The following is a 114,410-nucleotide window of genomic DNA, read 5'->3' on the forward strand; positions in this document are numbered from 1 at the left end:
TCCAAATGTCATGGGTCGAAAAAACTGGCTTTTCTCTGTTAGTGAAGCAGGTGCGAAAGCAAATGCCATTTGTTTAAGTTTAGCTGAAACAGCTAAGGCAAACGGAATTGATTTTTATCAGTACTTGGTAAAGTTGATGACAGAGTTACCCAATGTACTGTTTCACCAGCAACCTGAAATTTTACATAACTATCTACCATGGTCAGAAAATATTCAAGCCACATGTGCAAAATAGCCAGCCAGCTGAAAAAAATTCAGCTAGCTGGCCATTCGTCATGCGTACCATTAAGGTGCGCTATTTTTTTATATTTCGGGCTTACAATACACCTTTTTAAGCGGCTGCCCTTTTAATGATTCCATTATTTGATTGATTTTCTTCGCTTCTGTCACCATCATTGTTTTTTCATCAGAGGCACGGATTATTTCTATTGCCTGTATGCCCTCTATTTCGAGACGCTCTGTTACTTCCTTTGTAAAATCGGTATCACGTGTTAACAAGATAGTTGAGATATAGAGAATAAACAGGGGGAGTAAAATGCCTAGAAGTAGTTTATATCTTTTTTTCATACCGATCTCCTTATATTCTTACATATGTCTTCTGTTCCGCGCTATAATTGAGCATATACTGAAATGATAAAGGAAGGCAATCAAATGACACATAATCATGAAGAAAAAGAACTATTTTATCCAGATGGCAAAGTGATGTACCGAGGTGGCGTCAAGAAAAATGATTTTGGCCATGATATTTATGATGGAAAGGGTATGCTGTTTGACCAAGAAGGTGAGGTGCTATTCGAGGGTGAATTTGTTAACCATATGAAGCAGGGGAATGGCCTTATGTATTTAAAGGGACAAATGATTTATCAAGGTGAATTTATTCAAAATAAAAAACAAGGCAACGGTATTTTATATAAGGATGGCATGATTCATTATGAAGGTCATTTTCGCAATGATTTAATGGATGGCTATGGGATTTTATATTATGAAAAGGATATGATTGCGCCCTATCAGGAGTTGCGCGCACAGCATCCTCATCTCGATCAACCACAATATGAGGGCGATTTTGTACATGGCATGAAAAAGGGCAAGGGGAAGCAGTATTATCCAAATGGTTTTTTACAATATGAAGGTGATTTTATTTGGCATCATATGCAGGGAGCAGGGAAGCTGTACTATCCGGCAGAATCGCCAACTACTGAGGAGCTAGTACATGGTGTGACAACCTTACACTATGAAGGTCATTTCTTTGAGGATATGAAGCATGGCAAGGGGAAAGTTTACTCGAAACAGGGCATTCTCGAAGCAGAAGGTCAGTTTAAAGAGGATGCGATGACAGGTCAGGGAACGCTTTATTATGCAAATGGACAGGCCTCTTATATCGGTGAGCTTGTCAATGGCAAAAAGCATGGTCGAGGCGATTATTTCAATGAGGAAGGAAAAATTATTTACAGCGGTGAGTTTATTCATGATGAACGCTTACGTATTACCCCTGAAATTGAACGAGAAATTGAGAAGCTTCAACAGCAGCTTGATCGTCTTGTAGGGCTGCCAAATGCAAAGAAGGAATTACATAATTTAATTAATTTCATAAAAATTCAAAGCTTGCGTGTCGACCATGGCTTAACAAGCTTTCCCATTACGTATCATCTTGTGTTCTCAGGTAATCCAGGAACAGGTAAAACAACGGTGGCACGTATTATTGGGCAAATTTATAAGCATCTGGGTGTACTATCCAGTGGGCATTTTGTGGAAACCGATCGCGCAGGGCTAGTCGCAGGATATGTTGGACAAACAGCGTTAAAGGTTCAGGAAGTAGTAAATAAAGCCAAGGGGGGCGTGCTGTTTATTGATGAGGCCTACTCATTAGTGAATGATAAACAGGATGCATTTGGCAAGGAGGCGATTGATAGTCTATTAAAGGCAATGGAGGATTTACGAGATGATTTAGTGATTATTGTGGCGGGCTATACAGAGCTGATGGAGGAATTTCTACAATCCAATCCTGGTTTTAAATCACGCTTTAATCATTTTGTGCAGTTCGATAATTTTAGTACAGATGAGCTTTATGATATTTTTGCGATGCTTTGTCAGACGAATGATTACCAATTTGGAGAGGCGTTTGCACAACATATGAGAACACAGCTCCACCAAATACCTGTTGAGGATATCCCTAATTTCTCCAATGGGCGCTATATTCGTAACCTGTTTGAAAAGCTAGTGACGATTCAATCCAATAGACTAATTAAGCAGGTAGCGATTACAAAAGATGAATTAATGACATTTGAAGAGCAGGATCTTCTACAGGGCATTACAGAAAATTTATTTGATAATACTTTTTAATTTATTTATGCTAAAAACAAAAAATTTGCTGAGAAATAAACATGGACTAGCTTAGCTACAGGAATATTCAAAATTGCCTCCTATTATAATATGTAGGAGGCGTTTGTTATAAGAAAATTTATGTTATTTAGTTGTATCTGTATAGTGGCGTTAATGCTTTATAATGCCAATAAAACGCAGCAAGTTGCGCACTTAGAAATCCCATCATTACATAGTAAAAATGTTTTATTACTGAATGCACAAGGTGATGTGTTGTATGAAAAAAATGCGGATATGATTATTTATCCGGCTTCTTTAACAAAGATTATGACAGCAATTGTTGCGATTGAAATGACGGAAGATTTACAAGTACAGACCATTGTGGAGCCACAAACGATTACCAAATTTACTGCACAAAATGCTTCAATGGCAGGCTTTCGTGCAGGTGATTTTGTGACGGTGGAGGATTTATTATATGGTACATTGCTTGCCTCAGGTGCAGATGCAACAGCAACACTTGCTGAAGCCATTGTTGGAGGTGAGGATGCATTTGTCACATTTATGAACAACAAGGCTCATGAACTGGGGATGAAGGATACGCATTTTGTAAATGCCAGTGGACTCCATCACGAAGCACATCAATCAAGTGTACGAGATATTAGTAAACTTTTACGTTATGCCATGGAGAATCCGACCTTCTATGAAATATTTACCTCCAAAAGCTATACAACCTATGTGCCAACTAAGCTGACAATAGCGAACTCATTGTATACCAAAATAGCTGGTGTGGAAGGGACAATAGTAGGAGGCAAAGCAGGCTACACACCTGAGGCAGGATTATGTTTAGCGTCACTGATTGAAAAAGAGGGGCAGCAATTTTTATTGATTACCGCAAATGCAAAAGGGCATACATGGATACCTATGCATATCGAGGATGCCCTGACAGTTTCGAATATTCTATAGAGAGGAAAAATAATGCAATAACGTAAACTTTGTTATCTTCTCAAACGTCTTAGGATAAAAGAGTATGTCTGTACAATAAATAAAATATTTTCAGAGGAAGTGTTAGCATCAGCTATGTGTAGCTTTTGAGAAAGGGGGTAAAGAAAACGATATCTTACTAGTATGTACTAATTCTCAAACTTACTTATGGAAAGACATCTAAGGGCGGTGTGGAACAATGAACAAACTTTTACCTTCTACTCTATTTTTATTATGTATGATAGCTTTATTTACAGGACAGCTAACAGCAAATGCTGAAGGGTCAATTGTAATTCAACAAGTTAAACAAGATACCATTCTATTTGAAGAACCATCAATAGACAGTGTGGAAATCGCTGAACTTACGAAGGGAAGCTTTGTGACAGTGATGAAAGTAAATAAAGGATGGACATATATTCAAACTTCCGAGCAGGAGGGCTATGTTAAATCCGAGGCATTAGCTAAGGTGAAGTCTGAGGGATACTTGGTTATAGCAAAAGGTGGCACAACCTTATTTACAGCACCAAGCAGACATGCGCAAATAGCAGGACAGCTTTATGAAGGACGTATGATTTTTGTTTATGGTACAGCACCTGGTGGCTGGTCTTTTGTGCAATATGGTCATGATATCGGCTATATTGCGACAAATACGCTAAAAAAGCCTACAGCTATAAAAAAACAGATAAATGCTAAAGACGGTGCTGCTCTCCGTTTGACAGCTAGCCCAAGTGGAGAGATACTTGGCACACTTGCCAACAAAACAATTGTTCAAACGTACACAACACTTGCAGGCTGGACTTATGTCGAAGCCGGTGAACAAAAGGGTTATATAAAAGCGGCTGAGTTAACAAATATACTTAATCGCCAAGTTTATAATAAAGGAAATCCTGCAGCAAAAGGTACACAAAAGCGTGTTGCATTAACATTTGATGATGGGCCAAATGCAAAGGTAACACCGCAGATTTTAGCCACGTTAGCGAAATATAATGCGAAGGCAACATTTTTTATGGTAGGTCAAAATGTTGCTAGCAATAAAGCCATTGTGCAACAAATAAATGAGGCTGGTCATGAGATTGGTAATCATACATGGAATCATAAGAATCTAACAATCTTATCAATGGCAGATGTTCAACAACAGGTGGAGGGAACAAATAATGCTGTTTATGCGGCGATTGGGCAATATCCAACGGTTTTCCGTCCACCATATGGTGCTACAAATGAGCAAGTTCGTTCAATCATGACCATCCCTTCGATTTTATGGTCGATTGATACATTGGATTGGAAACACCATAATCCAGAAAAAATTTTAGCGTATGTGAAAGCCACTGTACAAGATGGCAGTATTATTTTAATGCATGATATCCATCAAACAACCGCCAATGGTCTTGAAAATGTTATTCTTTATTTACAAAAGCAAGGCTATGAATTGGTGACGGTAAGTGAGATATTACAATAAATAGAACGAGCCATGCAATCGTCTGTAAAGGAGAGTTGCATGGCTTCTTTTTTATTCTTTCAATAAATTATTTAATGCTTCATAAACAAAATAAGCTCCTAATTTAACCGTTCGCCCATTTTCATCTAATAATGGATTGACCTCACTAATATCAAAAGAATGTGTATGTGGATGTGATGTTACTTTTTGGATAATAGCCCGTACAGTTGCTGGCTCAAGTCCAAATGGTGAAGGGGCACTAACACCTGGCGCAAATGCTGCATTAAGTACATCCATGCACAATGTTAACAGTACGTAATCGTGCTCATCCATATAGTGCTGTAGATCATCCATTAATTGCTGTTGATTCATGATTATGTGATCCTCTAAAACGTATTCTACCTGTAAGTCCCTCGCTTTTTCGAATAGCTCTCTTGTATTACCATAGCGCTGAATACCCACAACAAAATAATTGACAGAGGGGTCCTGCTCTAAAATTTGACGGAACATTGTACCAGACGAAGGTTGTTCATGATAGGAGCGTAAGTCAAAATGGGCATCGATATTAATAATGCCGATTTTAGCATCCTTTGGTAACGCTGCACGAACGCCTAAATAATGGCCGTAGACGGTTTCATGACCGCCACCTAGCACCACACACTGTAAATTTTTTTGCAGTGCTGCTCCAATAACTTCACCGAGTTCGCGCTGTGCTTCCTCAAGTGCATGATTCAGACAAAGAATATTGCCAATATCAATGATTTGCTGCTGATCATCAAATAACCATGGCAAGCTAGATAATGCTTCACGCAATGCATTTGGTCCATTTGCTGCCCCTACACGCCCCTGATTACGACGAACTCCCTCATCGCAAATAAAACCAATCAGGGCAGCATTTTTAGTAGCGAAATTACGAACATCGTTAATGGCCATTCTCGTTACTTTTTGATGGAAGCGAAAACTACTTTTATTGGTTGTTGAATCAACACGACCTTTCCAATGTTTTTGCTCTGTCATTATGTACATAAACTTCTTCACTCCATTGTTGTTATCCTGACCACTATTATAGCTTGCTATATGAATAAAAGGCTACCTCTTTTTATTAGAAAATTCGCGAAATTGAACATTGCCTTATGAGAAAGGGCACGGTAATATTGAATATAATAAAGAATGAGTATTCATTCATGGAAAAAGGGACGAGACAATGGATACAATGGAGGTAAGGACAGGAGATCGCTTAGATACTGGAAATTTACAATTATTTTTACAAAGTCAATTCTCTGAGCTTCCGCAGGAGAAACTTGAGCTTTCACAATTTAGTGGTGGGCATTCGCATTTAACCTATTGTTTAAAAAAAGGAGATGTTGAAGTTGTGCTTCGTAGACCTTTAGCAAAGGAAGCTCATACTATAAAACGGGAGTTTGCAATATTATCAGCCTTACAACCATTCTTTAAAGCAGTTCCAAAAGCTTATGTGTATGTAGAAGATCCAGCTATAATTGGCAGTGAATTCTTTTTAATGGAGCGCAAAAAAGGCATTGTTCTCGATACTCACTTTCCAAACGATACAAAACAGACAGAGAAGCTTGCACATCAGCTATCAGAAATAATGGTCGATTCCTTAGTAGAGCTTCACGCGATTCCCTATAAGGATACTCCATTAAAGAAGAAGGGAAAGCCAGATGGTTTTATGGAGCGCCAGGTATATGGTTGGCTAATGCGCTATGAACAAGTGAAAACAACAGAGCATGCGGAGGCAGTAGTTTTAATAGATTGGCTGAAAAAACAGTTACCCTCTAATAAGGAGGCAACGATTATTCATTATGACTACCAAATAAATAATGTGATGTTCTCCAACGACTATACCGAAATGAAGGGTCTTTTGGATTGGGAAAGGGCAACAGTGGGGGATCCATTAGCAGATGTTGGGGTAGCGATGAGTTACTGGATGCAAGCGGATGATCCAGAAATGCTAGTGTATGCACTTGGACAACCATCAATCACGACCCAACCAGGTTTTTATACAAGACAGCAATTTATTCAGCGCTATGCAGAGAAAAGCGGGCGAGATATTTCAACAATTCACTATTATTGTGCATTTGCTTATTTTAAATTGGCCGTGATTTGTCAACAAATGTATGACGGCTATATAAAAGGACAAATACGAGATGATCGCTTTGCCCAAATGGATAAAATGGCTGCTGTTCTTATCCAACAAGCTTTAACAACACGATAAAGATTGCCAAAAAACGGTTACTTTTTGTAAAGTTGCTGTTTTTTATTAAGATATAAACAGATTATCCGACATTATTATTTGTAATTTTAAATAATTCACTCGCCTCACTACAATAAAAAAACAAAATAAATCACGTAAAAGAAATAAAAAAGGGCGGGAATGTATGTTCCCTTTTTGTTTATGGATTTGAAAAGGAACTATTGTAGAAATTTAGTTATTTTAGGAGATATAAAGCCGAAGTTTAAACCTCAATGAATGGTTTTTTATGACGAGCCTTACCATTCATTGAGGTGCTTCTTCCAGTTTATTATTTCTTTTTGTTGATTTAGTAGATACGTAGTGTATGGTTACCATTCGTAGAAATTATCTTCAATCAATGCCTCAAATGAATCCGCTAGTAACTTGATGTCTCCTGAATCATGATAACAAATAAAAACCTTACCAGATGCGTCAATAAAAATGGGGTTGCCTTCCCCATCCATTGAAATGACATAGCTGGTATCTAAAATATTTGGGCATATATAATCTGTAAATTGTTGACGGAATGCCAGTGTTAAATCGATAACAGTTTCATTCCCAATACTGGAACCATTCGAAAAAGCATGGATCGCTAGTCCTGTATATGCTCCGCCAAACATTTTAATAAACTGGACATAATCCTGATGGAATTAGATATGAAGCTGTTGTTGTGCATTGTTAATTTCTTCTTGGCTTGTTGGTTGACCTACTAATGTTTGATGTTCCTCCTTGAATAAAAAGGCTGTCAGTCGTTTTAATAACTCTTCCTTCATATAAATCCTTCCTTTATAAAACGACAATTGGTATGTTTTATTAATTATACACGTCATTAATAATGCCTATATATAGGGAGTTATCTATACGAATATTAGGCCATGAAATATCTATGAAAAAGTAGAATTTGCGGAACAAAATCTTCGTTCAATTAGCGTTGTAGGGCTTGGTAGATATGGTTATATGCTTGATATTAAAAAATTCATTTTTGAAGCACCTAGTCCTTATTGATAAGTTAGATGGTTGGATTCGTTTTACGTACAGCATCAATCCTAGAGCAAGCAATCATGATAGGTACAGTTCTGCCTCTATTGACTTGAAGAAAGTGTACACAGTAATTTTGCAAATCAAGGTGGGCAAAATAAACATTTGAAAAGTTATGACCATTGGAGAGGTAGACATCCACTAAAGTTCCTGGTTTCAAATCCTTTAAGTGCAGACAAACACAGCTATTACAATGTGTTCCTCCTTCTTTGCCAGGGCTGTTATAATATTTGAGGTTAGCTAAATCTTCTTCGAGCATATCGTGACTTAAGCAATAACTTTTAGATACACAAGGGCATTTCGCAAATTTATGATAGTTATTAAACTCCCAATTTAGGCGTGTCAAAGACCGATTTTCATTCATTCTTTCTGCGCTCCTTTACCTAGTTACTCGTCATCACTTCTAATCTATGTAAAAGTGCAGGCTAGAGCTAGTAATATGTCCATTCGTCTGTAGCATAAAAAAAACTAGACTCATCAAAGTAGAGTCTAGTCTGATCACTTATGAAAAGTGTTTTTATCGTTGTTATTTCATACGCTCCGCTTTGCGTGCCCAATATGTAGCCAGTAATGCGCCTGAAATATTGTGCCAGAAACTGAAAATCGCACTTGGCACAGCTGCTAATGGGCTGAAATGTGCCGTAGCCAGAGCAGCACCAAGTCCTGAATTTTGCATACCCACTTCGATGGCCATTGCTTTTTGATCCTGATAGGTTAGCTTAAACATTTTGCCAATTAAAAAGCCTAGTAAATAACCAAGACTATTATGTAAAATAACAACACCGAAAATTAATAATCCAGATTCCATAATTCGATCTTTACTTGTTGAAACAACTGCTGCAACAATTAGTACAATTGCAAAAACAGAAACAAGTGGCATTAAATCGGCACTTTTCTTTACCTGTTCTTTTAAGAATAGTTGAACAATAAACCCTAAAATAATGGGAATAAGGACAATTTGAATAACGGATATAAACATATCTTTCGCAGACACTTCCATCCACTCACTTGCAAGCAAATAAATAAGGGCTGGTGTTACAATAGGTGCAAGTAGGGTAGATACAGATGTAATGGCTACCGACAGTGCAATATTTCCTTTTGCCAAAAATGTCATAACATTTGATGCAGTGCCACCCGGACAGCAGCCAACTAAAATAACACCAATTGCAATTTCTGGTTCTAGTCGCAAGCCTTTTGCTAAAGCAAAGGCAAGAAGCGGCATGACCATAAACTGAGATAATACACCAACTAAGACTTTTAACGGATGTTTTCCAACCTCTTTAAAATCCTTCGCTGAAATTGTCATCCCCATCCCAAACATAATGATGCCCAGTAAAATTGAAATATACGGTGCAATCCATGTAAATTGTTCGGGAAAGAAAAATGCAAATGCTGCAAATACCAATACCCATACAGCAAAGGTTTTGCTAGCAAACTGACTAATTTTAATTAATAAATTCAAGTCATTTCCACCTCCATTCAAGAATAATACCATAAAATCCAGCGAATGTTCAGATTTTTTTGAACATGTCTATTAAAAAATTGAGAGATAGACCACTAATAAAGAAAAATATATCAGTTATCTATCTCTTATAGGCTTATCTATTGGTAATCCTCTATTAATAAAGCATATATTTCTAAGTCAACAACACCTTTACCTGACCAAATAGCTGCTTGACGCAACAGTCCTTCTTTTGAAAATCCATTTTTTACAAGAACCTTTTTAGATGCCTCATTTAATGGCATCACCTCCGCCTGAATGCGATTAATGTGGACTTCCTCTAATAAAAACTTTACAACGGCTGCTACTGCCTCTGTCGCAATGCCTTTTCCCCAAGAATCCTCCGCTAAATAGTAACCAATTGTCACCATATTGATTTTTTGCTGAAAGTCCATTGCTTCAATAATGCCCACCAATTTTTCATGCTGAGATTTTTCAAAAATACCCCATTTTATTCTACTTTTTTTATGATAATCTCTGTCAAAGTGGCCAATCATTTTTTGTACAGTTTGGCGATTGTGCTTTGGGATAATTCCACAAAATTCAAAGACTTTATCGTTATCATAAATAGCAAATAGCTCTTGTACATGACATTCTTCAATTTTTTTAAGCTCTAAATGTGCTGAGCTTAAAGTAGGGAATTGGTGAAATACTTTTTCAATATTCATTGTTATTGCTCCTTTAGTATTCTTTAATAGGGATATAAATTTTCATTTTCATATCGTGCGGGTAGATAGAATGCATAACATCTGTTATCTCAAAATCAGGGCCTGTATCGCGCTCATAATTCGAATTGGGTAGCCACACGCCATAAATATAACGTCTTGTATTTTGAATACCTTTTGCTGTGCTATTTACTGTAAATTCTGCATATTTACCAGCAGGAATTTCAAGGTTGAAAAAGCCTGCTGCTAAATTTTCCTCAAAGGTATGAACCTCCTCGCCTACAATAAAGGAGAATTCACCATTTTCCTGAAAGTTCGTTGAAATACCATAGGCCATGTTAGGCGCAGCTTTATGTGAGAGTTGTTCATAATATTGATTTTGTCCAAAGTCCAAATAAAAGCCTAAGATATCATTGTAATACTGCTCGTCCTGCAAGAATGTTTCGTAGATATAGCCTGTAATTTTCTTGCTTGGCAAGTGAATAATTGCAGGTTTTTGCATTGGGAGTGCTCCTTCCATTTTATAGTCCAAAAAGTTTATTTTGGCTTGCAGTAGGGTGAAGTTAGCTCTTTTACGGTATTTCGCTGGCGTGATCCCCATATATTGCACAAATGCCCGTGTAAATGCCTCTTGAGAACCATATTGAAAGCGAATGGCAATTTCTAATATATTGTGAGCTGTTGTCGCTAATAGGACTGCTGCTTCTGACAGCCTTCGCTTGCGAATATATTGTTGCACAGAAAAGCCTGTAATTGCTTGAAAAAGTCGTTGAAAATGAAAAGCGGAAAAATAAGACTGCGCAGCAATATGTGTAATCGTTAATTTATCCTCGAGGTGCTCCTCGATATAGTCGATTGCATGTTGAATTCGCTCAAAATAATCCATACCCTCATCCTTTCTACATTCAATGGTAATGATAAAATGAAAATGTTTTTTGATAATCTATGCTAATTTATATGTACAAATATTAAATCAATAAAAATGGTACTAAACAATGATATCGAAAATTAATAAATAATGACCAGTACTCCTGCAAAGAGTCTGGTCATTTTATGTCTTCCGATAATTTTGAGCTTGTCGCTGTACCAAAGCCTTTTGTTTTTACAGATACTTCGAGATCAACAGCTATTTCAGGAAAAATGGTTGCCCAATCCTTTTTAATTTGATTCCATGCTTTGTAATTCTGTCGATAAAGCACTTTATCAAATTTTAAAAGATCAGCTCAGTACGTTTTTTGAATGGTGTGAAGTGTTCGCACTAATCTTTCTCGAATAACTTTGCTCGTTTCTTGATTTAAAGCATCAATTGTTTCAGATTTTGTTACGTCCAGATGACAGCTTATTTCAGCTATATTTTGCTCAATATCAAGCTCTATACGGATGGATGGACGATTATTTTGTATATGACCAGTAATTTTTGTTGAGGCATGCAAAATTTTAGTGGCTATTTTGCCTTGTCCAGGACAGGAAATGGTTTCAAATGTACTGTTAATATTATTATTTAACAAATTATAATCTCTGCTTTCTTCTTCTGATAAAAAGCCAATAAGCCGATAGTTTTTTAAAATAGCCAGCCCGTTATACTGTAATTGTGCAGGGCTCTCAGTTTGTTCTACATTTGAGCTATACCTTCCTTTATCAGCATTCCCATAGATTTTAATGGAGGGTAAGATGGCGCTATGATCGGTACTAGTTAAATCATTCACTAAATGATCTAATGTCACAGATTCAGTAGCACCCCACATATCCTCAGAATCCTTTAAGGATTTGATAATTTTACTGGCAGGTATATCTTCTAATGGTGTTAAAATACTCAAAACCTCTTGGGCAGTAGCTTGATGGGCAATTATAATATGAATATCATTTCTACCCTCAGCATCTCTTTGGAATAAGTCAAAAACGCTGTTCATCCCTTCTTCAGCCAGCTTTTCACCAATAATTATCACTTGAGCATGAGCATAGTAGGGCTTCCTTGGTGTCAATGTTGTTAACTTACGGATAGCTTCAAGTAACGTTTTTCCTTTTGCGTGATAGGTAAACACAGGCGCTTGATTACTTATAGCTTTATTCGATGCTACTTGGCTAGGGTTCACAATTTGAACGGACACTTCTAGTAGCTCGTCCGTTTTATCTATTCCAACAGCAGTAACAATGGCTAACTCATTTAGCTCTCGTTTATTCCAACAACCGCTTAATAAAAAAATAATGCATATGAATAAGATAAAAGGCAATGTATGCCGGATAGTAAGCACCTCCTCTATGAAGGATAAGCAAATAATAAGTAAAATAATCAGCAGGAAATATGGAGGAAACATAATAAAGGGGCTACTGTTTTAAACAGCAGCCCTAGTAACAAATCTAGGAGGTGTAAGGCTAATTAGCTTTACACTATTATTGTATACAATATTGATATTTTGAAATAGTTAATTGCCTGGGTAATAGAAAGAAAATTAAAACTATTTCTGTTTTCAGATGTAAGCTCAGCAGTGAATGGAGAAGGGGAGTGTACCTTATTTACTGCACAATCCACTGCAAAATAGAAGGATCTTTGATTTTATTATCCTCGCTAAGCATCACAATTTTTGACATAATTTCTGCTGTGCGTGGATCTTCATCGGCAAATGGTAAGAAAATGCGTCCACGATGCTGCGATTGGACAGCTAAAATTGGAATCATTGTGCCACCTACTTTATGGACAGTACCGCTTCCTAAATGGACATTGTAGCGTGCAAGTGATCCTTCAATCAACACATATTGCTTTTCAACCGAAACCTGTGTTAGCTTTAACATTTGTGTTAATTCTCTTACAATAGCTGCACGTGTTTCAATTGTTGAGAAGCTTGCCTCAGGATCCACGCCACCAATATGTGCAACACTCACCACTAAATCAACATCGCGCATTGCCTCAGAGAAAATAAGTGGTGGTACATCTTGTAACGGGATTGGTTGGCCTGTACGGCGATTATAGAATGCCACATATTCAATGGTTGGTGCTTCAATATCTGCTGGTGAGAACCAATCGGCCATCGCATACATTGTAACAACAATATCTTGATCATAATAAATTTTACGTAGCCCTTCATCATAGCTCGCTAACCAGCCACGTGTTTTTAAGAGGGCAATCGTTTTTTGTGGTTGAATTTGATGTCCTGCATAACGTGATGAAATATTTTTGTCGTTTTCATCCGCATTCACAACATATAATTCACGGAATACTTGCTTAAAGGGCTGCACGATTTTTTCTATAAATACCTCGTGCTGAATTTCCGCCCATCTTTTTGCTGCATATAAATCGTATGGATGTGCAATACGAACCTCTGCATCATCGTCAATTTTTATATTTTTAATTAGACCAATTGTTGTACCACTGACAATATAAAGTTTCTCAAGCATGGGCGCTAAAACAGGGTGGGCGAGTAGATTTTTCATTTCGCCAAAGGTAAAGATAGTCCCTTTTTCCATGGCCTCCTCAAAGGCTTTGCGTGATCTGCTTTGTTGGTCACGTAATTGCTTGCGTACAGCTGTTATTTCCTGAACAATGGCATTCTTTTTTAAGCGTGCTGGAATTGATTTCAATGGCTTATCGCCTTTATAAATAACAAAATCTACGATGCCTTTATCATTGGCCTGTAAATGTAATGTAATATCATCCACTTCGACGGGCTCAAAATAGTGTTGAATTGCCTCTAATTCAAAGATTTCCATACGCCATACGAAGCGCGTAACATCATCACCTAGATTGCGTGCTAAATTTTCAATAGCAATGCGACAGGCTAAGCCTTCACTTTCTCGCCGTTGCGCGCCAAATTGCTTGCTTTCCTGTAAAAACCCCTGAATAAACTGGTAACGTTGATAGGCATCCTTTAATGGGCTACGTTTGCTAAGTGGTATAAGACCAATACAGCGTAGCTTATCTTTATTACGCTTATCAGCAACTTCCTCCATTAATGGTTTAAGCTTTAAATAACCGAGTGCAGCATCTGCAAACATTTGGGCACGGCGATGTGTGGCACCCTCAGAAGCATATTTCGCACTATGATAGAGTTTATCAAAACGCTTTTTGCCAAGTGTATGATAGCATTCTAGTAGCCACTCCTTAGCAAAAGCACCATCGCGGAATTCATTTGCTGTAATATTGGTATAAAGCTGAATACGGCTCATGCTCTTATCACTTAAAGTATTTGTTGTATGTGCACGGAAATACCATGCCGCACTTTCAAGCCCTTGCCAGCCTAAATATTCACTGACAAGCGGAATATAAGCAGGCGTATACATCATGGCATTTAATAGCTCTTCCTCTGTTAGTTCATACGGCTTTAAAGCTGCTGTTAAATCATCCACTGTATCCTCAGGCGCAGGTTGACAATGCTCTAGCATACTTGAAAATACCTCACGCTTTGTATAATCACCAGCCCATGAATAGCCACGTACTAATGTTAAGCCCTTTAATGCATGCAAAATACGGGCGAAATAGTTAACACCGACAATTGGATTTACAGCGTGATTCGCAAAATGGCTTACTTCAGTTCGCATATCACCACGGCTTAATTCGATATCGATAATGCGCTCCACTGATTTTTCATATACCTCAGCTAAAAATGGATAACTAGTGATCAGCTGGTCGCGTTGTTTTGAATGAAACAAATCTGCTACACGATAACGATCGGCTTGTGGATTAAACATTTTTAAATAACAAGCATCAACCGGTACAAGCTTCAGGCTATGTGCTTGTGCAATCATATCATCATTTGCATATAAAATGGGTAAATAAGCAGGACCTTTCTCAGTCTCTCGATTGTACTGCTCATGTAATGTAGTAATCGCCGCATAAAGCGAGAATAGTTGCGTAAATTGCTCGTCTGTATCTAGGTGGCGCTCGCAAATTCTCATTAATTTTTGATACAGTGGGTATGTCTCATAATTATAAGCTGACCACTCTGTCCCTATATTAATCCGCTCAAACCATTTTGCGGTGTTTGATAGCTCTTGGAAGATCTCAACAAGCGCACTATAGACATAGTTGAACGACGCCGCATGATCGTATTCGGTATTGTAGAGTAAATCAATTATATCGCACACCTTACCGCCATGTGCCAATGTATTTATCCAATAATTGAAATCATTCATATTATCGAAATTTATCCATTTTGCAAGTATTTCTTTTGCTTCGTCTATTAATTCTTTATCCCAAGGTTCCTTGCCAGAATAACCTTGCTTTGTAAAAAGTATGACTGTTAAACAATCAAGCTCAGTAAATTGCACATCTTCCTTCCACTGTAGCCAAACATCTGCTAAAGGATAGTTTTGAATATGTTCACCTTCTGTCCCGTATAGCGGGCTTAAATGGCTACCAAGAATGGCGTCGTAAGAACGATTATCCCATGTACGAGCCTGATATTCGTAGGCTGTATGTTCCTCAAATAGGTCTGCTAAACGCTGTAATTTTGCCTTAAGCTCTTCGCTATCAAATGATGTCAGGGTTTGTGCCGAATTTTTAATCACCACCTTGAGTGAGGGAATCGCATCCTTTGCGTAATTTGGCTGAAAAATATCGTAGCCACCCGCCAGCGTTTTTTTGCTTGTATCTTCTACTAAAACATTCATCAATTCCCGTTCCCTGCTAGTAGGTTTGGCAATGCCACCCGCAATTGTGGTAATTTCCTGAATGCTTATATGATTTGCTTTTTTAAGCTCCACTAATAGCTCTAATCCGCCTAGGCGTAAATCTTGCTTTGAGTTTTTTACTAAACGTTGGGTGCTTTCGACTATTTTTGCTGTTGGCTGTGTTACAAGCACTTTGACAAGCGCCTGCTTCGTGGCTCCAGATTTTAAATAAAAAAGCTGCTCGACAGCCTCAATTTGCGCATCGTCTAAGGGCTCCTTTTTCTTTTTAATAAGCTCTAACGCTAAGTCACGAGTGCCACGCTCCTGCAAGCATTCTATTAAAAATGTATCGGCAACAGACATTTTTAATTGTTCTACCATAAAGCCCAGTAGGTTTTCACGCTGATTTGGTGTTAAAGCTTGACGATTATTATAAATTTTCATAATGTAATCATGGTCATTCCAAGCAACAGCTAACAGCATTGTACCGTTGATAATATATTCTTTCGTTAGCGTGTAATGTATCCATGAAAACGGCTTACCTTGCAGGGTATATTCTTGCTTTTTCATCAGCTCCACAATCTGTTCGAGACGTGGTATCAAAGCTTTTGGGTAATGTTTAAAATAATCAGGATGGATGGATCTATCATAAAAATGATATTTTGAATGCATATAAATAGGAAAAACATCTTGCATGGCCATTGTTAAGATATCTAAATCATCATGCGCCATAATAACATCTAAAATCTGAAAGCGTAAATAGGGCTCCAGATTTGTGGCATGAGCAAAGTATAAGGCTGATAATATTTGATGCTTTTTCCCTTGTAATAACTGTTGTAATGCAGGTTCAATATTTTGTACATGGAGCGTAGCAATTGCCCAAAGTGCTGCATAGTTTTTAATGGCATCCTCTGATTGTACGAGCGGCTCAATATCAGCACCGTTAGCGAGTACATCATAGGCAATATCTAGTAGTTTTTGGACGGTTTTTTTATCATCTACCACATATTGCAGCCCTATCCATGTTTCCACTGCACGTTGTACAGCAGAAAAACGTAATAAATCATGCTCCTTTATCAGCTTTATAAAATAAATCAGCACGTGAGGCGTACCTCGATCAGCATTTTCTAAAATAGCTTGGCGTGTGCCTTCCTGGCGCTGTGCGGCGATTAGTAGCTGTCCAAGCCATTCAACAGCCTTCATATTATTACTGTGAACAATGCTTTGAATTAAGGAATGTGTTAATAGGGCAACATTATTCTCACCAAAAATGGCCTCCTGCACATATTGCATTGCTTCTGCATCATCTTCCTCCAATAAATGGGCAAACTTTGCATGGACAAACTCTTGAGAGGCGATAGCATATTCTTTTTGATCACTGTAAAAATTAACAAACCCTTGATAATAACGTGCTTGATGATAACGTACAACATCGATAACATTCGCTTCTTTATTTAATGAACCACCGGCAAGAATGGAAAGCACATTCGTAGCCTGCTCCTCTAAAGAATGGCTATGCATGGAACGGCGATACAGACCATTTTGAAAGGCATATGTTGTTTGCTTTAAGCAATAAATTTTAAGCTCCTCAGCAAACGCTTGATCGTAAAGCTCCATCAATGCATCCAAAAGACCATTATCAAATAATTCCTCGACTGTCTTTAGCTGATGCTCCTTTATAATAGCTTTAAATTGATCTAAATCCTCATATTGGTAAGCATAGCCTTCCTTTTTAGCTTTGTGCTCCATTGACTGTAAAAATTGCACTAATTGTTTTTTCATAGGATGCTCCTCCTTTGCTATAAATGTTTTGATAGTATTGTTAATTTTTCGCTCTATTAACTGGAAAAGTAGCAATAGACGTTCTTTCATGGATGCTTCTTTTTACCATAAACGCCCTGACAGCATGGTTAATTTAATAAATGTAAAGATATCCTCTTCATTTATAGTGAGGGGCTCATCTAATGTTGTGAGTTCGAGATCATCATGTAACACTTTATAAATACCATCCTTAAAGGCTAATAGAGCTTCATCAATCGCTGCTGACTCGGATTGTTTAGCATCATTATAGCGATGATGAAAGCCCACTTTTCCTTGCTTGTGTGCAACTTCAATATCTTCCTCTAATAAATAGCGTGTAAATGGTTTTTCTTCGTTAAACGATTTAACATTTTGTTTGACAATTTGCGTAATCAGTTCTCGCAATGTTTCAACAGCCTCTATATCAAAAGGCTGTAGTGCTAGTACAGGCTTCCTTTTACCAATCGACTTGACGTTTGCATATATTCGCAATATTCCCACTCCTTTTTTGATTACTAAATCGTTTATGTAAAAACAGTGATACAAAACTATTCCCATAAGTTAAAAATTTTACGCTATACATTAACTATTGTTCTATTATCTATTTTAAGGAAAAGAACATTAGTTCGCAATCGTACATTGCTACTATTGAAAAACTATAGCTATTTAACTATTAAATGGACATTTATCCTATTAATAGACGGTATAAAAATGGAGGAGGGGAGGAATAAAAATTTAAAAAAATATATGTAACTTATCGAAATGTTAGCCGTCTAACTCAGTAGTAGAATACAAAAGCTAAAGCAAAGCTTAGTTAGATTCACTTTTCGCAAAAAGACCAGCGCTCGTTCTTGGAGCTTCTGGTCTTTTTGTGATGCCTAGTGGGAATGTACAACTATTATCTTTACATGATGAAATTGTATCATTCACAAGGCTTGAAATGACTTAGATTTTTAGGATTCTTTCAGTTGTTTCACCCTGTAATTTACCAATTTAAACAAAACGCCCCTGATCCCGCAATCATACGTTTTCACTCAACTATAGCCACAACTTTTTTCTGGATACTATGTTGTAAGACGACATCATTATGTCTCCATCCATTAAACAGTTCCGTGATTCTATTATGTTCTATTTGATAAAGAAGAAAAATCAATTTAACATATAAAAACATGGTTTGGAAAATATTTTAACTTGTTAAGCCTCTCAACTTATCGTAGTATTAAAACGAATCAAAACTAAGTAAGTTAGTAAGATTCACTTTCACAATAAAGCCAGATACTCGTCAAGGAGGAGTATCTGGTTTTTTGTAGTGGTAAAAACTATTTTTATTCTCCAAGAGTTTCTTTATATGTGAAAGGAATTTTTCCGCTTACTTTACCACTAAGCAAAAACCCTACCAAGTCAATTGTTTTGCGCTATAATGTAGGACGAGGTGAAGAAAATGTTTGTAAGTGAGAAACAGATTGAAGTGCGTTATGCAGAAACAGACCAGATGGGCGTGGTCTACCATGCAAATTACATTATCTGGATGGAAATTGGGCGTACACAGCTTGTCAGTGATGCGGGCTTTGAGTATGCAGCCTTGGAAAAGGATGGCTATGTATCGCCAGTAATGGATTTATCGATTTCTTATAAGGCAGCGATGCACTATGGACAGGTGGCAACAGTACGTACATGGGTTCTAAAGCATGATCGTTTACGAACTACGTATGGCTATGAAATTTTACATGAAGACGGCACGGTAGCAGCCACAGCTCAATCCGTACATATTCTTGCGCATAAGGATACATTGCGACCGGTATCTTTAAGTAAGATTGACCCTGCTTGGGATGCCAAATATAAAGAAATTGCCGTTGAGGCAAAATAGGAGAACAATAGATGGAAATGTTTTTAGCTTTAGGCGCTATTTTGGCGGGTCTTGGTGTTATTTTAGGTGCTTTTGGGGCACATGCATTGAAGGATAAGTTTGCCTCCCCGCATTATGCAGCCATTTGGGAAACGGCTGTGCAATATCAGATGTATCATGCTTTGGGGATTCTTGCGCTTGGCATTCTATCCAATGATGCATTTTTAGGAAGCTCTAGTCTACTTTCTTGGGCAGTCTACTTGATGTTTACAGGGATTGTATTCTTCTCTGGTAGCTTATATGTGCTGGCCCTGACAGGTGTGAAAAAGCTAGGTGCGATTACCCCAATCGGTGGAATGTTATTTATTATTGCGTGGGTGCTTGTTATAATAGCCGCCTTCTCATAAGAAAGAGAATGTAACGAGACAGTTCTGAGGATCGATATCATTGGAGCTTCTCGTTTTTTAGTTTAGATAAAGAATAATGAAACAATTTGTCTGATTTTGCGTATTACATAGTATTGATAGATGATAAAATATGCTAAACAGCAATGTGAAGGTGGGAATATTTATGGGTTTATTAAAAGCAGGCGTTGGTGCATTAACAGGCGTTTTAGAGGATCAATGGCGGGAGTATTTTTATGGTGAGGCATTGTCCGCAGATGTTCTGGTGACAAAGGGTGTTAAACGTACTTCTAAACGAGGTGCCAATAAAGGGAATGACAATATTATTAGCAATGGCTCGATAATTGCCATCAATGAAGGGCAATGTATGTTGATTGTTGAACAGGGGAAAGTCGTAGAGTTTTCTTCGGAAGCTGGAGAATATGTCTATGATACATCAACAGAGCCTTCGATTATGTATGGCTCAGACTTGTCAGATAGTATTAAGGAAACATTTAAGCAAATAGGTAAACGTTTTACATTTGGAGGAGAGCCTGCGAAAGATCAACGAGTTTATTATTTTAATAAAAAAGAAATTGTTGGGAATAAGTATGGTACCCCTGCGCCGATTCCATTCCGTGTGATTGATCGTAATATTGGCTTAGATATCGACATTGCCATTCGTTGCCATGGTGAATATTCTTATAAAATTATTGATCCATTATTATTCTATACAAATGTATGTGGCAATGTGGAGCGTGAATTTACAAGAGATGCCATTGATAGCCAGTTAAAATCAGAATTAATGACAGCGTTACAGCCAGCCTTTGCACAAATTTCAGCAAGTGGCGTTCGTTATAGTGAAATACCTGCGCATACGGTTGCATTAGCAGATGCACTCAATAAGGTCTTATCAGAAAAATGGCTTGCTACACGTGGCTTAGCTGTTGTGTCATTTGGGATTAGCACCCTGAAAGCCTCTGAAGAAGATGAGGCGATGATTAAGCAATTACAACGCAATGCGGTAATGCGTGATCCAGGAATGGCGGCTGCACATTTAACAGGCGCTCAGGCTGAGGCGATGATTGCAGCTGCTAACAATGATGGTGGGGCGATGGCAGGATTTATGGGCATGAATATGGCTACACAAGCTGGGGGAGTCAATGCTGGCCAGCTTTATCAAATGAATGAGCAAAATAAGCAGGCACAAATGGCGCAGGCTGCTATGCAGGAGCAAACAGCAAAAGCATCAGCTACATGGACATGTACTTGTGGTCACCAAAACAGTGGAAAATTCTGTTCAAACTGTGGTGTGGCAAAACCAGCTGAAGAGGGCTGGACATGTACGTGTGGTACGGTGAATAAGGGCAAATTCTGTAGTGAATGTGGCGCGAAAAAGCCCCCTGAAGCCTTGCTCTATGCATGTGACAAATGCGGCTGGTCACCTGAGGACCCAACAAATCCACCAAAATTCTGTCCTGAATGTGGCGATATTTTTGATGAACGAGATGCGAAATAAGGAGATGATGGTGCATGTCAACACAAGAAGTTGAAAATGTGACCCAAGCTAAGCTTGATTTTGACGCTGAATGTCCGTCATGTAGTGCATCAATCGCGTTTAATCCTGCAACTGGAAAATTAACTTGTCCATATTGTGGCTTTGAGTCTGAAATTGCTACGCCTGAGCAGGAGGAAGAAAAAGTTGCCCAGGAAATGGATTTTGCGAAGGCAGAGGAACGTGGTAATTACAATTGGGGTGTAGCGAAAAAAACGGTGATTTGTAAAGCTTGTGCAGCAGAAACAATATACGATGCATTGCAGGTTGCCGATAGCTGCCCTTATTGTGGCTCCAATCAAGTCATGGAGGCTAGTGCAGAAAATACATTAGCACCAAATGGTGTATGTGCTTTTGAGGTTACCGATAAGCAGGCAGGAGAAAACTTTCACCAATGGATTAAAGGGAAGTGGTTTACACCAAAAGCTGCGAAAATAAGTGCTAAGCCGGATGCATTTAAAGGCGTGTACCTGCCTTATTGGACATTTGACTCAAAAACAAGCTCCAGATACTCCGCAAGATATGGGCGACATCGCACAGTGACAGATAAAGAAGGAAAAACACGTACAGAAACGGATTGGTATTCAACAAGTGGCTTTTATCAGGAATTTATTGATGATCATTTAGTGAGTGCGACCACTCGCTATGATCGTGCGATGATGCGGAAAATTGAACCGTTCCATTTATTAAATAATAAAGCTTATAAACCAGAATATGTAGCTGGATTTTTATCAGAGCGCTACAGTGTGGGCCTACAGGATGGCTGGAATCAAGCGCAGGGTGAAATTCATGACCACCTTCATGCACAGATTACCGCTAAAATTCGCTGGGAGCACAATGCAGATGTAGTAGCAAATTTACGCTTTTCCACAAATCATGATGATATTACCTATAAATATTTAATGTTACCGATTTGGCTATCATCATTTCGCTATAAGGAAAAAATTTATCGCTTTATGGTCAATGGGCAAACAGGCCAAGTTGGAGGAGATGCTCCTATTTCGCCGCTCCGTGTAACAATCGCTGTTATTTTATCATTACTGGTTATCGCGGTTATATGGTATTTTTTTATAGCTGAATAATAGTAGGCAGTATTCCAATATCTTGTTGGAATACTGCTTTTTTAATGGAAAAGGACTCTTTATCCTAGCTATTGATAAGACGCATGGCATAAATTATAGTAATAAAGAAAATATGCATACAGCCTTCAGTAAAAACATACAGTGACTAGATCGTGCAAAAACAAATGAATAAACAATGATGATGAAACAAAATTTCCATAAATGACGGTCGGTGAAGTTGCGATTTTATGTTAAACGACTTATGATACAGTCAAAGAGCTTTTTAGGATATGGATTTTTGAATAACAGACACGAAAGTTATTCATAATGGAGGTTTCGATGATATGGATGCAATTGAAGTGTTAACAAATTTAGATCAAATACATGGGTATTATCAACCGATATTTAGTGCAGATGCACATACGGTGATTGCCTACGAAATTTCCGGACATTTACAAATTGAAGGGCAACAAATAAATTTAAAGGATTTTGTGAATAATGAAGATATTCCAGAAGAATATCGAATCGATATGGAGCATAAAATCTTGCATGCCGCACTAGCCAATATTGATGAAATTGGATCCGATATTGATATTTATATTCCGAGCAATCCCAATCTATTAATGCAAGATTTTGGTGAAAGTCAGTTTAATATTATCCAGCAATATATAGGGGAAGAAGATTTACATCGTGTTGTTTTGGTTGTATCAGAGCACCGTTTTTTAGGAGACATTCATCAATTACATCATGCGTTACGTTATTTTACGACGTTTGGCGTGAAAATTGCTATTCAGGAAGTGGGAGCGGAAAGTCATTTAGAGCACATTGCTCTATTGGCTCCTCATATTTTAAAGGTTAATACACGTGACTTAAATTACAATTCTTGGTCGGCTCAATCGGATATGATTTCTGCAATCGGCAGCCTTGCTTATAAAATTGGGGCGAATTTATTATTTGAAGATATTGAAACGGTGTATCAGCTACAGTTTGCTTGGAAAAATGGAGGACGATTCTATCAAGGGCCATACCTCGCCAATCCAGCGACATCCTTTGTGGATAAAAATATATTAAAGGAACGCTTTAAAAAAGAATGCCAGCAATTTATTACCTCTGAAAAGAAAATGCTAGAGGCACAATACTTTCAATTGAAACAATTACGAGAGGAGCTAGAGGCGATCGTTCAACGTGTGAAGCCTACAAGTGATAATATTTCACACCTAGAGCATTTAGCTGAATTATTAGATAGCTATTCCTTCCGTCTCTATATTTGTAATGAGGATGGATTCCAGCTAACGCCTAATATTGTGCGAATCAACGGAAATTGGGAACTACAGCCACAGGCCATCAATAAAAACTGGAGCTGGCGTCCTTATTTCCTGCAAACGATTATAAAAATGCGTAACGATCAAAGTGGGGAAGTCTCTGAATTATATCGTGATATTGAGACAGGAGAAATTACACGAACATTTTCCATTGCGATCAATGCGCATGAATATTTATTTGTGGACCTTTCCTATGATTATCTGTATGAGCACAGTATTTTTAGATAAGTAGATGAATGCTTATATATCAAGGGTTGTGGGGTATAATTGAACATTGTACCCCACTTTGTACCCCAAATTTACTCGAACTTAATTAAAGAAGAGAGAACTTGCGTTGCTTTTAATTCTTCATCAGCAAGAGAATGCGCATATGCTCTCATCACCATTTCAGGTGTATCACCAACAATTTTAGCTACTGTAGTAACAGCAGTACCTTTGGCAATGAGTATACTCACAAATGTATGGCGAAGTATGTGTGCTGAGAATCGTTCAAATTGATGCTTCCTTCTTAAAGCATCAAACATTTTGGATATATAGTTACTACTGATAGGTTCTAAGTTAGCGGTAATAAATACATAATCTTCGTCTGTTAGTTCAGCATTGTACATTTTTTTTGATTCAAAGCACCATGTTTTAAATTTTTTAAAATGCTCTGCTAATTCCTTACTCATGTTGATAGTACGGATACTATTTAGCGTCTTAGGAGGACGAACACCGTACTCATCGCGAGTTTTATTAATAGAAATAGTATTTTTATCAAAATCTATATCTTTCCATGTGAGTCCAGCCAATTCACCTTTACGCATCCCTGTAGTTGCCAACGTTAACAAGATTGCATAGCGTGTGGCGTTTTCAGTTACTTTAGTAGTAACTAATACATGTTCAAGTTGTGCGGCTGTTAACGCATCTTTTTTTCGTGTGGGTTTAGCTTTACTCAAATCTAATTTGGTATAACGTCTGCGGTCTAGGACTTCTTCAGCAACCGCATCATTTAACATAGAGCCTAACGTAGAACAAACAGATTTTATTGTATTTTTACTATAGTTATTTGCAATTAAATTGTCTACAATAAGATTTTGCACCACTAGTTTAGTGATTTTATTAAGCTTTAAATGTCCAAGTTGGGGCAACACATGCCTTCTACATAACATCTCTTTATGTCTACATGTAGTGACTTCCCAACTGCCTTCTTTTAACTTCAACCATCGTTCAAACCACTGACTAAGTGTAATATTTTCATTAATCACCGTTTGCTCATTACCACTCAAAACATTCGCCTTAACAGCAATTAAAGCTTTTTCTGCATCCTGTATTGTTTTAAAACCTTGTTTTGATTTTTCTCTTCTTTTATTTGCAGTATCGTAAAATTTATAGCGATATGCAAATTTTTTCTTTTTGTCCTTATCAATATAACTATAAATATTTTCTTTTTTTGTTTTTGTCATTTTTTGTCTAGCCATATCTTTTCTCCTTTATAACACGGGCAGGTGTGTTGGGATACAGCGTAAGGCATCACCCCTTTCAAATAGGGAATATATGTTCTTTTTATGTGTATTAAAATAGCCCCTTATATTTTAGTTCCACCAGTTCTATGGGAACGTTGTGTAAGGTAGCTATATCATAAATCGTTGTTTGTTCAGAGAAATTAAATAGATTTTCATCGGGAATTAAAAGGTGGGCAGCGAATAAATTTGCTTCACGCTCAATTTTGTCGATCAAAAACAAGGTATTTTTACGCATAAATGGTGTATTTAATCTTGGGTGCAATAGCGCATGACCTAATTCATGGGCACAAACAATTCGCTTCCACTCGTCAGTGAGGTTACTATTAATGACGATGTATTTATTACGTCTATCATATTTATAGTAACCTCGTATTTCTTCATGTAAATCATATTCAATCACTTGGATGTTTAAATAGTTTGCTAGTTTGAATGGGCACGAAGTATTATACTTTTTTATTTGTTTTTCAATAAATGTTTTTAACCACATTCAATCACTTCATTTCTTAATCATTTCGTTCTATACTTATTACCATAAGTAAATCAGCAGGAGGCGGATACAATGCTTGTTAACGGTACAGATTTCATTACAATTACTTTAAGTAAAGAAGAAGTAATTGCCATAACAGAAGATTTACAACGTGCGCTTTGGTATTCGGAAGAAGGAAGCCCATGTGGCGATACCTCAGCATTGAGTAGAAAATTACACGCTCAGTTTGAGTTGTTGTCCAATCAATTAAAACAAATAGGATAAATCCTCAATAACCGAATATAAATGATCTAACGTTGTTTTTTTTACTGGATCTGAATTAGTATGGGCATTAGAGTTTCTAATCGCCTTTAAGCTATCCACGGAAGCTGCTAGTCGATTTGGCAATATATTTTCGCGTCTTAATACAGCCAATGAATCTTTGATGTATGTGTTTTGAGGTAATTTGGCCTCAGCCTTCACCTGTATTAATAAACGCAAAATATTTTCTAAAGCAATTCCACCAGTTGAAGCTGCTGCTAAATAGAGTCCTGAATTATAAGCTTTAACAGATTCTCCAAACTCATATTCAAAAGTGGGATTATTTACTTTTTGTATAATCACGTTGGTATCAATATCTTCTAATTCTGTAGAAGGAATTATAGCTGAACGAAAAGCCTTGTTAAAACGGTAATCCTTTTCATGTGAATCAGCAAGGTGTGTTCCCCAGCGATTACTACGATCAACTAGAGTACCACGATTATCATTTGTGAAGGCAACACCTGCCCATTTCCCTAAATTGTAAAAAGGGATATCAACATGGTATTCATCAATATCTAACAATTCTTTTATAAATCGGTACTTTAATTTATCTGGTCCATTTTTCAATACAGAAAATTCTTCACTTGAAATATGTGAACAGTCGATAAATACAATTTGATCCTCATTATTTTCTGAGAAAAGTAGATGAGTGTTTTTTTCATGCAGAAGTATATAAAGTTTGACAGGATTCATGAAATAAAATGAATCACTATTTTTATGTTCTTCCATATATAGTTCATTTACACGAGTTCTATAACCTTCTAAATATGGTGGGAAGAAGGTCTTTAAACCTTCTGTCAATTCCTCTATATCCATTAAAATCCCCCTACAGATTATTCATTATCCTTATATTTATTAGGAGTGTACTTCTTATTAATCCTCTGTGTCTGCCTAAAGATATGTTCCATAGATTCAATGAGCGATTCTTTTGCTTCCTCACTCATTGGCTCGCCATCGAAGGCAAGTCCGTCTGAGTGCTCAATTTCTTCACGAAATTGTTCTAGGCGTTTGGCAACATCTTGTTCGTCTTTGTTATTTTCATTAGGTACATTCTTAGTATTTGTTTCACCTAAAATATAACCAACACTCACACGATACTTTTCAGCAAGTAACTGGACATTGCTAATGGAAATATCATTACGTCCTTGCTCATAATACCCATAAGCGCTTTCGGATATATTTAGATATTTTGCAACATCTGCTTGGGTTAATTTTGATTTCTTACGCAACTCCTTTAATCTTTCTGGAACTGTAGCCATATTACTTCTCCCTTCTTTAATATTTGTAACACCATTATACAACTATTTGTTGGGTATATTGTGTGATAATATATAAAAACAACTAAAAATCTGATTTGCTGTTGACAAACAACTTTTTGTTGGGTATATTTAAAACAACAAAAAGTTGGGGGGTGATTTCTTGGTTACATCTATTCGAAGAGACGTTTTAATAACTCTTAGAAAGAATAAAGGCTGGTTGCAAAAAGATGTTGTTGAAAAATTAAAGAATGATTACAACATAATTATTTCTGAGAGTTATTATGGCATGATTGAACAAGGAGTGAGAACACCTTCATTAAAGGTAGCTCACGCAATTTCTGAATTATTTGGTGTTATAACGACAAAAATTTTTTTAAACACTAACACAACAAAATGTTGTTTTTAGAAATCTAATATCTTTGACCATTTCAAAACTTCATTATAACGATGGTTAATCTCCTCATCAGTTAGTTCTGATTGGGGATGATGTCGAAGATTACCGAGTTTATCTGTTTTAAGAGATCTAGCAATTTTTCTTTCTATCACTTCATAACGATATGAACCTTCATATAAAAAATGTATATGATGTTCTGATTTGCGTGTATGAATATAAAATTTTCCAAAACGGCTAACATCTGATTCGTTAGAGTATGTAGAATAATAATTTTTATTGTTAAAAACATATTCAAAGTACTCAATGTATTTGTTCCAGCGGTCTGTTTTATCTAAACAATGAAGGCGTAATTTAATAATTTTTTTGTCAATAGATTCAAATTCATTCAAGGTGAATGCACTTCTATTTGACATTAGTATTTTTTCAAAATTGTCGCAAATTAATAAGCAAATTTCATGATTACGAGTTTTATCAATCATCTGATAGAAAAGTTTGAGGTATCTATAGTCGAGAAATAGTTTTTTGAATTTAGCGAGTATATTTTCATCGAATTTTTCGATAGAAGTATTTGTTTGGAAATATTGCATTTAGTTTGAGTCCTTTCGTTATAAATATAATTTCACTCAATCAATATCCGTAGAAAGGGGTGAGAGCATGGAACAGAAATCAAAAACAATGGGAGAGGACAGAAAAAATTCAAAACAGTTGATGGACGAGCTTGAATTAATTTCTGCCCCTCTTGTAGCATTTGTGAAAGATAATTTCCACCCACATAGTCGAATCGAAATTACTTCTGATTCAGTTAAGGTTGTGGAAGATGTTATTGGTATACCGATAAATTAGCGTATTTGCGTGTAACTGTAACCACCTTTTTTGATGTAATAGTCGAGATACTCGCCATGAGAAGATGCGCTCATTAATCCATGGTACAGGTGTAATGGGACTGAATGGTAGTCATAGATACGTCCGCCTTTAAATTCAACCCGTAAAGTGTACGTATCTGAATTGTAGCCAACTGCTCAAAGATGGCTAGAATTCACAGGATTCATGTTCAGATGTATCACCTCCTTCCACTATCAACATTAGATGTTATTACACATCCCGTAATTGATTGATAGCTTCTAGGAGTGATTGGCGTTGGACAGGCGTTAATTCTTTGCCTACTTCGAGCCAATTAAGCAAATCAGGTGCTATGTCGGGTGTATCGCTATAAAAATCAGAAATACTTGTTCCTAGTACATCTAAGATATTCGCAAGCATATCTACGTCTGGGACAGCTCGATTGTTCTCGAATCTACTGATATAAGATTGCGAAACATGAAGATTATCAGCTACTTGTTGAGTGGTGAAGCCTTTGGATTTTCTTAAAGTTTTCAGTTTTTGACCATCGAATGATTTTTTCATAAGTGTCACCCTTTAGAACAATTTGTACTTAAATAGTAACGGTTTTATAGATTTAACACATGTAAAATATAATTTAAGAACAAATAGTTATAATTAATGTTGACATTTAGAACTATATGTACTAAATTAGATTTGCAAGGAGGTGTTACCTTGATTGGACTTACGATTGCTCGACTAAGAAAGGGCAAAAAAATGTCACAAGAAGAGTTAGGTCATCTTGTTGGTATTGAACAAACACTCATAAGCAGAATTGAGCGTAATCAACGCAAAGTCAAGACAGATGAACTTTCTTCATTTGCTAAGGCTCTAGGTGTACCAATCACCGAACTCTTAGAAGATGAAGCTAAAAACGTCATTTAATCCATCCTAATAGCTAAAACAGCGGTGGCAACGCAATCCACAGAAAGGAGTGAGAACATGGAACAGAAATCTAGCGAAGAACTACTCCGCCAACAGTTGCAGATATTGGCAGAGCGTAGCGCTAATGAAGCAACTGTATCGGATTTACCTCAACTTACATTAGCAATGGTGAAAGTTTATGAGGCTTTACAACAACAGAACTACCAACTCGATGTAATTCAAATTAAAAAAATTATTAGTGGTTTTTTGGATAAAGAACAAGTTTTGTTGTGATTAATTACTATTTCGTTCAGCTTCATATTTTTCTAAAAATGAACGTGTTATGGATGCAGCAAGCTTAGCAACACGAGCATCTATCTTGTGAGCTACATTTTCAAGGTCAAGTTTAGATGTGTACTCTTCAACGATTTCATTTTCAATATCTTTTAAAGTTTTTTTCATATGTATCACCTACCTTTCTAGGTGGATTATAACATATGAGAAATTTTAGAATTAATAGTTTCTATCTATCCAAATAGCCTACACAGCGATGGCAACGCAATCCAAACGAAAGGGGTGAGAGCATGAATGCTTTGAACTTAACTGACCCACAACAATTTGCTAAAGCCTTACTTGAAATGAGTGGTGTTACGAAAGAAGTAGTGATGGAAGCATACATGAAAAAATTAGAAGAGGATGCTTCCTCTTCGAGAATACTTTGGGAACTAAAAGACCTTGAAGAGGCTACAACATTTACAGGTAATGCACTGGAAACAAAATTTCTTCAAGACCCTAGAATCTTGCAATATCAAAGGCAAGATGTCCCTCGTGGTAAGCGCGTGTGGTTGCGTGAACCGACAGCTAAAGTGATATACGAAATTGTTCAAAACGAATGGCTGTGCGTTGGAGCGATTAAAGAATTTTGATAAACACGGGCAGGTGTGTATCAAGAATTTTGGGATATTTCACTTCCTATCACTATATTAAGTTAACTTGGAAAAAATAGATAATCCATTATGGACTATAGTCCATTTTCGACTTTTCGAGAGGGGGTGAAGGCGTTGAGAGCTTTGTCCCTAGATTTTGCAAAGGTACTTAAGAAATTTAGGAAGGATGCCAAGCTGACACAAGAAGAAATGGCTTGTCAACTCAATATGACCCAGTCGCATGTGAGTAAGTATGAGCAAGGGCGTAAGATTATAGACCTTGAAACATTTTTAAAATGGGCGCAGATAACAAACGCCGAGGCGCAAGCTGCCATCATCATGTTTGGGACTGATGTTATCGCACATGCAAGCCAATTGATTTCCGTTGTGCCAGCTTTTATCTGGGTGTTAATTCAATTTTAAGGAGTGAGCTAGATGGTGGAAGAAATAGAAATTGTCTATGACAAACATGATCGGATGCAGTACCATCCTGATTTCCACTTTGCACATGGTCAGCCGTTTTCTGATTCCGATTTAGAGTATATTTGCAAATTTTACGAGGCGGATCACACCAGGACAATATCATTTGCAATTGGAAAAACAGAGCACGCTATCCGAACTAAAGTAAATTATCTCAAAAAAATTGGGCTGTTTGAGCGTTATAAAAACCGCAATAAATACTGGTAGGAGGCATTATTCTATGGACCGTAAAAGAATCTTGGAAATAGATATAGCAGCAAAAAAAGCCTGTATTGAGGACTTGCTAGTGGCTATCGAATTTTATGAACAAGAAAAAATGTACCACATGGCGGCTGAATGCACGTGGAGAATCAAAAAGGCGGAACACGCCATTAAATATATGGAGGGGCTGATAAACAATGAATGCAATCGAAGCAGTTAATCATTATGCCCAACGTGGTGAGCGTGTGGATGGTGTGTTACAACATATCGTTACAAGTGAAGTGGTGCGATTACACAAAGCCCTTGAGTTTTATGCGGCTGATTCATACGAAACATTACCTATAGCAATAAGAATACTTGAGGATGGTGGGAAAACAGCACGTTTAGCGCTGGCAGGTGAATCGGATGAGTGAAACACTGGAATTAATACTAGAGGGCGTCATTTGTGAGCAATGCGGTAGTGTGATTGACGGTAATGCATCGGGCTATCCTCGTACGTGTGAGGATTGCGAAAATTGATAGGAGGTGTACAGGTGCGAATTAAACCTAGAGCATGGAAGCGCATGACATTAAAACAAAAGCTTGTGTGTATATATTTCCATTGCAACAAACGCACTATATCAAAGGTTTATAACACACAAAATTTACTAAATCGCTTTTGTAAGTATATAAAAAAAGCTGCTTAACCGTTGGAGCGATTAAACAGCAAATAACCTATAACAAATATATTATATCACAATTTTGACGTTTGCGAGTGTGATCTCGCTCTCGTCAAGCAGTCTACAACTCCGTTCCTCCCCTTGACGGATTGCTTTGCAGTTATAGGCTGCTTGATGGGATTCCATCAGAAAGTAGGTGAAATTATGTCCATTTGCGAGAAATTACAGTTAGCAATAGATGTTATTAAAAAATGCGACCTTGAGAAGGATGTATTGAATGTCGTGATAGCTCATACAGATAAGGTCGAAATTTTGATTAACAATGAAAATACACTTTTGCAATTCGGAAAAGGTGTGAAAACAGTTAATCATAAAGGGAAAATGTTTAATAGTAAATCATCCATTATTGTTGATGGTGTAGAAATTTATTCCTATCACAATTAAAAAACCACTGTTCCAGCAGTGGTTAAAAAATAATCTTTTTTCAAATAAGTTACAAATATTGTACGCCATTGGCTCCAAGAAATCAAGAGGGAGGATACAAACATATGAATATTTCACAACAACAGCCGATGAGTCTAGCTAAAAAGTTAGTCGAAATTCGTAGGAATATTGGCGGTTTTACAAAGGATACAAAAGGCTACAACTACAGCTATGTTTCAGGTTCACAGGTGCTAACCAAAATTCAGCATACAATGAACGAGTTAGGTGTATTGCTGATCCCTAAGGTGCTAGATCAACAATTTAAAGAACATCCGTACAAAGATAAGTATGGTAAGGATAAATTAGATTTTATCGTTTATGGCAGTATGTCCTATGTCTGGATGAATGCAGATGATCCAAAAGATATTATTGAGGTTCCTTTTTACTACACAGGGGCACAAGACGATGTATCGAAGGCATTTGGAAGCGGCTTAACCTATAGCGAGCGTTATTTCATTATCAAATTTTTTAATCTGCCTACAGATAGCGATGATCCAGATGCACGTAACACGAGCGGTCGTTCGCAAAATCAAGGTTATCCGCCGCAAGGGAACAACCAACAAATGCAACAGCAAGCTCAACAGGGGCAGTCTAGCCAACCAGGGCTAAGGACGCAAGAGCAATTTAACGAAATGGCGCAATTGCTAAGCGAAATAGCAACAGTTTATGGTTCAGATCCCAACACAGTTTATAACGGCGCAATGCAAAAATGTAGTATTCCGGATAAAATTTCAGATTTATTAACGTCAAAGGAAGCAAAGCTGCTAATTGATTACTTACGTGCGCTCAAAATGCAGGTAGCACAATGAGCTACGTGCCAAGCAGAGTATTGTTGCCACAGTGGATTTTTGACCAAGCGGCAGGCGATGAAACAGAGCTGTATCGCCTAGTGCGCCGCTACCTATGGCAGAGCTACCAAGGCTATAAAATCATCAGAATAGAAGGTAGCTTCGCCATCTGTGAACGGCTCGATAAATTTCTATAGGAGGATCAACGGATGGAGAATAAAAACATCGTAAGAGTAGTCAAAAATAAAGATTATACAATTATTAACAATACATCCCTTTATGATAAAAATCTGAGCTGGAAAGCAAAAGCCATCCATGTCTTTATGCTCTCTAAACCTGATGATTGGACATTTCATAATAGTGAACTTGTGCAATGGGCAACAGATGGTGATTCATCCTTTGATACAGGCTTGAAAGAACTAAAGAAATACGGCTATGTCAAAAAAGAAAGACGTCGTGGTAAAGAGGGGAAGTTTGAGTGGGTGACGGTGGTATACGAAGTACCACAAGCTGAGGATGAGGGAGAGCAAGAACAACAGGCAGAACAGCCATTACCTGAAAAACCATCCATGGAAAATCAGCCTATGGTAGAACCATACCCCGAAAAACCATCCATGGAAAATCCACGAGTGGAAAAACCATTCGTGGAAAATCAAGGACTACTAAATACTAATATACCAAGTACTGATTTACTAAGTACTGAAAGATTAATTAATAATACTGCTGATGATAAGGAGCCACCTGTTTACGCAGCAACAGAAAAGCAAACCGCTCCTCCAGCACAAAATGCATTTACGTTCTACGAGCAAAATCATTTTGGAGCGCTAGGCTCTTTAATCATTTACAAAATGGATCAATGGATAAATGACCTGTCAGAGCCTTTAGTTATCCATGCGATGGAAAAAGCCGTACTGAACGGAAAAACAAACTGGGGTTATGTGGAAACCATCTTAAAAGATTGGTTTAACAAGAAACTCTTAACGTTGGAAGCGGTTGAAGCAGCTGACCTACAGTGGAAAAATCAACAAATCCAAGCTAAACAGCAACGTAATCAGTCGTCAAGATATTATCCACCAAAACAGCAAACAGCACCTGTACCTGAATGGTTTAAAAATCGCCATGACACCGTTCCTGATGATGTACCTGAATCAACGTCAACCATAGATTTTGAAGCAGAACGTCAAAAAATCTTAGAAATGTTAGGGAAGGGGTAGTGTGATGAACAGACATGAGGAGCACATGAAAATACGTGAACATTTTACCAAGGTTGCACAAGCTAAAGGGACTTTTACTAACGGTACCGATCAAGCATTGGTACGAACGGTGACACAGTCTGAAATGAAAGATAATCAAGAACAAAAAATTGAGCGTTTACAGAAGGAAAATGAGCGTCTGCGTGAACAACAGAATCAGTTAATGTCAGACTACCTTAATGATTTAGATGTGTTAGCTGAACATGCGTTGTTTATATCAAAATTACGTAAAGAGCTAGGTGAAATCAAGAAATTAAAAGAGTTCTATTTCAACACATCTGTTATGTATTATGCAGCACTTGAATTTTATGCAGATGCAAGCAAATATGAACCGCAATAGTGGAGAGATTGCACGTCAAGCATTGACGGATTTGACAGGTGAAACTCATGACACATGAGGAAGTAGCCAAGTATATCAATCAACTGATTAGCGAGTATCAGTTCCCGCTACCGGTCTTACAAGATGTCCACAAGCGGCTAAGCGACAGCCAATGTCCACACTACGCCATGCAGCAGCTACGGTATTTAGACAACCATGTACGAGCTGGTACTGCTAATGGCGGACAGCCACAGCAACAATTTGGCAGCACTATGCCAAGTCAAGGGGCATACGGTAACAATGCTTATCAGCAAAATCAGCCGCCTATGAACCAGCCAAGCTATACACGAGTGGATGAGGACCCATTTGCAAATAGCAAAGCACCAATAGAAGTGATGGATGAGGATCTTCCGTTCTAAAAAAAGAGAAGGTGAATCTATGAATCAAATAGAGTTAGATTTAGGCATCCCGATTGATGAGAGCAAACTAGACCATAACCCTATGGTGAATACATACGGTTATGGTCCAGAAGACAAGCGCTGTAAGCATTGTAAACATCTATTCGCTAGGCAATATGCCAGAACCTATTACAAATGTGGTTTACGACAAAATACAAACGGTGCANGTAAAGAGGGGAAGTTTGAGTGGGTGACGGTGGTATACGAAGTACCACAAGCTGAGGATGAGGGAGAGCAAGAACAACAGGCAGAACAGCCATTACCTGAAAAACCATCCATGGAAAATCAGCCTATGGTAGAACCATACCCCGAAAAACCATCCATGGAAAATCCACGAGTGGAAAAACCATTCGTGGAAAATCAAGGACTACTAAATACTAATATACCAAGTACTGATTTACTAAGTACTGAAAGATTAATTAATAATACTGCTGATGATAAGGAGCCACCTGTTTACGCAGCAACAGAAAAGCAAACCGCTCCTCCAGCACAAAATGCATTTACGTTCTACGAGCAAAATCATTTTGGAGCGCTAGGCTCTTTAATCATTTACAAAATGGATCAATGGATAAATGACCTGTCAGAGCCTTTAGTTATCCATGCGATGGAAAAAGCCGTACTGAACGGAAAAACAAACTGGGGTTATGTGGAAACCATCTTAAAAGATTGGTTTAACAAGAAACTCTTAACGTTGGAAGCGGTTGAAGCAGCTGACCTACAGTGGAAAAATCAACAAATCCAAGCTAAACAGCAACGTAATCAGTCGTCAAGATATTATCCACCAAAACAGCAAACAGCACCTGTACCTGAATGGTTTAAAAATCGCCATGACACCGTTCCTGATGATGTACCTGAATCAACGTCAACCATAGATTTTGAAGCAGAACGTCAAAAAATCTTAGAAATGTTAGGGAAGGGGTAGTGTGATGAACAGACATGAGGAGCACATGAAAATACGTGAACATTTTACCAAGGTTGCACAAGCTAAAGGGACTTTTACTAACGGTACCGATCAAGCATTGGTACGAACGGTGACACAGTCTGAAATGAAAGATAATCAAGAACAAAAAATTGAGCGTTTACAGAAGGAAAATGAGCGTCTGCGTGAACAACAGAATCAGTTAATGTCAGACTACCTTAATGATTTAGATGTGTTAGCTGAACATGCGTTGTTTATATCAAAATTACGTAAAGAGCTAGGTGAAATCAAGAAATTAAAAGAGTTCTATTTCAACACATCTGTTATGTATTATGCAGCACTTGAATTTTATGCAGATGCAAGCAAATATGAACCGCAATAGTGGAGAGATTGCACGTCAAGCATTGACGGATTTGACAGGTGAAACTCATGACACATGAGGAAGTAGCCAAGTATATCAATCAACTGATTAGCGAGTATCAGTTCCCGCTACCGGTCTTACAAGATGTCCACAAGCGGCTAAGCGACAGCCAATGTCCACACTACGCCATGCAGCAGCTACGGTATTTAGACAACCATGTACGAGCTGGTACTGCTAATGGCGGACAGCCACAGCAACAATTTGGCAGCACTATGCCAAGTCAAGGGGCATACGGTAACAATGCTTATCAGCAAAATCAGCCGCCTATGAACCAGCCAAGCTATACACGAGTGGATGAGGACCCATTTGCAAATAGCAAAGCACCAATAGAAGTGATGGATGAGGATCTTCCGTTCTAAAAAAAGAGAAGGTGAATCTATGAATCAAATAGAGTTAGATTTAGGCATCCCGATTGATGAGAGCAAACTAGACCATAACCCTATGGTGAATACATACGGTTATGGTCCAGAAGACAAGCGCTGTAAGCATTGTAAACATCTATTCGCTAGGCAATATGCCAGAACCTATTACAAATGTGGTTTACGACAAAATACAAACGGTGCAGCTACAGATCAACGAGTGAATTGGCGAGCTTGTAGCAAGTATGAAAATAACGAGAGATAACCGTCATTTTAGAAAGGGGAAAGGGCTATGGCTACAACAGAACCGAAGTTTTTTTACGAACTGCTAAGAATATTAAAAACGGCTTATACTGGTGACCAAATTAGCATAGCTTACGAAGCTGAAAAAATTGCTGAAAAGTATGAGAAAAAAGGGTTGCAGGAGCGAGCAAATAAGATACGAGTACAAATAGAGAAATTAAGAGGTAAGAGGAGTAATAACCCTTTGGGGGAAAAGGCGCAGCGTCTTGGGTGTGAGTTTTTTTACCCAAGTGAAGCGGCTGTTAAAGCCAGGGACTTTGTACCAACGTCCAAAAATAAAACAACTATCGCTGAACTTATCAGTGTTATGAGAAAAAAAGAAGTTTTTTGGGAAGCAGAAATCCCGCTTCCTAACAAAACACTCTTATTTGGTCCACCAGGTACAGGCAAAACAATTAGTGCTCACTATATGGCAAGTCTATTAAATTTACCACTTATGCTAGTGCGATTAGATACATTAATTGATAGTCACCTTGGAGGCACAGCGGGCAATTTGAGGAAGATTTTTGATCTGGCCAATGAACAACCTTGCGTACTATTTTTGGATGAATTTGATGCGATTGCTACTAACCGCAAAAGGCTACAAGGTGACAGTCCAGAAAATGAAATGAAACGAGTCGTAAACTCATTATTACAAAACTTAGATGCTCTAAGCGATGAGGTAGTTTTACTGGCTGCTACTAATCTTGATAGTGATATAGATCCTGCTGTGTGGCGCCGTTTTCATAATCGTATGGATTACGAGCTGCCTAATGAGGACGAAATGTTTTTCTATTTGGGCAAAAATCTAGCCGATCATTTTCTTATCTGTGAAATACTACCACACTTAATTGGCCGAACGTTCTCAGACGTTGAGATTATCTTAAATAAGGCTAAAACAAAAAGTATATTAAGGTCGGTAGATTTAACTGCAACACTCATTCAAGAGTCATTGGATGAATTATTACTCCAAGAGTTAGAACCGAGGAATAATCATGAGTCATTGTAAACGATGCAACAGACCATTAAAAAGCGGCGAATCTATCATACGGCAATATGGACCTACTTGCTGGCAACGACATTTAGATGATCTTGAACAGGAGTTTTTAAAGAATCAGCTCACTATCTTTGACATACTACGGGATACCATAAATGGAGGAGATGAAGATGTTACTAGGGAGATGTGTTGATCCAGGGCCTTCTTCTAATCTAAAAAAAGGCGAGGTGTACTACCTATTTCCGCATGGCGGCCTAGCATACTGTGCTAGTCGCTTCCCTAGAATTGGCTCAAAATTTGGCATATATCAAAAAAGCCGCTTTGAGCTAGTAGAGGTTGCTATTGATACACCAGCGCAAGCACCTAATAAATATTTAGCTCGCGTAATAAATCCACCCTCACATTTTTACCAAGTGGGAGAGGAGTACATCATTACAGAGCCAAGGACAGACGGCTACTACAGTGTGTATTATAAGCACCGTTCAGATGGGCCACCGATTGGCGCGTATAGACGTACGGATTGCTTTGAGCGTGTGATCCCGATTAAAGAATCAGAAGCAGACAAGGCTACCGTGTTTGAGGTTGGGGCAAGAACTGTACCAGAAGCGGTCAAGGTAAACGTGGCCGCCAAACAACCAAAATATGAGCAGCTTAGTTTGTTTTAAGTACAAGAACCAAAATGTGCAGGAAGGAGAATGTGAAATTGAAGCAGCTAGATTTATTTAGGGAAATCATAGTTGACAACTTTGCTGGCGGAGGCGGAGCCAGTACAGGAATAGAAATGGCCACAGGTATGAGTGTAGACATAGCCATCAACCACGATCCAGCAGCCATCGCTATGCACAAGTTAAATCATCCAGACACGGAACATTTTTGCGAATCTGTATGGGATGTTGATCCAAAAGAAGCCGTTCGAGGGCGTAAAGTTGGGCTTGCTTGGTTTAGCCCAGATTGCAAACATTTTAGTAAAGCTAAAGGTGGCAAGCCAGTAGACAAAAATATACGTGGGTTAGCATGGGTAGCTGTTAAATGGGCTATCACTGTAAAACCACGTGTAATAATGTTAGAAAACGTAGAAGAATTTAAGACATGGGGACCGATAGATGAAAATGGTAATCCTATTAAATGGCAAATAGGTGTAACATTTAATAGTTTTATAAAAGCGTTAGAGGTACTAGGTTACAATGTAGAATTTAAAGATCTTAGAGCTTGTGACTATGGAGCACCAACAACACGCAAACGCTTCTTTATGATTGCACGTTCGGATGGGCGACCTATTGTGTGGCCAAACCCCACTCATGGAGACCCCAACAGTGAGGAAGTGAAAAATGGGAAATTAAAACCATGGCGCACAGCAGGTGAAATAATTGATTGGTCCATTGGTACACCATCCATATTTGATAGAAAAAAGCCACTTGCTGAAAATACTATGAGGAGAATTGCAAGGGGAATAGAACGCTTTGTCGTAAATAATCCATCACCATTTATCGTTCGTATTGGTCAAACAGGATTTGGGGGAGATAGATTACAATATCCACTTAATATGCCACTTACAACGATTACGACAAAGGCAGAGCATTTACTTGTCGCTCCTACATTCCTAGTGAATACATCAGGGCACCCAGGTAGTAAACTGAGTGATCCACTTAAGACAATAACTACAGGTGGACATCATGCATTAATAACACCTTTTCTAACAACTTATTATACAGAAACAACTAAAAATGGAGTAAGAGGTCAAACATTACAGGAGCCAATTGCTACAATTCCTACTGCCAATAGGTTCGGATTAGTTAATGCTTTTTTAACCAAATATTACGGGTCAGACATTGGTCAACAAGTAGATGAACCTTTACACACGATAACAACAAAAGATCGATTTGGGCTTATTACAGTGCATGGCAAACCCTATCAAAATCAAATTGTTGATATTGGTATGCGTATGTTACAGCCTCATGAACTTTATGCAGCTCAAGGTTTTCCTGCAAATTATTTAATAGATAAATATGCTAATGGTCAAAAAATTCCTAAAGCAGAACAAGTCAAACGGGTAGGCAATAGCGTTCCGCCAGATTTACCTGAAGCTCTAGTTCGTGCAAATTTACCAGAGTTGTGCGCTCGATCTAGTCGATATGCGGTTGGGGTTTAATACACACAATGCTAATTTGGAGGGTAGAGGATGGAGTTAATTTTAATAGGCTTTGCGGCAGGGATATGGATTTCATATTTTTTAGATAAAAAAATTACAAAATAGATAAGCACAATGTCAATTTTAAAAAAGGAGATATGAAAAATGAAGATAAAAGACGTTAATTTCATACCGCCAAAATTCGTTTTTAATAAAGATTACATTGAAGCTGGGTGTCCAGTGAGATATTTCGAATTCAATAAGCATGAATATTATGGCTTGGTGGCAACACACCGAGAAGCAAGCGAAATAAAAACTAGCGCAAAAAGTCATAAAGACCAAGCGTTTGAAATCTATTATGAGGCTGTCGCAGGAGATTCTTTAGAAAGTGTTCTACTGGAAGGTGAGCCTAACGAAATTTCGAAATCAGAGGCTTTGCTTAAATTCTTGCTTGCAAAAGATACTAAAAATGAAATCGTAGGCGAGCTAATTGAGGAATTTGAAACTATCAAGAATGGTGTCGTTTTATATGTCAATGTTGTTCAGCAATGGGAACTTGATAGTGTAAAACCTTTACCTAAGCCAGTGCCAGCAAAAGGGCAACTTAGTCTATGGGAGTGGAATGAGGAGGCGCTTGTACCATGAGTAGCATACCGCGCATTTTACATTATCCAGGCAGCAAATGGTCCTTAGCAGATTGGATTATCAGCCACTTCCCGGACCACGAAACATATTTAGAGCCTTTCTTTGGATCCGGAGCCGTGCTTTTTTCTAAAAAACGTAGCCAGCTGGAGACTGTCAATGACTTAGATGGGGAAATTGTTAATCTATTCCAGGTTATTCGAGAGCGGCCAGACGAATTGGCCCATCAAATTAAATTTACACCACATAGTCGCCAAGAATATTACAACAGCTATTTAGTAGCGGATAACGAGTTGGAACGAGCTAGACGCTTAATCGTTCGTTTGTGGCAAGGTCGCGGAGGGAAAACAAGCCACCGTACAGGATGGCGCTCAATGATTGAAATGAATGGCCCATTACCAGGCAAAGAATGGCTTAGGTTTCCGGAAAAAATCGCTGTCGTCGCCGAAAGGTTAGTCGGTGTACAAATTGAAAACCAGCCTGCAGTCGAATTAATCCAACGTTACTCGAGGCAGAACGTTTTAATCTATGCTGATCCGCCTTACATCTTATCAACACGAACAACAACCAGCTACAAACACGAAATGACAAACGAGCAACACGAGGAATTACTTACAGTTTTAAATAGTCATCCCGGTCCAGTTATTTTATCGGGCTATGAAAATGAGCTTTATAGTACCTTGCTCAAAGATTGGCATAAGGAGCATAGACAAGCAAAGGCAGAGGGTGGCGCATCACGGATAGAAACGCTTTATATTAACCCTGTTGTTGCAGAACATGGATGTAGGCAACAGACTTTATTTTAACTAAGTGCAATACCAAAGGGAAGGGAGCAAATAGATGCAAGAGGTAAAACTAGGCAACACATTTGTGATCCGAACAGATGACGAAAATTTTAAACAAGCTATCGATCAGTTTTTAGCTAGTCACTGTGATGAAAATAAAGTAAATGCAGCATGTTACGACTTAAATGAGGTGGGTGCAAAAAAAGTAATGGATATTGTATTTGAAGAGTAAATATTCATCACAATATCGAAAGAGAGGAGTCAACAAATGTTAGAAATTACGGAAAAGCGCCTTATCACTACTCGTAAGACGCATGAATGTTACGGTTGTATGGGTGCAATTAACAAAGGCGAAACTGTGGTATTCATCATAGCAAAACAAGATGAACAACCTATACGATTCCATTTGCACCAGGAATGCAATATAAAGTTGGCCAAGAATAAAAATGCATTAGACGGCATCTATTACGGCTGCTTAAATGACTTGCAGCCAACACCACAGTGGTTAGCAGAATAAAAAAGCCATAGCACTGCCATGCTATGACCTTCGCCCTCCTATGAGGCTAACAATACTAGCATTATACCATAGGAGGGCAACTTATATGCAATTAGCAGATACACCCAACAAAGTAAATGAAATGATTAAAGATTACATAATGATGAAACAAGAAATTGCACGTCTTGAAAGAATCTTATACGGCTTTACGATTCCAATGGAGAATTGGGGTGTGGCGCAATATGGTATTGATGCCGCAATGCCTAGAGGCTCTAACGGAAAAAGCCAAGCTGAATTAAGACAAATGGATATTAGAGAAAAAAAGCAACTTGGAAGATTAACGATCTTACGAGCCAAGGTTACGATTTTAGAAAAATATACAGACAGTTTCCCAGATTTAGCTACTAATATTATTTATGATCGAATACTAGATGGTTGGACATATAAATCAATTGCAACCGAATTGCGTGTTAGCGCTACCTATGTGAAAAAGCGCAAACATTACATTGTGGATTTAATTACAAATGAGCAAAAAACTCAAAAAGTCCCAAAGTACACGAAAAACCCCTAGAGTCACAAAAAACCCCTCCGTGCCCCTTCCGACCCCTTTTTTGCAAAGGGGGAAAAACTCTATTTATAATGGAGCACAAGCAAAAAATATTTAGAGTAGATGGTTCTTTACTATTTTTTAGATGAGGGTTTTTAAAATAAATTTTTCTGAATTAAGAATATATTATTTTATGGAGGAAAAAATCATAGTTTTGGTGAATTTTAATCTTTAAAGAAAGGAGTGTAATTTTGATGAAATCAATTTCATTTTTTAATAATAAGGGTGGAGTCGGGAAAACTACTACTTTATATCATGTAGGGTTTGAATTGGAACAACAAGGTTATAGAGTATTATTTGTCGATTGTGATCCACAGTGTAACCTAACTTCTCATATATTTGATTTAGAGATAATAGAAGATATATGGAATGCTGAACAAAGTAGTATTTATGATGCTGTAAAACCAATTATTAAAGGGTCTGGTGATGTAGACTTTATTCAACCTAAAAAGGTTAATAATAGGAATATTTGGATTTACCCAGGGGATTTGTTATTAAGTGATTTTGATTCGATACTATCAGAAACTTGGACACAAGTTTTAGCCAGACAAGAAAGAGGCTTTAGAGTAACTACAGCCATCTATAGGCTCTATACCAAGTTTGCAAAAGAATATGAGATTGATTTTGTTTTGATTGATTTGGGTCCAAATTTAGGAAGCTTGAATCGGTCATTATTGTTAAGTTGTGACCATTTTATTATCCCTCTGATTCCTGATTTATTTTCTTTAAGAGGGTCACAAAACTTAGGGAGAACATTATCAAATTGGGTAGAGGAATGGCAAGACTCTATTGAAAGAACAGCAATAGACCCTGATTTTATAATACCTCAAAGTGCTCCTAAGTTTTCTGGGTATATTGTGTCTCAATTTAATGAATATGGAAGAAAACCAGTTAAAGCATGGGTTAAATGGGAAAAAGAAATTCCTAAATATATCAAGAATTTTGTCTATGAGCCACTTTCAAAGTCAAAAAATATTAAAAGTGAGCCAGATATAGAGAACCAATATAAAATTGGGCAGATGAAAAACTATAACTCATTAATTCCAATGGCCCAGACAGCGTTAAAACCTATATTTGAATTGACTTCTAAGGATGGTGTTATAGGGGACCATCATAGATATGTTAAGGACTGTAAAACAAATTATACAAATCTGGTGTTAAGAATTATAGAAAATATTCAATAAATAACTATCAAATTAATGATTTTATTCAGCCACATTCTTTTGAGCGTGGTTTTCAATCTCGATTTGCCAGTATTTTCCCTTTAGAATGAAATATACATTACGATTAACTTCCCACTAATTTATAATTATTATATGGAGGTGAATAGCTTGGAAAAAATCACTAAGAAGCAGATTCATATGTATGGTTATGATTTTGAAGTTTATATTAGCGAAAAGGATTTTATTACTGGGAAGTATCGAGTTACAGTAAATTATTTAGGTTATCCAGACCATATTAGTATTGACTATGGTTATACAGAGCAAGAAGCGATAGATAGAACGGTAAGGAAGGTTTTAACTTCAAGTCCTTTAGAAGCTATAAAAAACATATATTAGTTTTTATGACGTCTTTTTTATTTTGCGAAGCTACTAGCACAATGAGGCAATGTCAAAACAAATGATGGAGGTGGTGTTTATGCAGGATGGCTAAGACTAATCGAGAAAAGGCATATGATTATTATTGTAAAAATAAAGGTAAAGTCACATTCAAAGCAATTGCACAAAAATTCGATGTCAGCGAAAGCACACTGCGGCGTTGGCGCAAAGAAGATGATTGGGATGATGACCAACCTAAAAATAAAAAATCTACTCGTGGTAGCCCTAAGAAGCGGCCACAAAAAACAGTTGAATATGAGCTCATACAAAGCAACGGTCTGAACGATAGACAGTTGCTTTTTTGCATGCATTATGTGCGGTGCTGGAACGCTACAAAAGCCTATCAGAAAGCGTATGAGTGCGATTATCGAACCGCCCATGCAAACGCTCATCGGATGATGGCGAATGATGGCATAAAAGCGGAAATTACCAGACTAAAAAAAGACATTGCGGATGGGCTAATGTTGTCAGCAGAAGCGGTATTACAAAAGTACATTGATATTGCATTTGCGGATATGAATGATTTCATCCGCTTCGAAAATATCGAATCGACAGTTACAGAAGTAGAACAACAGTTCGATAAAGAAGGGAACCTCGATAAAGAAATCACACGTACAGTACCGTACACCTATACAGCATTTTATTTAAAACCATCCAATGAAGTGGATGGCACGTTGATTAGTGAATTATCTAAAGGTAAAGATGGCATGTTTAAAGTCAAGCTTACAGAAAAAATGGCTGCTCTTAATATGCTTGCTAAATTTTATGATCTACTTGGTGAAAATACACGTAAACGATTACAAGATGAGCTGGCACGTTTGAATATTGACAAAACAAAAGCGGAAATTATGAAAGTACGTTCTGAAACAAAAGGTGCTGGCGGTGGCAACACCACAGGCGTTGATTTAAGTGATTTAACAATGGAGGAGCTGAGAGCGATTGCCAATTCTAAGCGATGAGGAAATGAGAGCTTTGGAAACAGAAGCGGATAAAGAATTAGCTCGCCGCTTCTACCGTGATTATGTTGAATACGTACATCATGGTCATTATGAGCATTATCGTCACACCGAATTGATTTGTGATGTGCTCCAACGCGTGGCCGATGGTGAACAGTTATCTATATTAATAGAAATGCCACCACGACATGGCAAAAGTATGACGGTAACAGAATCATTTCCGTCATTTTATTTAGGGAAAAATCCTGATAAAAGGGTAATAGCTGCTGCCTATTCGGATGGATTGGCGACTAAATTTGGTCGTTTAAATCGTAATAAATTCAACGAATTTGCACATGATCTATTTAATGTACGCTTATCCGATTCCAATGCAGCTACAAAGGATTGGGGAATTCAAGACAGGCGAGGCGGTATGATTTCAACTGGTATAGGTGGTTCTATCACAGGTCAAGGCGCTGACTTAATGATTGTTGATGACCCAATCAAAAATATGAAAGAGGCCATGTCACAAACGATACGCGATAGTATTTGGGACGAATGGGAAGCGACCTTATCAACTCGTTTACATGATGGAGCTTCTGTTATTGTCATCATGACACGATGGCATGAGGATGATCTAATTGGCCGCTTACTTTCTCGTAGTCCTCGTAAGTGGGTGCGATTGCGATTACCTGCTATAGCAGAGGATGAAGATGATTTATTAGCCCGTGAAATAGGTGAACCTTTATGTCCAGAGCTTGGCTTTGATAAGCAGTGGGCTGAGGATAAAAAAGCTGAGGTTGGCTCACGAACATGGGCGTCACTGTATCAGCAAAGACCCGCTCCTGCAGGCGGTAACATCTTCAAACGAGAATGGATTAAATACTATGTCCGCTCGGAGGAACAAAAGCGTCAATGGGGCTTGAGTGATGATGTGATCGTCCTGCCTACCCATTTTGATAAACTGGCTCAATCTTGGGATTGTACATTCAAAGATTCGTCAACAAGTGACTTTGTTGCTGGTGGTGTATGGTCACGAAAGAAAGCTCAATATTTCCTTTTAGACGTGGATCATCGCCGTATGGGATTTGCTGACACAATGAAAGCAATACGTGCTATGTCTGATAAATGGCCACAAGCACGGAGCAAATATGTTGAAGATAAAGCAAACGGTTCGGCTATTATCGAAATGTTAAAAGATGAAATCAGCGGTATTACGCCAGTTAATCCAGACGGTGGTAAGGAGGCACGTGCAAACGCGGTATCGCCATTGTTTGAAGCGGGCAATGTCTATTTACCTCATCCGAATATATGCTCGTGGACAGAGGATGTAATAGAAGAGCTCGTGTCATTCCCGAATGCGGCGCATGACGACTTAGTGGATATGACAACACAAGCGTTAAATCAATTGTATACAAATAATTCAAATCCGTTAGAACGATTAAGAGAATGGGCGGGTTTTTAGGTATTAGGTAGGTGATGAATATTGAGTCTGCTTGAACAGGCTAAACAATACGTAGTGGACTTTATGCAAGGGCATGGCAAGGCAAACGCCAAGGATAAACTTACTCGGCAAGTCCCTGGTGTGCGTAGGAAATTGACACATGCCGAAATATCTGCACTCTATGCAGATAATCCGATTGTGCAAAATATTGTGGACATCCCAGCCGAGGATATGACGAGGCACTGGTTTACATTGCGAATGCAAGACGATAAGCTTGCCCAGGACATTATGGCACGTTTAGCTGATCTTAATGCACAAGGTGCTTTTAAAAAAGCGCGTATGTATGAGCGTATGCGTGGTGATGGATTCATTTCGCTAGGTGTTACGCAAAAAAGTAAGTTTGAATTACAAGACCCTTTAAGATTCGATAATTTGCTTTCTGTGGATTATCTGCACCCGTTTTCCTCCATGAAGGTCAATGAATTTTTAATCAATGATGATGTGTTCGACGGAGCTTACGGAAAGTTAGAGAAATTACGTATTAACCGAGCATCACGGAGCGGTATCCAGGCAGTAGAAACAGAATCACTTGTGCATTATTCACGCGTGTTACACGACCAAACAAGACGCTTAGAAGATGAAGAACAAGGAATGTCGTTGTTAGAAACACTGTATGATGCCATTACTGTACTAGACACGTCTTTGTGGTCTGTCGGTCAGATATTGCATGATTTCACATTTAAGGTATATGCATCGGAAGATGTCAAAAATGTTTCTCCAGCAGAGAAAAAAGAAATGAGTATGCTACTAGATTTCATGTTTCGAACAGAAGCGTTAGCAATTATCGGTAAGGATGAATCACTTACCAAGCAAACAACACCTGTGGCGGGTATCAAAGATTTGCTCGACTTTACATGGGATTATATTGCCGCAGCTGCACGGATGCCGAAAAGTGTCATTAAAGGACAAGAAGCGGGCACACTGACAGGCGCACAGTACGATGTCATGAATTATTATGCTCGTATCACATCCGCCCAAGAAAATGAAATGAAGCCGCTCCTTGAGCAATTAATTCGCATGCTCATGTGGGCTGAAAAAGAACCAGGAGGCCGCATTGACCCTGACAGCATCGAATGGGAAATTAAATTCAATCCATTGTGGTCTGTAGATTCAAAAACAGATGCAGAAATTCGGAAAATTGTTGCTGAAACTGACCAGATTTATGTGTCTAATGGCATTATTACAGCAGATGAAGTACGGGAAGCAAGGTTTGGACAATTTGGGATAGCAGATAACTTTAAGTTTAGCGGTGATGATGCAGATTGGCAGCGTATGGCTGGCGAAGTGTACGGCAAATGGAAGGAAAACGGCACACATGGCTAAACATGTACCGCCAACACGCTTTCCTGATGCTGTCACGGCGTCTTATTACCGTTCCATTGATAAACTGGTCCAAGAGGTAGGCAAAGCCACATTAGCCGTATACGATACACAATTAAAAGAATACATTGATAGCAACCGCGCAGACAGCAGCGGTTTTTTTGTTGCCGATAGCTTGTTTGATAGTTTGAAGCGGGTACTCAATCAACTGTCAAAAGCAATCGAACAACTGTTTTCACAGCAGAAAGCGACAAAAGCGGCTGAACTCTTCATGAAAAACCTGAATCAAAACAATAAAACCAACATGGAGCAACAGGGCAGGATAAAGGGCATCAATCCAGCCGACACAGAACCTTGGCTCACTCCATTTATGCGAGAGAATGTCGAGAAAAACGTTGGCTATATCACAAATATCCGTGATGACTACACCAAGAAAATTGAAAACATTGTGTTAAATGGTGTGAATAATGGCAGCAGTCACAAACAAATACGCCAGCAGCTAGAAGAACAGATTGACATGTCACGCCGTAGAGCAGAATTTGTAGCTGTAGATCAAACAGGCAGCCTTTTTGGACAGATGACCGCACAAAGGCATCAAAATATGGGGGTAGAGCGTTTTAAGTGGCGTACATCTAAGGATGAGCGGGTAAGGAAATCACATAAAGAGCTTGAAGATAAGATTTTTTCATACGATGATCCACCTGCTGTTGGGCTGCCTGGTGAGGACTTCCGTTGTCGTTGTATTGCCATTCCCGTTTTTGATGATGAGGAAGAAATTGAATCAACGACAGAACAACCTGTGGATGAAGAGCTGACAGAGGAAGAAACGAGAGCAATAAATCAATATATCAGTTCAGATTCTTACAAACTGAATGATAAATTGAGAAATGGATTACCTCTTGATAAACAAGATGTGGTTTTAGTTAACCATTTAGATACAGCCTTGCAGAAAATGCCGAAATACGAGGGTGATTTAAGCCGTTCGTTATATTTTTATAGTAATGACGAGTTGAACAATTTTATGAGTAGTCATATGCTGGGTTCTATAGTGATGTATAATGAATTTATTTCTACTACCAAAGGAGATATTTATAATTTTGATGGTCAAGTTCAATTGTATATTTTGGACTCTGCAAATGGCAGGAATATCAGCCATTTCAATGAAGGTGAACAAGAAATATTGTATGAACGAGGCTCTAAATTTAAAGTAGAGTCCATTGAAGAAATAAATGGCATTTATCATATCTTATTGGAGGAATACAATGAGTAAGAAAAAACCATTCAGTGATCCACGTTGGACCCAGCCTTTAGGTGGAGAAGTTATCGGGAAGGTTGAGTCTACAGAAGAGGAAAAACAGCGAAGTAAGAAAAAATTACAAGAACATCTTAAAAAAATAGGTGTTATAAAAGAAGAATAAAACGCTTAACTGCAAAAGGTTAGGTGTTTTTATTTTGGTCAAAATCCCAAGCGCTTGGGAATTTAGAAAGAGAGGATGATTTTAATGAATATACAAGAACTAGAAGTACCAGTGGGTATTACGCAGCCTTTACCAGCTGGACAAGTACGTTACAGCCAGTCATCTTATGTGGGTGAGGCTTCTACTGATATTGTCATTGAGGGCAGTGTTGAAGATGTATTGAAAGTTTTAGAGGCTACAAAGCGTAAAAAAAAGACTGATCCGAATGTTGTTGCTGATGTAATTAAGGTTATCGAAAAAATGCTAGAAGAGGAGCTTGATATATGAGCTGGACGAGATGGGAGCGCCCTCCAGGTGATATTGTCGCACTAATTTCTAAATTGAAAGGGGGTGAACCTATGCCGAAAGTAGGAGAACATCTAAATCCCGTTGTTGAAAATAATTTTAAGTATCATGCACCAAAAGCGGGACAGACAGAAAAATATGGGGCTATCCGTGAGAAAGCAAAAGAGCTAGCTTATCTTATTGACAACTTATGTCCAAACTCGCGTGAAAAGTCTGTAGCATTTACAGAGTTGGAAACAGCAGTCATGTGGGCGAACGCTGCTATTGCACGAAATGAATAGGAGGGAATGGCTTGAAATTACAACGCTATGACCGCAGTTTAATAAACGATTATGCAGAAACATCAGAAGGGTATCTGACGGTACGTGTGCCGATTACTCGTCCTGGTGTTTTTCCTTATGCGCGGCAAGACGGGACTGTTCAAATGGAGGCTAAGCTGCCTGACGAAATATTCAGCGATTTAACAATCCGATCCGCACGCAGTAAGCCAATTACAGATGAGCACCCTCGTGAGCCTGTTACTTTAGACAACTATCAGACTTACGCAAAGGGCATGAGCCATACAGATGTGCAAGTTGAGGACCTCAAGCTATATGTATCGCTCACGATTACAGATAAAGACCTTATCCAAAAAGTGCATGACGGCAAGAGGGAGATTAGCATTGGCTTTATGTCGGATGTCATTGCTGAAAGTGGCTCTTACAATGGACAGCCGTATGAATACGTCCAACGTAATATTGAAATTAACCACATTGCCATCGTAGAGCAAGGGCGAGCTGGTCCAGAGGTAGCCATTCGCGCGGACAGTGACGCATGGCAAATTGATTCAGGTGATAACAAAGGAGGAACTACTTTGGTTAAGTACAAAATTAACGGAAAAGAATATGAGATTGATCCAGCAGTAAAGGCTCATATTGAACAATTAGCAGCTGCTACTTCAACAACAGATGAAGATCCGGAGGAAGAGGAAACAGAACCAGAAAAAAAGGAAGAGCCGAAAAAGAAAAAAACGGATGCTGTAGATGCCTTGCTGGGGCGCTTAGATGCTTTAGAAATAAAACTACAAAATACTCAGCAAGAGCTTGCGGATGAAAAGGCAAAGCAAATGTCTGCAGACAAATTAGACAAGCAAGTTGAGGCACGTGTCCAACTTATTAGCGCAACAAAGCCCCTTCTAGGTGATTCGTTCGATTTCACAGGTAAAACAGACCGTGAAATCAAAGAAGCAGTCATTGCGACAACGAGCAAGGATTTTAAAGGCGATGGGAAGTCAGACGATTATATTGATGCCCGTTTTGATACAACGATTGAGTTAGTACAGTCAAATGGCTATTCTTCCACTGGCGCTAACTCTATGTGGACAGGTGATGCAAGTCAAAGTACAGATGTCAACACAATGCGTGCACAACGCTTAAACATGCGTGATTAACCAATAAAGGAGGGCTATTAAATGGCCATTACAGAATACGGGCAGTATATGCCCATTGCAGGTAAACCTGGGCAATTAGCAAATTATCAGGAGTATGCAGCTGACAGTTATCCAGCTAAAGAGGTCATTCCATTTGGTGCAGCTGTACAATTAAGCCCAGATGGTACAGGAGTTGTGCCAGTAAAAACGGGTGGCACGCCAATCGGTATTGCGTTAGCACGTGAAATTCATGACTATACGACGAATGCGGATGACCAAAAGTATTTAGTAGGGCAGCCAGTGCCAGTTGTAAAACGAGGCAATATTTTTGCCGTAGCTGGCGGCGATGTCACTAATGGAACAGTTGTTCAAGTAGATGCTGCCACAGGTAAATTTGTAACAAGTGGCGGTATTGCTTTTGGACGTGCTGTATTTCGCGCTAATGCTACTGCTGATTCATTAGTACAAATTGAAATTAACTTACCTTAAAGGAGGAACACAATTTATGTCACAATTTCGTGAAGATGCATTATTAACACCGCGTGACTTAGAGGCGGTAGACAAAAAGATTTATGAGCCAAAGAAGGAGGAGCTAAAGGCTCGCACCATTTTTAATGTTAAAACTGACGTGCCAGCGGGGGCGGAAACATATTCGTATGATGTTATGACACGCTCAGGTGCAGCTAAAATCCTAGCTCCAGGTGCAACAGACATTCCATTAGTGGATGCGGACTTAACACGTCATACAGCACATATTTACTCAATTGCGGCAGCGTTTAATTTATCTGTACAAGAAATTCGTAACGCACAGATGGCACGCCGCCCTGTTGAGGTGACGAAAGCCGATACTGCACGTAAAGCTATTGCTGAAAAGGAAAATAAGCTGGTATGGATGGGTGACAAAGACCATAATATTTTAGGTGTTGTTAATGCTGTAGGTATTCAAGTACTTGCAGTGCCAAACAATGCGGGTGGCACATCGACCAAGTGGAAGGACAAGACGGGTGTTGAAATTGTCGAGGACATCAAAAAGGCGAAAAACTTAGTCAACAAGTTACCTGGTCATATTGCAGATACATTACTTGTGTCCGCTGATCAGTTCGAACATTTAGAAAAAGTCTACAACCAGCATACAATGCAAACGTGTTTACAATACATTCAATCGCAAAACTGGTTTAAACGCATCGATTATACGTCGGACATTGTCGGACAAGGTACAGCAGGGGCAGATTGCTTCTTAGCATTTGATTCGTCGCCGGATGTAGTGGAAATGCTCGTTTCGATGGATATTACACGTCATCCGCATGAGTATAAGTTTCCAAACTATAAGATTCCACTTGAAGAGCGTTGTGGCGGTGCAATTGTGCGTTATCCAATGGCTATCGTACGTGGGGAGGGCATCTAATGTTAGTACACAATCGAGGTAATTACACACGTATTGCTAATGATGTAAAGGTTATTCCTGGCGCAAATACATTAACAGATGATGATTTTAAGGCTTTTACGAAGCATCCTATGATGAAAACATTAATCAATCATGGTGAAATTGTCATCCCGGAAGGTCAAACCATTGTTAACGCGGTTTCTCTTAAAGATTTAAACGCTGATGATGCTATCGAATTGGTAAAAGATACATTTTCCATCGAATATTTAGAGCATTTCAAATTAGATGAAAGTCGTAAAACTGTCTTAGCTGCTATCGAGGCACAAATTGCTGAAATTCAAGGCGAATAAATGAAAGTGAGGTGTATGATATGCCTGCTTTAACAACAATTGAACGAGTGCGCCTATTAGGAGAAGAATTTGAAGCTATTCCTGATGTGCGATTAGAAATGTATATTGAAGATGCATCGCTGGAAGTGTCCTCTTTGGGCATCCATGAGGCGCATCATGAGCGCCTTACACGCTATTTAGCTGCACATTTAGCCATTTTATCAACAGAACCCAAGCAAGCAGTTGTGAGGGAAAAGGTTGACGTTATCGAGCGTCAATATAGCGATCCTAACAAAAATCTAGGCATTTTAGGCACGAAATACGGACAGGAATACCAACGGATTTTAGAAGATTTGGCGGAGCTGGAAAAAGAGCCGAAAAAACACTTGAATTTGATGGTGATATAAATGAGTGTACGCATTATTAGCAGTAGCAATAGTATTCCGCAGCTTATAAATGAATTAAAGAAGCTCAAAAAATATGAAATTCATGTTGGTATTTTTGGCAGTGATGATGCTGAATATGCCATGATCGCAAGTGTCCATGAATTTGGCATTACGATTCAAAAGGAAAAAGGTTCGATTGTCATTCCTGAACGCTCATTCTTGCGTTCCACGTTTGACGAAAAGCAAAACGAATGGTTTAAATTTGTGGAAAAGCAAATGGCGCATGTGTTAAATCGCCGCATTGGTGCTAAGACATTGTGTGAAAGGCTTGGAGCAAAAATGGTAGCAGATGTTCAGGAAAAATTGACGGATTTAGATACGCCGCCCAATGCGCCAGCAACCATTGCTAAAAAGGGTTCTAGTAATCCGCTGATTGATTCAGGCGGCTTGCGCCAACGTATTACTTACAAGGTGGTGAAGCACTAATGCCTGAAAAAATGTTGTTTGGTTCTGTTATCCAATCGCAAGGTGCGCCTTTTGTGGCATATGTACAAAAGGTAGGAGGTTATGTTAATGGGGAATGGGTAGAAGGCATAAAAATACCAACAGATATGTTAGGAATTATTCTACCGCTCAGCAATGATGACTTAAAATATGCAGAAAACGGTACGTATACAGTGAAAGAAAAGAAATTGCTAACTGCTGACCAAATACCAGAAGGCACTAAGATAGAGCATAATGGTCAAAAATATACGCTGCAAGCTTTTAAAGATTATTCTGTATATACGGATGTAAATATATATTTGCTAAGGTGGCGAGAAAAATGAATTTAATGAAATTAATTCGCAATGAAGTAGCCACTGATACGTCGATAACTATTATTCGTGCGGATCAGCTCGGAAAGCTTCCACCTTTGCCATATGCTACTTACAAAATTATCGGAGATAGAAAAGGGCGAGGTCGTGAAAATCTTAGTCACATCGACCAGCCAAACGCCCTAATTGAAACAAAGTCACAGGAACGCAATGCTACAATTTCATTCAATATATACGGGACTTCGCATGATAACGCTTATGAAGTAGCTTCACAGCTTCGTAAGTGGTTTGAGGGGCGAGGTTCTTTATTTTTGGACAGCTTGGACGTTGCAGTTGCGAGCGTTTCAGATGTTCAAAATCGCACCACTTTTTTAGTCGATTCCTACGATGAAAAGTGGGGCTTTGATGTCATTATCCGTTATATGGATATGGACGAATATGAAATTGACTACTTTGATAAGGTGGAATACGAAATAACAATAGAAAGAGAGTGAGGATATGGCTGCATCTGATAAATCACGTTTTGTCGAGGTCAATATTACTCGAGAAACTAAGCCAGTGAGTGAAAAGGGCTTCGGTTTGCCATTGATGTTGGCAACAAGCAAAGCCTTAGATTACAAAGTCTACACGGATATTTCCGAAGTAGCAGAGGATTTTGACGAAACAACAAAGGAATATAAGCTTGCTACTCGTATGTTTGGTCAATCACCAAAGATCAGAGAGCTGGCTTGCTATGGTGTTTCCTACATTTCAGGCACGGATGATGTAACCGCATTGCCAGCAGCGCTAAATGATCTAGTTAAAACTGATAATGATTGGTTTTACCTAGTGTCACCTGAGCATGGTGATGAAGAAATCAAGGCACTGTGTGAATGGATGTCTACGCAAGAGAAAATTTACGGTGTGACGACACAAAACATAGCCTTAACAGAAGAACTAAAAAATCTATACGAAAATGTGCTGTTATCAGTACATGATGATGAACATGCCTATCATGCTGAGGGGCTTATTGCTTATGGTGCGCCGCAAGTTATTGGCTCCTATGTGTTTAGCCATAAGGCTGTTAATGGAGTACGTGCTGCCAAGCTGTCTAATGTGGAAATTAACACGATTATCGCTAATAATGCCACAACATGCATTAACGAAATGGGCTGGCTAATTAATGCAAGTGGTAAGGCTGTTGGCGGTGAGTATTTAGATGTCATCCAGGCAGATTACTTCTTGCGCGCTAGATTGCGTGAGGATGTGTTCCGTTTATTGGCTACAGTGAAAAAGATTCCATACACAGATGGAGGAATTGCTCAGGTTGTTTCTGTCATGGATACACGTTTTAAGGCAGCCTATCGACAGGAAATCATCGCAGAGGATGACAACGGCGATCCAGACTATCAAATTACATTCCCACGCCGCAAAGACATCCCTAAGAACACCATTGCTCAAAGGATTCTACCAGATATCAATTTCCGCCTAATCATCGCAGGCGGCGTGGAAAAAGTACAAATCAATGGCGTATTAGCGCTGTAAGGAGGGATTTAATTGGTTGTACACAATTTTAAACATACACAGGTTATCGTAGCTGGCAATATTATCACTGGCTACGGTGATGGGGATGCGATTTCTGCTGAGGCAAACGAGGACAAATGGTCGCAAAGTGTGGGGGCAGACGGTGGCGTTACTTATAACGAGTCAGCTAACGAGACTGCAACACTCACATTAAAATTAAAGCCTAGTTCAGCATCCGTGCCTGTACTTCACCAACTTTATAAGAGTGGTGAATCATTCGATTTTATGATCCACGACACTGAATTAAATGTGCGTGCAACGGGAGAAGATTGTCGTATTCAAAAGTGGCCAACATTTTCACGTGCGGAGGAAGAAGAACCGCGCGAGATTGTTATTTTAGCTGCACATTACAAAGAAAATTAATTACTAAAACATTAGGAGGAATTTTATCATGGCATATCAACCAAAAACACATGAATACACTTCAGCGGAAGGTGGAAATCACTATACATTCCAGACTGTTTTACCGAGCGTTTGGGCAAAAATAGAGGATAAAATTACAGATAAAGGTGGCAAAATGTTACTATCAGTCGCTATGCCTGAAATTCTTGAAAAAGTAGTTGTTACACCGTCGGGATTGAAATTAGATGATTTCGAGTCATGGGCCGAATTGGAAGAGGTAACGATGGCCGCCTATAAATTTCAACGCCAAGGAAAATAAAGCATTATTTCAACTGAGGGGCATTGAACATGTCCCTTGTTTTTATGTCAAACAAGCAAATAAACAATATTGGCGATATTTGATTCCTGAGTACTTTCCATCATACAAGCCAGCAGATATTGATTTAATGGAACAAGCTGAAATTTTGGAACATCTAGCAGCCATAAATGAACGCAGGAAACGAGAACAGGCACAAAGACAACATGCTGAAAAGTATTTAGCTGCTTTGTTTGGCAGAAAGGTGTGATGCAATGTCTACATTACGTGATATGTATGTATCTATGCGCTTTCGCGATCAAGCAACCTCTTCCTTAAGAAATGTAGAACGACTAGTTGATCGAATCGAAAATAATTTCCGTGGCTTAGGTAGTAGAGTCGATACCTCTACGAATGGATTCCGTTCGATGGTGAGAGAAGTTGATCGATTGGAAACCGAGTTAAGTAGCACGAGAGCAGAAATGCAAAGTTTACAAAGCCGTATAGATGCATCTGAACAGGAAATGTCTAACCTGAGGCAAGAAGTTGAGCGTTTAAACAATGCAGGTAACGAAAGTAACAGCATTTTTACAGGTATGGCAGGTACAATCACAGGTGTTGTCGGAGCTCTAGGAGGGATAGCAGTAGGTGCATCTGTCGTATCTACAGCAACGGAAATGGATAAGGCATTTAGTCGATTAGATGCGCGTACAGGTGCTACTGAGGCTGAACTAAAAGGGCTTGAGGGTGCAGTGAAAGATGTATTTCGATCAGGTTTTAGCGAGAATGTTACGCAAGCTGCTGATGACATTTCTACGTTACGAGGACAATTCAAAAGTTTTTCCGAACAAGAGTTGGCTGGTACAGCAAAAGGTGTCTATACAGTAACAGAATCCTTCGATCAGGATTTTAACGAAGTTTCCAGAACGGTTGCGGTCCTTACGAGAAATTTTAAAGATTTAGATGCTACTACAGCGCTGGATGGAATCACGTATGGTTTTCGAAATGGCTTAAACTATAGTGATGAATTACTGGATACCTTACGCGAATATGCACCACAATTTAACGACATGGGCATGGGCTTTGAAAATATGATTTCCGTGTTAGAAGCTGGTACAGATGCGGGAGCCTGGAATCTCGACAAAGTCGGTGATGCCATCAAGGAAAGCCATTTGCGTATGGGTGCGTTAGACAAAGCTACAGTAGATGCTTATGAGTCGATGGGCTTTAATGCTGAAGAATACGTTGGCAAAATCAGCAAAGGCGGCGAAACTGGAAATAAAGCATTCCAAGAAATTGTAGGAGCTTTAATGGATGTTGAAGATGCAACCGAACGAAATCAGTTAACTACGGATCTGTTCGGAACGCAATTTGAAGATTTGCAAGAGAAAGTTATTTTTTCTATGGCAGAAGCTACCACGGCTACCGCTGATTTCGCAGGCTCCACACAAGAAGCAGCAGATTCGTTGAGAAATAGCTTTGGTTCACGCATGACACAAGTGTGGCGAGATTTGCAAATAGGCATGGCAGAAGCCTTTCAAAATGAGGAGATGAAAGGTTTCATTAACAGTGTCATGACTGACATTGAATCGGCTGTACCTAGTATAAAAGCTGGCTTTGCATCATTAGGTGATGTTGTTACAAACAATGTACAGCCTGCCTATGAAGGTTTTAAAACAGGTATCAGTTGGATAGTCGATAATAAAGATTCGGTGATAGCTACATTAACCGGAATTGTGGGTGGCTTTGCAGCATTCAAAATTATGTCAGTTGTTAATACACTTATGGCAGCTCATCGTACTGGCACAATGGCAGCTACTTTTGCGCAGTGGGGTTTAAATACTGCTTTACTTGCAAGTCCCTTAACTTGGGTAGCGGTAGGTATCGGTGTAGTAATTGCCGCAGGAGTGTTGTTATATCGAAATTGGGATACTGTCAAAACAAAAGCAGGCGAATTATGGGATAAAACAAAAGAGGTGTTCGGAGGTATTTACGATTGGGGCGTACAAAAGATTCAGCCAGTAACAAGTTTTTTTCAAGGGCTATATGACAAATTCATGGGCTTTAAAGATGCCATAAGCAATTTTCAACCGCCTGAATGGGTTTCGAAAATCGGTGGTGCAATTGGTAAAGCTGCTGGGGCAGTAGGTAATTTTATTAGTGGTTCCCACGCTACTGGGCTTGAACGTGTACCATTCGATGGCTACGTTGCAGAGTTGCACAAAGGAGAGGCTGTTTTAACAGCACAACAATCGAATGCCCTAAGAAATGCTGGGATACTATCTCAAAATTCAGATGGCACACCAGAGTTAAACATGGGAGGCGGAGGTACAACGCAGCCAGCGCCAGCTACAGGTGGTGGAGGTCATCAATTTATTTTTAATATCACTGGTGACAATTCAACGGACATTGCCCAAAAAGTACGGGAAATTTTAAGTGATGTACTAGGAGAAGAATTACAAATAACGTAGGTGGTGACAGGATGCCATATATCAAAGATGTACTAGTCGATGTCATAACAAAAGTTTCGATGCCTGAGTCAAGCACAACAACTGACCATGCTTTAGAGGATGGTCAGCAGATTACTGACCATGTGCAAAGTAATCCTATCACCATCTCGCTAACAGGCGTAATTTTAGATGATACGGAAGCAAAAGTGCTGAAGCTTAGGGAATATCGAGAAAAGGGCGAAATCATTGATTTTGACTATATGACAGCTTTAAAGCATGTTGTCGTTACTGATTTTAGCCGTGATTATTCCGCTGACATTAAAGATGGCTACGCTTTTAGCATGACATTAAAGCAAATTAAAGTTGCTAAAGTAGCCAGGTTTGTGAGCGTGTCAGTGCCAGTAAAACAGCAGACAAAACCTGTGAGCAATAAGGGAAGGCAACAAACGAAAAAGACGCCTGCAAAAACAGCCCAAACAAATAAAACTAAGTATGTGACACCGCCGAAGCCTGTAGCAAGTGGTGGATGGGCTGGATTGGAGGGGCGTAAATGACGGAAGAATATATTGACATTGATAAAAATGAGATACCTTATTCCTTTGAGATAGAGCTAGCGGGTGAAGTGTTTGAGTTTGAAGTCAATTACAACCAAGCTCATGATTTCTTTACCTTAGATTTATTTAAAAACGGGGGGGCTCTTGTTGTCGGAGAAAAGCTTATCTTGAATCGTCCATTATTCAGGAATCGTATAGATATACAATTACCAAAAGTACAAATTATACCGTTAGACCGAGCTAATTCAGCGACTCGTATTACCTACGAAAATCTGAATGAGACGGTCTTTTTATATGTAGGTGAACCAGATGAGTAATTTATATATGCGTCAAACAACATTTTTAGTGGGTGACCGAAAAATCACGGATCCGTTGACTGTTAAATTTAGTGTGCCATTTGGAGACAATGAAAAAGTTGATACCATCGACATTCAGGTGTACAACTTGAAAGATGATACAATTAACGCCATTGCTACTAACCAAGCAGCTATTTTAAGTGCTGGATATGTGGACGACAATGGCGTTATTTTTAGTGGCACGCTTAAGAAAAAGGAAACGAAGTGGGAGGGGCTCGACAAGATCACGACATTTAAGTGTATTGATTCCAGCCTTGATTATACCAAGACTGTTATTAAGCGCACTTATGGCCGAAATACACCAGCATCATTAATTTTACGAGAACTAGCCCGTGACGCAGGGCTTGCCATTGGGGATATTGATTTACCCGTTGACTTTATTTATCGATCAGGCAAAGCACTGAATGGCAAAATTAAGTTTCTTGTATCCGAAATTGCTAAGGATTGTGAGGCAAAGCTACACATCAACAAAGGGCGTATCTATGTACGGGATCGTGTGAAAGGTGACAATTTAGGGCTTGATATTTCAAAAGAAACTGGTTTGATCGATGAACCAGAAGAAATAGAGGAAGAAACGAAAGATGAAAAAGGTTCCACTTTGAAAAATGACAAGAAGAAAATCAAGGGTTATAAAATCAAAGTACTGCTCAACCATAGGATTACAACTGATGTCATTATCAAATTGACATCTCGTAAAGTAAGCGGTGTTTTTCGTGTGGCGAAAGGCGAACACAAAGGCGACACATCTGGTCAGGAGTATTACACAGAATGCGAGGTTGTGCCAGTATGACCAAAGTTTCTATGACGCAATTTGTTAGTGAAAATATAGAGGAAAGCCTAATGAATATGAATACATGCCTTATATGTAGAATTCTTGAAGTAGATATGAACTTGTATAAAGCCGATGTTTTACCTTTGCATGATCCAGATGCTACGCCGATTTTAGATGTACCTATGGCATTTTGGCAAACAGAGCAATTTGTTATCCAAGTGCCATTTAAAAAGGGTGATAAGGTGTTAGTTGTCTGTTCACAGGCGGATATTGACCCTTTGATGTTTGGCGGAGGAAAGGCTGCAAGCAGGTCATTTAGTGCCAATGATGCATTAATAGTTGGTGGCGTTCATTATTTCACAAAACCACTGCAAAATGAGCATCCTGATGACCTTCTGCTCTCGGATAAAATATATAAAAATAAAATTCGAATAACTCCAACAGGTGAAATATTTATGGAGTCGGAGGAAAATATCAATATCATATCCAAAAAAGATGTAAATATAAAAGGCGAAAATGTTTGGATTAATTAGGGGGGATTACTATGCCAGCAGCAATCCGAAAGGGCGATATATGTAAAGGTCATGGCTGTTTTGTTCCCCGACCAAATGACGAGGGCAGTCACAATGTGTTTATGAATGGCATATCAGCCCATCGAGTGGGTGACCATTGGATGACACATTGTTGCGGCTCACTATGTCACGATTCAGTAGCCGCAACAGGTAGTCCTAATGTATTTGTTAACAAAAAGCCATTGTGCCGTGTGGATGATCTAACAGCGTGTGGTTCATCAATGGGCAATACACACAGCCCAAACGTTTTTGTGAATGATAGGGGGTAACAGGATGCATACGTTTAAATACAATGACGATGGTGATTGGGTATTGAATGAACTGGTACATGGGGATGAACAACTTATACAAAACTTAAAGCATTTGTTACGCACCGTGGTTGGAGAGTGGATGTTTAATAATAATCATGGTTTCCGCCGATCCATCTTGGAGCAGAAGATACCCAATAAAAAGCAAGTGGTGCAAGCCATGCATGATTGTTTATACCAGGAACCGCGTATAGCCGAGGTGCTTAGTGTAGAGTATGATTTCAATCGTATTAAGCGACACCTCACTATTAATTTTAGAGCACGTACCACAGAAGGGCATGAGATAGGAGGGGAGGCTATTGTTAACCAAGTCGGGATTTAAGCGACAACGAACAGCCGATTATTTGCCCATTATTGAAGAGCAAGCAAGGGATTTATTTGGCGAGGATGCTGATTTATCAGACCGTACACCTGTTGGTAAAATGATTCATTTACAAGCTCAGCAAAGAGCCGAGGATAACGAACAGCTTGAAATGGTGTACAATGCTCGTTTTGTCGACACCTCAGAAGGAGCGACACTAGAGGCGAACGTCAAGCGTGCATTACTTACACGGAAAAGGTGGATAAAAGCCACTGGTGACGTTATTGTCAACTTAGATAAAGGCGCAAAGATCAATGTAGGCGACTTATTTAAGACAAAATACAATGTGTATTTTAAGGCGTTGGAGGCTGTGGACGCTGTAGAAGATGGCAACTATCGTGTGAGTGTTGAAGCGTTGGAATATGGCGCTATTGGCAACGTAGAACCAGGAGATATAAGTATAATCGTGAACCCACAAAGCGGCATCAATTCGGTAACGAATCCAGATGCTTTTTTTAATGGTCAAGACGAGGAAACAGACGAGGAATTGCAGGATCGTTACTATGCATCGTTGGGGAAAGTAGGGGCTAGGCGTGTCGAATCCATCGAAGCAAATGTATTAGATGAAGTCGAGGGTGTACGTGCTGCCATTGCAATTGAAAATGACACAAATGTTGTGGATGCAGAAGGACGCCCACCACATAGCGTTGAAACAGTCGTTTTAGGAGGGTTGGATGAAGACGTGGCAATGGCGATCTTCAGGAAAAAAGGCGGTGGCATACAAGCCTATGGGCAAACGGTTTACACTTTTACAGATAACAGAGGTATTGTTCATGAAATTGGCTTTACACGTGCCACAACAGTCAGCGTTTATGTACGTGTATTTGTAAAAAAGAGCAATCAATTCCCTCTCAATGGTGATGATTTAGTGATTGGTCAGATTGTTAAATACGTGGGCGGCACGTACAATGACACACTTTACTATGGTGTTGGTATGAGTAAGGATGTCATTTGTGCAAAAGCCGAGGCACGTGTCTTAACGATCAATGGGGTGGAGGATGTTCGAGTGGAGTTTTCTACCGATGAAGTAACCTATGAGCCTCATAATGTATCCATCGCATTTCCGGAAGTCGCTGAAACAGATGAGAGCAAGATTGAGGTGCTGCCACTTGACTAATCAACGTTTACAAACATTATTAGAGCGTATGCCACGCCAGTTTACACGTGCTGAGGATAGCAATAACTATAAATTGCTAAAAATTATTGCTGAAAATGGTGTGGAAAACTTAGCGATACAACAAACAATCTTGAAGTATTGGGATGTAGATCAGGCAGAAGGATACAGATTAGATCGACTAGGCAAAGATGAGGGAATTTCTCGGGGTGGTTGGGAGGATGAAGAGTATCGCAAAATGATAAAAATTCAATGCATTCTTAACCTGTCTGAAGGCGATCTTGAAACAATGAATCAGATCATGGATGCTTATATGGGTAATGATTTTATCGGCTTTGAAGAGGGTTGGCGAGAGTTTGAGCCAGCTACACTACTATTAAATGTGCGTGCTTCAGCTAAAATAGTGCCCCTGGATTTAGTTAAACGGATGAAAACAGCAGGTGTAGGCATTTACATTATATTGAATGAACTGAATGAGTTTTTACTACTGTATGCAGGCACATATGCATGGGATTTTAGTAATCGGATATGTGGACGGTTTAAAACAGCATCTAAGCCAGCCGTCATAGGCAAAGAACAGTTGAGTATACGAGATCAATCGTATGCTTTTTTAGTTTCCGCCCGTGTTTGTGGGCGATTTAGAGCAGGAGGTGGCATAGTTGAATGAGATACAGCCTTTGTTAGTGCAGCTAACAGAAGAATTTTTTAATAATCTTGTTGTGAGTGCGAAAGTGACCATTGACGGGATTGTATATGATAAACCAATTGCACATACTAGCACCCGTTATGGATTGCGAAAATACGTGAAATTAACAAACGAGCAAGGATTGATTACGCGTGCTGCCTTAGTAGACGCACATGGCCGAGAATTATATGTAAAGGACATGCATTATCAAAAAGATGCACAAGGTTATGCCATTGCATTCCCATTGATGATCGAAGTAAAGGAAGTGAAAGTAAATGGCTGAGTTGATGACTGGAGAAATTCCTTTAAATTTTAAAAACAATCCATATAAACGAGTGGAATGGGAAGATGATTTGAAAGATCCGGTAACAGGTGAAGTGCTAGAACAAGGTACGATCTTTTGGGCCGAGTATGGCAATAATTTTGAATGGGGTATCTATAATTTATATCGATTCATGATTGAGATGTATCGGCAGATGGAACGTATGCGTGTGCAAATGGAGCTGGACGGACGCGCACCAGGTAACAGTGGTACATTTGCAGACGTGTTAGATGGTAGTACCAATAAAATCATACTCGACACAACACTTGCGGACATTACTACACCTGTCACAGCTGGTACAACGGTATTGCCTGTTGCAAATGTGGCAGGATTTACGCCATTTATGCAAATCACAATTTACGATGATGTGCATAGTGAGGACGTGTTTATCACATCGATCAACACGGATGCAAAGACGATCACCGTACAAGCCCTTGCAAACAGCTATAAAAAAGGCGCAAAAGTGGCTCGTAGTAATGTAGCAATTGATACAACATTGTCAGAGATGGGTATTGGAGATTGGCAGACTTATCATGTTGAGCTAATAGAGGTGGTTTAGTTATGGTAAAGTTAAACGCAGTAACAGCGGGTACAACGCTCAAATTTGGAAATAAAAATTGGATACTTCTCAATCCACAAACAGGGTTTCTTTTATGTACCGAAGGAGGGAATGTTGGCTTTGAGGATGGTTTGTCATCTTTCAGCTTTAGTCACCCTAACGTGCAAGGTTGGTTCTCCAATATCTACAATGGATTTTATAAAAAAAAATTAGTAGAAGCTAAGTCTTACAATGTTGGTGGTTACGGAGGTTCTTATGATGTAGTTATGTCCCCTCCTCAATATATAGGTACTATATCAGCTTTTGATTTTTATCAATATCAGAGCATGTTGGGAACAGCAGTAAGTAATGCTTGGACAACATCATTTGGTGTTGGAGGTATTTTAAAAACTAATGGATCTAGTGTATCTGTAGGGAATAATACGGGTGCAACCGCGTGGTATTACTTATACCCTACAATCTATATAACACCAACAACAGAGGTTACAAACGGAGAAATTACAGGTAATACAGCGCCAACCTATACACAAATTCCAGCGCAGACAACAAAAAAAGACGTACCTATCACACTCAATTTAAATAATTACTTTACAGATATTGATAATGACGTCTTATCTTATACAGCCACGTCAGTTAATACCAATATTGCAACGGTTGCTGTATCAGGCAATGTATTAACAATTACTGGACAAGCTATAGGCATTGCAGTAATTTCAGTAACTGCAAGTGATGGTAAGGGGGGCACTACGAATCAAGGGTTTACTATAACTGTAACCAATACAGCTCCAACGGTTTCAGTGTCATCACCTTCTGCAAATATGACTCTGTATGAAAATGATTTATTTTACATTACTGGATCAGCAGCTGATGTAAATGCTAATCAATCAGTTACAATATATGCGCAAATTAATTTTGAACAACGTATTGTACTAGGGATTGGACTAAGTAACGCATTGGTGACATTCAACAAACAGCTTAAATTTAAAGGTGGCCAACTGTATGATGGCGAAACAGCTATTACAGGCAACCTTACCGATGGCGTACCACATACGCTAAAAATATGGGCTCAGGATAGTGATGGTGGGCAATCTACAATAGCAGAACGTTCATTTTATGTTGTGCCAAATAGACCACCTGTTTTAACCATTGATACTGTGCAACCGTCAGGTATCATTAATACGGACAAGTTTGCAATATCAGGTACAGCTAGTGATCCAGACGACAACGATATGACAGCTTCTTATCGGTTAAATGGAGGAAATAGTGTAGCGTTAGAAATCATTGAGGGTAAATGGGCTTTTGATATTACACTCGCTCAATTGCAAGTGGGTCAGAATACAATTGTTGTAGAACTAATGGATAGTTACGATTTTAAAGTTTCTAAAACCATCAAATTAAATAAAAATGAAGTGAAAACGCCTATTTTGCAATCCGTCGCTCGTTATAAAATCGAGCCACCGAAAGGGAGTGCAAAGGGCGTTTTATTGTGGATTCAGCGCGACGAGCAGCTTGATTTGACAGTTGAATTATCCATGACATTACAAGGCGAGCAGGAGCAATATGTAACACTCACGGCTGACCATACAGCACCAGTTACAGCAGGTATTGTAGAAGATGAATTTTATTATGAGGCAACAGAGCCAAAAAATAATATCATTCTCAAACTATCGACATCACATCCAGATGTTCATGTGGATCACAAAATTCATTTAATAAGTGGGGTGCTTGAGTAGTGGAGCGTCGTAAGCGATTAGCAGATGGTAGCTTTGGAGAATTAGAGAAAGTAGGCTCTGCAGAAACAGCAGAAGAAAAGGCAGTACGGCTAGAGCAAGAAAATAAATTATTAAAATTACAAAACCAAGCGAATGTTGAACGCATGGAATTTGTCGAGGAATTGATTGCAGAAATTGCAATGAAGGTCTACGAATGATGCGCTTCTGGCAGTGGATTTTATTGTATTTGAAGGGAGGTGAAACCATGATGGCCATGTTTTTTGCACAACGTGTAATTTTAGGCAAGACAGAATTTAGTGAAGTGCCTGCATCTTTACAAGAGGGTGTTAAAGAAATCTTAGAGGAATCAGGAGTAGGTTTCTTAGCTGAATAATCCCAAGCGCTTGGGATTTTGAAGGATGCGTCTTTATGACGTGTCCTTTTTTATAATGTAAAAGGAAGGTGTCAGATGGAGAATTGGATAATTGCACAATCAATTAATGTCGGGAAACAAATAATAGAACATCCTGTTATTTCATCAGCAGGTGCAGCAGGAATGATGATTTTTCAATTAGGCTTTGGGGCAGTACAGGCTATATTAATTGCTTATTTATTGTATGTATTTTTAATTGGCCTTGATTGGTTAACGGGTACATCAGCGGCTAAAAAGGATGGTATTGATACTTCGTCTTACGGTATAGATGGGGTGAAGCGTACCGTCTTTTTATTATGCTTACCTGTGATCGCTCGATTACTGGATTTAATTATGCATACGGAAGTTATTGTTACGGGCATAGTAATTGCTGTTTTAGCACGTAGTATTGCTCGATCAGTAATTGCTAACACAAAGCGAGCTGGATGGGATAAATGGATACCACTGTGGGCGCTTGAGTGGGTATCGGCTGAGTTAGATCATAAAGATATACGTGCTAAACAACGTCTTGATGAAATTTCTAATAAGGGAGAAGAAACTAAATGAACAAACTTCCATTCGACAAATTTTTAGAACAAGCTTTAAAAAGAAATAAAGTAAAACAAACACATCCAGAAATATTAGTACGTGGTATTGAAATGGTGCGCCGTTGCTATGATGAAGGCATTTATATTTTATTCACTGATGGTTTAAGAACAGACATTGACCAAGCGAAACTATTTGGTCAAAGTAGAAAAAACTATTGGTATAAAGGCGTAAACTACAGTGCACCGGAAAAACCATGGGTAACAAATGCTGAACCAGGTACATCATTCCACAATTTCGGTTTGGCGCTTGATTATGTACTTACTGATGCTACAGCAAAACCCGTTTTTTGGACACGCAATAAACAGTGGGAACGTGCTGCTGCTATTGCTAAAGAACTTGGTTTTTCTTGGGGTGGGGATTGGCCTGCTAAAATACGGGACAATCCACACATTGAATACAACGGTGGGTTATCTATTAATCAAATAAGAGCCGGTAAGATGCCAGTATTTAAACCGTTTGCGTCTACCAATAAAAAAGGAGAGTTAACAATGGACCAATACAATGAACTAAAGAAATTAATCGAAGTACAAGCTACAAAAATCAAAACGTTGGAAGCAACTAAAGCAGATGTACAATCAAATAATGCTGTCGGAGCATCTCATAAAGAGGCTTGGGATTGGGCGATCAAGGAAGGGCTTGTTCGGGGAGATGGTAGTAAGAATATGAACCCAGCAGGCGTACTAACACGCGAGCAGATGGTTACAATGCTTAAGCGATATCATGATAAATGTAAGCAATGACACAGCAAAGCCCAGGTACTCGTATGAGCCTGGGCATTTTTGTCGTTATAATAACTTTAATTAATAACACTATTTTTGAATAAGTGATTTCTTGTAACATATGAGAGATTTTAATACTTCCCTACACCTGCCCTAGTAGTTAAGTGGGGTACAAATTCGAAAAATCATAAGTACCCCATTTGCACCCCAATTGATTTACCTTTATAATCCTTTATTTAGGTCGATAAAATTATAAATCACTCTAAATACTACGTCCTCAAAATTTAAAAACCTTTAATAAAGAACATGGCATTTATGAGCACAGTATTTTTAGATAATATGTTCAGAAATTGTTGAGGGTATTATGGTATTCTATAAATGAACACGCATAGTAACAAAAAAACTAGGTATCCAAGAAGGGGGAACCTAGTTTTTTCTTGTATGGGATGGTGTAACCCTCGTCATCCTTTCAGATAAAAGTTATTTGCCTGAGAAATATTCATAGAAGAGTTATCTGTCAGATTAACGGAGCATTCTTTTCAACTGCTTCATTTCATTATGCAATTCATCAATTTGTTTTTGTAGCTTGTCAATGTCATGAGTGCTACGATCGCTGTCCTTTATTTCATCCTCTAAAGCAAGCCCCGCTGCAATAGTTGCTAGTGCATCGCCTAGTGTGGTAATTGCTCCTGCGATGACAGCGAGCTTCGCGGCCTGGCTCACAGATTTCGTTCCCTCGTTATTTTTATGATTCAATCCATAATCCTCCTTAAAAAAGGATAGTATTTGTATCATATGCATAAAGAGCATGGATGGTGCAAATTTAAAAAGGTCACTTATCTATTCAAAATAAGTGACCAAATAAAATGGGGATGTGTCTCTTGCTGAAGTATGAGCAAAGATGGAAAGCGAGTAGGGTACATTACCAATATATGACGTTTATTATTAAGCCAATAGGTATTTATCCTCCATTAAAAATAAATATTTTACCTAAAATCTCACCATCACCACCCATAACAAAAAAGCCCATAACATATTTATGTGCAAGCTTCTTCACCATGCGGCTCACCCCATTTTGGTTTCTTGTCAAATACCATTAGATCACAACCTTAAAAAGTGATATATCCATTATTTTTTGAAATCACCATGTAGGTTATAGCCTCAAATTTACACGTTAGCACTGAAATTCGACCTCTTATGGAAAATTTGCAGGCTCTGGAAATTTTCTATGCTACAGTAAGAATACCGAATTCGAGATCAAGTGATAGGGGGCCTCCCATTGAAAATTCAATTAACCATTAATAATGCCTTAGAAGAAACAGAGGTTCATATATATGCCAAGGTGTATAATGAGCAAATTGAACAGTTAATGAAGCAACTGCAAGCTTCGCAGACGACACAAGCAAATGTCTTAGATGGCTATTACCAGCAGGAAATTCATTTGCTAAAAATTACTGATATTTTTTCTATTTACGCAGAGGACGCCAAGATTTATTTACAAACAAATGAGCATGAGTTTGAATCAAAGCGTAAATTGTATGAGCTTGAGACACAGTTAGTAAAGGATTTTGTGAGAGTCAATAAATCAACGCTCGTCAATATCCATAAAATCGCATCGATTCAAATGGGTAAAATTGGCACAACACAATTATTGCTGGAAAACGACACAAGCATTCCTGTAAGCCGCAAATATTTAAAAGAGCTAAAACGTTACCTAGGGATTGGGAGGGATTTATAAGATGAAACTTTTACGCATGATGATTATTGGCATTCTAATTTCATTAAGCTCATCTTATCTATTGGTTACGCGTAGTGTTTTTGAAAAAGGGACAGTAATCAACGGCTCAGAGTTATTTGAACAAGTAGTCATTGCTATTATCCTTGGTGCTGCTATTGGTCTACTATCCATTATTTTTGAATGGGAGCGTTTAACCTTTACACTACAGCTTCTGCTCCATTTGCTGGGCGTTACAGCTTGTGTGCTAATCGCTGGCTATTTCGGTCAATGGTTTCAATATACAGGTATTCCTTTTATTCTGCTAATAGAGGCAGTGATTTACGTGATTGTGTGGTGCATTCTTTATGTATTGCAATTAAAGGATATTGAGGATATCAATCAAATCATCCAAAAAAGAAAGGGATAGATGACAATGAAGTTGGCGATACAGGTAGACAATTTACGCAAGCAATATGGGGAACATCAGGCTGTTAAAGGTATTTCTTTTGCCGTTGAACAAGGCTCTCTATTTGCATTTTTAGGAACAAATGGGGCAGGTAAATCCACAACGATTGAAATTCTTTGTACATTATTAGAGGCTAGTAGTGGAGAGGTAACTATTAACAATCATTCATTAGGAACAAGTAAGGGAAACCATGCCATCCGTCAATCAATTGGTATTGTGTTCCAGCAAAGCATCCTTGATCCACAATTAACAGTGATGGAAAATATCCTACTTCGAGGGCGCTTTTATCATCTAGCTAAAAAGCAATTAATGAAAAATTATGAATTTGTCTGTGCGTATTTACACATAGATGATATTGCACACAAAAAATATGGGCAGCTTTCAGGTGGACAAAAAAGGCGTGCTGATATTGCAAGAGCGATTATTCATAAGCCACAAATTTTATTTTTAGATGAGCCAACCACAGGACTAGACCCACAAACAAGACAGTTTGTGTGGGATGCGATTGAAAGGCTACGGAAGGAAACAAATATGACTATTTTTCTAACGACACATTATATGGAAGAAGCGGCTGTTGCAGATAATATCGTTATTTTAAAAGAGGGGAAAATTGTAGCACAAGGATCTCCCAATGATTTAAAGGAGCAATATGCTTCAGACCAGCTCATTCTTTCTTTTAAGGATGAGGCTGTTATCACATCTTTAGGATATGCATTGGAGAAACAAGGGGATGTGTATAAAATGAATATTGCCTCTACGTTGGCAGCAGTTCCGATTATCAATGAATTAGCGTCGCATTTAACATCATTTGAAGTAATGAAAGGTTCGCTCGATCGTGTCTTTATTCAAATTAACGAAGAAATGAAGGTGCACTAATGGATATGATTATAAGTTTAGTGAGTCGTCATAATAAAGTGTTTACACGAAATCGTATGCTGGTATTTTTCTCTATGCTATCAGTGCTGATCGTTATTGCCCTTTACGCTATTTTTTTGCAAAAAACACAACTAGATGCCATTGAGCAATATATGCCTGTTACACAAAGTATTAAGCAAATGGTTAATGAATGGATGGTGGCAGGGCTCTTATCGATTATTGCCGTAACGACAACGCTTGGTGTTTTTGGGATTTATGTAAAAGACCTTGAAACAAAAACAACAGCAGATTTTTTAACAACGGCTGCCTCACGTGCAAAAATCCAGGTGAGCTATGTAATCAGTGCTTTATTGATTGGTTTTATGATGACAATGCTTGCCTTTATTTGCTGTGAGATCTTTTTAGTCGCTACAGGCGGAGAGCTTTTATCATGGTATGCTACCATAAAGATCATAGGTATTTTATTGTTAGCAGTTATATTAAGCAGTACCCTCAATTTATTTTTGGTGCTTTTCGTTAAAACCCAGAATGCCTTTTCCACATTAAATACCATTATTGGTACAGCGATCGGCTTTTTATGTGGCGTTTACGTGCCAATGGGTGCTTTGCCAAGTTACGTGCAATCAATGATTCACTATTTTCCAATTAGTCATACAACGGTTCTGCTAAGAGATGCGTTTATGGCTGATTCGATTCAAAACGTCTTTAAGGGCAATGAAGCTTTTGCAGAAAATTATATGCTGCAATATGGTATAATATATGAAATAAATGGTACAGTAATCTCCAATATATCAAGTGTGTTATTTATTGTAGGGACGATTATGGTAGTTGGTGTTGTAGCAATAATTATTTTTTCGAGGAAACATAAATAATTGGGCAAATGATCATTCAAATGTAGATGTTTTCAGCACGACAAATGAAGAAAACGCTCTACTGATTGAAGGGCATTTTTTTGCAATCTCTTATCATAGAAAGTTTGGTTAAAATATTTACTTTCTATCTAAGACATACACGCTTAGATGGCGGAGCACTAGTTGTTTTCCGTAATAAATTCGGGTAAACTGAGCAAAATAGGAGGGGTACCAATGAAGGCTAATAAACAGCATAAGGCCAGTGTATTTTCGCTGTATATGAGCAGCCTGTACGATTAATTGAAGTCTATAATGCCATTCAAGGGACGGATTACCCACCAAATACGCCAATCGAGATTAACACACTAACAGAGGTGCTTTATAAAGATCGCATCAACGATATTTCTTTCCTATTAGACGGCAAATTTGTCGTGCTAATGGAACACCAATCAACTATCAATCAAAATATGCCATTGCGAATGCTAATGTACATTGGGCGTTTGTATGAGAAAATGACGACCAGCTATAGCATTTATCAAAAACGGCAAATTCCATTGCCAGCCCCCGAATTTCTTGTGCTGTATAACGGGAAAGAGCCTAGTCCAAAAGAACAAATTTTGCACTTGTCAGATGCCTTCAAAGAAACGCCCCATGAGAACACGCTTGAACTGACGATCAAAGTGATCAATATCAAATACGGACAAAATGACGTAATATTAAAGAAAAGTATTGCCCTCCATCAGTACGGATTTTTCATCTACACGGTAGAACAATACTTATGTGAAGGATTGCTATTAGCAGATGCCATTCATCAAGCAATCCAAGACTGTAAGAGCCAGGGAATCATGCAGGATTTCCTGGAACAACACGCAAGCGAGGTGGAAAATATGTTGATTCATGAGTGGAATTTAGAAGAACAATTACAAGCTTTTAAACAAGAGGGGCGACAAGAGGGGCGGAGGGAAGGTCGAGAAGCAGAACGAATAGAAGTGGCGAAAAAATTGATAATGAATGGCCAGAGCGATACTTTTATCGCAGAAATCACTAATCTAACTATGGAGCAATTGAAAATTCTTCGCAAGGAACTTACTGTTTAATAACTTTAATATGGGGTAGAAAATATGTTGATTCATGAGTGGAATTTAAAAGAACAATTACAAACTTTTAAACAAGAGGGACGAGAAGAGGGACGAGAAGCAGAACGAGTTGAAATGGCAAAAAAGTTGATAATGAATGGCCAGAGCGATACTTTTATCGCAGAAATCACTAATCTAACTATGGAGCAATTGAAAATCATTCGCAAGGAACTTACTGTTTAGAAACTTTAATAGGATATAGAATTCAGTTATAAGGCATATAAAGTAGGTAAAACTTTTGGAATAGGTGATTATCAATATAGCAAAAAGCATCGGCATTATACCGATGCTTTTACTTTTGCTAAATAATCAAGGATGCCCATTGCTGATACAATTGTATCAAATGGAATTGTTTGATAGACAGGATGCGTGTCGGCAATACCATTTTCCTGTAAATAGCCAAATAACAGCTCTTTTAAACGAGCATCTAAATAGTGAGCTTGTTCTTGAAAATCATTTGATACTGTTCGTGCCTTTTTGCCTGCCTCTAAAAAGAGCGGTGTCCAGTAGCGTACTTGACGATAGGCTTCTGCTGGATTTCGATACGCACCATAATGACCAAAATATAATTCACTTGCCTGTAATGTTTCATATAACTGAATGGATTGCTCCATTGTAGTTGGATCGTACTGATTTGGAGAAGTTGAAGGTATAATTAAATCAATCGCTTCTCTGTCCATTTCTGGATAACGAACGCCCGTTGTATCGCCTACAAATAAGCCGTTTGTTGCTGAATACAGCATGGACACATGATGCTTAGCATGACCTTCTGTATGGTAAAACGTCAAATAATGCTGTCCTAACTGTAATTGCTGCTTATGCTGCACCTCGATAATGCGCTCGGCAGCAATTGGTACAATTGGATCAAATAGACGATCAAACTCAGCACCATACACCCCTTTAGCACTCGCAATCAATCGACTTGGATCAATCATATGGGTCGCTCCTCGTGGATGGACCACAAGTTTAGCATTTGGACAGCTCTGCAAAAATAAACCCGCGCCCCCAGCGTGATCTAAATGAATATGTGTCACAATGACATAGTGAATATCCTCTAAAGCAATATTTAACTCCTTTAGTCCTGCCATAATATAAGGAACAGATGGACTAGCAGATGTTTCGATTAAGGTGATTTTTTCATCCACTAATAAATAAGAACTTGTGCGTTGCTCGCGATTCAAATCGTGTGTATCAATACAATAAAAATTTGGTGCAATTTGCTGGACATTCGTCAATTCAATTTCCTCCTTTTATTGCAAAAACATATAGTAAATGCTTTTATATGCAATATTTAGCTACAAAAAGTAGTTCTTATACTATATAATAATAGAAAATTGAAATGAATGTCCATTCATTTTTTAGGGGGATAGCAATGGAGAAAAAACTTCGCTATGATACACAGAAAGTCCATCGTGTTAATTTAGCTATTATTTCGGTTTTGGCCATTTTAATTTGTGGACCAATGATTCTATCAAAAGGGGTACTATTTTTATTTGTTGGACTGATTGTAATTGCGCTAGCAGTGTGTAATTATTTTTTACCAATCAAAACCTATGTAAAAGGCTTTATTTTTGGGTTAATTCCTGCCAGCATTGTTTTTACATTGTTCTTGCTTGATAGTTTTTCATTAAATAAGCATTATATTTTGCTATGCACAGTAGCGATTATTGCTCTGTACTTTAAAAAAGAATTAATTGTATTTTTTGGGGTACTAACAAATATTAGTTTTTTCATATTATATGTAGTAAATTCTCCGTCATTGCTAGGGCCATTTGACGATATCGTTGTGTTTGTCACGCTGATTGCCATTATGAATGGGGTAATTATAGCCTTTTATTTAATTGCAAAATGGGGGAATGAATTGATTGAACATGCGGCACTTCAACAGAAAAATGTGCAAGTATCCTTTCAGCAATTACAAAATGCCTTTCAAGAAATTGAACAAAGCAGTCAGGCATTGGATGAGCATGTGACACAATTCCAGCAAACAATGCAGCGAATTTCAGGCTCTAGTAAGCAAATATTGCTCGCAACAGAGGACATCTCTGCTAGTATCCAGCAGGAAGCATCAAGCCTGCAGATGATTCATGGCACAATGAGAGATTCTGTGCATTTTGTCAATGAAACCTTTACCATTTCGCAGGATACTGTCGCGAAATCAACAAATCTTCAGCGAGAGGTATTGGCAGGCTGGCAAAAAATGCAGGATGCTATGGCACAGATGAAGGTGATGAACCAGGCAATAGGCTCAACCACAGAAACTGTCAATAATCTTCAAAGCAGCTTGCAAACTGTCGATGGTCTGTTAATGGGCATTACTCATATTGCAGAACAGACAAATTTATTAGCATTGAATGCAGCGATTGAGGCGGCTCGAGCAGGGGAGCATGGTAAAGGATTTGCTATTGTGGCAGATGAGGTACGCCAGCTCGCAGAAGAAAGCGCTGCCATCACAGTAAACATTACCAATGTAACGAAGAATTTATTCGAAAAGTCAACAGAGGTCTATCAGCGTTCAGATGATGGTGAAAAAGCATTACAGCACGGTGAAAAACTGTTACAGGAGGTCAGTCATTTCTTTGATCGATTAAAAGATTCCTTTACACAAACCAATGCTGATTTAACAAGAGGAATGCATGAATTAAGCAGTGCCATCTCACAATTTGAGGCTATACAGATGCAAATTGAAAGGCTCAATGAAATGACCGAGCAGAACGCAGCGTCAACAGAGGATATTCTACGTTCAGTGGAGGATGAAAATCAACTATTGGCGATGATGACAACTACAACAAATCGTATTGAAGGATTAAGCGCTACATTAAAGTCATTAGTCATGACAAAGGGGAAGGAAACCTGATACGATAAAGATAAGCATGATTAAACAAATGAATTGTGGGGTAAAGAAATGTTATTCATCGCCACCGTGTCGGAGCTTTTCTTTTCTATATCATAGGCGATCTTAAGAAACCTTTGCGTTATCCAATTTATCTAGTGGATACATTTAAACCTTCGTAACCACTTCAATGAAGGAGGGAATACTAATGAATATTCGTAGTTTACAAAGTTCAGATTATGCTATTTTATCGCCGCTTATTAATGAGTGGTGGGGCGGACAAAATATGTCAGATCGGCTGCCCAAATTATTTTTTGAGCATTTCACAAATACTAGCCTGATTATGGAAAATGACGGTGAAATTATTGGTTTTCTCGTTGGTTTTTTATCGCAGTCTCAATCAAATGAAGCATTTATTCATTTTGTTGGGGTACATCCTAACTACCGAAAACAGAATATTGCCAAAAGACTGTATGATGTTTTCTTCCATGTCGTCAAGCAATACAATCGAAACATCGTAAAATGTGTAACATCACCAACAAATAAGGTGTCGATCGCTTTCCATACAAATATGGGGTTTAGAATGGAAAAAGGTGATAAAACAATCGATAATATATCAGTCTACACAAACTACGGTGGAGAAAATCAAGATCGCATATTGTTCTGTAAAATCTTAGAGTAATTCCTCTATGCCCAGAATGATGGCAAACAGAAAAAACGAATTAGCCAAATGGAACTGCACGCCAATCTTCAGAGCAATTGGCGGTGCAGTTTTTTTATGAGTATATGGATGATTGAGTAGCGCATTCATACTTAATGAAGAATCACTTGAGAATAAGTCGTTCTTACTTTATTGGGGAACAGTATAATCATCGAGAATGAAGAATATAATTTCACATCTTTGTCTATACTTAATGAATAATTACGGATGTGAGGTGTAAAATAGCGTGAATGAAAACGTTGATTCTTCCAATAAAAAGCGTAAGCAATTAGAACCGTTTATTCATGAAACAGAAGGCAAAAAGATGACATCCAATGAAGGAATACCAATTTCAGATGATGAAAACAGTTTAACCGCTGGTGATCGCGGCCCGACACTGATTGAAGACTTCCTTGCACGGGAGAAATTAGCGCATTTTGACCGTGAGCGTATTCCTGAGCGTGTTGTACATGCAAGAGGCTATGGTGCACATGGAGAATTTGAACTGTATGAATCTTTGTCAGATATTACAATGGCTGACTTTTTGCAGGATCCCAATAAAAAAACACCACTTTTTGTACGTTTTTCACAAGTGGTTGGCTCAAGAGGCTGTAATGAAACAAATCGTGATGTCAGGGGCTTTTCTCTCAAGTTTTATACAGATGAAGGAAATTTTGATTTAGTTGCTATTAATATGCCAGTATTTTTTATTCAGGATGCCATTAAATTTCCTGATTTAATTCATTCTGTGAAACCAGAGCCTGATAATGAATATCCTCAAGGACAAACTGCACATGATACTTTTTGGGATTTTATGGGGGCTAATAAAGAAACGGCACATATGTCTTTATGGATTATGACGGGCCGAGCCATTCCTAAAAGCTTTAGAACAATGGAAGGTTTTGGTGTGCATACGTTCCGCTTAGTCAATAAGGATGGCGTTGCTCACTTTGTAAAATTCCATATAAAACCAATGTTGGGTGTCCATACTTTAATATGGGATGAAGCACAGCAACTGGGTGCTGATGCAGATTATCATCGTCGAGACTTATGGATAAATATTGCAAATGGTAATTATCCTGAATATGAGCTGGCGATTCAAATTATTAAGGAAGAAGATGAATTTGCCTTTGACTTTGATATATTAGATCCTACAAAATTATGGCCCGAAGAAGATGTACCTCTGCGGAAAATAGGCAAAATCACCATTAATCGTAATGTGGACAATGCTTTTGCAGAAACAGAGCAGAGCGCATTCCATCCAGGTAATATTGTGAGAGGGATTGATTTTTCAAATGATCCTCTTCTTCAAGGCAGATTATTTTCTTATACAGATACGCAACAGGCACGTCTTGGCCCAAATCATCAACAGCTACCTATCAATAGACCTGTATGTCCATTTGCCAATAATCAGCGTGATGGGGCATCGAGACTAATTATTGATCGTGGAAAAGTTTCCTACCATCGCAATGGGCTTGCCAATAATACCCCTTATCCTGTTCCAGGTACACAGGGTGGTTTTGTTACTTATCCATCGACTGTAGAGGGACGTAAGGTAAGACAAACAGCCCCATCCTTTAAAGATCATTATTCTCAGGCTAGAATGTTTTGGAATAGTATGAGCGATGTGGAAAAGCAACAAATTATCGGTGCTTTTTGCTTTGAGCTTGGCAAATGTCGACCTTTTGTACGGCAAGGGATGGTCAATGTACTTGCCCATATTAGCCATGATTTAGCGAGAAATGTTTCAAAGGAATTAGGCACGACTGTTCCAGATGTACCGGAATCGACTGTCACAAAGTCCTCACCTGCATTAAGTCTAATGAATACTACATTTGTACCTGATACATTACGTGTAGGAGTGTTCTTAGCGGAAGGGTTTGACGGTCCAAGTGTGAAAAAATTATTAGACACATTGGTCAAGGCAAAGCTGCAAATGGTAATTGTGCATGATCGATTAGGCACTGTGACTGGCACAGAGGGCGTTCAATATGAAGTGGATGATAGCTTTTTAACAGGCTCGTCGCTAACATATGATGGGGTTTTAATTGTAGGAAGCGGCAATATTACACCTTATTTTACGTATGAAGTTCAAAAATACACGGTTAATATCTATAATCATTTTAAACCAATTGCGACAATGCAGAATGGCGAGGCAGTGCTCGAACCATTGAATTTAGTGTATGATAACAGGATAGGGATAATGAATGATAGTAGCCCAGATTTCGCTAAAAGCTTTATTGATATAATGGCTCAGCAGCGCTTCTGGGATCGTCCAAGTTATCTGTACCCTTCAAGTATTTCATCTGGGTGAAAAATAAAATTATTTGATAGGCAAAGTCGGTATACTGACTTTGCCTATTTATGTATGCCTTACAACTTAAAGCCTTATTTTTGAAGCGATTATAAAAATAATATATGATAGCTTATAATGAGGGGTGATGTAAATGTTTGAGAAATTTAAAAAGAACAAGCAAATTGAAGATAGCGAGGAAAATTTAATCCATCTACCTGAAACGATAAATGAAGAAATACTAAAGCAGCATAGTGAGCATTATTCTGAGGATGGGCTTTGGCATAAGATTAAGAAATATGCTAAAAAAGCAGGCTCCTCCGTTGTCTATGCGGTATTAATTTTGTATTTTGTCCTACAAAAAGAGGAAGTGCCAAAGAAAGATAAAGCGATTATTATTGGCGCATTAGGTTATTTTATTTTACCCTTTGACTTAATTCCTGATATGGCAGCAGGTGTAGGCTATGCCGATGATATTGGCGCACTATTAGCTGCTATTGTGCAGGTTGCGATGTATATTGATGACGATGTGAAGCAACAGGCAAGAGCCAAGCTAACAGACTGGTTCGGCGACGATGTAGATACTTCTGACATTGATAATAAATTAGCATAGTCATATAAAGCATTCTCTTACTAAGGGGATGCTTTTTCTATGCAACAAATTAGCTTGCTATAGCGTCAGTGAAATAACTTTAATTGTCAGGATGTGTCATATTGTATATAAAATCATTACTACTATCTTTTACTTATATGATTTATTTCACCATAGTAATTTTCGTTACCTACTGGATGCAATGGCTAACCGTGTTAGTTGTCGGTAGTGTGCGATTTACCGCCACTGATAGCTATCCTGGTGATGTTAGCAATTCTTTTTTAATCGTAGAAAGCTTTTTCTTTTCATTTGCACACTTTATTGTGTTGACTATCTTTTTACTGCTTTATTATGTCTTGCTGTCTTTCTTCAAAATAAAGTTTCATTTGAAAATTCCTTTTATTATCAATAGTGTAATCATGCTTGGCTTAACGATTTTCTTTATCAATAAATTTTTAGGAGGTGCATAGAATGATTGAAATCATTCATGATATTCGTTTGCTATATTGAGATTCTACCTAATCGCTATAAGAGAAAATGCTAGGACCCATCCTCTCTTTTTTAACAGAAGACAATTTTGACTATATTTTGCCTGCTTTCGAAAAATGCTACAAGGAATTGCCTTCAATGAGATAGATGTAGAGACATGGCAATGAATTAATCAGAAATTAGAGGGAATGAAACGATTTTTAATGAGCAATTCCCCTCCCGATTCATTCAAAGATGTGATTGGTTTTCCATTTAGCTATTCTGAGCGGGAATTTAAAGAAAGCTATGGTATCAATAGCAAACAACTTGCCTTGCTACTTGCTGAATTACAGGCTTGGATGCAACAAAAAAGTACATCAACTCAAATTATTTCCGTTTTGGGGATTTGAGTGTAGTTATAAATTAAGAAAATTGTCTAAATAAGAAAATAAATGTGGAAATTCCCCTAATATCCATATATAGTTAAATAGAGGAGGAGATTGAAAAATGAAGAAATTATTCATACTATCACTTACACTGCTAGTTAGTATTTTTTTAGTAGCATGTAACGAAGAAAAGGATAGTGACAGTGCTAAGAAAACAGAGGATGCTAATCAAACACCAGCAGAAACGAAATCATCACAGCCAGAGAAAGAGCCTATAGATATGGAGCTCACTTTACCAGCAATTTTGTTTGAAGGTGAAGAGATTGATGAAATGATTGCAGATGCAAAAGAGGATGGCGTTGAGGAAGCTATTAAAAATGAGGATGGCTCGCTAACATTAAGGATGTCAAAGTCTGTTCATCAAAGATTGATGGAAGATTTGAAGGAAGTCGTTAATGAAATGGTAGAAGAAGTAAAAACAGATAAAGACTTTACATACATTCAAGATGTCACTCACAATAACGATTTTACGGAGTTTACTTTGACGGTAAACAAAGAACTATTTGAAAATAGTTTAGATACATTAGCAATAGATGAACTTGCACTAACAGGCGTGTTCTATCATATTTTCAATAATGTAGAGCATGACCAAATTAAAATGACAATAATTATTAAGGATGCGTCAACGGGAGAGGTTATTGAAACATTTATGTATCCCGATGATTTCGAATAAAGGTAATTATTTTGAAACTGTAGGAAACACTGGAAATTCCGTGTATGCCTACAGTTTTTCTGTTAGTTGGCTTGTATTAAAGAGTTCGGTTGTTTTTTATTAGAAGAATCTAATCTATTTGACCATTTTACGGATATATGCTAGTTGCCCAATATGGTAGGCATTATGAGTAGCGGCATTGGCTATAATTGCCCACCATTTTGCCTCTACAGGATAGCCCTCCACCTTTGCTAAAAGCTGCTCTTCCTCAATCAACTTCTGCCATTGCAGCAATGTGTTTAACAGCTTTTCCTTTAAATCCACGAAAGGAACCCCTTTTTGAACAAGGAAGGTATCCACATTATGAGTTTGTGGAACAATATTCACTTGGTTTTCTTGATAGCGTAATTGCCACGTTTCATTCCAATAAATTAGATGCTGGGCAATTTCAGCAATGCTATGACTGGCATGATCAGGTTTCCAAAATGCCTCTGCCTCAGTTAACTCATCAGCTACTTTACAAAATGAGCTATACCAACTGCAATCATTAGCATTAGCTAGAAGTTGGTCTAACAATATGGTTTTCGCTTCAATCATTTAAGGTTCATCTCCTTTATATTTTTTAGTATATCTGAATGTAGAATAGAGCCATGGACACACTCTGGTTAAGTTAGTATCATTATAATCGAGAGAGGACGTGTCTGTTTTATGCGTCAAAAACGATACAATAAAGAATTTAAACAAACTGTAGTGGAGCTATATCGCTCTGGTACACCGGTCAGTCAATTGTCTAGCGAATATGGTGTTTCTGAAGTAACGATTTATAAATGGATTAAATTACACTCTCCTATTGAAGGTGCAGAAGAATTAACTGCAGCGGAAGTTTCTACGATTCAAAAAGAAAATCTTCGATTAAAGCAGGAGATTGAAATCTTAAAAAAGGCTATGACCATATTCGCGAAAAAGTAACCGAACAAGAACTTATTGACCATATTGAAAACGAAAGCGAACATTATCCTATTCAATTAATGTGTCGCGTTTTAAAGGTACCTAAAAGTACGTATTACCAGTCTTTCCACAAGAAACCGAACGTGTACGAAGTTGAAAACAAGAAAATTACGCAGCGTATTTGTGTCATTCACAAAGAAAGTGATGGACGATACGGTGCGCCAAAAATTCATGCACAGTTACTCAAGGAAGGCGTGAAAGTCAGTATTAAACGCGTGCAACGACTCATGAAAAAAGCGGGTATTCGCTCAAACATCACAAAAAAGTACCGTCCGACGCCAACTCAAAAGCCCGTGGAAGAGCGTGAAAACGTACTCGAACAAGATTTCCAAACAACAACGATTCATGAAAAATGGGTAGCTGATATTACCTATATTCATACAATTCACGATGGATGGTGCTACTTGGCGTCGGTTCTTGATTTACATTCTAAGAAAATAGTCGGTTATAAGTTTGGACGAAAAATGACCGTAGATTTGGTCGTTGAGGCATTGGATCACGCTGTACAAGCACAAAAACCAGCCCCAGGATTAATCATCCATACCGATTTAGGTACGCCATATACGAGTGAAACATTTCAAGAAAAACTAAAAAAACACGAAATGATTCCGTCGTTCAGCCGTAAAGGTTGCCCATACGATAACGCTTGTATCGAGTCTTTTCATGCGACATTAAAAAAGGAAGAAGTATATCGAACGCGGTATGAGAATTATGAAACAGCTCGAGTGGCGCTATTTAAATACATTGAAGGTTGGTACAATCGCAAACACATTCATAGTGCAATAGGCTTTCTTACGCCTGAAGAATGCGAAAGTATGTGCCGAGCTGCGTCGTAAAACTTGGGGGTTCAAGTAATCTTCCCCTTCATATTTTGGGCGCAACCTCCATGGATTTCACGCTCTACATCCCATGAAGTCTGTCAAAGGCTCTTTTCCCTTTGACTGGCTACACGGGATGTGGAACACTCCATAAATAGTGGTTGCCACAATGTAAAAACTTAACTTTTATGTGTCCGGTATCTTGACTTAGATCTAAGATATGGAAGATTCCAGGGCTTATAAAGTTTTCACGTTTATTCATCTTTTTCTTTACATACTTATACTTTCCTTACTTTTTAGCCAATATCAAACGATAGTTTTCTGGGTCCTTGATTTATTCTTTATCATTCATGCAATCCTACACTTGTTTTTTGAACGACATCCTCGTAACGAATTTAAAAATACGTTTTCAAGATCCATTATTTATCCAATGGGCATCCTTGCTGTTATACATGTGTTATTTTTAATGAATATTTCGATTTAGGTCACATCTATTATGATGTGGCTTTTTATTATGAAAATAACCTATATATGTTTAGGATGAAAGAAGGCGTATAACAGAACTAGAAAACAAGAAATGTCTACTTAAGTAAGTGGCTTTCCATTTCATAAGTAGCTTGAAGGATGCTTCAGTACAAAAGAGAAAGCCTAAAAAAACAAAGTATGAAATAGCGCATATTCAAGTTATTGAAGTTTGTTTAACTTTAAATATTATTTAATAGATCTGGCTAGCATTATACCCATAGAACTTTCAATAGTTGCAAAAGTAATTTCAGCATCATTTTTTGTATAAATCCTTACTGTGCCCCCATCTTCAAATTTTTCACTCTCGACCTCTTTCCAGCCTTTTAATATTATTAAAAGCTTATAGTTAAAAGGAAGCCCATTCGTCACTTTTGGCCATTCCAAATATAGCGAGTTAGATATATTTGATTCAATATCTATACTTTCATCTTCTGAAAATACTTCAGCATTTTAGGTACTGGAAACCCGTTTACTATTTCTCCTTCTTCATATCCTGAATCTAGCCCAAAGTAAGCTATTCCTCCAAGCACCACTAATACAATTGCAACTACCGGTACTATTTTTTATTTTATACACTCTCTTCCAATAGCATTTTAGGAAATTGAAAGATAAATAACCATAATGAAAAATAGACAACTTTGTTAGTTATCTGTTTCTTCATTTTATAATAGATATTAGTAATAGAATTGGCAGCATTAACAACTACCTATTTTAGCTATTTCTCCTTCTAATTTCTTACTGTGGTACACTCTTTACAAAAAAGTCCGTGTACCCCAATTAAATAGACGAAAATACATAAAAATAGAAAGGTATAGAAATCCTCTTATTAACAAAACCTTGATATATCACCAATCTTAAAATTAAAAACCCTTAGATAGAATGCAGAGTCATAAGGGAAACTTATAAAAAAAGATAATATTAATGTAATTTACTTATGAATATAAATGGGTTATGATGAGTATTGGAGAAAAGATGCTACATTTTTTAAAGCCTTTTCAAAAAGATATAATTAGGGGGATCCGCAAATGGCACAAGGTAATTTACACAATAGTCGTGCATCATTCGAAGTAAATGGTAAAACTTACAATTACTATGACTTAGCTTCAATTGAAAAAGCTGGCGTTGCAAAAGTTTCAAACCTTCCTTACTCAATTAAAGTATTATTAGAATCTGTTTTACGTCAATATGATGCGTATGTAATTAAAGAAGAACACGTAAACGAATTAGCAAAATGGGGTAATGGTGCTGATCCAGAAGCTGAAGTACCATTCAAGCCTTCTCGCGTTGTATTACAAGACTTTACTGGTGTACCAGTAGTTGTTGACCTTGCATCTCTTCGTTCTGCAATGAAGGAAATGGGTGGCGACCCAAGCAAAATCAACCCTGCTATTCCAGTTGACCTTGTAATTGACCACTCTGTACAAGTTGACAAATACGGTAATGCATCTGCATTACAAGCAAACATGGACCTAGAATTCGAACGTAACGCTGAGCGTTATAACTTCTTAAAATGGGCGCAAACTGCTTATGATAATTTCCGTGCTGTACCACCAGCAACAGGTATCGTTCACCAAGTAAACTTAGAGTATTTAGCTCCAGTTGTACACGTAAACGAAAATGCTGATGGCACATTCGAAACATTCCCAGATTCAGTAGTAGGTACTGACTCTCATACAACAATGATCAACGGTATCGGCGTTCTTGGATGGGGCGTAGGTGGTATCGAAGCGGAAGCAGGTATGCTTGGTCAACCTTCATACTTCCCAATTCCAGAAGTTATCGGTGTTAAATTAGTTGGCGATCTTCCAAACGGAACAACGGCTACTGACTTAGCATTAAAAGTAACACAAGTATTACGTCAACGTGGCGTAGTTGGTAAATTCGTTGAGTTCTTCGGACCTGGCGTATCTCAATTACCACTAGCTGACCGTGCGACAATCTCTAACATGGCTCCTGAATATGGTGCTACATGTGGTTACTTTGCAATCGATGAAGAATCATTAAACTACATGCGTTTAACTGGTCGTGACGAAGAGCATATCGCGGTTGTAGAAGCTTACTTAAAAGCAAACCAGATGTTCTTTGATCCAACATTAGAGCCAGTTTACACAGATGTTTTAGAAGTAAACTTAGCTGAAATCGAACCAAATCTTTCTGGTCCAAAACGTCCACAAGACTTAATTCCACTATCTCAAATGCGTTCTCGTTATAAAGAAGCAGTAGTGGCACCACAAGGTACACAAGGTTTCGGTTTAACAGAAGATGAATTCGCAAAAACTTCTGTAGCGAAATTTGCTGAAGGTGATGTAGAAATTCCAACAGGTGCTGTTGCAATTGCTGCCATCACTTCTTGTACAAATACATCTAACCCTTACGTATTAATTGCTGCGGGCTTAGTGGCGAAAAAAGCTGTAGAAAAAGGTCTTACAGTGCCGAAATGGGTAAAAACTTCTTTAGCACCAGGTTCTAAAGTTGTAACTGGTTACCTTGAAGATTCAGGCTTACAAGCTTACCTTGACCAAATTGGTTTCAACACTGTAGGTTATGGTTGTACAACATGTATCGGTAACTCAGGTCCATTATTACCTGAAATCGAAGATGCAATTAAAGCCAATGACTTATTCGTAACTTCAGTTCTTTCTGGTAACCGTAACTTTGAAGGTCGTGTACACCCACTTGTAAAAGCGAACTACTTAGCTTCTCCACCGCTTGTTGTTGCTTATGCACTTGCTGGTACAGTGGATATCGATCTACAAAAAGATTCATTCGGTAAAGACAAAGACGGTAACGAAGTATTCTTCGCTGATATCTGGCCTTCAACTGAAGAAGTTAACGCAGTATTAGGTACTGTTGTTAACCGTGAGTTATTCCAAAAAGAATACGAAACTGTATTTACAGCGAACGAAAAATGGAATGCAATTGAAACATCAACTGAGTCTCTTTACACATTTGATGACAAATCAACTTACATCCAAAACCCACCATTCTTCCAAGGTCTTGCAAAAGAGCCAGAAGCTATTAAAGGCTTAGATGGCTTACGCATTATGGCGAAGTTCGGTGACTCAATCACAACTGACCATATTTCTCCAGCTGGTGCAATCGGTAAAGATACACCTGCAGGTAAATATTTAATTGAAAACGGTGTTGCAATCCGTGACTTCAACTCTTACGGTTCTCGTCGTGGTAACCACGAAGTAATGATGCGCGGTACATTTGCAAACATCCGTATCCGTAACCAAGTGGCTCCTGGTACAGAGGGTGGATTCACTACTTACTGGCCAACAGGCGAAGTAGAGTACATCTATGACGCATGTATGAAATACCAAGAGCAAGGTACTGGCTTAGTCGTACTTGCTGGTAACGACTATGGTATGGGTTCTTCTCGTGACTGGGCTGCGAAAGGTACATTCCTACTTGGCGTGAAAACTGTTATCGCACAATCTTACGAGCGTATCCACCGTTCTAACCTAGTAATGATGGGTGTTCTTCCACTTCAATTTATGCCAGGTGAATCTGCTGATACATTAGGCTTAACTGGTAAAGAAGAAATCTCTGTTAACATTACTGACAACGTAAAACCACGTGAAATCTTAACAGTCACTGCTAAATCTGAAGATGGCACAGTTAAAACTTTCCAAGCTTTAGCTCGTTTCGACTCAGAAGTAGAAGTAGACTACTACCGTCATGGCGGTATCCTACAAATGGTTCTACGCGCAAAAGCAGCTGAATAATATAAATTATCAAACAGCATGTTAGTTTTTCTAGCATGCTGTTTTTTTATATGCAATATATCGAATTATTGTCAAAAATTAATCTATTTCTTCCGTTAATTTTAAATTAATTGCCAAATGTCTAGCATTTTCTCCACAATTTATATAGAATTGTAATGTAAGCCTTTTTAAATATACATACATGGGGGACGATTATGATGACGAAGAAAAAACATAAGCTTTACACAGCCGCAACGACGGCAATAGCGGTGACAGCTTTAGTAGTAGTACCTGCCTCAGCAGCTAACTCATTTTCAGATGTAAGCAAAGACTCTGCACATTTTAGTAGCATTTCAACACTAAACGAAGCTGGGATTATTAACGGTTTTCCAGATGGTACATTTAAACCATCACAGGATGTAACACGTGGTCAAGCGGCAAAAATGATTGCAGGTGCTTTCGGGCTTACTCCGGAGTCAACTGAAGAAGACCCGAATTTCAAAGATGTAGCTACATCTAGTGCGTACTATGAAGCTATCGTTACATTAGTGAATCTTGGTGTTGTACAAGGCTATGAGGATGATACATTCCGTCCAAATGACACAATTACACGTGGTCAAATGGCGGTGATGGTCGCACAGGCAACAGGCTTAACAGCAGAAGGTGAAAGTCCATTTACAGATGTACCACAAGATAGCCCATATGCAGACGCTGTAACGGCATTATATGAAGCAGGTATTGCAAAAGGTCTTACTGCAACAGAGTTTGGTGTAGAGAAAAATGTAACACGCGGTCAGCTAGCAACATTTATTGTGAATGCATTAGGCTTAGCTGAAGAAGAGACTGTAGCGGAGGAACCAAAAGAAGAACAACCAACAGAAGAACAAACAAATGAAGAAGAGCCAGCAACAGAAGAACAACCTGAGACAACAAATGATAGCTCTACATTAGAGGAAGTATTTACTAAAACATTAGCGAAGCAGCAAGAGTTAAAAAGCGTGAAGGCAACAATGACAATATCGCAGTCTGTAGAAGTAAATGATGGTCAGGAAACAATGACAATGGATTCTAAAGGCAATATGTCCATGGATATTGTGACAGAGCCGATGCAGTTCTTTGCGGAGGGTACAATGTCAATGACAGATCCAACAAGCGGTGAAGCTATTAATTTGCCAATTAAAATGTATATGACAGCTAAAGATGGTATGTACATGTATGAGGCAGAGCAGCAAGCTTGGCTGAAATTCCCGAGTCAATTATTTGAGGATGCACTGAGCCAAACAGGGGTGCAGCCAAATGCAGCAGAGCAATTAGAGATGCTACAAGCATTTGCTGACGATTTCACATTAGAGGAAACGGCAAGCCATTATCAGTTAACATTAAAAGGTGCTGGCGATAAATTTATGGAGCTTGTGCAGCAGCAGCTTGGTGCAATGGACTTAGGTGTAGATGCTGACCTAGAGGCACAATTAGGTGATATGTCTTTCGATAACCTTGCGTTTACATTAGTAATCAATAAAGAAACATTTGATGTAGAAGAAATTGCGATGGATATGACAATCAATATGCAAGTAGAGGGCAATTCGATTAAAACAAGACAGCAATCAACAATCAAGTACCATGATTTCAATGCTGTTACAACGATTACAATTCCACAAGATGTGCTTGAAAATGCTGTAGAATTGGATTTAAGCGAAGCAACAGCAGCGTTAGAAAGCAAAAAAGTAGAAGTTACAGCAAACAAATAAGACATTACGAAAAAGTAGGTTTATGCCAAATTGGTGTAAGCCTATTTTTTGTTTCCTTTATAGGACAGAGAGGGGACGAATAATAGACAAATAACCCCCCGATTTGCCAAAAAATCGGGAGTTTAGGTATTTATAATAGTGATATCTAATGAAAGCCCATTAAGTCCTGTACTTTCTGTGTATTTGCGGTAGATGTTAATATTTCTAATAAACGAAAGGCTACATCAAAGCCTGTTCCTGGGTTGGAAGAGGTGATGATATGCCCTATTTGTACAATGCGTTCATCGACAATTGTCACACCATAGCTTTCTAGTTGTGCTAAGCGTTTACTTGTTGGATGATGGTAGGTTGTTGCTAAACGATTTTGCAGGATACCGCTATGTGCTAAAATCAACGAAGCGACACAAATTGTAGCAATTGGTTTTTGCTGTTTATCGAAGTGGCGAACCACCATCTGAAATTCCTCACTAAAGGCATCCGTATAAAAGCCCGCTTCTTCAAAGCCTCCTGGAATAGCTAAAGCATCAAAATCCTCTAAAGCAATTTCATGTAATAATTTTTCAGGAGTAACTTTAAAATTCCATGTGCATTGTAACTGAGCATGTAAGCCTACCGTTACAACCTCTGTTGAACCATCACCCTCCCATTTATTCCAGCCAAGTACATCTGTAAAAACACTTGCCTCCACTGCTTCAAAGCCATTTGCTAAAAGTAACAATATTTTTTTCATATCCTTAATGCCTCCCTTGTTGCTTTTATTGTAAGCAATCCAACATTGTAAGAACAGAAGTTGTATAATGTAATGTAGATAAAATACTTTACTTTAACAGGAATTATAGGGAAAATAGTTAATTTAGAAAGGGAGTTAATCATGGATCAAATTGATATGAATATTTTACAGCAACTACAGGGCAATGCGAAAATCTCGATGAAGGAGTTAGCTGCTGCGGTTCATTTATCTTCACCTGCTGTTATTGAACGCGTAAGAAAGCTTGAGGAACAAGGGGTGATTGAAGGGTATCATGCAAAATTGAATTTAACAAAGATAGAGCGCACCATTCAAGCAATTATTTTGTTTAAATCCATTGATTGCAAAAGCCTTGCAGCGTTTTGTAAGGGGCATCCAGATGTGCTTGAATGCTATCGGGTAGCGGGGGAGATTAGCTATATTGTCAAACTCGCAACCTATTCAGTTGAAACATTAGAGCAGTTTATTGATGCAGCGATGCCCTATGGTACACCATCTACCAACATTATCTTATCTTCAATGGAAAAAATGGTGATCACACCGTTTTCTGATGATTACTAATAAAAAAGCAAACCTTCCGTCCATGAGCACCGTTTATAGGATAGAGAGGGGGAGAGATGTTGCAAATCAGCGAACTAGAACGAATTATGGAACAGCACACGGAAAGATTAATCCGTCTTGCCTTTTACTATGTTAGGGATTTACAAAGTGCAGAAGATATTGTTCAGGATGTTTTTATTAAATTTTATAATAACCAGCAAAATTATGAGGAACGTGGAGAATTAAAGGCTTATTTATCGAAGTTAGTTGTGAACAGAAGTAAAGATTATTTGCGCAGCTGGAGCTATCGTAAAATTCAAGTACAGCAGAAAATTTTTGCTAAACCAGCCATTACTAGAAGGGATATGCTTGTCCAACAGGATGAACAAACGTTAATAGAAAATGCTATTCTGGCATTGCCATTAAAACAGCGTGAGGTGATTAGTCACTTCTATTTTGAAGAAATGGCTGTTATGGATATTGCGGAGCTATTAAATATTCCTGAGAGTACAGTGAAAACAAGGCTGCGTCGTGGGCGAGCGTTACTAAAGCCAAAGCTTCAGCATATTGAATGGGAGGTGCTTCTGCATGAGTAAGGTGGATATAAGGGTGCTAAGGAATTTATCGGACAGCAAAAAGCGTGTGATAACAAATGTTATGCAGCATTTAGAGCAACGACATGAAAAAAAATCTTCTAAGCGCTGGCAATATAGGGTACTAACCATGATCTTAAGCGTATGTATAGGATTGTTTATCTATCATCAATACAAGGATGCACAACAAGCTTCTATGATTCCACCTGTATTAGATGAACAAATGTTGGAGCTAGCTTTACAAAGCGATGCAAAAATGAATGGAAAGAACCGTCTATATAGATATAGCTTTGATAGCTTTTTAATGGTAGAGTCAGCCTTTGTTTATGCACAATCGCAAGGGCTAGCACCTACACAATCGCAAATAGCTAAGAAATTAGAAGAAGTCATGGATAGTTTTCATTATGGGGAACTTACACTGAGTGAGCGTTTGTCAATGCTACAAATGTCAGAAGAGGCGTTTATTGAAAGTTATGCTAAGCCAATTGCCTATAAAGCAGCGACAGGTGACTTATTATGGGACGCAACGAAAGCTGATTATCCGCATACAAGCGATCAAGTTCGTATGTGGTTTGTTGAGCAAGAGGCTATGGCGTATTTGGAGCAGCATTATCATCGAGAGCTAGCTTCGTTACGAGAGAAATATAAGATTCCTGAAAAATTTGGGCAAGCGACTTATACACGAAGTGGAATGGTTGTTGCTTTAAAGGAGTATGAATTTTTAGTTGTATCAGGTGCCTCTGCAAGTGATTTAGCAAAATTATCTGTGGATGAAATTGTGCAAAAGCATACAAATGGTACGTGGTTTCCTTTAGTCAAAGCACCTAAAAAATTATCTGTTGGCGATCAGGTAGAGGTGCAATATAGAAAAGCAATTGGCGGCGATGCTCAATCTTTCATCGAGTTTAAAGATACGATAGGGATAAAAATTGTGGAGGAGTATTAATAGCAAGCTAGCCATTCGATGTATAGGAATGGCTAGTATTTTCTACAATAGCCCGCTTGCAAGATACACTGCTGTTGCCCAAATAAAAATAGCTGAGCACTGATTAAAAATTTTCATTAATTTGCCAGAGCTATCGAGTTTTTTGAAAGAAGCGCCTGTAAGTGTAAGTCCGAAAAACCATAGCCAAGAAATCAACACACAGGCAGCGGTGAAAATAAGCTGCTCTGTGCCGCTATATTTTAATGCGCTTGTACCAATCACGCCAATTGTATCTAAAATAGCATGTGGATTCAGTAGCGATACCGAAAGTGCAAAGACAATTTGTTTTTTTATCGGCAAAGCTTTATTGTTACCCGCTGTAGCTGGATTTGAACGCCAAATCGTATAGCCCATATAAAGTAAAAAAATAATGCCAATAACCATTAAGGAAATGCGTAGCCATTCAAATTGTAAAACAATTAAGGATAGCCCAAAAATCGCAAGCACAATCAGCATTGTATCACAGATGGCGGCTGTGATGCTTGCTGGCAGGGCACGTAAAACATGAGGCTGTGTAGCGCCTTGCGAGAAAACAAAGACATTTTGTACGCCTAATGGCAGAATAAGCCCAAATGCTAAAATCATCCCATGAAGAAATGCTTCCAACAATAATCCCTCCTTCCATTCTTTATTGTAGATATGATATAACTAAAAGAAAACAACCAATTGGATGGTTTTTTAGCCATCCAATTTTTTAGAATGAAGGGTGATGTGTATGAGCTGGCAGCCGAATAGACAAAGTGCAACGACATTGCAGCAGCAAATTATCCAGTGGATTACAGCTCAAGTGGAACGTGGGGATTGGGTGGCAGGTACAAAGCTGCCCACGCAAAGGCAGTTAGCGTTACAGTTTGATGTCAATCGCAGTACGGTTCAACAAGCATTAGAGGAATTAAAGGCAATTGGGCTTCTCGAAGCAAGGGTAGGCTCAGGCATTTATGTGACACATAACTCTTGGCATACATTAATCCAGCAAACGCAGCCCAATTGGCAAACCTATATTGAAACAAGTCTCCATAAGCCTAATTACCATACGATTCAATTAATCAATGACTATGAGCAGCGCGATGAGATGATTCGTTTAGGAACAGGGGAGCTAGCACCAAGCTTATTGCCAATTAAGGAAATTGAAGCATCACTTCAGGAGCTATCTTTTCAGCCAAAAGCATTGGGCTATTCTTCACCACAGGGCAATGAGCAACTACGCATAGCTATTTGTAACTATGTGAAAAAAAGAGGTATTGATGCAGAGCCCCAGCATGTTTGCATTGTATCAGGTGCGCTTCAAGCTTTGCAGTTGATTGCAGTAGGCTTACTAGAGCAGGGGTCAATTGTCTTTCAGGAATCGACCTCTTATTTAAACTCTATTCATCCCTTTCAATCAGTTGGTATGCAAATGATGAGTGTGCAGCGTGATAAACAGCTTGCACAAACATTAACTCAACGAAAAAGACAGGCTGTATTTTACGCGATTCCAACATTACATAATCCAACAGGCGATGTCTGGACAGCACAGGAAAAAAGGACACTTTATGAGGCTTGTCAGGCAGCACGTATTCCGATTATAGAGGATGATGTTTATCATGAATTACTTTTTGAAGCGCCAGTTCCGCCTATTAAAGCAATGGATAGTAGTGGACAGGTGCTATACATTGGCAGTGTTTCAAAAACATTAAGTCCTGGGTTGCGCATCGGCTGGTTGATTGGACCAACAACTGTTATTGAACGACTGGCAGATATTAAAATGCAAACAGACTATGGCTCCAGCGCGATTTCTCAAGAAATTGTATTGCATTGGCTACAATCTGGGAAATATGACCAACATCTTAGCGATTTACGTCAGCAATTACAGCAGCGAGCCGATTTTGTGGAACAGATTTTGCAGGAAAAATTTCAAGAAGTGGCTAGCTGGCAGACGCCAAAGGGAGGCTTTTATATTTGGTTAAAATTTCATCAGCCTATTGTGGATAAAGAGTTTTTTATGAGGCTTATACAGCGGCAGGTGTTAATCAATCCTGGCTATATTTATAATCCTCAAGACCATCATCATATTCGCCTATCCTATGCCTATGCAAGCTATGAGGAATTGTGGGAAGGCTTAGAAATATTATATGAATGTGCTGTAAAGTCAATGGATTTTTATTGATAATTAATTATTGGGAACGGTGAATTATCACTCCCCTCATTAGCAGACGTCAATTCTCCACCAACTGCATTTAATATTTTGAAGTGCCCTGCATCTTGTTGGTAATACCAAACAAAAGGTTTAGCATTTACTGAGTTAGATTCTACTTGAGTCTTTATTGTTTGTGTGTTAGGCTTCGCTGCATATACTGTATCGTCGATATTACTAATTGCAATAATCAGTATTAGTATAGTTAATATGGAAATGAGAATTTTGATTCTCACTCTAAATCACTCCCTAGAGTGGAGACGAGAAACTATAGGTCTTGCCATTAACTATGTGATCAATGTCATAAAAATCAGCATCATTGAATTTATCTACCCAAGAGCTGAACCACATAGTAACTTCATCTCCAGGTTTAATATTCCAACCATTAACTTGTTTATTTAATTCATCACTCCATTGGTTAACAGAGTAAATAGAACCCTCTGGGAAACCAAAAGATTTGTAGCTAGGTATAGGATTTACTGTACTGTTTAGTAACTCTGGTTTATTAGACTCCATTGTATAACTGTAAGCATTAGGAGTAGATTTACTCGCTACGTATACATGTTCATTAAATGCTAAATAGACCGGTTTCATATCCATCACTTTAGCATTAAAGCTACTGGCAGTAAACATGTATCGGTAAACGCCTTTAATATTTTTAGGATTAGTAGTATCTACTAAGATAGTGCGGTTAACTCGAGCTTTACCGATACCTGAACGCTGTTCATACCATTCTTTTCGCAATGCAGTAAAGTCACCATCTGATTGCTCATGAACTTTAATATTAGCAACAGTCACCATGTTAGTCCCTGTTTCAGCTACTTCAACAAGTTCTTGTAATTCTGAAAAGTCGGTTGGCTTCTTTTCAATTACATTTAAATAGCGTGTGATGATACTGGCAACTTCTGCACGTGTTGTGTTACCATTTGGTTTGAATGTAAAATCAGAATAACCATTTAATAATCCTGTACCAATAGCAACACCAATATAAGGCAAGTCTTTCTTATTTACCCCGCCTTTATATGTTTCTGGAATAGGAATCAGTGTAAGGTCTGACTTAGCCATTGTATTGACAATAGTTGTATATTCAGAATTCTTACTAGCTAACCCTTTAGTTAACCATGTAGCCATCTCTGCACGAGTCATAGCTTTATTAGGTTCGAATTTACCTGTTCCTGCTTCAATGAATCCAGCACTGATACCTTTGTTAATTGAATCGTAAGCCCAGTGATTAGATGGTACATCAGAGAAAGAGTTTTTCTTAGTAGTTTCTACTCCTAATATACGAGACAGAATAGCTGCAAACTCTGAACGAGTTACTTGATTGCTAGGTCGGAATGTACCATCTTCATAACCCTTTAAATAACCCTTTTGAGCTACCTTAGAGATATCACCGTAAGCCCAGTGACTGCTTTTAACGTCTTTAAAAGTTGTACTAGCTTCAGCTGTTACAGGATTAAAACCTACACAAAGTGCTGGTGTCATTAGCATTGCAGTAGTTGCCATTAAAAATAAATTCTTCTTTTTCATAATTGAAATCCTCCGATTCTATGTTCTTATTTTTGTAAGTATTGGATGTCAGCCATAAAGCCTGCTTTAGCCGCATCTTCCACTTTTGTAAACGTATCTATAATATAAATACCACCTAATTATTTTTAAAGCAACTTTTTTGATTATTAAGGTCATTAATAAATCTATAAGAAAGTAGTTATTTATGATGAATATGTTTTTTTTATGGATATAAAAAATAGGTTTACACCGATATTTTTGGCGTAAACCTACTTTTTTATTATTTCCCTTGTATTGGATCTATATTTTGTAATGGATGAAGCATTAATCAGGTTTAAATTTTACTTTGTGTTGAATCAATCACTAAAAAGTAATGACATTCTGATATTGAATTATTTATAAATCTATGTTCTGTATCTGCTTCAAAAAATAATGAATCTCCTTCTAATAATTCTCCGTGGAAATCATCAATTCCAAGTTCCACTACTAATTGACCTTTCTCGACATAAATATATTCTTTAACACCTGGTTTATGAGCTGGAAATATGCCAGATTCCGAATGCGGGGGAATAATGTTTTTAACAAACTCAATGCCCCGAGATGGAAATGCAGGAGATAATAAATGCCTTTGGAAGCCAAATTTTTCGTCAAAATAAGTTGGACGTTCATCTGCTCTCATAATTATTATATCTCTTTTTTCTTGTTGATCTAGTAATGCAGATAAAGTAGTATTTAATGCTTCTGCAATCTGACAAGCTACTTGAATTGTTGGGTTTTTTTCATCTCTTTCAATTTGAGATAACATAGATGCGCTTACTTTACTTAATGTGGAAAGTTCTTGTAATGTCATATTGTTTTGTTTTCTAATAGTATTTACTTGTTTTCCAAACCCCATTAATGATTTCTCCTTTTATTTGATTATTTTTGTAGAACATATTTAAAGCTCGAAATTACACTATAGAAAAAAATTTTTTTCTATAGTATAATTTCAGCGTGGCAAAGTAGAAAAGAAATAGGAGTGATAAAAATGTTAAAAGTTATCTTTGCATTACTACCATTGTTAAGTATTTTATTTATGATTTTTGTTTTAAGAAAATCTTCCATTTTTACAGGTGTTGTAGCTTGTATCATAACGACAGTAATAGCTGTATCTCCTGTATTTAATACTAGCATAAAAATATTACCTGAACCTATTATAAAAAGTATTCTTACTACATCTGTAATAGTCTATATATTATTTTTTGGAATTCTCTTATTTCAATTAATGGAGAAATCAGGAGCTATTGATGGAATAGCCTCCTCTATTACAACATCAACAAGTGATAAAGTATATCAGATTCTTATCTTAGCTTTAGGTTTATCACCGTTAGTAGAAGCAGTGAGTGGATTTGGTTTAGCGGTTATTGTTATAGCTCCTATTCTAATTGCCTTAGGATTTAGCCCTATTCAATCTTCACTAATTGCCTTAGTCAGTTTATGTATTATACCTTGGGGTACATTGGCTATGGGGACGATAATAGGTGCAACATTAGGCAATGTCCCCTTAAATGAGTTGGGAATGGGTAGTGCATTAATGTGTATACCAATATATATTTATTATGCAATATTAGTTGTTTATATTGGTGTGGGAAAAAAGGCTTTATTGGAGAGGCTATTTTCTGTTATATTTATTGGATTTTTATTAGGATCCTCGGTATGGCTATGTAATAGATTTGCTAGCGTTGAACTTGCTGGATTGTTTGGATCACTTATTGTGATTTCCTCTATCTTTTTAATAATTAAACAACGAAGCAAGAATACTTTAGATAATAATACTGAACAAAATATGCAATCATCATTTATAAAAAATATTACGCCATATCTACTTTTAATAATTTTATTATTTTCATCAAGAATGATTGTCCCGTTTAAAGATTTTTTAACAAATACATTTACTTTGACTATAGAAAAATATAATTTTCAACTAGCATTTTTATATTCACCAGGTTTTTTCTTGATTATAGTCTGTATTTTTACAATATTATTTTATCGTTTGAAGAAACTGGAGATTAAAGATAGTATTTACTCTACTATACAAAAATGTTGGCCTGTAATTGTAACAACTTTTCTATATGTGGTAGTATCTGAAATAATGTCTGAAGCTAAGATGATACAATTACTTTCCTCAGTAGCTGCAAGATCATTTGGCGAATTTTACATATTTATAGCACCGTTAATTGGAGCAACTGGTGGTTTTTTAACAGGAAGTAATACGGCATCAAATACGATGTTTATTAGATTACAAACAGAGACAGCACTCCAAATAGGTATGTCACCAACCTTGATAGCATGTTCTCAGAATGTAAGTTCTTCTTTAATGACAATGGTTAATCCTTCACGGGTGGCCTTAAGTTGTTCAGTATGTAAAATAAATAATTCTGAAAATGAGATTCAAAAAAAAGTAGCATTAGTAGGATTAGGTACTATTTCAATAATATTAATTGAATTGCTTATACTATATTTCTTTCATGATTAGCTTAAACATAGCGTATTGTTTTTAAGATTAGCCAATATAGTTATTTTAGTATTTTGAGAATACAAAAATCAAAGTTATAAATGAGTATTTCATAAGATATAGTTGCTAAATTAAATGAACGTGGAGCAAACCTAGAGGCAGATGAGGCGAACTCATCTGCTTTTGTATTAATAGTGATATTTCTGGCGTGTCATTAGCGAAATAGCGATTGCTGGCACGGTACAAATCAGCATAGCACCAAAGGATAGCCCTGGAGAAATTTCATATAAATAGCCGCCTAAAAATGTTAAGATGGCTGTGCTTAAGCCCATTGCCAATGCCGAGTAAAGGCCCTGTGCATTTGGAATTTGTTCCTTTGGCAACGTTTGTGTTAAATAGCGAATAAAGGCGAAGTGTGCAAGGGCAAACGAGAGTGCATGTAATGTTTGGGAAGCAATAAAGACCCAAATATTGGGGAACATAAATATCAATAACCAGCGTAGGGAAGAGCCACTAGCTGCTAACAGTAATAAAGACGATGTGCGCCATTTTGTGAATAATGTATCAGCCTTCATAAAATACAGAATTTCACAAATAACAGCGATATTAATAATCATTCCCATATAGAATGGGTCTACCTGTAAATCCTCTAAATAAATATAGCCATAGCTGTAGTAAGAGGCATGTGCCCCCTGTAGTAAAATAAGAATAAATAGCACAATCGGGAAGCCTTTTATCTGCCACAATGCTTTCATTGACAATGATTTGGCGCGTTGTTCTTTTGTTGGTACAATCAGTAATTCCTTTGGTGTTGCCAATTGTTGCATTAACAACATACCACTTAATCCTATAATCATGCTCCAAAAAATCGCGTTTTTGCCAAAAACACCTGTTAGCATACTAATGATTAATACAGCAATGACAAAGCCGAGTGAGCCATAGGAGCGACTTTTACCATAATGAATATTGCCATGCTGGACAAGCGTTGCGGCACTGCTTTCAACAGCAGGCAATAATGCGGGATAAAATGTACTAAATAAAATCGTTACGATCAATAGGGTGGTAAAGCCTGTGCTTGGTATATACAGCAGCGCAGTTAGTAGTGAGCATACTGCAAAAATCGTAATGAGCCGTTTATTATGGACATATTTTGCTAGCATGGGAAAGAATAATAAATTTGATGTTGCACGAGCTAATAAGCCACAGCCCATCACAATACTTGCCTGAGAAACGGTTAATTGTTTCGCATCCACAAGCCAGCCTGTCCAGTAGGGTAAAAAAATGCCCCATGTCATAAAAAATGTAAAGAAACTTTGAGAAAGCCAACGTTGATTATTCATATCATTACCGTACCTCCATTAACTATGTTGAATCATAGCACGTTCCCCAGTACAATAATGTGAGATATCTCATATTTTTAAAGGAGCATATAAAAAATGCATATTTTAACAGGGAGAGCACGTAGCGATTATTTGAAAAAATATCCTATTGACGATTTCTTTTCATTTGATATTCAGCCATATCTTGAAGTGTGCCAATTTGATAAAGGGGAGTGGATTTTTCAGGAAGGCTCTTTTCCAGACACATTGTATTACATGCTAGAAGGCAAGGCGAAGCTCTATATGACGCATAAAAATGGCAAGGTTTCACTTATTGAATACCTAAAAGCGCCTCTTTTTATGGGGGAAATTGAATTGTTAAATGAGGCAAGGTATACAAAGGGGATACAGACCGTCACCAAGACCATTTGTTACTCGATTACGCAGTCATGTAAGGAAAAGTTACTTGTAGATGCTTTATTTTTGCGCAGGCTTTGTTTATTTTTAGGGGAAAAAGCAACGAATATGACGGCTAAATATACACAAAATCAAGCCTATCCACTTGAAAATCGTTTAGCGGCTTTTATTCAATTATCTGCTGAACAAGGTATTTATAAAGAGAAGCATACGGAAATCTGTGAGTATTTAGGGGTTTCTTATCGTCATTTATTATATGTATTGGCACAGTTTTGTGAAGAGCAGATAGTGGAAAAACGCAAGACTGGCTACCATATTATTGATAAAAAGCGTCTCGCTCAGCTAGCACAGGAGATACAATGAAAACTATTATACGCAAGGAGGGGCTCAAAGATTATTTGGGTCCCCTTTTTTTATATTTTTGTACCTGTCATTTATAGAAGAGAGCGTAATTGCCTATTAAAAAATAAGTATTCTAGCAAAAATAAGCATTCTTTCACTGTACAAAATTGAACTGTGATAAAACTCCTGTATTTTTCAAATAGAAGAAATCGAAAAATGAATAGGTCTTTTATAATGGTTCTTTAGAATTTAATTTGAACTAAAATCTTACACTTTATAGGTTGTTTTTATCTATTCCTGTGTTTATACTATTTTTAACTATGACATCTAAGAATCACTTGAAAATAATAAAAATCATGAACAAGAAAAAGGGGGGAGCTGTGACGCCTTTTGTCCATTTGCTAGGGCTATGCAGCGAAAGAAAAATGTTCTTTTCTAGGAAAGTAGCTGGTGATTATAATTATTTTTCTGCACTAAATTTTTCCGATATAGAATCTAATGAGCGATTTAAAGAAAAGTTAGATTTTTTAGCTTTTTCGAAAAATAGAAGGGAGTTAGTGCGTTATTTACGTACAATTTATGAGAATAATCGGCAAGAAATTTTAGACAATCTATCTGACCGTTTGTATGACGTACATGATTTTGCACAAATAGCTCAGAAGTATCCTGAAGTAGGAGGAGAAAAGCAATTAATCGATGATTATTTTAAGAGCCTGTTTGAGGATGAATTGAACCTTCAGTATGTTTTTAAAAGAAGGAAATTATCGTCCATACTTTTAAGCGTTGGCATATTACCAAACCAGATCATTGCCATCTATATGTTAATCAATCAATTGCTCATCCCGCTCATTGTGAAAGAATTATCTCGAAATCCAAAAAACATGCTAGATGTCCTACTCGCATTTGAAAGTTTATTGAATATAGATCAGCAAATTATCTTTGAAACCTATATAGAAAATCAAGCAAATTCTGTTGTTACAGGGTTAGGAGAAATTATTAAATATAATACACAACTTGTCTCAATCAAAGAACTAATCGAGTTTCAAGAGGTGCAGCAAAAAGAGATTGTTGCCGCAAATCAATCGATGCAGGATTTAGAAAATAGCATTGAAGAAATTGCTGTTTCTGTAAGTGATATTTCAGCTCAAACTCAAACAGCATTGTGTGAATTAAATGAAGACCTAGCATCCTTAAAGCATATTACTTCTCTTCTACAGTTAACGGATGAAAGCCAGAAATCAATGCAGGTAAATATCGGCCTTTTGGTAAACCATGTAAATAGTGTGGCAAAGTTAATGGCGTTAATTAAAGCCATTGCAGATCAAACGAATCTTCTAGCACTCAATGCTACAATTGAAGCAGCAAGAGCTGGAGATGCAGGAAAAGGCTTTTCTGTAGTAGCCGAAGAAATTCGTAAATTGGCTGATGATACAAAATCGTCTGTGCTTTCAATTCATGCTGACATAAATGAATTACTATTAATAACGGCAGATATACAATCGATTACACAGCAATTTGCCAAAGATTTGCATAAGGGTGTAGTCGATACAGCAATGATTACAGAAACATTAACAAATTTAAACGATAATATTCAGCAGCAAGGCGTTCGTTTTGGGGAAATTGCTGAGACAGCTAGAAATCAAGCTGCATCAGCTAACTACATTTCCGAGTGCAATCAAAATATTACTGAGAGCATGGCGAAAAGTAAGGAAATCGTATTTCAGATGGGCTCCTCGATTTATCGACTGAGCAATATGATTGATGACTACCGTACCAAAACAATTTCAAATAATTACATCATTAGTCAGGAAGATATTATCGAATTGGCGATTACTGATCATTTGCTCTGGAGTTGGAAAATTTATAATTTACTATTAGGTTTTGAAAAAATGTCTGCAGAAGAAATCGCCTCCTATCAAAACTGTCGTCTCGGTAAATGGTATTACGGATTAGGCAAAACATTGCTTGGAGATAAAGTTATTTTTAAAGAGCTGGAAGAACCTCATATACGCATCCATGAATTGGCGAAAAAGGCTGTACAAGCATTTAATCAGGGAGACAAAGATCAAACGGAAGTTTACCTTCGCGAAATTACCTTAGTTTCTCATAATGTAGTGAATAAATTACAGCAATTAAAAGCTCTTTTAGTAAGTGAGAAACAACAATATGAACATTAATAGGGTTTAAACAATTCTGGAGGAATAAAAAATGGCCATAATTAAACTTAAATCAGTTCGACAGAAAAATTTATTTGGTTTCTTGCTTGTCTTGCTACTGATGATTATTCTGTCGATTTACACAATCAAGTCGATGAAAAATATTCATCAGGACACCAACCATATTATGCAAGAGCAGCTACCTTTGCTTATGCTGGATCAATCTATGGCCTTTAACACGGCAGAAAAAATTGCATTAGCCAGAGGGTATATTCTAACAGGTGATATTTCCTATAAAAATGAGTTTGAGAAATATGCTGAGCAGGCCAGTACCTTAGAGGAAGAGTTGCTGCAACAAACGGAATCGCCAAAGACGAAGGAGCTTATATTATTAGGGAGAAAATGGCATGAAATGATTGTTGAAAATGTTTTTCCTCTTTTTGAGCAGGGGAAAATTGAACAAGCTGAAGCTATTTTAAATGGTGAGGCCCAAAACTATGCAAGAGATTTGATGAGTGGCTTTACAACGATGGCAGACGAACGCCAGCAGAATGTATTGGAACAAGGCATTCATGTGATTGAAATAGGCAATAAAAATATTCAATTTAACTCAATTTTCACTATTCTTATAGTTCTAACAGGAATAATTATTGCTATATTCGTAACAAATGGCATTGTGAAACCTATCAATTTGGTAATGAAACGTTTACAAAAAATTGCTGAAGGTGATTTAACAGATCCACCATTCAACGTAAAATTTCAAGACGAAGTGGCAGAGCTGATGAAGGCATCTAATTTTGTTAGCGAAAATAATAATCGTTTATTGCAGCAGGTAAAAGGATCTGCACAGGAATTACATCAGCAAGTTGGTCATATTGTTCAATCTGTTACAGAAGTTTACAATGGATCAGAGCAAATTACTGAAACGATGATAGAACTTGCCTCTGGAGCTGAAGCACAGGCAAATTTAGCAAGCGAAATGGTCACTAGGATGGACCTATTTTCCAAAAATATTTGTGAAATGAATGAAAATGGTCAGCATATATTTCAGAAGTCACATGACATATTAGTGATGACTGGTGAGGGAAAAGAATTAATGGATCAATCTTTACTACAAATGTCTATTATCCATCAGGTATTTGATGGGACAGTCACAAATGTCACCAATTTAGAAAAGCAATCACAAGAAATTACTCAGCTTGTCAGGGTGATTCGAGACATTTCCGATCAAACTAATTTATTAGCATTGAATGCTGGGATTGAAGCGGCTCGTGCAGGGGATGCTGGAAAAGGCTTTGCAGTTGTAGCAGAGGAAGTAAAGAAATTGGCCACTCAAGTTTCCTATTCTATAGTTGAAATTACAGGCATTGTGGAGAAAATTCAGCAAGAAACCCACATGGTGACAGAATTCCTTCAGCAGGGATATGTAGAGGTCGCGAAGGGCTCAGAGCAAATGAAAATGACAGGGCATACCTTTGAGAATATTAATGAAGCCGTTAAAATGGTGACGATTAATATCCAAGATACTTCTGAGAGAATTGAAATGGTCATGAGGGATAGTGAAAATGTTAGTAAAATGATTGAGGAAATAGCTGCTGTAACAGAGGAGGCTGCAGCCAGTGTGGAGCAAACAGCCGCATCAGCAGAGCAATCCAGTACCTCGCTTCAAGTTGTGACAAACAGTACAGATCAGCTAGCACAAACAGCCGATCAATTAGAGGAATTAATTCAGTTTTATAAGCTATAAAATAAGGATGGCTTTGACTTCTTTATAGGAGGTCAAAGCCATTCTTGTTGTATTCACTTTTTTTAATGAACCAGCGGGCGATATCCTTACCACTATAGTAGAAATCCACCTTATTAACCTTATTTTTCCGGATGGAGATGTCAGGGATGTCTTCCAAAACGTCAAAAGGTAAAACACCGATACATACATGATTGTTTGGTGGGAAATTTCTGTGCACCTTATTGCCAGTTTGTATTGCTTCACTCTGCTTGTTCGTTGTATTTTGTGTCATATGGAATGCAAGTAGTTCTCCTTGTGCCAATGTTGTGCTTGATGAGTAACCAATACTTTTCATTCAACATGCCCCCTTTGTCGTTACACTTATTGTACAAAAAGGTTTATGAAAATAGCCGTTATTTACAGAATTTTAACAAAACCTTTAGGATGGATGTAACCGTATTCATCTGAGGATGGAATGAAAATCATAGAAAACAGATATATGTTCTTGAAAAAAACTCCTGCTCAAACTATTGTGAATTTTCCTAACACGAAGTATTATTGTATGTAGATTTAACGTGAAAGTTTTCACATAGTCACGAAATCGTTAGGAGGAATTTGAATGAGTGCAATTCGAGTAGGTATTGTAGGGTATGGAAATTTAGGTCGCGGGGTGGAGCATGCCATTTCACAAAATCCAGATATGGAATTAGTGGCAGTGTTCACACGTCGTGATCCTTCAACAGTTAACGTAGCAAGTAATGCGAGCGTATATTTAGTAGATGACGCTGAAAAATTCCAAAACGACATTGATGTAATGATTTTATGTGGGGGCTCAGCAACCGATTTACCAGAGCAAGGTCCACATTTTGCGCAATGGTTTAATACAATTGATAGCTTCGATACACATGCGAAAATTCCTAAGTTTTTCGAGGCTGTAGATGCAGCAGCACAAAAATCTGGGAAGGTTTCTGTGATTTCGGTTGGCTGGGATCCAGGCTTATTCTCGTTAAATCGTTTATTGGGCGAATCGGTCTTACCAGTTGGTACAACATATACGTTCTGGGGTGATGGCTTAAGCCAAGGACACTCCGATGCAGTTCGCCGTATCGAAGGTGTGAAGAATGCTGTTCAATACACATTACCGATTAAAGAAGCTGTAGAGCGTGTACGTAACGGTGAAAATCCCGAATTAACAACACGTGAAAAACATGCGCGTGAATGCTGGGTTGTGCTAGAAGAGGGCGCAGATGCAGCAAAGGTTGAGCAGGAAATTGTGACAATGCCAAACTACTTTGATGAGTATAACACAACAGTAAACTTTATTTCTGAGGAAGAATTTAAAGCCAACCATACAGGTATGCCACATGGTGGCTTCGTCATTCGCAGCGGTGAAAGTGGCGCTAACGATAAACAAATTCTTGAATTCTCATTAAAACTTGAAAGTAATCCAAACTTTACATCTAGTGTATTAGTAGCATATGCACGTGCAGCACACCGTTTAAGCCAAGCGGGTGATAAAGGAGCAAAAACAGTATTCGATATCCCATATGGCTTATTATCGCCAAAATCAGCAGCTGAACTACGTAAAGAATTACTATAATCCTCAACAATCCCTGGTTATCATTTATTGGATAATCAGGGGTTTTTATATAGGAGCGGTTTAATGGGATGGATAGAATTGCGTGGCTGACGGATAGAAGCATTGAACCCGCGGATAGAAGCCATGCAAAAATGAAATCCTTCTAGTAGATGGATAGGAGCACCAAGCGGATTCACCACTGAATAGGCACAATGCTTCCCATCAGGCAAACATATCAGTAAAATAGAGTAGGTTAGGAGGATTGGCATGTGAAAGATCAACGCTTTAGAATAGCGCATAAAGAGGCGCTGATTGGGATTGGACTTGTTCTAATTAATTTTGCTATTTGGTTCGGCTTTGCCTATGGGCTGGGTGCAGGTGATCCTGCGCATTATTCGTATATCCTAGGTTTTCCTGCATGGTTTTTCTATAGCTGTATTGCGGGGACAGGCTTTATGATCCTGCTTATCTGGACTGTGATGAAGCTCTTTTTCAAAGAGGTTCCATTTGAAGAGGAGGAGCGCTAATGCATTGGCAAGTTGTATTTCCATTGGTATTATTTTTAATGATTATTTTTGGCATTGGTATTTGGGCTAATCAGCATATTCGCTCTTCCAATTCATTCTTGCAGGAGTATTTTCTTGGCGGCCGTGAAATGGGCGGCTTTATCCTTGCGATGACGATGATTGCGACATACGGCAGTGCAAGTAGCTTTATCGGGGGACCCGGTGTAGCCTATATAAAGGGTCTTGGTTGGGTATTACTGGCAATGGCACAGTTGCCTGCGGGGTATTTTGTGCTGATGATACTAGGGAAGAAATTTGCGATTCTTGCTCGCCGCTATCAAGCTATTACATTAATTGACTTTTTGCGTGAACGCTATCAAAGCCATACCATTGTGATCGTATCGGCTATTAGTATTATTGTCTTTTTATTTTCTGCGATGATGGCGCAATGGGTAGGTGGGGCGCGTTTAATTGAGTCATTAACAGGCTTAAGCTACACAGCGGCACTTTTTATTTTTGCGATTTCTGTTTTAGTTTATGTAATTATTGGTGGCTTTCGAGCTGTTGCCTTAACAGACACTGTCCAGGGTACAATTATGGTGATTGGGACAATTATTTTATTAATCGGTACCATTGTGGCAGGGGGTGGCATCGACAATATTATGGCCTCACTCGTTGCTGAAAACCCTAATTTTGTATCGCCATTTGGGGCAGAGGGTGATTTAACACCGCTCTATGTGTCAACATTTTGGATTTTAATTGGCGTAGGTGTTGTAGGGCTTCCGCAAATTGCTGTACGTGCGATGAGCTACAAGGATTCAAAAAGCATGCACCTTGCGATTATCATTGGCACGGTTGCCATAGGGACAATTATGTTTGGGATGCATTTAATTGGTGTTTTAGCAAGACCTGTCTTACCGGGGATTGAAATTGGCGATAAGGTGATGCCATTACTAACATTAAAGGTGCTACCGCCATTTTTAGCGGGCATTGTACTAGCTGCACCAATGGCGGCTACAATGTCAACAGTCAATGCGCTATTAATGCTTGTGAGTTCAACAGTTGTGAAGGATATTTATTTAAATTATATAAAACCAGCAGCGAACGATACAGAGATTAAACGGGTAAGCTTTATCGTTACAACGGTGATTGGTTTAGCGGTTATTCTCTTTGCGCTGAATCCACCAGACTTTTTAATTTGGCTAAATTTATTTGCCTTTGGTGGGCTAGAGGCAGTCTTTATATGGTCAGTTGTGCTAGGGCTGTATTGGAAAAAGGCAAATAAATATGGAGCAATTGCCTCCATGATTGCGGGAATGACCTTATATATTGTCATTGATCGATGCTATCCTTCCGTTTTTGGCATGCATACGGTGACGATTCCCATTATGGCATCCTTGCTTATTTTTGTCAGCGTTAGTTTGCTGACCCATCATAAAGTGAAAGATACAGCGCTCATCATTGAATAAAAAAATGCCGTAGAATAAGCTTCTGCGGCATTTTTATGTTAGATAATCATAGGCATTTTTGGCGAGCAGTGTGATCGTTACAACAATAAACAGTATACGAACAAAGCCGCTTCCTTTTTGAATCGCTAGGCGTGACCCAACCACAGCCCCTGCAATTTGTGCAATTCCCATGACAAGACCATAGACATAATGAATTTGCCCTAAGTAAGCAAACATACAAAGACCTGCGACATTGCTTGCTAAATTTAAAAACTTTGCATTGCCCGCAGCCTTTAAAAAATCAAAGCCTACCAATAAAAAGCTAAAAATTAAAAAAGAGCCTGTCCCAGGACCAAGAAATCCATCATAAAAGCCAATGCTAAATAATAAAGCCATGAACAATAGTAAATGCGTGCGCGAAAGAGTTTTCACGGCTGCTATAGCGCCCCAATCCTTTTTAAAGATTGTATAAACTGCCACAGCCGCCAGCATCACAAGCATTAATGGCTTTAACAGTGCTGGGTTGATTAAATGCACAGTCCACGCACCGAACAATGAGCCAATAAAGGCAAGTGGGAAATATTTAAGAACAGGGCGAATCTCAAGCTGCCCAGAGCGATAAAAGGAAATAGTGGAGGTAAGCGAACCCATCGAGCCAGCAAGCTTATTCGTTGCAACAGCAGCAGCTGGATTTAGCCCAGCAAATAGTAAAGCGGGTAATGAAATTAAGCCACCGCCACCTACAACAGAATCGATAAAGGCTGCTAAAAAACCAAAGGCAATTAATAAAAGAAAAATATGTATATCCATATCGAAAAACATGATGACACCTCATTAAATTAGTTACTACTAGAATAGTAACTAATTTAATGAATACTGTAAACCCTTCATTTTTCGTCTATAATAAGAGCAATGGAGGGATTTGATGGAGGAATTAATCGCCCAATTAAAAGAGCTAGGCTTTACTGAATATGAAGCAAAGGCTTATACAGCCCTGGTACAGCATAGCCATGTAAATGCCTATCAGGTTAGTAAAAATTCAGGAATACCACGTGCTAGAGTTTATGATATTTTAACAGGTCTTGTTGACAAAGGGATTGTGCTTAAGGAGGAAACAGCCGAGCAAACCATATATGCTGCGCTACCTGTCGCGGTTTTTTTACAGCAAATGCAGCAGCGTTGGCAAGCTAGTTTTACATCCATTGGTATAAAATTAGCCAAATTAGAATCAAAGGAGCAAGAAGTGGAGCATAAAGTAGTGATGCTAAAGGGCAAGGAGGCGATTGTCAACTATTGTCAATCACTGCTCCAAAATGCTAAGCAGAAAGTGCTGTTATCAATGTGGGAAGATATGTATGAGGCGTTATATGAAGACATTCAAGAGGCAGAGCAGCGTGTACCGATTCATGGCATTACCTTCTATGTGGAAAATCCAATTGCTACATTAGAACAGCATCGCATGACACGCTATACACAAAAGCCCTCCACACCGCATTGGTTTATTATTTCCGTAGATGGACAGCAAATGATTTATGGACATGTACCATCTACTCAGGAAATCGCCTTTATTACAACGGATCCTGTTCATATTTATTTGCTGGAGGATTATATTTGGCATGATGTACTGGTCAATCGTTTAATCAAGCGCGATGATCAAGCATTGGAGGAGTGGATTACAAAAGAGCGACAAGCCTTTTTCCTAGATTAGAGCTCTAGCGTATAAGCAAAAAAAGTGAAATCCCTATTGCAAGAGATTTCACTTTTTCTTAATAAAATACTTTATCGATATTGTATTTGGAGCGGAAGACATTGATGGCGTATGTTTCGTAAATATCGCGTTCCATTGGATCTTCTATTTCATACACTTCAATTTTAAAAATTTCATCACGGTGGTTTTTCACAGGTGATACATTGTCTTCAAAATGCTTTTTAATGCGTTGACGGATTTTACGGGCCTTTCCAACAAATAAAAGTTCATTTTTTTCATTATAAAATAAGAAAATGCCGCCATTTTCGCGTGTGATTTTATGGAAATCAATAAATCCATGGTAAGGTGTAATCGGCACATCACCAGGCTTTAGATCTTGCTCACGTTGACGAATGACTACATCTGGCTTTGGAAATTCAATTTTAATCAAGCTATTCACGTTCCTCTCTATCCCTAAAGCTTTATGATACCATACTAATGGTATGTTTACCATAAAGGGAAATTTTATTTATAAATTTGTTTCCCACTCACACCTCACCCGACTATAGCTATAAAAAATAAACTGAATGACAAAGAACACAATTACCACAAGCCCTAGCTTCTGCATATAATCCCATGTATTTGGGAATCGGTGAAAAAATAGATAGAAATAGTACGAGACAAGCATGACGCTTAAGAAGAAAGGGGTGAAGAAGAGGATACGTAGCTCATTGCGAATGAGTTGCTTTTTCTCTCTTCTACGTAAACCGATGCGCTCTAAAGATTGCATATATTCTTTTTGTGCTGGTAGGTCAGAAAGTACTTTGTAAAAAAGCACGATGCCGCTTGCAAGTACGAATAGCAGACCGATAAAGCTTGCGATAAATAGAGCTAAGCCTGTACGCTGAAAATCGCTTTCGAGTTCAAGCTCTTTGGAAGCGGGTTCGTACTGTGATGGGATTTGATCTACTTTATTGATGCTCTTTAGCTTTTCTTCATAAGCTAATGCCTCGGCTTTGCTTACCTTATGCCCCAACTTATGCACTGTAAAGATATCTCCTTGATAAATACTTGGGTCATCGACTACAAGGATTTCCTGTATATTATAGCCAAATAAGCTGCTGTTTGTGACAGCACGTGATAGATGTTGAACATCTTTTAATACTGTGCCGTTCCATTTTATAGGTGTTTTAAATGGTTTAAGCTCTTTGTCATTTCGAATAAGGGCAGGTGTGGTGATTTTTTCATGCATATAGTTTTCATATTGTGTTTTTGATACGACAATAATATCGAGTGGCTTTCCCCATTCGCCTTGAATCTGCCTTGCATAGTTGTCTACCACAAAATCGAATGTTTCGCTTTGTTCATCAAGCCCTTGCCAATCTTTTGATGTGACATACATATAAGAAGCTGGATTACTAGCGTCGTTCATTTCTTCTGTCGAGGCATATAGGACATACGCAAGCCCTATAAATACAATAGAGCCACCTAGCATAATCATCACCAGATACAGCGTTGTTTGGAAAGCACGTAGGCGATGTGTAACATTTGATAAGGTCAACATCAGGCGTTGGTAGAATAATGGAAATATCTTCATTATACGCTTCATAACTAACAGACCTGCACCAATCATGAAATAAGGTGTAAGCAACGTAAGGGCAATAGCAATTTTAAGTAATGTTTCATGCCTATTCTCCATCGCATAAGGAACTACCCATAAACTGCCAACAAATAAAAGGATGCTGATGAACCCTAGAAGGTAGCTGCCCTTTGTTGCATCTTTGAGCGTTTTTGCACGGATTAATTGGACCAGCGCTAGACGTTTGATATAAAGCGCACTAAGGAAAAATGTGACCATCATAATACTTAAAAAGATGGCGATGGTGATGCTGAAAGAGGCTGTATTCAATTGAAATGTTAATTCAGGAATACGTATAAATTGCTGGAAGCCTAAATAAAATAGCTTGCCGAATACGATGCCTGCTAACAAGCCTGTTGCAAGTGAAATGCCTGTAATCATCAATTGCTCAAAGCTAAGTAAGCGAATTACTTGCTTGGATGTCATGCCCAAAGTAATGTATGTACCCAATTCCTGTCCACGATATTTCAAAAAAGATACAGCAGCGTAGGTAATAAAGAGAACTGAAAATGCGACTACCATGCCAAGTGCGAGCTGTAAGTTTTGATAATAGCTTGGTTTTAGTGTTTGGATGATGGCTTCATTATACAGTAGGCTCGCGAATAAAAAGAGCAGTGTCACAATCAGCGCATAGACAATATAGATGGAAATGTACTTACGTGCATGGAATAGCATATTTTTCTTCATGATGCCTTGAAAATTCAATCTTTTGCACCACCAATCGCGCTCTGTACTTCTAAAATACGATCAAAAAATTGTGTGTGATTGCCATTAGATACAATGGTCATTTCTAGTCTGCCGTCTTTCATAAAAATAATTTTTTTACAGAATGAGGCGGAAAAGGCGTCGTGTGTGACCAGAACGATTGTATTTGCCAATTCATTGTTTAAGCGCTCAAGCATCAGCATTAAATCGTTGGCTGATTTTGAATCTAAATTGCCTGTTGGTTCATCCGCAAAAATAACGGCTGGTTCTGTAATTAATGCACGTGCGGCTGCCACGCGCTGCTTTTGTCCACCTGATATTTGAGCAGGGGCATTGTCAGCGATACGGGCAATATTTAGGTAGTTCATTAATTCTCGCGTTTTTTGTTCAACGATTTTAGGGTGCTGACGGTCTAAAATAAGGGGTAGTCCTATATTTTCTTTAACAGAAAGGCTGTCGAGTAAGTTGAAATCCTGAAAAATATATCCTAATTTTCCCCTGCGAAATAAAGCCATTTTATCCTTTGATAACTTTGTGATATCGGTATTAGCAATAGTAATTTCGCCTGATGTCACAGGTTCAATGCCTGCAAGCATATTTAATAATGTTGTTTTCCCAGAGCCTGAGGCGCCCATAATGCCGATAAATTCTCCCGTTTCGATTGTGAGCGAGATGCCATCCACCGCTTTGACGATTGCTGCGCCAGGAAAGGCTTGGTAATGCTTTGTTAGTTTTTGGACTGTAATCATTGTCAGTCACTCCTTTCACTTTTAGCTTATCGCAGGTGCAACTTTTCTACATAGTGAATTTCGTGACCTTATCTTTCATTTTCGAAAGATAACATGGCGGTTGTGCCATTTTCTGATGTGATTGTAAGTTGATGATGTAATTTATCGGCAATTTGCTTCGCTAAAAACAGTCCGACACCTGAGGAATTGCGGTAAAGTCGTCCATTTTGTCCTGTGAAAAAGGGATCAAAAATACGTGGTAAATCTTCCTTTGGAATGCCTAATCCTGTGTCTTTGATATAAAGCTGCTTGCCCTCATTGCAAATCAATATTGTTTGCCCATTTTTACTATATTTCACGGCATTTGTGAGAAGCTGTGTAATCAAAAACTTGCACCATTTTTCGTCTGTATAAATAATTTCCTCTGTTAGCGAAACTTTAGGGAAAATGCCTTCATAAATAAAGAGCGTTTTATTGTCCCTTAATACAGCTTCAAGTATTGCTTTTATAGTGGTTTGCTTTGCCATATAATCCTGTACAAAGTCAGCAAGCCGTAGCATTTGCAGGCACTGTTCTAAATTATGGGCCATTTTCTCGCTTTCTTTTAGGATATCCTCCTTTGCCTGTGTATGGTTGCTCTCACTTGCTAGTTGGATAACGTTTACCGAAACTTTTAAATTATGAATCCACTGTGAAATAATAGCGAGCTGTTCTTCGGCTTGTAGGCTTTGTCGATTGAGCTTGTTACGGTATTGCTGATGCACTTCTTGCAATGCTTGAATCGCAATATGCGTATTTTTTACCATAGTGCCTGCCTTAGCACTTGCTAAGTTTTGTTCAAATTGCCATAGCTTCATTGCTTGTATCACGAGTGCAATGATAAGCAAAAAACTGCTTAACACAAAGGGATACCAAGTTTCCGTTAATGTGCCGTATAAATAAAAATACAGTGTGAGCATTGCTGTATTAATAAAGTACAGCAAAATAAACCATTTGCTATTTTGCCATAGGCGGTGTAAAAACATAGCCGACTCCTCTTTTCGTGACAAATGCATCCACAATTTGTAAGGATTTTAGCTTGATTTTCAAGCGTGTCATATTAACGGACAGCGTATTATCATCGACAAAATGCCCATCATCCCAAAGCGCTGTTAGCAAATCTTCTCTTGTGATGACCGTGTGAGGGCTTTGCATAAATAGCTTCATTAATTTAAACTCATTTTTACTAAGCTCTAACACCTCTGTATGATAGGAAAGTTCCATTTTATCACAGTTTAAGACAAGCGCATCAATGGCTAACTGTGTTGTTTGTGGGGTTGCTCTGCGTAGTACCGCCTCGATTTTGGCAAGCAAAATGCCCATGCTAAAGGGCTTCGTCATATAATCATCAGCCCCTTGCGTAATACCCCGAATTTGCTCAGATTCATCACTTCTTGCTGATAAAATAATCAAGGGAGTTGTCAGACGTTTACGCAAAATTTTTGTATAAAAAAAGCCATCATATTGTGGCAAATTAATATCCAATAAAATTAAATCAGGCTGAATTTCTTCAATTTGCATAAGCACATCGCCAAACTCATCAATTAAAAAAACCGTATATTGGTTGGCTTGTAAATATTCCTTGATGTATTTTTTTAACAGCTCATCATCTTCAACTACTGCGATTTTTGTCATGGTTTCACCTCGCATTAATGATACACTATAAAGACATTTCCTCCTACAGTGAAAAGGTTAAGAAACACGTTCGATGAGAAATACACAGATCTCCTGTCGCACCATCTCTTTCTTTTCGTTCCTGTAGTAAAGCCTATGAATGATGGCACACCGTATGTTATCAATTATATTGATGATTTTAATAAGCAGTTTTTACCGAATAGGGAGGGGCATATTACAATCGAGGAGCTTGAGAAATGGTTGAAATGGCGCACTTTCCCTCCTACTCGTGCTAATGCGGCTGAATTGTTGGAAAGTCTTGGTATGCAGGCGTTTAATCGGTGGGGTATTGTGCGAAAAACGCATGGGGTGATGGCGGATGATGAAATTTGGTTGCGATTTGATGGAGAAACATTAACACATAGAGATGTTTGTTTGCGAAAAAACCTTTATTATCCTGAAGAAGCTTAATGCATAGCAACGAGCGAAAATGGATGAGGTAACACGCTGAAATTTGCAATTTGTGTTAACCTTGCTGTATTTTTTGAGCATGATTACTAAAAAGTCAATTTAGACCAAAAACTTTGGTCTAAATTGACTTTTTAGTTGATGGAGTATATACGCCACTTCGACAAATACTAGCATCTACCGCCTTTCTTCGCTACAATAAGGCTAAAATAAAAAGAAAGCAGGAGAATTATGAGCCGGATGATGAAGCGAGTGGTGGAAGCGAGTTATTTGACTGCACAATCTGCCGCACACTACCGCACAATTTTGCGTTATTTTTATGATCAGCATGAGCGTATGCGTGATTTTATTACG

The 114,410-nt window shown here is 38.2% G+C and carries 140 protein-coding genes and 3 pseudogenes (1 of these 143 running past the window's edge); 107 read left to right on the forward strand and 36 right to left on the reverse strand.

The window, feature by feature from the left end; all coding sequences use genetic code 11:
- The coding region (locus ADM90_RS13965) for a transposase domain-containing protein (RefSeq protein WP_161804078.1) at positions 1-235 on the forward strand (235 nt) is incomplete at its 5' end.
- 68 nt (positions 236-303) lie between these two features.
- Here the strand turns inward: ADM90_RS13965 and ADM90_RS13970 are convergent.
- The gene (locus ADM90_RS13970; protein ID WP_235473552.1) at positions 304-567 is read right to left on the reverse strand and encodes a hypothetical protein; all 264 of its coding nucleotides are present in this window, start codon (positions 565-567) and stop codon (positions 304-306) included.
- Between the two features lie 84 nt (positions 568-651).
- Between ADM90_RS13970 and ADM90_RS13975 the strand changes: the two genes are divergently transcribed.
- The 3 genes from ADM90_RS13975 to ADM90_RS13985 all read left to right on the forward strand — a co-directional run bounded on the left by ADM90_RS13975 (position 652) and on the right by ADM90_RS13985 (position 4,756).
- Positions 652-2,340, forward strand: a complete 1,689-nt coding sequence (locus ADM90_RS13975; RefSeq protein WP_053995579.1) for an AAA family ATPase — start codon at positions 652-654, stop codon at positions 2,338-2,340.
- Between the two features lie 153 nt (positions 2,341-2,493).
- The gene (locus tag ADM90_RS13980) at positions 2,494-3,282 is read left to right on the forward strand and encodes a D-alanyl-D-alanine carboxypeptidase family protein (protein ID WP_235473587.1); all 789 of its coding nucleotides are present in this window, start codon (positions 2,494-2,496) and stop codon (positions 3,280-3,282) included.
- A 217-nt stretch (positions 3,283-3,499) separates the two neighbouring features.
- Entirely contained in the window at positions 3,500-4,756 is a 1,257-nt protein-coding gene (locus ADM90_RS13985) for a polysaccharide deacetylase family protein (RefSeq protein ID WP_053995581.1), read from the forward strand.
- Between the two features lie 51 nt (positions 4,757-4,807).
- On the opposite strand, the gene hutG is transcribed toward ADM90_RS13985, so the two are convergent.
- On the reverse strand, positions 4,808-5,761 hold the full coding sequence (gene hutG, locus ADM90_RS13990) for a formimidoylglutamase (protein ID WP_053995582.1): 954 nt from the start codon (positions 5,759-5,761) through the stop codon (positions 4,808-4,810).
- Between the two features lie 178 nt (positions 5,762-5,939).
- Between hutG and ADM90_RS13995 the strand changes: the two genes are divergently transcribed.
- Positions 5,940-6,971, forward strand: coding sequence for a phosphotransferase family protein (locus tag ADM90_RS13995; protein ID WP_053995583.1), 1,032 nt, complete (start codon positions 5,940-5,942; stop codon positions 6,969-6,971).
- A gap of 347 nt (positions 6,972-7,318) precedes the next feature.
- Here ADM90_RS13995 and ADM90_RS14000 read toward each other — a convergent pair.
- From ADM90_RS14000 to ADM90_RS14035, 9 genes and pseudogenes are all read right to left on the reverse strand, one after another.
- Positions 7,319-7,627, reverse strand: a pseudogene (locus ADM90_RS14000) (SMI1/KNR4 family protein); the annotation flags it as partial.
- Positions 7,628-7,639: 12 nt separating this feature from the next.
- Entirely contained in the window at positions 7,640-7,762 is a 123-nt protein-coding gene (locus ADM90_RS25370) for a hypothetical protein (RefSeq protein ID WP_268766635.1), read from the reverse strand.
- A 236-nt stretch (positions 7,763-7,998) separates the two neighbouring features.
- Positions 7,999-8,391: a hypothetical protein gene (locus tag ADM90_RS14005; protein ID WP_053995584.1), complete on the reverse strand. Its 393-nt coding sequence runs from the start codon at positions 8,389-8,391 to the stop codon at positions 7,999-8,001.
- Positions 8,392-8,553: 162 nt separating this feature from the next.
- Complete coding sequence (locus tag ADM90_RS14010; RefSeq protein ID WP_053995585.1) at positions 8,554-9,489, reverse strand: bile acid:sodium symporter family protein; 936 nt, start codon at positions 9,487-9,489, stop codon at positions 8,554-8,556.
- A gap of 140 nt (positions 9,490-9,629) precedes the next feature.
- Positions 9,630-10,196: a GNAT family N-acetyltransferase gene (locus ADM90_RS14015; RefSeq protein ID WP_053995586.1), complete on the reverse strand. Its 567-nt coding sequence runs from the start codon at positions 10,194-10,196 to the stop codon at positions 9,630-9,632.
- Positions 10,197-10,209: 13 nt separating this feature from the next.
- Positions 10,210-11,079 (reverse strand): effector binding domain-containing protein, encoded by an 870-nt coding sequence (locus ADM90_RS14020; protein WP_053995587.1) that lies wholly within the window; start codon positions 11,077-11,079, stop codon positions 10,210-10,212.
- Between the two features lie 160 nt (positions 11,080-11,239).
- A pseudogene (locus ADM90_RS14025) lies at positions 11,240-12,508 on the reverse strand (Ger(x)C family spore germination protein).
- A gap of 199 nt (positions 12,509-12,707) precedes the next feature.
- Positions 12,708-17,579: a DUF4132 domain-containing protein gene (locus ADM90_RS14030; RefSeq protein WP_053995588.1), complete on the reverse strand. Its 4,872-nt coding sequence runs from the start codon at positions 17,577-17,579 to the stop codon at positions 12,708-12,710.
- Between the two features lie 102 nt (positions 17,580-17,681).
- Complete coding sequence (locus ADM90_RS14035; protein WP_053995589.1) at positions 17,682-18,089, reverse strand: hypothetical protein; 408 nt, start codon at positions 18,087-18,089, stop codon at positions 17,682-17,684.
- 949 nt (positions 18,090-19,038) lie between these two features.
- Between ADM90_RS14035 and ADM90_RS14040 the strand changes: the two genes are divergently transcribed.
- The 5 genes from ADM90_RS14040 to ADM90_RS14060 all read left to right on the forward strand — a co-directional run bounded on the left by ADM90_RS14040 (position 19,039) and on the right by ADM90_RS14060 (position 23,992).
- A complete protein-coding gene (locus ADM90_RS14040) occupies positions 19,039-19,464 on the forward strand; it encodes an acyl-CoA thioesterase (RefSeq protein ID WP_053995590.1) in 426 nt (141 codons plus the stop codon).
- 11 nt (positions 19,465-19,475) lie between these two features.
- The gene (locus ADM90_RS14045; protein ID WP_053995591.1) at positions 19,476-19,850 is read left to right on the forward strand and encodes a DUF423 domain-containing protein; all 375 of its coding nucleotides are present in this window, start codon (positions 19,476-19,478) and stop codon (positions 19,848-19,850) included.
- 163 nt (positions 19,851-20,013) lie between these two features.
- Positions 20,014-21,345, forward strand: a complete 1,332-nt coding sequence (locus ADM90_RS14050) for an SPFH domain-containing protein (protein WP_053995592.1) — start codon at positions 20,014-20,016, stop codon at positions 21,343-21,345.
- A 14-nt stretch (positions 21,346-21,359) separates the two neighbouring features.
- On the forward strand, positions 21,360-22,463 hold the full coding sequence (locus tag ADM90_RS14055; protein WP_053995593.1) for a TFIIB-type zinc ribbon-containing protein: 1,104 nt from the start codon (positions 21,360-21,362) through the stop codon (positions 22,461-22,463).
- Between the two features lie 323 nt (positions 22,464-22,786).
- On the forward strand, positions 22,787-23,992 hold the full coding sequence (locus ADM90_RS14060) for an EAL-associated domain-containing protein (protein ID WP_053995594.1): 1,206 nt from the start codon (positions 22,787-22,789) through the stop codon (positions 23,990-23,992).
- Positions 23,993-24,063: 71 nt separating this feature from the next.
- Here the strand turns inward: ADM90_RS14060 and ADM90_RS14065 are convergent, their stop codons facing one another.
- Together ADM90_RS14065 and ADM90_RS14070 are read right to left on the reverse strand one after the other, a co-directional pair.
- Positions 24,064-25,224: a tyrosine-type recombinase/integrase gene (locus ADM90_RS14065; RefSeq protein ID WP_053995595.1), complete on the reverse strand. Its 1,161-nt coding sequence runs from the start codon at positions 25,222-25,224 to the stop codon at positions 24,064-24,066.
- A gap of 94 nt (positions 25,225-25,318) precedes the next feature.
- Positions 25,319-25,756 (reverse strand): ImmA/IrrE family metallo-endopeptidase, encoded by a 438-nt coding sequence (locus ADM90_RS14070; protein ID WP_053995596.1) that lies wholly within the window; start codon positions 25,754-25,756, stop codon positions 25,319-25,321.
- 72 nt (positions 25,757-25,828) lie between these two features.
- On the opposite strand from ADM90_RS14070, the gene ADM90_RS14075 reads away from it, so the two are divergent.
- Positions 25,829-26,020 (forward strand): hypothetical protein, encoded by a 192-nt coding sequence (locus ADM90_RS14075; protein WP_053995597.1) that lies wholly within the window; start codon positions 25,829-25,831, stop codon positions 26,018-26,020.
- Here ADM90_RS14075 and ADM90_RS14080 read toward each other — a convergent pair.
- Together ADM90_RS14080 and ADM90_RS14085 are read right to left on the reverse strand one after the other, a co-directional pair.
- On the reverse strand, positions 26,003-26,872 hold the full coding sequence (locus ADM90_RS14080; RefSeq protein ID WP_053995598.1) for a hypothetical protein: 870 nt from the start codon (positions 26,870-26,872) through the stop codon (positions 26,003-26,005). The genes ADM90_RS14075 and ADM90_RS14080 overlap by 18 nt on opposite strands.
- Positions 26,873-26,889: 17 nt before the next feature.
- The gene (locus ADM90_RS14085) at positions 26,890-27,315 is read right to left on the reverse strand and encodes a helix-turn-helix domain-containing protein (protein WP_053995599.1); all 426 of its coding nucleotides are present in this window, start codon (positions 27,313-27,315) and stop codon (positions 26,890-26,892) included.
- Positions 27,316-27,475: 160 nt separating this feature from the next.
- On the opposite strand from ADM90_RS14085, the gene ADM90_RS14090 reads away from it, so the two are divergent.
- Positions 27,476-27,721 (forward strand): helix-turn-helix transcriptional regulator, encoded by a 246-nt coding sequence (locus tag ADM90_RS14090; RefSeq protein WP_053995600.1) that lies wholly within the window; start codon positions 27,476-27,478, stop codon positions 27,719-27,721.
- On the opposite strand, the gene ADM90_RS14095 is transcribed toward ADM90_RS14090, so the two are convergent.
- Positions 27,718-28,296: a hypothetical protein gene (locus ADM90_RS14095; RefSeq protein ID WP_053995601.1), complete on the reverse strand. Its 579-nt coding sequence runs from the start codon at positions 28,294-28,296 to the stop codon at positions 27,718-27,720. The two genes, ADM90_RS14090 and ADM90_RS14095, sit on opposite strands and share 4 nt — an antisense overlap.
- Before the next feature lie 67 nt (positions 28,297-28,363).
- Here ADM90_RS14095 and ADM90_RS14100 point away from each other — a divergent pair, with 67 nt between their 5' ends.
- Complete coding sequence (locus ADM90_RS14100; protein WP_053995602.1) at positions 28,364-28,552, forward strand: hypothetical protein; 189 nt, start codon at positions 28,364-28,366, stop codon at positions 28,550-28,552.
- Here the strand turns inward: ADM90_RS14100 and ADM90_RS25115 are convergent.
- Both ADM90_RS25115 and ADM90_RS14105 read right to left on the reverse strand, forming a co-directional pair.
- Positions 28,549-28,716, reverse strand: a pseudogene (locus ADM90_RS25115) (KTSC domain-containing protein); the annotation flags it as partial. The gene ADM90_RS14100 and the pseudogene ADM90_RS25115 sit on opposite strands and share 4 nt — an antisense overlap.
- 85 nt (positions 28,717-28,801) lie before the next feature.
- Positions 28,802-29,113 (reverse strand): helix-turn-helix domain-containing protein, encoded by a 312-nt coding sequence (locus ADM90_RS14105; protein ID WP_053995603.1) that lies wholly within the window; start codon positions 29,111-29,113, stop codon positions 28,802-28,804.
- Positions 29,114-29,263: 150 nt separating this feature from the next.
- Here ADM90_RS14105 and ADM90_RS14110 point away from each other — a divergent pair, with 150 nt between their 5' ends.
- Complete coding sequence (locus tag ADM90_RS14110) at positions 29,264-29,473, forward strand: helix-turn-helix domain-containing protein (RefSeq protein ID WP_053995604.1); 210 nt, start codon at positions 29,264-29,266, stop codon at positions 29,471-29,473.
- Between the two features lie 57 nt (positions 29,474-29,530).
- Complete coding sequence (locus ADM90_RS14115; protein WP_053995605.1) at positions 29,531-29,746, forward strand: hypothetical protein; 216 nt, start codon at positions 29,531-29,533, stop codon at positions 29,744-29,746.
- Here ADM90_RS14115 and ADM90_RS24530 read toward each other — a convergent pair whose 3' ends face one another.
- On the reverse strand, positions 29,747-29,914 hold the full coding sequence (locus ADM90_RS24530; protein WP_161804079.1) for a hypothetical protein: 168 nt from the start codon (positions 29,912-29,914) through the stop codon (positions 29,747-29,749).
- A 122-nt stretch (positions 29,915-30,036) separates the two neighbouring features.
- Between ADM90_RS24530 and ADM90_RS14120 the strand changes: the two genes are divergently transcribed.
- From ADM90_RS14120 to ADM90_RS14400, 61 genes are all read left to right on the forward strand, one after another.
- Entirely contained in the window at positions 30,037-30,378 is a 342-nt protein-coding gene (locus tag ADM90_RS14120) for a hypothetical protein (RefSeq protein ID WP_053995606.1), read from the forward strand.
- A gap of 135 nt (positions 30,379-30,513) precedes the next feature.
- Positions 30,514-30,801: a helix-turn-helix domain-containing protein gene (locus ADM90_RS14125; protein WP_053995607.1), complete on the forward strand. Its 288-nt coding sequence runs from the start codon at positions 30,514-30,516 to the stop codon at positions 30,799-30,801.
- A gap of 12 nt (positions 30,802-30,813) precedes the next feature.
- Positions 30,814-31,065, forward strand: a complete 252-nt coding sequence (locus tag ADM90_RS14130; RefSeq protein WP_053995608.1) for a hypothetical protein — start codon at positions 30,814-30,816, stop codon at positions 31,063-31,065.
- Between the two features lie 13 nt (positions 31,066-31,078).
- Positions 31,079-31,279, forward strand: a complete 201-nt coding sequence (locus ADM90_RS14135; RefSeq protein ID WP_053995609.1) for a hypothetical protein — start codon at positions 31,079-31,081, stop codon at positions 31,277-31,279.
- Positions 31,257-31,472 (forward strand): hypothetical protein, encoded by a 216-nt coding sequence (locus ADM90_RS14140; RefSeq protein ID WP_053995610.1) that lies wholly within the window; start codon positions 31,257-31,259, stop codon positions 31,470-31,472. The genes ADM90_RS14135 and ADM90_RS14140 overlap by 23 nt, the downstream gene beginning before the upstream one ends.
- 450 nt (positions 31,473-31,922) lie before the next feature.
- A complete protein-coding gene (locus ADM90_RS14145) occupies positions 31,923-32,162 on the forward strand; it encodes a hypothetical protein (RefSeq protein ID WP_053995611.1) in 240 nt (79 codons plus the stop codon).
- A gap of 104 nt (positions 32,163-32,266) precedes the next feature.
- The gene (locus ADM90_RS14150; RefSeq protein WP_053995612.1) at positions 32,267-33,010 is read left to right on the forward strand and encodes an ERF family protein; all 744 of its coding nucleotides are present in this window, start codon (positions 32,267-32,269) and stop codon (positions 33,008-33,010) included.
- A gap of 23 nt (positions 33,011-33,033) precedes the next feature.
- Positions 33,034-33,186 (forward strand): hypothetical protein, encoded by a 153-nt coding sequence (locus tag ADM90_RS14155; RefSeq protein WP_235473557.1) that lies wholly within the window; start codon positions 33,034-33,036, stop codon positions 33,184-33,186.
- Positions 33,187-33,198: 12 nt separating this feature from the next.
- A complete protein-coding gene (locus tag ADM90_RS14160; protein WP_053995614.1) occupies positions 33,199-34,203 on the forward strand; it encodes a DnaD domain-containing protein in 1,005 nt (334 codons plus the stop codon).
- A 25-nt stretch (positions 34,204-34,228) separates the two neighbouring features.
- Entirely contained in the window at positions 34,229-34,582 is a 354-nt protein-coding gene (locus tag ADM90_RS14165; RefSeq protein ID WP_152928026.1) for a hypothetical protein, read from the forward strand.
- Between the two features lie 47 nt (positions 34,583-34,629).
- The gene (locus ADM90_RS25120; protein WP_053995616.1) at positions 34,630-34,980 is read left to right on the forward strand and encodes a DUF6877 family protein; all 351 of its coding nucleotides are present in this window, start codon (positions 34,630-34,632) and stop codon (positions 34,978-34,980) included.
- A 19-nt stretch (positions 34,981-34,999) separates the two neighbouring features.
- Positions 35,000-35,185: hypothetical protein (locus tag ADM90_RS25125; RefSeq protein ID WP_235473560.1), on the forward strand; the 186-nt coding region annotated here is incomplete at its 3' end.
- A gap of 156 nt (positions 35,186-35,341) precedes the next feature.
- The gene (locus ADM90_RS25560; protein WP_412176990.1) at positions 35,342-35,941 is read left to right on the forward strand and encodes a DnaD domain-containing protein; all 600 of its coding nucleotides are present in this window, start codon (positions 35,342-35,344) and stop codon (positions 35,939-35,941) included.
- A 25-nt stretch (positions 35,942-35,966) separates the two neighbouring features.
- Positions 35,967-36,320, forward strand: coding sequence for a hypothetical protein (locus ADM90_RS14180; protein WP_152928026.1), 354 nt, complete (start codon positions 35,967-35,969; stop codon positions 36,318-36,320).
- 47 nt (positions 36,321-36,367) lie between these two features.
- Complete coding sequence (locus ADM90_RS25130) at positions 36,368-36,718, forward strand: DUF6877 family protein (RefSeq protein ID WP_053995616.1); 351 nt, start codon at positions 36,368-36,370, stop codon at positions 36,716-36,718.
- Between the two features lie 19 nt (positions 36,719-36,737).
- Positions 36,738-36,983 carry a hypothetical protein gene (locus tag ADM90_RS14190; RefSeq protein WP_053995618.1) on the forward strand — a complete coding sequence of 82 codons (246 nt, stop codon included), beginning with the start codon at positions 36,738-36,740 and terminating at the stop codon, positions 36,981-36,983.
- A 27-nt stretch (positions 36,984-37,010) separates the two neighbouring features.
- Positions 37,011-38,009 (forward strand): AAA family ATPase, encoded by a 999-nt coding sequence (locus ADM90_RS14195; protein WP_053995619.1) that lies wholly within the window; start codon positions 37,011-37,013, stop codon positions 38,007-38,009.
- A complete protein-coding gene (locus tag ADM90_RS25135) occupies positions 37,996-38,190 on the forward strand; it encodes a DUF6011 domain-containing protein (RefSeq protein WP_083448565.1) in 195 nt (64 codons plus the stop codon). Before ADM90_RS14195 ends, ADM90_RS25135 begins: the two co-directional genes overlap by 14 nt.
- A complete protein-coding gene (locus ADM90_RS14200) occupies positions 38,168-38,662 on the forward strand; it encodes a hypothetical protein (RefSeq protein WP_053995620.1) in 495 nt (164 codons plus the stop codon). The genes ADM90_RS25135 and ADM90_RS14200 overlap by 23 nt, the downstream gene beginning before the upstream one ends.
- A gap of 14 nt (positions 38,663-38,676) precedes the next feature.
- Positions 38,677-40,146 (forward strand): DNA cytosine methyltransferase, encoded by a 1,470-nt coding sequence (locus ADM90_RS14205; RefSeq protein WP_053995621.1) that lies wholly within the window; start codon positions 38,677-38,679, stop codon positions 40,144-40,146.
- Between the two features lie 144 nt (positions 40,147-40,290).
- Positions 40,291-40,770, forward strand: coding sequence for a hypothetical protein (locus ADM90_RS24870; protein ID WP_053995622.1), 480 nt, complete (start codon positions 40,291-40,293; stop codon positions 40,768-40,770).
- On the forward strand, positions 40,767-41,573 hold the full coding sequence (locus ADM90_RS14215; RefSeq protein ID WP_053995623.1) for a DNA adenine methylase: 807 nt from the start codon (positions 40,767-40,769) through the stop codon (positions 41,571-41,573). Before ADM90_RS24870 ends, ADM90_RS14215 begins: the two co-directional genes overlap by 4 nt.
- Before the next feature lie 34 nt (positions 41,574-41,607).
- Entirely contained in the window at positions 41,608-41,784 is a 177-nt protein-coding gene (locus tag ADM90_RS24535) for a hypothetical protein (RefSeq protein WP_161804080.1), read from the forward strand.
- A gap of 36 nt (positions 41,785-41,820) precedes the next feature.
- On the forward strand, positions 41,821-42,069 hold the full coding sequence (locus ADM90_RS14220; protein ID WP_053995624.1) for a hypothetical protein: 249 nt from the start codon (positions 41,821-41,823) through the stop codon (positions 42,067-42,069).
- 121 nt (positions 42,070-42,190) lie between these two features.
- Entirely contained in the window at positions 42,191-42,619 is a 429-nt protein-coding gene (locus ADM90_RS14225; protein WP_412176991.1) for a sigma-70 family RNA polymerase sigma factor, read from the forward strand.
- 230 nt (positions 42,620-42,849) lie between these two features.
- On the forward strand, positions 42,850-43,839 hold the full coding sequence (locus ADM90_RS14230; RefSeq protein WP_053995626.1) for a ParA family protein: 990 nt from the start codon (positions 42,850-42,852) through the stop codon (positions 43,837-43,839).
- Between the two features lie 147 nt (positions 43,840-43,986).
- Positions 43,987-44,214, forward strand: coding sequence for a hypothetical protein (locus ADM90_RS14235; protein WP_053995627.1), 228 nt, complete (start codon positions 43,987-43,989; stop codon positions 44,212-44,214).
- A gap of 86 nt (positions 44,215-44,300) precedes the next feature.
- Positions 44,301-45,212 carry a terminase small subunit gene (locus ADM90_RS14240; protein ID WP_053995628.1) on the forward strand — a complete coding sequence of 304 codons (912 nt, stop codon included), beginning with the start codon at positions 44,301-44,303 and terminating at the stop codon, positions 45,210-45,212.
- A 4-nt stretch (positions 45,213-45,216) separates the two neighbouring features.
- Positions 45,217-46,653 (forward strand): phage terminase large subunit, encoded by a 1,437-nt coding sequence (gene terL, locus ADM90_RS14245; RefSeq protein ID WP_053995735.1) that lies wholly within the window; start codon positions 45,217-45,219, stop codon positions 46,651-46,653.
- Positions 46,654-46,674: 21 nt separating this feature from the next.
- Positions 46,675-48,015 carry a DUF1073 domain-containing protein gene (locus ADM90_RS14250; protein WP_235473562.1) on the forward strand — a complete coding sequence of 447 codons (1,341 nt, stop codon included), beginning with the start codon at positions 46,675-46,677 and terminating at the stop codon, positions 48,013-48,015.
- Positions 48,008-49,282, forward strand: coding sequence for a minor capsid protein (locus ADM90_RS14255; protein WP_053995630.1), 1,275 nt, complete (start codon positions 48,008-48,010; stop codon positions 49,280-49,282). Before ADM90_RS14250 ends, ADM90_RS14255 begins: the two co-directional genes overlap by 8 nt.
- Positions 49,275-49,430, forward strand: coding sequence for a hypothetical protein (locus tag ADM90_RS24540; RefSeq protein WP_161804081.1), 156 nt, complete (start codon positions 49,275-49,277; stop codon positions 49,428-49,430). Before ADM90_RS14255 ends, ADM90_RS24540 begins: the two co-directional genes overlap by 8 nt.
- Before the next feature lie 84 nt (positions 49,431-49,514).
- Positions 49,515-49,757 (forward strand): hypothetical protein, encoded by a 243-nt coding sequence (locus ADM90_RS14260; protein WP_053995631.1) that lies wholly within the window; start codon positions 49,515-49,517, stop codon positions 49,755-49,757.
- A gap of 71 nt (positions 49,758-49,828) precedes the next feature.
- Positions 49,829-50,056: an Acb2/Tad1 domain-containing protein gene (locus ADM90_RS14265; RefSeq protein ID WP_053995736.1), complete on the forward strand. Its 228-nt coding sequence runs from the start codon at positions 49,829-49,831 to the stop codon at positions 50,054-50,056.
- 11 nt (positions 50,057-50,067) lie between these two features.
- Positions 50,068-51,204 carry a DUF2213 domain-containing protein gene (locus ADM90_RS14270; RefSeq protein ID WP_053995632.1) on the forward strand — a complete coding sequence of 379 codons (1,137 nt, stop codon included), beginning with the start codon at positions 50,068-50,070 and terminating at the stop codon, positions 51,202-51,204.
- A gap of 21 nt (positions 51,205-51,225) precedes the next feature.
- Positions 51,226-51,672: a structural cement protein Gp24 gene (locus ADM90_RS14275; RefSeq protein WP_053995633.1), complete on the forward strand. Its 447-nt coding sequence runs from the start codon at positions 51,226-51,228 to the stop codon at positions 51,670-51,672.
- A 16-nt stretch (positions 51,673-51,688) separates the two neighbouring features.
- The gene (locus ADM90_RS14280) at positions 51,689-52,588 is read left to right on the forward strand and encodes a DUF2184 domain-containing protein (RefSeq protein WP_053995634.1); all 900 of its coding nucleotides are present in this window, start codon (positions 51,689-51,691) and stop codon (positions 52,586-52,588) included.
- Entirely contained in the window at positions 52,588-52,917 is a 330-nt protein-coding gene (locus ADM90_RS14285; protein WP_053995635.1) for a hypothetical protein, read from the forward strand. Before ADM90_RS14280 ends, ADM90_RS14285 begins: the two co-directional genes overlap by 1 nt.
- Positions 52,918-52,937: 20 nt before the next feature.
- Complete coding sequence (locus tag ADM90_RS14290) at positions 52,938-53,303, forward strand: DUF4054 domain-containing protein (RefSeq protein ID WP_053995636.1); 366 nt, start codon at positions 52,938-52,940, stop codon at positions 53,301-53,303.
- A complete protein-coding gene (locus ADM90_RS14295; protein WP_053995637.1) occupies positions 53,304-53,768 on the forward strand; it encodes a hypothetical protein in 465 nt (154 codons plus the stop codon).
- A complete protein-coding gene (locus tag ADM90_RS14300; RefSeq protein ID WP_053995638.1) occupies positions 53,768-54,109 on the forward strand; it encodes a hypothetical protein in 342 nt (113 codons plus the stop codon). The genes ADM90_RS14295 and ADM90_RS14300 overlap by 1 nt, the downstream gene beginning before the upstream one ends.
- Complete coding sequence (locus ADM90_RS14305) at positions 54,106-54,591, forward strand: phage neck terminator protein (protein WP_053995639.1); 486 nt, start codon at positions 54,106-54,108, stop codon at positions 54,589-54,591. The genes ADM90_RS14300 and ADM90_RS14305 overlap by 4 nt, the downstream gene beginning before the upstream one ends.
- Positions 54,592-54,595: 4 nt before the next feature.
- Complete coding sequence (locus ADM90_RS14310; protein ID WP_053995640.1) at positions 54,596-55,621, forward strand: DUF3383 family protein; 1,026 nt, start codon at positions 54,596-54,598, stop codon at positions 55,619-55,621.
- A 12-nt stretch (positions 55,622-55,633) separates the two neighbouring features.
- Positions 55,634-56,023, forward strand: coding sequence for a phage structural protein (locus ADM90_RS14315; RefSeq protein ID WP_053995641.1), 390 nt, complete (start codon positions 55,634-55,636; stop codon positions 56,021-56,023).
- 28 nt (positions 56,024-56,051) lie between these two features.
- Positions 56,052-56,321, forward strand: a complete 270-nt coding sequence (locus ADM90_RS14320; RefSeq protein WP_053995642.1) for a hypothetical protein — start codon at positions 56,052-56,054, stop codon at positions 56,319-56,321.
- Positions 56,322-56,572: 251 nt separating this feature from the next.
- Positions 56,573-58,768 carry a phage tail tape measure protein gene (locus ADM90_RS14325; protein ID WP_053995643.1) on the forward strand — a complete coding sequence of 732 codons (2,196 nt, stop codon included), beginning with the start codon at positions 56,573-56,575 and terminating at the stop codon, positions 58,766-58,768.
- 11 nt (positions 58,769-58,779) lie between these two features.
- Positions 58,780-59,301, forward strand: coding sequence for a phage baseplate protein (locus ADM90_RS14330; RefSeq protein WP_053995644.1), 522 nt, complete (start codon positions 58,780-58,782; stop codon positions 59,299-59,301).
- Positions 59,298-59,618 carry a phage baseplate plug family protein gene (locus tag ADM90_RS14335; protein WP_053995645.1) on the forward strand — a complete coding sequence of 107 codons (321 nt, stop codon included), beginning with the start codon at positions 59,298-59,300 and terminating at the stop codon, positions 59,616-59,618. The genes ADM90_RS14330 and ADM90_RS14335 overlap by 4 nt, the downstream gene beginning before the upstream one ends.
- Positions 59,619-59,625: 7 nt before the next feature.
- Positions 59,626-60,447, forward strand: a complete 822-nt coding sequence (locus ADM90_RS14340; protein ID WP_152928027.1) for a phage protein — start codon at positions 59,626-59,628, stop codon at positions 60,445-60,447.
- Entirely contained in the window at positions 60,444-60,962 is a 519-nt protein-coding gene (locus tag ADM90_RS14345) for a Gp138 family membrane-puncturing spike protein (RefSeq protein ID WP_053995647.1), read from the forward strand. Before ADM90_RS14340 ends, ADM90_RS14345 begins: the two co-directional genes overlap by 4 nt.
- 11 nt (positions 60,963-60,973) lie before the next feature.
- A complete protein-coding gene (locus ADM90_RS14350; protein ID WP_053995648.1) occupies positions 60,974-61,270 on the forward strand; it encodes a PAAR domain-containing protein in 297 nt (98 codons plus the stop codon).
- A gap of 4 nt (positions 61,271-61,274) precedes the next feature.
- Positions 61,275-61,631, forward strand: coding sequence for a hypothetical protein (locus ADM90_RS14355; RefSeq protein WP_053995649.1), 357 nt, complete (start codon positions 61,275-61,277; stop codon positions 61,629-61,631).
- Entirely contained in the window at positions 61,609-62,787 is a 1,179-nt protein-coding gene (locus tag ADM90_RS14360) for a baseplate J/gp47 family protein (protein ID WP_053995650.1), read from the forward strand. The genes ADM90_RS14355 and ADM90_RS14360 overlap by 23 nt, the downstream gene beginning before the upstream one ends.
- A complete protein-coding gene (locus ADM90_RS14365; protein WP_053995651.1) occupies positions 62,780-63,451 on the forward strand; it encodes a hypothetical protein in 672 nt (223 codons plus the stop codon). The genes ADM90_RS14360 and ADM90_RS14365 overlap by 8 nt, the downstream gene beginning before the upstream one ends.
- Positions 63,444-63,752 (forward strand): hypothetical protein, encoded by a 309-nt coding sequence (locus ADM90_RS14370; protein WP_053995652.1) that lies wholly within the window; start codon positions 63,444-63,446, stop codon positions 63,750-63,752. Before ADM90_RS14365 ends, ADM90_RS14370 begins: the two co-directional genes overlap by 8 nt.
- The gene (locus tag ADM90_RS14375) at positions 63,745-64,350 is read left to right on the forward strand and encodes a hypothetical protein (protein ID WP_053995653.1); all 606 of its coding nucleotides are present in this window, start codon (positions 63,745-63,747) and stop codon (positions 64,348-64,350) included. The genes ADM90_RS14370 and ADM90_RS14375 overlap by 8 nt, the downstream gene beginning before the upstream one ends.
- Before the next feature lie 2 nt (positions 64,351-64,352).
- On the forward strand, positions 64,353-66,083 hold the full coding sequence (locus ADM90_RS14380) for an Ig-like domain-containing protein (RefSeq protein WP_053995654.1): 1,731 nt from the start codon (positions 64,353-64,355) through the stop codon (positions 66,081-66,083).
- Positions 66,083-66,280, forward strand: a complete 198-nt coding sequence (locus ADM90_RS14385) for a hypothetical protein (RefSeq protein WP_053995655.1) — start codon at positions 66,083-66,085, stop codon at positions 66,278-66,280. Before ADM90_RS14380 ends, ADM90_RS14385 begins: the two co-directional genes overlap by 1 nt.
- Positions 66,281-66,327: 47 nt before the next feature.
- Positions 66,328-66,456, forward strand: a complete 129-nt coding sequence (locus ADM90_RS25375; protein WP_268766636.1) for a hypothetical protein — start codon at positions 66,328-66,330, stop codon at positions 66,454-66,456.
- 75 nt (positions 66,457-66,531) lie between these two features.
- Positions 66,532-67,041: a phage holin family protein gene (locus ADM90_RS14395; protein WP_053995657.1), complete on the forward strand. Its 510-nt coding sequence runs from the start codon at positions 66,532-66,534 to the stop codon at positions 67,039-67,041.
- A complete protein-coding gene (locus tag ADM90_RS14400; protein ID WP_053995658.1) occupies positions 67,038-67,823 on the forward strand; it encodes a M15 family metallopeptidase in 786 nt (261 codons plus the stop codon). Before ADM90_RS14395 ends, ADM90_RS14400 begins: the two co-directional genes overlap by 4 nt.
- A gap of 501 nt (positions 67,824-68,324) precedes the next feature.
- Here the strand turns inward: ADM90_RS14400 and ADM90_RS14405 are convergent.
- The gene (locus ADM90_RS14405; protein ID WP_412176989.1) at positions 68,325-68,558 is read right to left on the reverse strand and encodes a hypothetical protein; all 234 of its coding nucleotides are present in this window, start codon (positions 68,556-68,558) and stop codon (positions 68,325-68,327) included.
- A 523-nt stretch (positions 68,559-69,081) separates the two neighbouring features.
- Between ADM90_RS14405 and ADM90_RS14410 the strand changes: the two genes are divergently transcribed.
- From ADM90_RS14410 to ADM90_RS14435, 6 genes are all read left to right on the forward strand, one after another.
- Positions 69,082-69,540: a LytTR family DNA-binding domain-containing protein gene (locus ADM90_RS14410; protein ID WP_053995659.1), complete on the forward strand. Its 459-nt coding sequence runs from the start codon at positions 69,082-69,084 to the stop codon at positions 69,538-69,540.
- A 1-nt stretch (position 69,541) separates the two neighbouring features.
- Positions 69,542-69,946, forward strand: coding sequence for a DUF3021 family protein (locus tag ADM90_RS14415; protein ID WP_053995660.1), 405 nt, complete (start codon positions 69,542-69,544; stop codon positions 69,944-69,946).
- 6 nt (positions 69,947-69,952) lie between these two features.
- Positions 69,953-70,861: an ABC transporter ATP-binding protein gene (locus tag ADM90_RS14420; protein ID WP_053995738.1), complete on the forward strand. Its 909-nt coding sequence runs from the start codon at positions 69,953-69,955 to the stop codon at positions 70,859-70,861.
- Complete coding sequence (locus ADM90_RS14425) at positions 70,861-71,733, forward strand: ABC transporter permease (protein ID WP_053995661.1); 873 nt, start codon at positions 70,861-70,863, stop codon at positions 71,731-71,733. The genes ADM90_RS14420 and ADM90_RS14425 overlap by 1 nt, the downstream gene beginning before the upstream one ends.
- A gap of 353 nt (positions 71,734-72,086) precedes the next feature.
- The gene (locus ADM90_RS14430) at positions 72,087-72,809 is read left to right on the forward strand and encodes an Rpn family recombination-promoting nuclease/putative transposase (RefSeq protein WP_152928028.1); all 723 of its coding nucleotides are present in this window, start codon (positions 72,087-72,089) and stop codon (positions 72,807-72,809) included.
- Positions 72,810-72,833: 24 nt separating this feature from the next.
- Positions 72,834-73,031 carry a hypothetical protein gene (locus ADM90_RS14435; protein WP_053995663.1) on the forward strand — a complete coding sequence of 66 codons (198 nt, stop codon included), beginning with the start codon at positions 72,834-72,836 and terminating at the stop codon, positions 73,029-73,031.
- A 95-nt stretch (positions 73,032-73,126) separates the two neighbouring features.
- On the opposite strand, the gene ADM90_RS14440 is transcribed toward ADM90_RS14435, so the two are convergent.
- A complete protein-coding gene (locus ADM90_RS14440) occupies positions 73,127-74,083 on the reverse strand; it encodes an MBL fold metallo-hydrolase (RefSeq protein ID WP_053995664.1) in 957 nt (318 codons plus the stop codon).
- 137 nt (positions 74,084-74,220) lie between these two features.
- Here ADM90_RS14440 and ADM90_RS14445 point away from each other — a divergent pair, with 137 nt between their 5' ends.
- The 7 genes from ADM90_RS14445 to ADM90_RS14475 all read left to right on the forward strand — a co-directional run bounded on the left by ADM90_RS14445 (position 74,221) and on the right by ADM90_RS14475 (position 80,853).
- Positions 74,221-75,705, forward strand: a complete 1,485-nt coding sequence (locus tag ADM90_RS14445) for a methyl-accepting chemotaxis protein (protein ID WP_053995665.1) — start codon at positions 74,221-74,223, stop codon at positions 75,703-75,705.
- Between the two features lie 184 nt (positions 75,706-75,889).
- Positions 75,890-76,363, forward strand: a complete 474-nt coding sequence (locus ADM90_RS14450) for a GNAT family N-acetyltransferase (protein WP_053995666.1) — start codon at positions 75,890-75,892, stop codon at positions 76,361-76,363.
- Between the two features lie 265 nt (positions 76,364-76,628).
- Entirely contained in the window at positions 76,629-78,695 is a 2,067-nt protein-coding gene (locus tag ADM90_RS14455) for a catalase (RefSeq protein ID WP_053995667.1), read from the forward strand.
- 133 nt (positions 78,696-78,828) lie between these two features.
- Positions 78,829-79,287 (forward strand): YkvA family protein, encoded by a 459-nt coding sequence (locus tag ADM90_RS14460; protein ID WP_083448566.1) that lies wholly within the window; start codon positions 78,829-78,831, stop codon positions 79,285-79,287.
- A 101-nt stretch (positions 79,288-79,388) separates the two neighbouring features.
- Positions 79,389-79,736, forward strand: a complete 348-nt coding sequence (locus ADM90_RS14465; protein WP_053995668.1) for a hypothetical protein — start codon at positions 79,389-79,391, stop codon at positions 79,734-79,736.
- Between the two features lie 207 nt (positions 79,737-79,943).
- Positions 79,944-80,144, forward strand: a complete 201-nt coding sequence (locus ADM90_RS14470; protein ID WP_152928029.1) for a hypothetical protein — start codon at positions 79,944-79,946, stop codon at positions 80,142-80,144.
- A gap of 97 nt (positions 80,145-80,241) precedes the next feature.
- On the forward strand, positions 80,242-80,853 hold the full coding sequence (locus tag ADM90_RS14475; protein WP_200908561.1) for a hypothetical protein: 612 nt from the start codon (positions 80,242-80,244) through the stop codon (positions 80,851-80,853).
- Positions 80,854-80,967: 114 nt separating this feature from the next.
- On the opposite strand, the gene ADM90_RS14480 is transcribed toward ADM90_RS14475, so the two are convergent.
- The gene (locus ADM90_RS14480; protein WP_053995670.1) at positions 80,968-81,429 is read right to left on the reverse strand and encodes a DinB family protein; all 462 of its coding nucleotides are present in this window, start codon (positions 81,427-81,429) and stop codon (positions 80,968-80,970) included.
- A 111-nt stretch (positions 81,430-81,540) separates the two neighbouring features.
- Here ADM90_RS14480 and ADM90_RS14490 point away from each other — a divergent pair.
- Both ADM90_RS14490 and ADM90_RS25445 read left to right on the forward strand, forming a co-directional pair.
- Positions 81,541-82,676 (forward strand): IS3 family transposase gene (locus ADM90_RS14490; RefSeq protein WP_152928030.1). Its coding sequence is split into 2 segments (ribosomal slippage): positions 81,541-81,763 and positions 81,763-82,676, totalling 1,137 coding nucleotides; the frame shifts between segments, so codons are not numbered across the junction.
- 202 nt (positions 82,677-82,878) lie between these two features.
- Positions 82,879-83,142 (forward strand): DUF6713 family protein, encoded by a 264-nt coding sequence (locus ADM90_RS25445; RefSeq protein ID WP_327037028.1) that lies wholly within the window; start codon positions 82,879-82,881, stop codon positions 83,140-83,142.
- A gap of 227 nt (positions 83,143-83,369) precedes the next feature.
- Here the strand turns inward: ADM90_RS25445 and ADM90_RS14495 are convergent, their stop codons facing one another.
- Positions 83,370-83,552, reverse strand: coding sequence for a hypothetical protein (locus ADM90_RS14495; protein ID WP_053995673.1), 183 nt, complete (start codon positions 83,550-83,552; stop codon positions 83,370-83,372).
- A 656-nt stretch (positions 83,553-84,208) separates the two neighbouring features.
- On the opposite strand from ADM90_RS14495, the gene acnA reads away from it, so the two are divergent.
- Together acnA and ADM90_RS14505 are read left to right on the forward strand one after the other, a co-directional pair.
- Positions 84,209-86,914 (forward strand): aconitate hydratase AcnA, encoded by a 2,706-nt coding sequence (gene acnA / locus ADM90_RS14500; RefSeq protein ID WP_053995674.1) that lies wholly within the window; start codon positions 84,209-84,211, stop codon positions 86,912-86,914.
- 197 nt (positions 86,915-87,111) lie between these two features.
- A complete protein-coding gene (locus ADM90_RS14505) occupies positions 87,112-88,641 on the forward strand; it encodes an S-layer homology domain-containing protein (RefSeq protein WP_053995675.1) in 1,530 nt (509 codons plus the stop codon).
- A gap of 145 nt (positions 88,642-88,786) precedes the next feature.
- Here ADM90_RS14505 and ADM90_RS14510 read toward each other — a convergent pair whose 3' ends face one another.
- The gene (locus ADM90_RS14510) at positions 88,787-89,371 is read right to left on the reverse strand and encodes a DJ-1/PfpI family protein (protein WP_053995676.1); all 585 of its coding nucleotides are present in this window, start codon (positions 89,369-89,371) and stop codon (positions 88,787-88,789) included.
- A gap of 141 nt (positions 89,372-89,512) precedes the next feature.
- Here ADM90_RS14510 and ADM90_RS14515 point away from each other — a divergent pair, with 141 nt between their 5' ends.
- From ADM90_RS14515 to ADM90_RS14525, 3 genes are read left to right on the forward strand one after another with little or no spacing between them, the layout of a single operon-like run.
- Entirely contained in the window at positions 89,513-89,950 is a 438-nt protein-coding gene (locus ADM90_RS14515; RefSeq protein WP_053995677.1) for an Lrp/AsnC family transcriptional regulator, read from the forward strand.
- 56 nt (positions 89,951-90,006) lie between these two features.
- Positions 90,007-90,525, forward strand: coding sequence for a sigma-70 family RNA polymerase sigma factor (locus tag ADM90_RS14520; protein WP_053995678.1), 519 nt, complete (start codon positions 90,007-90,009; stop codon positions 90,523-90,525).
- Complete coding sequence (locus ADM90_RS14525; RefSeq protein ID WP_053995679.1) at positions 90,518-91,468, forward strand: DUF3221 domain-containing protein; 951 nt, start codon at positions 90,518-90,520, stop codon at positions 91,466-91,468. The genes ADM90_RS14520 and ADM90_RS14525 overlap by 8 nt, the downstream gene beginning before the upstream one ends.
- Positions 91,469-91,510: 42 nt before the next feature.
- Here the strand turns inward: ADM90_RS14525 and ADM90_RS14530 are convergent, their stop codons facing one another.
- Positions 91,511-92,113, reverse strand: a complete 603-nt coding sequence (locus tag ADM90_RS14530; protein WP_053995680.1) for a LysE/ArgO family amino acid transporter — start codon at positions 92,111-92,113, stop codon at positions 91,511-91,513.
- Positions 92,114-92,222: 109 nt separating this feature from the next.
- On the opposite strand from ADM90_RS14530, the gene ADM90_RS14535 reads away from it, so the two are divergent.
- Positions 92,223-93,653, forward strand: coding sequence for an aminotransferase-like domain-containing protein (locus tag ADM90_RS14535; protein WP_053995681.1), 1,431 nt, complete (start codon positions 92,223-92,225; stop codon positions 93,651-93,653).
- Here the strand turns inward: ADM90_RS14535 and ADM90_RS14540 are convergent.
- The 3 genes from ADM90_RS14540 to ADM90_RS14550 form a co-directional block, all read right to left on the reverse strand.
- Positions 93,647-93,916 (reverse strand): hypothetical protein, encoded by a 270-nt coding sequence (locus ADM90_RS14540; RefSeq protein WP_053995682.1) that lies wholly within the window; start codon positions 93,914-93,916, stop codon positions 93,647-93,649. The genes ADM90_RS14535 and ADM90_RS14540 overlap by 7 nt on opposite strands.
- A gap of 13 nt (positions 93,917-93,929) precedes the next feature.
- Positions 93,930-95,210 (reverse strand): S-layer homology domain-containing protein, encoded by a 1,281-nt coding sequence (locus ADM90_RS14545; RefSeq protein ID WP_053995683.1) that lies wholly within the window; start codon positions 95,208-95,210, stop codon positions 93,930-93,932.
- Positions 95,211-95,523: 313 nt separating this feature from the next.
- A complete protein-coding gene (locus tag ADM90_RS14550; protein ID WP_053995684.1) occupies positions 95,524-96,084 on the reverse strand; it encodes a helix-turn-helix domain-containing protein in 561 nt (186 codons plus the stop codon).
- 132 nt (positions 96,085-96,216) lie between these two features.
- Here ADM90_RS14550 and ADM90_RS14555 point away from each other — a divergent pair, with 132 nt between their 5' ends.
- A complete protein-coding gene (locus tag ADM90_RS14555) occupies positions 96,217-97,704 on the forward strand; it encodes an L-lactate permease (RefSeq protein ID WP_053995685.1) in 1,488 nt (495 codons plus the stop codon).
- A 167-nt stretch (positions 97,705-97,871) separates the two neighbouring features.
- On the opposite strand, the gene ADM90_RS14560 is transcribed toward ADM90_RS14555, so the two are convergent.
- Positions 97,872-99,023, reverse strand: coding sequence for an MFS transporter (locus ADM90_RS14560; protein WP_053995686.1), 1,152 nt, complete (start codon positions 99,021-99,023; stop codon positions 97,872-97,874).
- A 96-nt stretch (positions 99,024-99,119) separates the two neighbouring features.
- Here ADM90_RS14560 and yeiL point away from each other — a divergent pair, with 96 nt between their 5' ends.
- The 3 genes from yeiL to ADM90_RS14575 all read left to right on the forward strand — a co-directional run bounded on the left by yeiL (position 99,120) and on the right by ADM90_RS14575 (position 103,664).
- Positions 99,120-99,782, forward strand: coding sequence for a transcriptional regulator YeiL (gene yeiL, locus ADM90_RS14565; RefSeq protein WP_053995687.1), 663 nt, complete (start codon positions 99,120-99,122; stop codon positions 99,780-99,782).
- A 404-nt stretch (positions 99,783-100,186) separates the two neighbouring features.
- A complete protein-coding gene (locus ADM90_RS14570; protein WP_053995740.1) occupies positions 100,187-101,938 on the forward strand; it encodes a methyl-accepting chemotaxis protein in 1,752 nt (583 codons plus the stop codon).
- Positions 101,939-101,969: 31 nt separating this feature from the next.
- Positions 101,970-103,664: a methyl-accepting chemotaxis protein gene (locus ADM90_RS14575; protein WP_053995688.1), complete on the forward strand. Its 1,695-nt coding sequence runs from the start codon at positions 101,970-101,972 to the stop codon at positions 103,662-103,664.
- A 22-nt stretch (positions 103,665-103,686) separates the two neighbouring features.
- Here ADM90_RS14575 and ADM90_RS14580 read toward each other — a convergent pair whose 3' ends face one another.
- Positions 103,687-103,998: a hypothetical protein gene (locus tag ADM90_RS14580; RefSeq protein ID WP_053995689.1), complete on the reverse strand. Its 312-nt coding sequence runs from the start codon at positions 103,996-103,998 to the stop codon at positions 103,687-103,689.
- Positions 103,999-104,262: 264 nt separating this feature from the next.
- Between ADM90_RS14580 and ADM90_RS14585 the strand changes: the two genes are divergently transcribed.
- From ADM90_RS14585 to panF, 3 genes are all read left to right on the forward strand, one after another.
- Positions 104,263-105,243, forward strand: a complete 981-nt coding sequence (locus ADM90_RS14585) for a diaminopimelate dehydrogenase (RefSeq protein ID WP_053995690.1) — start codon at positions 104,263-104,265, stop codon at positions 105,241-105,243.
- A gap of 248 nt (positions 105,244-105,491) precedes the next feature.
- Complete coding sequence (locus tag ADM90_RS14590; RefSeq protein ID WP_053995691.1) at positions 105,492-105,749, forward strand: YhdT family protein; 258 nt, start codon at positions 105,492-105,494, stop codon at positions 105,747-105,749.
- Positions 105,749-107,197, forward strand: a complete 1,449-nt coding sequence (gene panF / locus ADM90_RS14595; RefSeq protein ID WP_053995692.1) for a sodium/pantothenate symporter — start codon at positions 105,749-105,751, stop codon at positions 107,195-107,197. The genes ADM90_RS14590 and panF overlap by 1 nt, the downstream gene beginning before the upstream one ends.
- 33 nt (positions 107,198-107,230) lie before the next feature.
- On the opposite strand, the gene ADM90_RS14600 is transcribed toward panF, so the two are convergent.
- Positions 107,231-107,998 (reverse strand): TSUP family transporter, encoded by a 768-nt coding sequence (locus ADM90_RS14600; protein ID WP_053995693.1) that lies wholly within the window; start codon positions 107,996-107,998, stop codon positions 107,231-107,233.
- A gap of 103 nt (positions 107,999-108,101) precedes the next feature.
- Here ADM90_RS14600 and ADM90_RS14605 point away from each other — a divergent pair, with 103 nt between their 5' ends.
- Complete coding sequence (locus tag ADM90_RS14605) at positions 108,102-108,884, forward strand: TrmB family transcriptional regulator (protein ID WP_053995694.1); 783 nt, start codon at positions 108,102-108,104, stop codon at positions 108,882-108,884.
- 58 nt (positions 108,885-108,942) lie between these two features.
- Here the strand turns inward: ADM90_RS14605 and ADM90_RS14610 are convergent, their stop codons facing one another.
- From ADM90_RS14610 to ADM90_RS14630, 5 genes are all read right to left on the reverse strand, one after another.
- The gene (locus ADM90_RS14610; RefSeq protein WP_053995695.1) at positions 108,943-109,314 is read right to left on the reverse strand and encodes a nucleotide excision repair endonuclease; all 372 of its coding nucleotides are present in this window, start codon (positions 109,312-109,314) and stop codon (positions 108,943-108,945) included.
- A 78-nt stretch (positions 109,315-109,392) separates the two neighbouring features.
- Positions 109,393-111,207, reverse strand: a complete 1,815-nt coding sequence (locus ADM90_RS14615) for an FtsX-like permease family protein (protein WP_053995696.1) — start codon at positions 111,205-111,207, stop codon at positions 109,393-109,395.
- Positions 111,204-111,956 carry an ABC transporter ATP-binding protein gene (locus ADM90_RS14620; protein WP_235473570.1) on the reverse strand — a complete coding sequence of 251 codons (753 nt, stop codon included), beginning with the start codon at positions 111,954-111,956 and terminating at the stop codon, positions 111,204-111,206. Before ADM90_RS14620 ends, ADM90_RS14615 begins: the two co-directional genes overlap by 4 nt.
- 68 nt (positions 111,957-112,024) lie before the next feature.
- Complete coding sequence (locus tag ADM90_RS14625; protein ID WP_053995698.1) at positions 112,025-112,960, reverse strand: sensor histidine kinase; 936 nt, start codon at positions 112,958-112,960, stop codon at positions 112,025-112,027.
- Entirely contained in the window at positions 112,932-113,609 is a 678-nt protein-coding gene (locus ADM90_RS14630; protein ID WP_053995741.1) for a response regulator transcription factor, read from the reverse strand. Before ADM90_RS14630 ends, ADM90_RS14625 begins: the two co-directional genes overlap by 29 nt.
- Before the next feature lie 135 nt (positions 113,610-113,744).
- On the opposite strand from ADM90_RS14630, the gene ADM90_RS14635 reads away from it, so the two are divergent.
- Positions 113,745-114,059, forward strand: a complete 315-nt coding sequence (locus ADM90_RS14635; protein ID WP_235473573.1) for a hypothetical protein — start codon at positions 113,745-113,747, stop codon at positions 114,057-114,059.
- A 237-nt stretch (positions 114,060-114,296) separates the two neighbouring features.
- Positions 114,297-114,410 carry the beginning of a TIGR02677 family protein gene (locus ADM90_RS14640; protein ID WP_235473575.1) on the forward strand. Its footprint extends 1,368 nt past the window's final position, so only the first 114 of its 1,482 coding nucleotides appear in the window; the start codon lies at positions 114,297-114,299; its stop codon lies beyond the right edge, outside the window.

The organism is Lysinibacillus macroides, assembly GCF_001281525.1.
Taxonomy (GTDB): domain Bacteria; phylum Bacillota; class Bacilli; order Bacillales_A; family Planococcaceae; genus Lysinibacillus; species Lysinibacillus macroides.

Coding starts and splice junctions, on each gene's coding strand:
- ADM90_RS14535 (WP_053995681.1), top strand. CDS start 92,223: ATGAGCTGGCAGCCGAATAGACAAAGTGCAACGACATTGCAGCAGCAA.
- ADM90_RS14525 (WP_053995679.1), top strand. CDS start 90,518: ATGAGTAAGGTGGATATAAGGGTGCTAAGGAATTTATCGGACAGCAAA.
- ADM90_RS25445 (WP_327037028.1), top strand. CDS start 82,879: ATGGAAGATTCCAGGGCTTATAAAGTTTTCACGTTTATTCATCTTTTT.
- ADM90_RS14140 (WP_053995610.1), top strand. CDS start 31,257: ATGAATGCAATCGAAGCAGTTAATCATTATGCCCAACGTGGTGAGCGT.
- ADM90_RS13995 (WP_053995583.1), top strand. CDS start 5,940: ATGGATACAATGGAGGTAAGGACAGGAGATCGCTTAGATACTGGAAAT.
- ADM90_RS14120 (WP_053995606.1), top strand. CDS start 30,037: ATGAATGCTTTGAACTTAACTGACCCACAACAATTTGCTAAAGCCTTA.
- ADM90_RS14055 (WP_053995593.1), top strand. CDS start 21,360: ATGTCAACACAAGAAGTTGAAAATGTGACCCAAGCTAAGCTTGATTTT.
- ADM90_RS14060 (WP_053995594.1), top strand. CDS start 22,787: ATGGATGCAATTGAAGTGTTAACAAATTTAGATCAAATACATGGGTAT.
- ADM90_RS14435 (WP_053995663.1), top strand. CDS start 72,834: ATGTTGATTCATGAGTGGAATTTAAAAGAACAATTACAAACTTTTAAA.
- ADM90_RS24530 (WP_161804079.1), bottom strand. CDS start 29,914: ATGAAAAAAACTTTAAAAGATATTGAAAATGAAATCGTTGAAGAGTAC.
- ADM90_RS14620 (WP_235473570.1), bottom strand. CDS start 111,956: ATGATTACAGTCCAAAAACTAACAAAGCATTACCAAGCCTTTCCTGGC.
- hutG (WP_053995582.1), bottom strand. CDS start 5,761: ATGTACATAATGACAGAGCAAAAACATTGGAAAGGTCGTGTTGATTCA.
- ADM90_RS14295 (WP_053995637.1), top strand. CDS start 53,304: ATGAGTGTACGCATTATTAGCAGTAGCAATAGTATTCCGCAGCTTATA.
- ADM90_RS24540 (WP_161804081.1), top strand. CDS start 49,275: ATGAGTAAGAAAAAACCATTCAGTGATCCACGTTGGACCCAGCCTTTA.
- ADM90_RS14275 (WP_053995633.1), top strand. CDS start 51,226: ATGGCCATTACAGAATACGGGCAGTATATGCCCATTGCAGGTAAACCT.
- ADM90_RS14085 (WP_053995599.1), bottom strand. CDS start 27,315: ATGGCTACAGTTCCAGAAAGATTAAAGGAGTTGCGTAAGAAATCAAAA.
- ADM90_RS14040 (WP_053995590.1), top strand. CDS start 19,039: ATGTTTGTAAGTGAGAAACAGATTGAAGTGCGTTATGCAGAAACAGAC.
- ADM90_RS14375 (WP_053995653.1), top strand. CDS start 63,745: ATGGCTGAGTTGATGACTGGAGAAATTCCTTTAAATTTTAAAAACAAT.
- ADM90_RS14570 (WP_053995740.1), top strand. CDS start 100,187: ATGTTCTTTTCTAGGAAAGTAGCTGGTGATTATAATTATTTTTCTGCA.
- ADM90_RS14355 (WP_053995649.1), top strand. CDS start 61,275: ATGCATACGTTTAAATACAATGACGATGGTGATTGGGTATTGAATGAA.
- ADM90_RS14030 (WP_053995588.1), bottom strand. CDS start 17,579: ATGAAAAAACAATTAGTGCAATTTTTACAGTCAATGGAGCACAAAGCT.
- ADM90_RS14115 (WP_053995605.1), top strand. CDS start 29,531: ATGGAACAGAAATCTAGCGAAGAACTACTCCGCCAACAGTTGCAGATA.
- ADM90_RS14215 (WP_053995623.1), top strand. CDS start 40,767: ATGAGTAGCATACCGCGCATTTTACATTATCCAGGCAGCAAATGGTCC.
- ADM90_RS14150 (WP_053995612.1), top strand. CDS start 32,267: ATGAATATTTCACAACAACAGCCGATGAGTCTAGCTAAAAAGTTAGTC.
- ADM90_RS14505 (WP_053995675.1), top strand. CDS start 87,112: ATGACGAAGAAAAAACATAAGCTTTACACAGCCGCAACGACGGCAATA.
- panF (WP_053995692.1), top strand. CDS start 105,749: ATGCATTGGCAAGTTGTATTTCCATTGGTATTATTTTTAATGATTATT.
- ADM90_RS14160 (WP_053995614.1), top strand. CDS start 33,199: ATGGAGAATAAAAACATCGTAAGAGTAGTCAAAAATAAAGATTATACA.
- ADM90_RS14460 (WP_083448566.1), top strand. CDS start 78,829: ATGTTTGAGAAATTTAAAAAGAACAAGCAAATTGAAGATAGCGAGGAA.
- ADM90_RS14255 (WP_053995630.1), top strand. CDS start 48,008: ATGGCTAAACATGTACCGCCAACACGCTTTCCTGATGCTGTCACGGCG.
- ADM90_RS14425 (WP_053995661.1), top strand. CDS start 70,861: ATGGATATGATTATAAGTTTAGTGAGTCGTCATAATAAAGTGTTTACA.
- ADM90_RS13985 (WP_053995581.1), top strand. CDS start 3,500: ATGAACAAACTTTTACCTTCTACTCTATTTTTATTATGTATGATAGCT.
- ADM90_RS14325 (WP_053995643.1), top strand. CDS start 56,573: ATGTCTACATTACGTGATATGTATGTATCTATGCGCTTTCGCGATCAA.
- ADM90_RS14075 (WP_053995597.1), top strand. CDS start 25,829: ATGCTTGTTAACGGTACAGATTTCATTACAATTACTTTAAGTAAAGAA.
- ADM90_RS14630 (WP_053995741.1), bottom strand. CDS start 113,609: ATGACAAAAATCGCAGTAGTTGAAGATGATGAGCTGTTAAAAAAATAC.
- ADM90_RS24870 (WP_053995622.1), top strand. CDS start 40,291: ATGAAGATAAAAGACGTTAATTTCATACCGCCAAAATTCGTTTTTAAT.
- ADM90_RS14320 (WP_053995642.1), top strand. CDS start 56,052: ATGGCATATCAACCAAAAACACATGAATACACTTCAGCGGAAGGTGGA.
- ADM90_RS14420 (WP_053995738.1), top strand. CDS start 69,953: ATGAAGTTGGCGATACAGGTAGACAATTTACGCAAGCAATATGGGGAA.
- ADM90_RS14600 (WP_053995693.1), bottom strand. CDS start 107,998: ATGTTTTTCGATATGGATATACATATTTTTCTTTTATTAATTGCCTTT.
- ADM90_RS14350 (WP_053995648.1), top strand. CDS start 60,974: ATGCCAGCAGCAATCCGAAAGGGCGATATATGTAAAGGTCATGGCTGT.
- ADM90_RS14265 (WP_053995736.1), top strand. CDS start 49,829: ATGCCGAAAGTAGGAGAACATCTAAATCCCGTTGTTGAAAATAATTTT.
- ADM90_RS14395 (WP_053995657.1), top strand. CDS start 66,532: ATGGAGAATTGGATAATTGCACAATCAATTAATGTCGGGAAACAAATA.
- ADM90_RS24535 (WP_161804080.1), top strand. CDS start 41,608: ATGCAAGAGGTAAAACTAGGCAACACATTTGTGATCCGAACAGATGAC.
- ADM90_RS14100 (WP_053995602.1), top strand. CDS start 28,364: ATGGAACAGAAATCAAAAACAATGGGAGAGGACAGAAAAAATTCAAAA.
- ADM90_RS14240 (WP_053995628.1), top strand. CDS start 44,301: ATGGCTAAGACTAATCGAGAAAAGGCATATGATTATTATTGTAAAAAT.
- ADM90_RS13970 (WP_235473552.1), bottom strand. CDS start 567: ATGAAAAAAAGATATAAACTACTTCTAGGCATTTTACTCCCCCTGTTT.
- ADM90_RS25375 (WP_268766636.1), top strand. CDS start 66,328: ATGATGGCCATGTTTTTTGCACAACGTGTAATTTTAGGCAAGACAGAA.
- ADM90_RS14550 (WP_053995684.1), bottom strand. CDS start 96,084: ATGGGGTTTGGAAAACAAGTAAATACTATTAGAAAACAAAACAATATG.
- ADM90_RS14445 (WP_053995665.1), top strand. CDS start 74,221: ATGGAGAAAAAACTTCGCTATGATACACAGAAAGTCCATCGTGTTAAT.
- ADM90_RS14310 (WP_053995640.1), top strand. CDS start 54,596: ATGGCTGCATCTGATAAATCACGTTTTGTCGAGGTCAATATTACTCGA.
- ADM90_RS14510 (WP_053995676.1), bottom strand. CDS start 89,371: ATGAAAAAAATATTGTTACTTTTAGCAAATGGCTTTGAAGCAGTGGAG.
- ADM90_RS25370 (WP_268766635.1), bottom strand. CDS start 7,762: ATGAAGGAAGAGTTATTAAAACGACTGACAGCCTTTTTATTCAAGGAG.
- ADM90_RS14380 (WP_053995654.1), top strand. CDS start 64,353: ATGGTAAAGTTAAACGCAGTAACAGCGGGTACAACGCTCAAATTTGGA.
- ADM90_RS14070 (WP_053995596.1), bottom strand. CDS start 25,756: ATGTGGTTAAAAACATTTATTGAAAAACAAATAAAAAAGTATAATACT.
- ADM90_RS14635 (WP_235473573.1), top strand. CDS start 113,745: ATGAATGATGGCACACCGTATGTTATCAATTATATTGATGATTTTAAT.
- ADM90_RS14415 (WP_053995660.1), top strand. CDS start 69,542: ATGAAACTTTTACGCATGATGATTATTGGCATTCTAATTTCATTAAGC.
- ADM90_RS14065 (WP_053995595.1), bottom strand. CDS start 25,224: ATGGCTAGACAAAAAATGACAAAAACAAAAAAAGAAAATATTTATAGT.
- ADM90_RS14575 (WP_053995688.1), top strand. CDS start 101,970: ATGGCCATAATTAAACTTAAATCAGTTCGACAGAAAAATTTATTTGGT.
- ADM90_RS14300 (WP_053995638.1), top strand. CDS start 53,768: ATGCCTGAAAAAATGTTGTTTGGTTCTGTTATCCAATCGCAAGGTGCG.
- ADM90_RS13975 (WP_053995579.1), top strand. CDS start 652: ATGACACATAATCATGAAGAAAAAGAACTATTTTATCCAGATGGCAAA.
- ADM90_RS14580 (WP_053995689.1), bottom strand. CDS start 103,998: ATGAAAAGTATTGGTTACTCATCAAGCACAACATTGGCACAAGGAGAA.
- ADM90_RS25135 (WP_083448565.1), top strand. CDS start 37,996: ATGAGTCATTGTAAACGATGCAACAGACCATTAAAAAGCGGCGAATCT.
- ADM90_RS14080 (WP_053995598.1), bottom strand. CDS start 26,872: ATGGATATAGAGGAATTGACAGAAGGTTTAAAGACCTTCTTCCCACCA.
- ADM90_RS14280 (WP_053995634.1), top strand. CDS start 51,689: ATGTCACAATTTCGTGAAGATGCATTATTAACACCGCGTGACTTAGAG.
- ADM90_RS14005 (WP_053995584.1), bottom strand. CDS start 8,391: ATGAATGAAAATCGGTCTTTGACACGCCTAAATTGGGAGTTTAATAAC.
- ADM90_RS14335 (WP_053995645.1), top strand. CDS start 59,298: ATGACGGAAGAATATATTGACATTGATAAAAATGAGATACCTTATTCC.
- ADM90_RS14470 (WP_152928029.1), top strand. CDS start 79,944: ATGAAACGATTTTTAATGAGCAATTCCCCTCCCGATTCATTCAAAGAT.
- ADM90_RS14195 (WP_053995619.1), top strand. CDS start 37,011: ATGGCTACAACAGAACCGAAGTTTTTTTACGAACTGCTAAGAATATTA.
- ADM90_RS14045 (WP_053995591.1), top strand. CDS start 19,476: ATGGAAATGTTTTTAGCTTTAGGCGCTATTTTGGCGGGTCTTGGTGTT.
- ADM90_RS14605 (WP_053995694.1), top strand. CDS start 108,102: ATGGAGGAATTAATCGCCCAATTAAAAGAGCTAGGCTTTACTGAATAT.
- ADM90_RS14515 (WP_053995677.1), top strand. CDS start 89,513: ATGGATCAAATTGATATGAATATTTTACAGCAACTACAGGGCAATGCG.
- ADM90_RS14260 (WP_053995631.1), top strand. CDS start 49,515: ATGAATATACAAGAACTAGAAGTACCAGTGGGTATTACGCAGCCTTTA.
- ADM90_RS14285 (WP_053995635.1), top strand. CDS start 52,588: ATGTTAGTACACAATCGAGGTAATTACACACGTATTGCTAATGATGTA.
- ADM90_RS14480 (WP_053995670.1), bottom strand. CDS start 81,429: ATGATTGAAGCGAAAACCATATTGTTAGACCAACTTCTAGCTAATGCT.
- ADM90_RS14105 (WP_053995603.1), bottom strand. CDS start 29,113: ATGAAAAAATCATTCGATGGTCAAAAACTGAAAACTTTAAGAAAATCC.
- ADM90_RS14330 (WP_053995644.1), top strand. CDS start 58,780: ATGCCATATATCAAAGATGTACTAGTCGATGTCATAACAAAAGTTTCG.
- ADM90_RS14555 (WP_053995685.1), top strand. CDS start 96,217: ATGTTAAAAGTTATCTTTGCATTACTACCATTGTTAAGTATTTTATTT.
- ADM90_RS14225 (WP_412176991.1), top strand. CDS start 42,191: ATGATTAAAGATTACATAATGATGAAACAAGAAATTGCACGTCTTGAA.
- ADM90_RS14545 (WP_053995683.1), bottom strand. CDS start 95,210: ATGAAAAAGAAGAATTTATTTTTAATGGCAACTACTGCAATGCTAATG.
- ADM90_RS14345 (WP_053995647.1), top strand. CDS start 60,444: ATGACCAAAGTTTCTATGACGCAATTTGTTAGTGAAAATATAGAGGAA.
- ADM90_RS14020 (WP_053995587.1), bottom strand. CDS start 11,079: ATGGATTATTTTGAGCGAATTCAACATGCAATCGACTATATCGAGGAG.
- ADM90_RS14200 (WP_053995620.1), top strand. CDS start 38,168: ATGTTACTAGGGAGATGTGTTGATCCAGGGCCTTCTTCTAATCTAAAA.
- ADM90_RS14305 (WP_053995639.1), top strand. CDS start 54,106: ATGAATTTAATGAAATTAATTCGCAATGAAGTAGCCACTGATACGTCG.
- terL (WP_053995735.1), top strand. CDS start 45,217: ATGAGAGCTTTGGAAACAGAAGCGGATAAAGAATTAGCTCGCCGCTTC.
- ADM90_RS13980 (WP_235473587.1), top strand. CDS start 2,494: ATGCTTTATAATGCCAATAAAACGCAGCAAGTTGCGCACTTAGAAATC.
- ADM90_RS14190 (WP_053995618.1), top strand. CDS start 36,738: ATGAATCAAATAGAGTTAGATTTAGGCATCCCGATTGATGAGAGCAAA.
- ADM90_RS14340 (WP_152928027.1), top strand. CDS start 59,626: ATGCGTCAAACAACATTTTTAGTGGGTGACCGAAAAATCACGGATCCG.
- ADM90_RS14180 (WP_152928026.1), top strand. CDS start 35,967: ATGAAAATACGTGAACATTTTACCAAGGTTGCACAAGCTAAAGGGACT.
- ADM90_RS14475 (WP_200908561.1), top strand. CDS start 80,242: ATGAAGAAATTATTCATACTATCACTTACACTGCTAGTTAGTATTTTT.
- yeiL (WP_053995687.1), top strand. CDS start 99,120: ATGCATATTTTAACAGGGAGAGCACGTAGCGATTATTTGAAAAAATAT.
- ADM90_RS14585 (WP_053995690.1), top strand. CDS start 104,263: ATGAGTGCAATTCGAGTAGGTATTGTAGGGTATGGAAATTTAGGTCGC.
- ADM90_RS25130 (WP_053995616.1), top strand. CDS start 36,368: ATGACACATGAGGAAGTAGCCAAGTATATCAATCAACTGATTAGCGAG.
- ADM90_RS25560 (WP_412176990.1), top strand. CDS start 35,342: ATGGAAAATCCACGAGTGGAAAAACCATTCGTGGAAAATCAAGGACTA.
- ADM90_RS14400 (WP_053995658.1), top strand. CDS start 67,038: ATGAACAAACTTCCATTCGACAAATTTTTAGAACAAGCTTTAAAAAGA.
- ADM90_RS14560 (WP_053995686.1), bottom strand. CDS start 99,023: ATGAATAATCAACGTTGGCTTTCTCAAAGTTTCTTTACATTTTTTATG.
- ADM90_RS14015 (WP_053995586.1), bottom strand. CDS start 10,196: ATGAATATTGAAAAAGTATTTCACCAATTCCCTACTTTAAGCTCAGCA.
- ADM90_RS14625 (WP_053995698.1), bottom strand. CDS start 112,960: ATGTTTTTACACCGCCTATGGCAAAATAGCAAATGGTTTATTTTGCTG.
- ADM90_RS14220 (WP_053995624.1), top strand. CDS start 41,821: ATGTTAGAAATTACGGAAAAGCGCCTTATCACTACTCGTAAGACGCAT.
- ADM90_RS14165 (WP_152928026.1), top strand. CDS start 34,229: ATGAAAATACGTGAACATTTTACCAAGGTTGCACAAGCTAAAGGGACT.
- ADM90_RS14095 (WP_053995601.1), bottom strand. CDS start 28,296: ATGCAATATTTCCAAACAAATACTTCTATCGAAAAATTCGATGAAAAT.
- ADM90_RS14050 (WP_053995592.1), top strand. CDS start 20,014: ATGGGTTTATTAAAAGCAGGCGTTGGTGCATTAACAGGCGTTTTAGAG.
- ADM90_RS14145 (WP_053995611.1), top strand. CDS start 31,923: ATGTCCATTTGCGAGAAATTACAGTTAGCAATAGATGTTATTAAAAAA.
- ADM90_RS14230 (WP_053995626.1), top strand. CDS start 42,850: ATGAAATCAATTTCATTTTTTAATAATAAGGGTGGAGTCGGGAAAACT.
- ADM90_RS14135 (WP_053995609.1), top strand. CDS start 31,079: ATGGACCGTAAAAGAATCTTGGAAATAGATATAGCAGCAAAAAAAGCC.
- ADM90_RS14450 (WP_053995666.1), top strand. CDS start 75,890: ATGAATATTCGTAGTTTACAAAGTTCAGATTATGCTATTTTATCGCCG.
- ADM90_RS14520 (WP_053995678.1), top strand. CDS start 90,007: ATGTTGCAAATCAGCGAACTAGAACGAATTATGGAACAGCACACGGAA.
- ADM90_RS25120 (WP_053995616.1), top strand. CDS start 34,630: ATGACACATGAGGAAGTAGCCAAGTATATCAATCAACTGATTAGCGAG.
- acnA (WP_053995674.1), top strand. CDS start 84,209: ATGGCACAAGGTAATTTACACAATAGTCGTGCATCATTCGAAGTAAAT.
- ADM90_RS14205 (WP_053995621.1), top strand. CDS start 38,677: ATGTGCAGGAAGGAGAATGTGAAATTGAAGCAGCTAGATTTATTTAGG.
- ADM90_RS14130 (WP_053995608.1), top strand. CDS start 30,814: ATGGTGGAAGAAATAGAAATTGTCTATGACAAACATGATCGGATGCAG.
- ADM90_RS14290 (WP_053995636.1), top strand. CDS start 52,938: ATGCCTGCTTTAACAACAATTGAACGAGTGCGCCTATTAGGAGAAGAA.